General features: G+C 70.0%; 117 protein-coding genes and 1 pseudogene (1 of these 118 cut by a window edge). 34 read left to right on the top strand and 84 right to left on the bottom strand.

Annotated elements, in window-relative coordinates; translation table 11 throughout:
* The 4 genes from AB0I54_RS01010 to AB0I54_RS00995 all read right to left on the bottom strand — a co-directional run.
* Nucleotides 1-276: the start of a serine/threonine-protein kinase gene (locus AB0I54_RS01010; RefSeq protein WP_363293725.1), read on the bottom strand. It extends 1,386 nt beyond the left edge of the window; 276 of the gene's 1,662 nt are visible here — the first part of the coding sequence; it begins with the start codon at nt 274-276; its stop codon lies off the left edge, out of view.
* A 58-nt stretch (nt 277-334) separates the two neighbouring features.
* Nucleotides 335-2,155: a protein kinase gene (locus tag AB0I54_RS01005; protein ID WP_363293724.1), complete on the bottom strand. Its 1,821-nt coding sequence runs from the start codon at nt 2,153-2,155 to the stop codon at nt 335-337.
* Between the two features lie 143 nt (nt 2,156-2,298).
* Entirely contained in the window at nt 2,299-5,103 is a 2,805-nt protein-coding gene (locus tag AB0I54_RS01000) for a protein kinase (protein ID WP_363293723.1), read from the bottom strand.
* Between the two features lie 171 nt (nt 5,104-5,274).
* Nucleotides 5,275-7,344 carry a serine/threonine-protein kinase gene (locus AB0I54_RS00995; protein WP_363293722.1) on the bottom strand — a complete coding sequence of 690 codons (2,070 nt, stop codon included), beginning with the start codon at nt 7,342-7,344 and terminating at the stop codon, nt 5,275-5,277.
* A gap of 171 nt (nt 7,345-7,515) precedes the next feature.
* On the opposite strand from AB0I54_RS00995, the gene AB0I54_RS00990 reads away from it, so the two are divergent.
* A complete protein-coding gene (locus AB0I54_RS00990) occupies nt 7,516-8,577 on the top strand; it encodes a serine hydrolase domain-containing protein (RefSeq protein WP_363293721.1) in 1,062 nt (353 codons plus the stop codon).
* Nucleotides 8,578-8,645: 68 nt separating this feature from the next.
* Here the strand turns inward: AB0I54_RS00990 and AB0I54_RS00985 are convergent, their stop codons facing one another.
* Complete coding sequence (locus tag AB0I54_RS00985) at nt 8,646-10,352, bottom strand: glycerol-3-phosphate dehydrogenase/oxidase (RefSeq protein ID WP_363293720.1); 1,707 nt, start codon at nt 10,350-10,352, stop codon at nt 8,646-8,648.
* A gap of 280 nt (nt 10,353-10,632) precedes the next feature.
* Between AB0I54_RS00985 and AB0I54_RS00980 the strand changes: the two genes are divergently transcribed.
* Complete coding sequence (locus tag AB0I54_RS00980; protein WP_363293719.1) at nt 10,633-11,841, top strand: nucleotide sugar dehydrogenase; 1,209 nt, start codon at nt 10,633-10,635, stop codon at nt 11,839-11,841.
* Nucleotides 11,842-11,990: 149 nt separating this feature from the next.
* The gene (locus AB0I54_RS00975; protein ID WP_363293718.1) at nt 11,991-12,503 is read left to right on the top strand and encodes a hypothetical protein; all 513 of its coding nucleotides are present in this window, start codon (nt 11,991-11,993) and stop codon (nt 12,501-12,503) included.
* Nucleotides 12,504-13,334: 831 nt separating this feature from the next.
* Here AB0I54_RS00975 and AB0I54_RS00970 read toward each other — a convergent pair.
* The 4 genes from AB0I54_RS00970 to AB0I54_RS00955 form a co-directional block, all read right to left on the bottom strand.
* Nucleotides 13,335-14,459, bottom strand: coding sequence for a GuaB3 family IMP dehydrogenase-related protein (locus AB0I54_RS00970; protein ID WP_363293717.1), 1,125 nt, complete (start codon nt 14,457-14,459; stop codon nt 13,335-13,337).
* Between the two features lie 166 nt (nt 14,460-14,625).
* Nucleotides 14,626-16,131 carry an IMP dehydrogenase gene (guaB, locus tag AB0I54_RS00965; protein ID WP_363293716.1) on the bottom strand — a complete coding sequence of 502 codons (1,506 nt, stop codon included), beginning with the start codon at nt 16,129-16,131 and terminating at the stop codon, nt 14,626-14,628.
* Nucleotides 16,132-16,285: 154 nt separating this feature from the next.
* Nucleotides 16,286-16,873: a sigma-70 family RNA polymerase sigma factor gene (locus AB0I54_RS00960; RefSeq protein ID WP_263211719.1), complete on the bottom strand. Its 588-nt coding sequence runs from the start codon at nt 16,871-16,873 to the stop codon at nt 16,286-16,288.
* Nucleotides 16,874-17,130: 257 nt separating this feature from the next.
* Nucleotides 17,131-17,742: a response regulator transcription factor gene (locus AB0I54_RS00955; protein ID WP_003948568.1), complete on the bottom strand. Its 612-nt coding sequence runs from the start codon at nt 17,740-17,742 to the stop codon at nt 17,131-17,133.
* Nucleotides 17,743-18,123: 381 nt separating this feature from the next.
* Here AB0I54_RS00955 and AB0I54_RS00950 point away from each other — a divergent pair, with 381 nt between their 5' ends.
* Nucleotides 18,124-18,453 (top strand): WhiB family transcriptional regulator, encoded by a 330-nt coding sequence (locus tag AB0I54_RS00950; protein WP_363293715.1) that lies wholly within the window; start codon nt 18,124-18,126, stop codon nt 18,451-18,453.
* 64 nt (nt 18,454-18,517) lie between these two features.
* Here the strand turns inward: AB0I54_RS00950 and AB0I54_RS00945 are convergent, their stop codons facing one another.
* Nucleotides 18,518-19,417 carry a LysR family transcriptional regulator gene (locus AB0I54_RS00945; RefSeq protein WP_363293714.1) on the bottom strand — a complete coding sequence of 300 codons (900 nt, stop codon included), beginning with the start codon at nt 19,415-19,417 and terminating at the stop codon, nt 18,518-18,520.
* Nucleotides 19,418-19,497: 80 nt separating this feature from the next.
* Between AB0I54_RS00945 and AB0I54_RS00940 the strand changes: the two genes are divergently transcribed.
* The 4 genes from AB0I54_RS00940 (at nt 19,498) to AB0I54_RS00925 (ending at nt 22,900) form a co-directional block, all read left to right on the top strand.
* Entirely contained in the window at nt 19,498-20,169 is a 672-nt protein-coding gene (locus tag AB0I54_RS00940; RefSeq protein WP_363293713.1) for an MOSC domain-containing protein, read from the top strand.
* Between the two features lie 71 nt (nt 20,170-20,240).
* Entirely contained in the window at nt 20,241-21,014 is a 774-nt protein-coding gene (locus AB0I54_RS00935; RefSeq protein ID WP_363293712.1) for an SDR family oxidoreductase, read from the top strand.
* 202 nt (nt 21,015-21,216) lie between these two features.
* On the top strand, nt 21,217-21,798 hold the full coding sequence (locus AB0I54_RS00930) for a DUF2165 family protein (protein WP_363293711.1): 582 nt from the start codon (nt 21,217-21,219) through the stop codon (nt 21,796-21,798).
* A gap of 124 nt (nt 21,799-21,922) precedes the next feature.
* Nucleotides 21,923-22,900: a UbiA family prenyltransferase gene (locus AB0I54_RS00925; protein ID WP_363293710.1), complete on the top strand. Its 978-nt coding sequence runs from the start codon at nt 21,923-21,925 to the stop codon at nt 22,898-22,900.
* A 103-nt stretch (nt 22,901-23,003) separates the two neighbouring features.
* On the opposite strand, the gene AB0I54_RS00920 is transcribed toward AB0I54_RS00925, so the two are convergent.
* The 3 genes from AB0I54_RS00920 to AB0I54_RS00910 form a co-directional block, all read right to left on the bottom strand.
* Entirely contained in the window at nt 23,004-23,708 is a 705-nt protein-coding gene (locus AB0I54_RS00920; protein WP_363294338.1) for a response regulator transcription factor, read from the bottom strand.
* 17 nt (nt 23,709-23,725) lie between these two features.
* A complete protein-coding gene (locus AB0I54_RS00915; RefSeq protein ID WP_363293709.1) occupies nt 23,726-24,847 on the bottom strand; it encodes an ATP-binding protein in 1,122 nt (373 codons plus the stop codon).
* 248 nt (nt 24,848-25,095) lie between these two features.
* Nucleotides 25,096-25,401 carry a hypothetical protein gene (locus AB0I54_RS00910; protein ID WP_363293708.1) on the bottom strand — a complete coding sequence of 102 codons (306 nt, stop codon included), beginning with the start codon at nt 25,399-25,401 and terminating at the stop codon, nt 25,096-25,098.
* Nucleotides 25,402-25,620: 219 nt separating this feature from the next.
* On the opposite strand from AB0I54_RS00910, the gene AB0I54_RS00905 reads away from it, so the two are divergent.
* The 3 genes from AB0I54_RS00905 (at nt 25,621) to AB0I54_RS00895 (ending at nt 28,698) form a co-directional block, all read left to right on the top strand.
* Nucleotides 25,621-26,220, top strand: coding sequence for a TetR family transcriptional regulator (locus AB0I54_RS00905; RefSeq protein WP_363293707.1), 600 nt, complete (start codon nt 25,621-25,623; stop codon nt 26,218-26,220).
* A gap of 874 nt (nt 26,221-27,094) precedes the next feature.
* Nucleotides 27,095-27,895, top strand: a complete 801-nt coding sequence (locus AB0I54_RS00900; RefSeq protein WP_363293706.1) for a response regulator transcription factor — start codon at nt 27,095-27,097, stop codon at nt 27,893-27,895.
* Nucleotides 27,896-27,903: 8 nt separating this feature from the next.
* Nucleotides 27,904-28,698, top strand: coding sequence for an HAD-IB family hydrolase (locus AB0I54_RS00895; protein ID WP_363293705.1), 795 nt, complete (start codon nt 27,904-27,906; stop codon nt 28,696-28,698).
* Between the two features lie 103 nt (nt 28,699-28,801).
* Here the strand turns inward: AB0I54_RS00895 and AB0I54_RS00890 are convergent, their stop codons facing one another.
* Nucleotides 28,802-29,464, bottom strand: a complete 663-nt coding sequence (locus AB0I54_RS00890; protein WP_363293704.1) for a 4'-phosphopantetheinyl transferase superfamily protein — start codon at nt 29,462-29,464, stop codon at nt 28,802-28,804.
* A gap of 319 nt (nt 29,465-29,783) precedes the next feature.
* Between AB0I54_RS00890 and AB0I54_RS00885 the strand changes: the two genes are divergently transcribed.
* From AB0I54_RS00885 to AB0I54_RS00845, 9 genes are read left to right on the top strand one after another with little or no spacing between them, the layout of a single operon-like run.
* Nucleotides 29,784-31,130: a fatty acid--CoA ligase family protein gene (locus tag AB0I54_RS00885; protein ID WP_363293703.1), complete on the top strand. Its 1,347-nt coding sequence runs from the start codon at nt 29,784-29,786 to the stop codon at nt 31,128-31,130.
* A complete protein-coding gene (locus AB0I54_RS00880; RefSeq protein WP_363293702.1) occupies nt 31,127-31,924 on the top strand; it encodes an SDR family oxidoreductase in 798 nt (265 codons plus the stop codon). Before AB0I54_RS00885 ends, AB0I54_RS00880 begins: the two co-directional genes overlap by 4 nt.
* The gene (locus AB0I54_RS00875; RefSeq protein WP_363293701.1) at nt 31,918-32,196 is read left to right on the top strand and encodes an acyl carrier protein; all 279 of its coding nucleotides are present in this window, start codon (nt 31,918-31,920) and stop codon (nt 32,194-32,196) included. The genes AB0I54_RS00880 and AB0I54_RS00875 overlap by 7 nt, the downstream gene beginning before the upstream one ends.
* A 39-nt stretch (nt 32,197-32,235) precedes the next feature.
* A complete protein-coding gene (locus tag AB0I54_RS00870; RefSeq protein WP_363293700.1) occupies nt 32,236-33,024 on the top strand; it encodes an AfsA-related hotdog domain-containing protein in 789 nt (262 codons plus the stop codon).
* A 29-nt stretch (nt 33,025-33,053) separates the two neighbouring features.
* Nucleotides 33,054-33,383 carry a YciI family protein gene (locus AB0I54_RS00865; RefSeq protein WP_363293699.1) on the top strand — a complete coding sequence of 110 codons (330 nt, stop codon included), beginning with the start codon at nt 33,054-33,056 and terminating at the stop codon, nt 33,381-33,383.
* Nucleotides 33,380-34,933, top strand: a complete 1,554-nt coding sequence (locus AB0I54_RS00860) for an FAD-binding oxidoreductase (protein WP_363293698.1) — start codon at nt 33,380-33,382, stop codon at nt 34,931-34,933. Before AB0I54_RS00865 ends, AB0I54_RS00860 begins: the two co-directional genes overlap by 4 nt.
* A gap of 40 nt (nt 34,934-34,973) precedes the next feature.
* The gene (locus AB0I54_RS00855) at nt 34,974-36,593 is read left to right on the top strand and encodes an acyl-CoA carboxylase subunit beta (protein WP_363293697.1); all 1,620 of its coding nucleotides are present in this window, start codon (nt 34,974-34,976) and stop codon (nt 36,591-36,593) included.
* The gene (locus AB0I54_RS00850; RefSeq protein ID WP_363293696.1) at nt 36,590-36,796 is read left to right on the top strand and encodes an acyl-CoA carboxylase subunit epsilon; all 207 of its coding nucleotides are present in this window, start codon (nt 36,590-36,592) and stop codon (nt 36,794-36,796) included. Before AB0I54_RS00855 ends, AB0I54_RS00850 begins: the two co-directional genes overlap by 4 nt.
* A 33-nt stretch (nt 36,797-36,829) precedes the next feature.
* Nucleotides 36,830-37,537, top strand: coding sequence for an ester cyclase (locus AB0I54_RS00845; RefSeq protein WP_363293695.1), 708 nt, complete (start codon nt 36,830-36,832; stop codon nt 37,535-37,537).
* Nucleotides 37,538-37,596: 59 nt separating this feature from the next.
* Here the strand turns inward: AB0I54_RS00845 and groL are convergent, their stop codons facing one another.
* From groL to AB0I54_RS00825, 4 genes are all read right to left on the bottom strand, one after another.
* On the bottom strand, nt 37,597-39,225 hold the full coding sequence (gene groL / locus AB0I54_RS00840; RefSeq protein WP_363293694.1) for a chaperonin GroEL: 1,629 nt from the start codon (nt 39,223-39,225) through the stop codon (nt 37,597-37,599).
* A gap of 122 nt (nt 39,226-39,347) precedes the next feature.
* Nucleotides 39,348-39,656 carry a co-chaperone GroES gene (groES, locus tag AB0I54_RS00835; protein WP_316747423.1) on the bottom strand — a complete coding sequence of 103 codons (309 nt, stop codon included), beginning with the start codon at nt 39,654-39,656 and terminating at the stop codon, nt 39,348-39,350.
* 249 nt (nt 39,657-39,905) lie between these two features.
* A complete protein-coding gene (locus tag AB0I54_RS00830) occupies nt 39,906-40,745 on the bottom strand; it encodes a polysaccharide deacetylase family protein (RefSeq protein ID WP_363293693.1) in 840 nt (279 codons plus the stop codon).
* Complete coding sequence (locus tag AB0I54_RS00825) at nt 40,742-41,683, bottom strand: polysaccharide deacetylase family protein (protein WP_363293692.1); 942 nt, start codon at nt 41,681-41,683, stop codon at nt 40,742-40,744. The genes AB0I54_RS00830 and AB0I54_RS00825 overlap by 4 nt, the downstream gene beginning before the upstream one ends.
* A gap of 90 nt (nt 41,684-41,773) precedes the next feature.
* On the opposite strand from AB0I54_RS00825, the gene AB0I54_RS00820 reads away from it, so the two are divergent.
* The gene (locus AB0I54_RS00820) at nt 41,774-42,955 is read left to right on the top strand and encodes a methyltransferase domain-containing protein (protein ID WP_363293691.1); all 1,182 of its coding nucleotides are present in this window, start codon (nt 41,774-41,776) and stop codon (nt 42,953-42,955) included.
* Between the two features lie 11 nt (nt 42,956-42,966).
* Here the strand turns inward: AB0I54_RS00820 and AB0I54_RS00815 are convergent, their stop codons facing one another.
* From AB0I54_RS00815 to AB0I54_RS00795, 5 genes are all read right to left on the bottom strand, one after another.
* Nucleotides 42,967-44,262: a sigma-70 family RNA polymerase sigma factor gene (locus tag AB0I54_RS00815; protein WP_363293690.1), complete on the bottom strand. Its 1,296-nt coding sequence runs from the start codon at nt 44,260-44,262 to the stop codon at nt 42,967-42,969.
* Between the two features lie 43 nt (nt 44,263-44,305).
* Nucleotides 44,306-44,662, bottom strand: coding sequence for a YciI family protein (locus AB0I54_RS00810; RefSeq protein ID WP_363293689.1), 357 nt, complete (start codon nt 44,660-44,662; stop codon nt 44,306-44,308).
* 153 nt (nt 44,663-44,815) lie between these two features.
* On the bottom strand, nt 44,816-45,871 hold the full coding sequence (locus AB0I54_RS00805; RefSeq protein WP_363293688.1) for an LCP family protein: 1,056 nt from the start codon (nt 45,869-45,871) through the stop codon (nt 44,816-44,818).
* A gap of 115 nt (nt 45,872-45,986) precedes the next feature.
* Nucleotides 45,987-47,354: an endo-1,4-beta-xylanase gene (locus AB0I54_RS00800; protein ID WP_363293687.1), complete on the bottom strand. Its 1,368-nt coding sequence runs from the start codon at nt 47,352-47,354 to the stop codon at nt 45,987-45,989.
* 112 nt (nt 47,355-47,466) lie between these two features.
* Nucleotides 47,467-48,495, bottom strand: a complete 1,029-nt coding sequence (locus AB0I54_RS00795) for a LacI family DNA-binding transcriptional regulator (RefSeq protein WP_363293686.1) — start codon at nt 48,493-48,495, stop codon at nt 47,467-47,469.
* Nucleotides 48,496-48,602: 107 nt separating this feature from the next.
* Between AB0I54_RS00795 and AB0I54_RS00790 the strand changes: the two genes are divergently transcribed.
* From AB0I54_RS00790 to AB0I54_RS00775, 4 genes are read left to right on the top strand one after another with little or no spacing between them, the layout of a single operon-like run.
* Nucleotides 48,603-49,931, top strand: coding sequence for an extracellular solute-binding protein (locus AB0I54_RS00790; RefSeq protein WP_363293685.1), 1,329 nt, complete (start codon nt 48,603-48,605; stop codon nt 49,929-49,931).
* Nucleotides 49,928-50,794 (top strand): sugar ABC transporter permease, encoded by an 867-nt coding sequence (locus AB0I54_RS00785; RefSeq protein ID WP_363293684.1) that lies wholly within the window; start codon nt 49,928-49,930, stop codon nt 50,792-50,794. The genes AB0I54_RS00790 and AB0I54_RS00785 overlap by 4 nt, the downstream gene beginning before the upstream one ends.
* Nucleotides 50,795-50,798: 4 nt before the next feature.
* A complete protein-coding gene (locus tag AB0I54_RS00780; RefSeq protein WP_363293683.1) occupies nt 50,799-51,695 on the top strand; it encodes a carbohydrate ABC transporter permease in 897 nt (298 codons plus the stop codon).
* A 25-nt stretch (nt 51,696-51,720) separates the two neighbouring features.
* Entirely contained in the window at nt 51,721-54,030 is a 2,310-nt protein-coding gene (locus AB0I54_RS00775; RefSeq protein WP_363293682.1) for a glycoside hydrolase family 3 N-terminal domain-containing protein, read from the top strand.
* On the opposite strand, the gene AB0I54_RS00770 is transcribed toward AB0I54_RS00775, so the two are convergent.
* Genes AB0I54_RS00770 through tsaB form a run of 4 tightly spaced genes read right to left on the bottom strand, consistent with a single transcriptional unit; the run spans nt 54,027 to nt 56,560 of the window.
* Nucleotides 54,027-54,284: a hypothetical protein gene (locus tag AB0I54_RS00770; protein ID WP_363293681.1), complete on the bottom strand. Its 258-nt coding sequence runs from the start codon at nt 54,282-54,284 to the stop codon at nt 54,027-54,029. The genes AB0I54_RS00775 and AB0I54_RS00770 overlap by 4 nt on opposite strands.
* Nucleotides 54,281-55,384: a tRNA (adenosine(37)-N6)-threonylcarbamoyltransferase complex transferase subunit TsaD gene (gene tsaD / locus AB0I54_RS00765; protein WP_363293680.1), complete on the bottom strand. Its 1,104-nt coding sequence runs from the start codon at nt 55,382-55,384 to the stop codon at nt 54,281-54,283. The genes AB0I54_RS00770 and tsaD overlap by 4 nt, the downstream gene beginning before the upstream one ends.
* Nucleotides 55,377-55,907, bottom strand: a complete 531-nt coding sequence (rimI, locus tag AB0I54_RS00760; RefSeq protein WP_363293679.1) for a ribosomal protein S18-alanine N-acetyltransferase — start codon at nt 55,905-55,907, stop codon at nt 55,377-55,379. Before rimI ends, tsaD begins: the two co-directional genes overlap by 8 nt.
* Nucleotides 55,904-56,560 (bottom strand): tRNA (adenosine(37)-N6)-threonylcarbamoyltransferase complex dimerization subunit type 1 TsaB, encoded by a 657-nt coding sequence (tsaB, locus tag AB0I54_RS00755; protein ID WP_363293678.1) that lies wholly within the window; start codon nt 56,558-56,560, stop codon nt 55,904-55,906. Before tsaB ends, rimI begins: the two co-directional genes overlap by 4 nt.
* Nucleotides 56,561-56,673: 113 nt before the next feature.
* On the opposite strand from tsaB, the gene AB0I54_RS00750 reads away from it, so the two are divergent.
* The gene (locus tag AB0I54_RS00750) at nt 56,674-57,231 is read left to right on the top strand and encodes a hypothetical protein (protein ID WP_363293677.1); all 558 of its coding nucleotides are present in this window, start codon (nt 56,674-56,676) and stop codon (nt 57,229-57,231) included.
* 53 nt (nt 57,232-57,284) lie between these two features.
* Here AB0I54_RS00750 and AB0I54_RS00745 read toward each other — a convergent pair whose 3' ends face one another.
* The 8 genes from AB0I54_RS00745 to AB0I54_RS00710 all read right to left on the bottom strand — a co-directional run bounded on the left by AB0I54_RS00745 (nt 57,285) and on the right by AB0I54_RS00710 (nt 64,633).
* Nucleotides 57,285-57,452: a hypothetical protein gene (locus tag AB0I54_RS00745; RefSeq protein ID WP_363293676.1), complete on the bottom strand. Its 168-nt coding sequence runs from the start codon at nt 57,450-57,452 to the stop codon at nt 57,285-57,287.
* Nucleotides 57,453-57,604: 152 nt separating this feature from the next.
* Nucleotides 57,605-58,120 carry a tRNA (adenosine(37)-N6)-threonylcarbamoyltransferase complex ATPase subunit type 1 TsaE gene (gene tsaE / locus AB0I54_RS00740; protein ID WP_363293675.1) on the bottom strand — a complete coding sequence of 172 codons (516 nt, stop codon included), beginning with the start codon at nt 58,118-58,120 and terminating at the stop codon, nt 57,605-57,607.
* Entirely contained in the window at nt 58,083-59,336 is a 1,254-nt protein-coding gene (locus tag AB0I54_RS00735) for an alpha/beta hydrolase (RefSeq protein WP_363293674.1), read from the bottom strand. Before AB0I54_RS00735 ends, tsaE begins: the two co-directional genes overlap by 38 nt.
* A gap of 154 nt (nt 59,337-59,490) precedes the next feature.
* The gene (alr, locus tag AB0I54_RS00730; protein ID WP_363293673.1) at nt 59,491-60,678 is read right to left on the bottom strand and encodes an alanine racemase; all 1,188 of its coding nucleotides are present in this window, start codon (nt 60,676-60,678) and stop codon (nt 59,491-59,493) included.
* 48 nt (nt 60,679-60,726) lie between these two features.
* A complete protein-coding gene (locus AB0I54_RS00725) occupies nt 60,727-61,641 on the bottom strand; it encodes a L,D-transpeptidase family protein (RefSeq protein WP_363293672.1) in 915 nt (304 codons plus the stop codon).
* 155 nt (nt 61,642-61,796) lie between these two features.
* Entirely contained in the window at nt 61,797-63,227 is a 1,431-nt protein-coding gene (locus AB0I54_RS00720; protein WP_363293671.1) for an NAD(P)H-hydrate dehydratase, read from the bottom strand.
* Between the two features lie 61 nt (nt 63,228-63,288).
* Nucleotides 63,289-63,660 (bottom strand): holo-ACP synthase, encoded by a 372-nt coding sequence (locus tag AB0I54_RS00715; protein WP_263211656.1) that lies wholly within the window; start codon nt 63,658-63,660, stop codon nt 63,289-63,291.
* Between the two features lie 55 nt (nt 63,661-63,715).
* Nucleotides 63,716-64,633, bottom strand: coding sequence for a hypothetical protein (locus AB0I54_RS00710; RefSeq protein ID WP_363293670.1), 918 nt, complete (start codon nt 64,631-64,633; stop codon nt 63,716-63,718).
* Between the two features lie 208 nt (nt 64,634-64,841).
* On the opposite strand from AB0I54_RS00710, the pseudogene AB0I54_RS00705 reads away from it, so the two are divergent.
* The 3 genes and pseudogenes from AB0I54_RS00705 (at nt 64,842) to AB0I54_RS00695 (ending at nt 67,955) form a co-directional block, all read left to right on the top strand.
* A pseudogene (locus tag AB0I54_RS00705) lies at nt 64,842-65,049 on the top strand (DUF397 domain-containing protein).
* 150 nt (nt 65,050-65,199) lie between these two features.
* Nucleotides 65,200-66,168: a hypothetical protein gene (locus AB0I54_RS00700; RefSeq protein ID WP_363293669.1), complete on the top strand. Its 969-nt coding sequence runs from the start codon at nt 65,200-65,202 to the stop codon at nt 66,166-66,168.
* Nucleotides 66,169-66,182: 14 nt separating this feature from the next.
* Nucleotides 66,183-67,955, top strand: coding sequence for an insulinase family protein (locus AB0I54_RS00695; protein WP_363293668.1), 1,773 nt, complete (start codon nt 66,183-66,185; stop codon nt 67,953-67,955).
* A gap of 49 nt (nt 67,956-68,004) precedes the next feature.
* On the opposite strand, the gene glmS is transcribed toward AB0I54_RS00695, so the two are convergent.
* Complete coding sequence (gene glmS, locus AB0I54_RS00690) at nt 68,005-69,852, bottom strand: glutamine--fructose-6-phosphate transaminase (isomerizing) (RefSeq protein ID WP_363293667.1); 1,848 nt, start codon at nt 69,850-69,852, stop codon at nt 68,005-68,007.
* Between the two features lie 647 nt (nt 69,853-70,499).
* On the opposite strand from glmS, the gene AB0I54_RS00685 reads away from it, so the two are divergent.
* Both AB0I54_RS00685 and coaA read left to right on the top strand, forming a co-directional pair.
* Complete coding sequence (locus AB0I54_RS00685; protein WP_363293666.1) at nt 70,500-71,159, top strand: hypothetical protein; 660 nt, start codon at nt 70,500-70,502, stop codon at nt 71,157-71,159.
* A 147-nt stretch (nt 71,160-71,306) separates the two neighbouring features.
* On the top strand, nt 71,307-72,275 hold the full coding sequence (coaA, locus tag AB0I54_RS00680) for a type I pantothenate kinase (RefSeq protein ID WP_363294337.1): 969 nt from the start codon (nt 71,307-71,309) through the stop codon (nt 72,273-72,275).
* 71 nt (nt 72,276-72,346) lie between these two features.
* Here coaA and glmM read toward each other — a convergent pair whose 3' ends face one another.
* The 4 genes from glmM to AB0I54_RS00660 all read right to left on the bottom strand — a co-directional run bounded on the left by glmM (nt 72,347) and on the right by AB0I54_RS00660 (nt 75,610).
* Nucleotides 72,347-73,705, bottom strand: coding sequence for a phosphoglucosamine mutase (gene glmM, locus AB0I54_RS00675; protein WP_363293665.1), 1,359 nt, complete (start codon nt 73,703-73,705; stop codon nt 72,347-72,349).
* Between the two features lie 223 nt (nt 73,706-73,928).
* A complete protein-coding gene (gene rpsI / locus AB0I54_RS00670; protein WP_103812805.1) occupies nt 73,929-74,441 on the bottom strand; it encodes a 30S ribosomal protein S9 in 513 nt (170 codons plus the stop codon).
* Nucleotides 74,442-74,483: 42 nt separating this feature from the next.
* Nucleotides 74,484-74,927 carry a 50S ribosomal protein L13 gene (gene rplM / locus AB0I54_RS00665; protein WP_019329618.1) on the bottom strand — a complete coding sequence of 148 codons (444 nt, stop codon included), beginning with the start codon at nt 74,925-74,927 and terminating at the stop codon, nt 74,484-74,486.
* A 470-nt stretch (nt 74,928-75,397) separates the two neighbouring features.
* Nucleotides 75,398-75,610, bottom strand: coding sequence for a hypothetical protein (locus AB0I54_RS00660; protein WP_363293664.1), 213 nt, complete (start codon nt 75,608-75,610; stop codon nt 75,398-75,400).
* A 524-nt stretch (nt 75,611-76,134) separates the two neighbouring features.
* Between AB0I54_RS00660 and AB0I54_RS00655 the strand changes: the two genes are divergently transcribed.
* A complete protein-coding gene (locus AB0I54_RS00655) occupies nt 76,135-77,013 on the top strand; it encodes a hypothetical protein (RefSeq protein ID WP_363293663.1) in 879 nt (292 codons plus the stop codon).
* Nucleotides 77,014-77,057: 44 nt separating this feature from the next.
* Here AB0I54_RS00655 and AB0I54_RS00650 read toward each other — a convergent pair whose 3' ends face one another.
* The 40 genes from AB0I54_RS00650 to AB0I54_RS00455 form a co-directional block, all read right to left on the bottom strand.
* Nucleotides 77,058-77,807: a polyprenol monophosphomannose synthase gene (locus AB0I54_RS00650; protein ID WP_363293662.1), complete on the bottom strand. Its 750-nt coding sequence runs from the start codon at nt 77,805-77,807 to the stop codon at nt 77,058-77,060.
* 3 nt (nt 77,808-77,810) lie between these two features.
* Nucleotides 77,811-79,112, bottom strand: coding sequence for a UDP-glucose/GDP-mannose dehydrogenase family protein (locus AB0I54_RS00645; protein ID WP_363293661.1), 1,302 nt, complete (start codon nt 79,110-79,112; stop codon nt 77,811-77,813).
* 90 nt (nt 79,113-79,202) lie between these two features.
* Nucleotides 79,203-80,726, bottom strand: coding sequence for a glycosyltransferase family 39 protein (locus AB0I54_RS00640; protein ID WP_363293660.1), 1,524 nt, complete (start codon nt 80,724-80,726; stop codon nt 79,203-79,205).
* Complete coding sequence (locus AB0I54_RS00635) at nt 80,723-82,294, bottom strand: hypothetical protein (RefSeq protein ID WP_363293659.1); 1,572 nt, start codon at nt 82,292-82,294, stop codon at nt 80,723-80,725. Before AB0I54_RS00635 ends, AB0I54_RS00640 begins: the two co-directional genes overlap by 4 nt.
* Nucleotides 82,291-83,292 (bottom strand): glycosyl hydrolase, encoded by a 1,002-nt coding sequence (locus tag AB0I54_RS00630; protein ID WP_363293658.1) that lies wholly within the window; start codon nt 83,290-83,292, stop codon nt 82,291-82,293. Before AB0I54_RS00630 ends, AB0I54_RS00635 begins: the two co-directional genes overlap by 4 nt.
* Nucleotides 83,289-84,866: a glycosyltransferase family 2 protein gene (locus AB0I54_RS00625; protein ID WP_363294336.1), complete on the bottom strand. Its 1,578-nt coding sequence runs from the start codon at nt 84,864-84,866 to the stop codon at nt 83,289-83,291. The genes AB0I54_RS00630 and AB0I54_RS00625 overlap by 4 nt, the downstream gene beginning before the upstream one ends.
* Nucleotides 84,867-85,101: 235 nt before the next feature.
* Entirely contained in the window at nt 85,102-85,968 is an 867-nt protein-coding gene (gene truA / locus AB0I54_RS00620; protein ID WP_363293657.1) for a tRNA pseudouridine(38-40) synthase TruA, read from the bottom strand.
* Between the two features lie 92 nt (nt 85,969-86,060).
* Nucleotides 86,061-86,573, bottom strand: coding sequence for a 50S ribosomal protein L17 (gene rplQ, locus AB0I54_RS00615; protein WP_363293656.1), 513 nt, complete (start codon nt 86,571-86,573; stop codon nt 86,061-86,063).
* A gap of 191 nt (nt 86,574-86,764) precedes the next feature.
* Entirely contained in the window at nt 86,765-87,787 is a 1,023-nt protein-coding gene (locus AB0I54_RS00610) for a DNA-directed RNA polymerase subunit alpha (RefSeq protein WP_003966937.1), read from the bottom strand.
* A gap of 146 nt (nt 87,788-87,933) precedes the next feature.
* Nucleotides 87,934-88,338: a 30S ribosomal protein S11 gene (gene rpsK, locus AB0I54_RS00605; protein WP_003956432.1), complete on the bottom strand. Its 405-nt coding sequence runs from the start codon at nt 88,336-88,338 to the stop codon at nt 87,934-87,936.
* Between the two features lie 65 nt (nt 88,339-88,403).
* Nucleotides 88,404-88,784 (bottom strand): 30S ribosomal protein S13, encoded by a 381-nt coding sequence (gene rpsM, locus AB0I54_RS00600; RefSeq protein WP_030811707.1) that lies wholly within the window; start codon nt 88,782-88,784, stop codon nt 88,404-88,406.
* 190 nt (nt 88,785-88,974) lie between these two features.
* Nucleotides 88,975-89,088 (bottom strand): 50S ribosomal protein L36, encoded by a 114-nt coding sequence (gene rpmJ / locus AB0I54_RS00595; protein ID WP_003998809.1) that lies wholly within the window; start codon nt 89,086-89,088, stop codon nt 88,975-88,977.
* A 61-nt stretch (nt 89,089-89,149) separates the two neighbouring features.
* Entirely contained in the window at nt 89,150-89,371 is a 222-nt protein-coding gene (infA, locus tag AB0I54_RS00590) for a translation initiation factor IF-1 (RefSeq protein ID WP_003948620.1), read from the bottom strand.
* A 303-nt stretch (nt 89,372-89,674) separates the two neighbouring features.
* A complete protein-coding gene (map, locus tag AB0I54_RS00585) occupies nt 89,675-90,511 on the bottom strand; it encodes a type I methionyl aminopeptidase (protein WP_363293655.1) in 837 nt (278 codons plus the stop codon).
* Between the two features lie 98 nt (nt 90,512-90,609).
* Nucleotides 90,610-91,275 carry an adenylate kinase gene (locus tag AB0I54_RS00580; protein ID WP_363293654.1) on the bottom strand — a complete coding sequence of 222 codons (666 nt, stop codon included), beginning with the start codon at nt 91,273-91,275 and terminating at the stop codon, nt 90,610-90,612.
* Nucleotides 91,275-92,588 (bottom strand): preprotein translocase subunit SecY, encoded by a 1,314-nt coding sequence (secY, locus tag AB0I54_RS00575; RefSeq protein ID WP_363293653.1) that lies wholly within the window; start codon nt 92,586-92,588, stop codon nt 91,275-91,277. Before secY ends, AB0I54_RS00580 begins: the two co-directional genes overlap by 1 nt.
* Nucleotides 92,589-92,777: 189 nt before the next feature.
* Nucleotides 92,778-93,233 (bottom strand): 50S ribosomal protein L15, encoded by a 456-nt coding sequence (gene rplO, locus AB0I54_RS00570; protein ID WP_023547373.1) that lies wholly within the window; start codon nt 93,231-93,233, stop codon nt 92,778-92,780.
* 2 nt (nt 93,234-93,235) lie between these two features.
* Nucleotides 93,236-93,418, bottom strand: a complete 183-nt coding sequence (gene rpmD, locus AB0I54_RS00565; RefSeq protein WP_095748087.1) for a 50S ribosomal protein L30 — start codon at nt 93,416-93,418, stop codon at nt 93,236-93,238.
* The gene (gene rpsE / locus AB0I54_RS00560; protein ID WP_009190144.1) at nt 93,418-94,023 is read right to left on the bottom strand and encodes a 30S ribosomal protein S5; all 606 of its coding nucleotides are present in this window, start codon (nt 94,021-94,023) and stop codon (nt 93,418-93,420) included. Before rpsE ends, rpmD begins: the two co-directional genes overlap by 1 nt.
* A gap of 39 nt (nt 94,024-94,062) precedes the next feature.
* Nucleotides 94,063-94,446 (bottom strand): 50S ribosomal protein L18, encoded by a 384-nt coding sequence (rplR, locus tag AB0I54_RS00555; RefSeq protein WP_145886665.1) that lies wholly within the window; start codon nt 94,444-94,446, stop codon nt 94,063-94,065.
* 3 nt (nt 94,447-94,449) lie between these two features.
* Entirely contained in the window at nt 94,450-94,989 is a 540-nt protein-coding gene (rplF, locus tag AB0I54_RS00550; protein ID WP_363293652.1) for a 50S ribosomal protein L6, read from the bottom strand.
* A 24-nt stretch (nt 94,990-95,013) separates the two neighbouring features.
* The gene (gene rpsH / locus AB0I54_RS00545; protein ID WP_116148541.1) at nt 95,014-95,412 is read right to left on the bottom strand and encodes a 30S ribosomal protein S8; all 399 of its coding nucleotides are present in this window, start codon (nt 95,410-95,412) and stop codon (nt 95,014-95,016) included.
* 212 nt (nt 95,413-95,624) lie between these two features.
* The gene (locus tag AB0I54_RS00540; protein WP_003948630.1) at nt 95,625-95,810 is read right to left on the bottom strand and encodes a type Z 30S ribosomal protein S14; all 186 of its coding nucleotides are present in this window, start codon (nt 95,808-95,810) and stop codon (nt 95,625-95,627) included.
* Between the two features lie 5 nt (nt 95,811-95,815).
* On the bottom strand, nt 95,816-96,373 hold the full coding sequence (gene rplE / locus AB0I54_RS00535; RefSeq protein ID WP_061920719.1) for a 50S ribosomal protein L5: 558 nt from the start codon (nt 96,371-96,373) through the stop codon (nt 95,816-95,818).
* Complete coding sequence (gene rplX / locus AB0I54_RS00530; protein WP_003992365.1) at nt 96,373-96,696, bottom strand: 50S ribosomal protein L24; 324 nt, start codon at nt 96,694-96,696, stop codon at nt 96,373-96,375. The genes rplE and rplX overlap by 1 nt, the downstream gene beginning before the upstream one ends.
* 2 nt (nt 96,697-96,698) lie before the next feature.
* Complete coding sequence (rplN, locus tag AB0I54_RS00525; RefSeq protein WP_003998823.1) at nt 96,699-97,067, bottom strand: 50S ribosomal protein L14; 369 nt, start codon at nt 97,065-97,067, stop codon at nt 96,699-96,701.
* Nucleotides 97,068-97,267: 200 nt separating this feature from the next.
* Complete coding sequence (gene rpsQ / locus AB0I54_RS00520) at nt 97,268-97,549, bottom strand: 30S ribosomal protein S17 (RefSeq protein WP_263211605.1); 282 nt, start codon at nt 97,547-97,549, stop codon at nt 97,268-97,270.
* Nucleotides 97,549-97,773 carry a 50S ribosomal protein L29 gene (gene rpmC / locus AB0I54_RS00515; protein WP_055632347.1) on the bottom strand — a complete coding sequence of 75 codons (225 nt, stop codon included), beginning with the start codon at nt 97,771-97,773 and terminating at the stop codon, nt 97,549-97,551. The genes rpsQ and rpmC overlap by 1 nt, the downstream gene beginning before the upstream one ends.
* Nucleotides 97,773-98,192, bottom strand: coding sequence for a 50S ribosomal protein L16 (gene rplP, locus AB0I54_RS00510; RefSeq protein ID WP_004927269.1), 420 nt, complete (start codon nt 98,190-98,192; stop codon nt 97,773-97,775). The genes rpmC and rplP overlap by 1 nt, the downstream gene beginning before the upstream one ends.
* A gap of 5 nt (nt 98,193-98,197) precedes the next feature.
* Nucleotides 98,198-99,016, bottom strand: coding sequence for a 30S ribosomal protein S3 (gene rpsC, locus AB0I54_RS00505; RefSeq protein ID WP_055706471.1), 819 nt, complete (start codon nt 99,014-99,016; stop codon nt 98,198-98,200).
* Nucleotides 99,016-99,363: a 50S ribosomal protein L22 gene (gene rplV, locus AB0I54_RS00500; protein ID WP_023547379.1), complete on the bottom strand. Its 348-nt coding sequence runs from the start codon at nt 99,361-99,363 to the stop codon at nt 99,016-99,018. The genes rpsC and rplV overlap by 1 nt, the downstream gene beginning before the upstream one ends.
* Nucleotides 99,364-99,406: 43 nt before the next feature.
* A complete protein-coding gene (rpsS, locus tag AB0I54_RS00495; RefSeq protein ID WP_023547380.1) occupies nt 99,407-99,688 on the bottom strand; it encodes a 30S ribosomal protein S19 in 282 nt (93 codons plus the stop codon).
* 12 nt (nt 99,689-99,700) lie between these two features.
* Complete coding sequence (gene rplB / locus AB0I54_RS00490) at nt 99,701-100,537, bottom strand: 50S ribosomal protein L2 (RefSeq protein WP_031167077.1); 837 nt, start codon at nt 100,535-100,537, stop codon at nt 99,701-99,703.
* Nucleotides 100,538-100,575: 38 nt separating this feature from the next.
* Nucleotides 100,576-100,995, bottom strand: coding sequence for a 50S ribosomal protein L23 (rplW, locus tag AB0I54_RS00485; protein ID WP_351618256.1), 420 nt, complete (start codon nt 100,993-100,995; stop codon nt 100,576-100,578).
* Complete coding sequence (gene rplD, locus AB0I54_RS00480) at nt 100,995-101,648, bottom strand: 50S ribosomal protein L4 (RefSeq protein WP_363293651.1); 654 nt, start codon at nt 101,646-101,648, stop codon at nt 100,995-100,997. The genes rplW and rplD overlap by 1 nt, the downstream gene beginning before the upstream one ends.
* A gap of 8 nt (nt 101,649-101,656) precedes the next feature.
* Nucleotides 101,657-102,301, bottom strand: coding sequence for a 50S ribosomal protein L3 (rplC, locus tag AB0I54_RS00475; protein ID WP_306977562.1), 645 nt, complete (start codon nt 102,299-102,301; stop codon nt 101,657-101,659).
* A 17-nt stretch (nt 102,302-102,318) separates the two neighbouring features.
* Nucleotides 102,319-102,627 carry a 30S ribosomal protein S10 gene (gene rpsJ, locus AB0I54_RS00470; RefSeq protein ID WP_003948644.1) on the bottom strand — a complete coding sequence of 103 codons (309 nt, stop codon included), beginning with the start codon at nt 102,625-102,627 and terminating at the stop codon, nt 102,319-102,321.
* A 662-nt stretch (nt 102,628-103,289) separates the two neighbouring features.
* On the bottom strand, nt 103,290-103,757 hold the full coding sequence (locus AB0I54_RS00465; RefSeq protein ID WP_363293650.1) for a hypothetical protein: 468 nt from the start codon (nt 103,755-103,757) through the stop codon (nt 103,290-103,292).
* Nucleotides 103,758-103,806: 49 nt separating this feature from the next.
* Entirely contained in the window at nt 103,807-104,007 is a 201-nt protein-coding gene (locus tag AB0I54_RS00460; RefSeq protein WP_363293649.1) for a DUF397 domain-containing protein, read from the bottom strand.
* Nucleotides 104,004-104,879 (bottom strand): helix-turn-helix transcriptional regulator, encoded by an 876-nt coding sequence (locus tag AB0I54_RS00455; RefSeq protein ID WP_363293648.1) that lies wholly within the window; start codon nt 104,877-104,879, stop codon nt 104,004-104,006. The genes AB0I54_RS00460 and AB0I54_RS00455 overlap by 4 nt, the downstream gene beginning before the upstream one ends.
* Nucleotides 104,880-105,033: 154 nt before the next feature.
* Between AB0I54_RS00455 and AB0I54_RS00450 the strand changes: the two genes are divergently transcribed.
* Nucleotides 105,034-105,468, top strand: coding sequence for an ATP-binding protein (locus tag AB0I54_RS00450; protein WP_363293647.1), 435 nt, complete (start codon nt 105,034-105,036; stop codon nt 105,466-105,468).
* Between the two features lie 161 nt (nt 105,469-105,629).
* On the opposite strand, the gene tuf is transcribed toward AB0I54_RS00450, so the two are convergent.
* The 4 genes from tuf to rpsL all read right to left on the bottom strand — a co-directional run bounded on the left by tuf (nt 105,630) and on the right by rpsL (nt 109,989).
* A complete protein-coding gene (gene tuf / locus AB0I54_RS00445; RefSeq protein ID WP_363293646.1) occupies nt 105,630-106,823 on the bottom strand; it encodes an elongation factor Tu in 1,194 nt (397 codons plus the stop codon).
* Nucleotides 106,824-106,978: 155 nt separating this feature from the next.
* Entirely contained in the window at nt 106,979-109,105 is a 2,127-nt protein-coding gene (gene fusA, locus AB0I54_RS00440; protein WP_363293645.1) for an elongation factor G, read from the bottom strand.
* A gap of 39 nt (nt 109,106-109,144) precedes the next feature.
* Nucleotides 109,145-109,615: a 30S ribosomal protein S7 gene (gene rpsG, locus AB0I54_RS00435; RefSeq protein WP_003992340.1), complete on the bottom strand. Its 471-nt coding sequence runs from the start codon at nt 109,613-109,615 to the stop codon at nt 109,145-109,147.
* A gap of 2 nt (nt 109,616-109,617) precedes the next feature.
* Complete coding sequence (gene rpsL / locus AB0I54_RS00430; protein ID WP_003948652.1) at nt 109,618-109,989, bottom strand: 30S ribosomal protein S12; 372 nt, start codon at nt 109,987-109,989, stop codon at nt 109,618-109,620.
* Nucleotides 109,990-110,370: 381 nt separating this feature from the next.
* On the opposite strand from rpsL, the gene AB0I54_RS00425 reads away from it, so the two are divergent.
* Nucleotides 110,371-111,075, top strand: a complete 705-nt coding sequence (locus AB0I54_RS00425) for a Crp/Fnr family transcriptional regulator (protein ID WP_363293644.1) — start codon at nt 110,371-110,373, stop codon at nt 111,073-111,075.
* Nucleotides 111,076-111,596 lie beyond the last annotated feature (521 nt).

Genomic DNA, 111,596 nt, shown 5'->3' with positions numbered 1-111,596 from the left:
CGGCCGCTCGTCGTCCTCGACGACGTCGTGCACCACGATGATGTGCGAGTGGCGCAGCTGGGCGACCGCGCGGGCCTCGCGGAGGGTGCGGTCACGGTGGTGTCGGGCGTCGTCGTCCGAGAGGGAGTCGTCCTGGGCGAGCTCCTTGACCGCCACCTGCCGGCCCAGCAGCTGGTCGGTCGCCCGCCATACGACACCCATCCCGCCGCGCCCGATGCGGGCCTCCAGACGGTAACGGCCCGCAATCACACGGAAGTCGTCCCCCTCGGTCCCCATGGGCCCCATCATGCCGCACCGGACGGCTCCGCTCCGGGTCGCCGTCCGGCCAAGCGCGTCAGGACGCGTCGGGCTGCCAGCTCTGCAGCACCCACTTGAACTGCTTGCTCGCCTTGTCCCAGCCCTCCGCGGGCGAGGACATGTAGATCGCGTACTCCACTCCCTCGCGGGAGATGTACGCCTCGTCGATCGCGCGGCGCGGCCCGGCGACGTGCGGCGGGTCCTTCTTCAGCGCGTCCCAGGTGTACTCCCACAGCGAGGCCTTGCGGTCGCGGTAGGTGGTCTGCTCCAGGGTCACCCGCTTGTAGCCGACCAACCGCTGGAGCTGCTGTTCCAGGTCCTGCTGGTGCCGGTACGGGTCGGCGAAGTCCGGTGAGGTGTCGATGGCGATGCGGAGGAAGTGCAGGCCGTTGTCGGGCGAGTAGTCGACCTGTCTGAGGTCGCCCTCGACCTGGTACACCGTGCGCTTCCAGTTCTTGGGCAGGGAGAGCTCGAAGCCCCAAGGGTCCTTGCGCGTCGTCCAGATGGCGCCATCGGGGCCCGGGGTGCCGGTGGCCGAGTCCGCCGGTGCCGGCGTGGTCTCGGACGCGTGGGTGCCCGTGTCCTGCCCCGAGCCGAGCTTCTGGTACGCCACCGCGGCCCCGCCGCCCACCACGGCGGCGAAGGCGACGACGAGGGCGAGCGTCCGCAGACGGCGCCGGGGGCGGCCGGGGGCCGGTGCGGCCGTGGCGGCCGAGTCGACAGCCGTCGGTCCGGTCGGCGGAAAGCCGGGAGTGGTGGCACCCGGCCCGTACTGGGGTGCGGTCCCGGGCCCGTACGGCGATCCGGCTCCCGGTCCGTACTGCTGCCCGGCTCCCGATCCGTACGGCGACCCCGCTCCGGACCCGTACGGCGACCCCGCTCCGGACCCGTGCTGGGCCCCGGTTCCCGAGGCGTGCTGCGGTCCGGTCCCGGAGCCGGAGCCTGAGGCGTGCTGGGACCCCGTGCCGGATCCGTGCTCGCCCCATGAGCCGGGACGCGAGCCGTCGTGCTGCGTCGGTACGTACACCTGCGCCGAACTGGGCCGTCGGCCCTCCGCCGCCTCGGCGAGCATCTGCTCCGTCTCCGCCGCGCCCGGCCGCTCGGCCGGATCCTTGCGGAGCAGGGCGGTGATGACGGGCCCGAGCGGGCCGCCGTACTGGAGGTCGGCGGCCTCCTCCTCGACGACCGCCTGCATCGTGCTCAGCGGCGAGGTGCGACGGAACGGCGAGCGGCCCTCCACCGCCGTGTACAGCGTGGCGCCCAGCGCCCACAGGTCGGAGGACGAGCCGGGGTCGTGGCCGCGTACCCGCTCCGGGGCGAGGTAGTCGACGGAGCCGACGACCTCTCCCGTACGGGTGATCGTGGTGTCGCCCTCGATCTGGGCGATGCCGAAGTCGGTGAGCAGGACCCGGCCGTCCTGGCCGAGCAGCACATTGCCCGGCTTGACGTCACGGTGCAGAACGCCGGCGGAGTGCGCGGCGCGCAGCGCCCGCAGCACCCACAGTCCGATGCGCGCGGCCTCGCGCGGCTCCAGCCGCCCCTGCTCCTTGACCGCGTCGGCCAGCGAGTTGCCCTCGACCAGCTCCATCACGATCCACGGGCGGCCGTCGTGTTCCAGAACGTCGTGCACGGTGACGACGGCGGAGTGGTTGATGCGCGCGGCCGCGCGGGCCTCGGCCCGGGTGCGCGCGAGCAGAACGGCCTGGTCACTCTCCGAGACGTAGAGCGCGGCGGTCAACTCCTTGATGGCGACCGCCCTGTGCAGCACCTCGTCGTGGGCGCGCCACACCCGGCCCATGCCGCCGCTGCCGATGGAGTCGGCAAGCCGGTAGCGGCCCGCGATGAGCAGGCCCTGCATCTGATTCACGTTGCCCCGCAATGCTCTTGACAGGGTCAGACTAAGGACCGGCCTGTCCGCATGGAACAAGCGGGGTCCCAAGGAAACCGCACTGTGACGGTTTTCGCTTCTGGTGCAATGAGGGAACCAAAGCGCGGGACGGTTCAGCCGGTGTACTTGTACGTCGCCGAAGCCTGCTCGTACAGCCGCGTCACCTCGTCCCGTTCCGCCTCCGGGCCACGGACCTGCACCACGTGGTAGCGGCCGCCGACGAGAATGGCGATGTTACGGACGAACAGGTCGCGCCCCTGGTCGTCGGTCCAGGTGAACTGCCCCTCCGCCATGGTCCGGTCGCCCACCTGGATGGTCCTGAGGCCGGTGGCCGTGGCCCAGCTGGAGTCGCGGTACGGCTGGAGCTCGTTCTCCTTGTCCCGCTGGTAGGTCATCGGATCACTGCCGTACTTGGCCGCCCGGTCCCGCCCCGGTACGACGATGAGCTCGAAGTCCCCGTGCGCGTACACCACCTGTCCGAGCCCGTTCTTGGGCGTGCGGTCCCAGCCCTTGGCCACGGCCACCTGGAAGCCCTCGGGGTCCTTGCGCAAGGTGAAGCCGTCGGCGACGTCCGGGTCGGTGGTGGTCTGGGTCTCGGTGGAGGGGGCCGACTCGGAGGCGGACGGTCCGCTCGGCGCCCCTTCGCTCGGCCCGTTCGTCGGCTTGTCGCTGGGCGCGGGCGCCTGGCTCGCCTGGCCTGCCGATCCCGTGTGGTCGCCGCTCGCCGCGCCGCTGCTGTCCGCCTTCGGCATGAAGAGCATGGCGTAGGCGACCGCGCCGGCCAGCAGGAGCAGGATCAGCAGGAGGAGCGTGCGGCCCAGTCGGCGCGGGGACCCGGACTCCTGCCTGGCCCGCTTGTGCCGCCCGTGCGGGCTGGTCGCGGGCAGCCCGGCCCGCCGCCTGCGCACCAGCTCGCCGCGCCGCCGCACGATGGGCAGCCGGCTCGGGTCGACGGGCGGGGCGGCGACGACATGCGCGCCGGCCTCGGGCTCGGGCGCGGACCGCACCAGGGACCGCAGCCAGCCGCGCAGTTCCTCGAAGTCCAGCCGCTCGGTGGGGTCCTGTCGCAGCAGCGACTCGACGACCGGCCTGAGCGGCCCGCACTCCTCCGCGAAGGCGGGCGGCTCCGCGCACACCAGCTGCACCAGCTCCGCCGTCGACTCCTCCGGATACGGCGCATGCCCCTGTACGGCCCGGAAGAGCAGCGCCCCGAGCGCCCACAGGTCGGTGGCGGGCCCGATCGGCGCCGCCAGCTGCCAGTTCTCGTGCACGGGCCCGGCCTGCTCCGGCGCCCATCGCTCGGTGACCGGCCCCACGACGGTCATCCGCACCTGCCGGGCCCGCTCGGCCGCGAGGGCGGTGGCAGGTCCGCGCCGGGGCGGGGCCGCGCCGGCCTGTTCGTCCCAGGGGGCAGGAGGGCGGGGGGTGTTGGTGGTGGCGTGCGGGGGGAGGGCGGGGGCCGGGAGGGGCAGTCCGTCCGGGTCGACGGCGGGCGCCGGGACACCGCCGCCCGCGCCGATACGGGAACCGGGGACACGGCCCTGATGCTGCGGCGGCAGCGCGGGCGCGGGAAGCAGTCCGTCGGCGTCCAGGGCGGGGGCGGGGCCCGTGCCCGGTTCGGCCCCGGGGGCAGGAGCGCGTCCTGGGGTGCTTCCCGGGGTGCTTCCCGGGGTGCTTCCCGAGATGTTTCCCGTGCCGGTTTCGGCCGGAGGAAGGGCCGATGGCCGACGGCCGCCCTCCACCGCCGGGGGTGTGTCGCCGGGGGCGGTGCGGGGGGATGCGCCGTGCCAGGGGGCGGCCTGGACGCCGTAGGGGTCGGCGATCTGGCCGGGAGGCGTCGTGTGCGTCCGGTGGTTCTGCTCCTCGCCCGGCCCGGCGGCGTACGGCGGCCGGGCCGGACCGCCCGCCGGGGAGGCGGTGCCGGTGTCACCCTCGGCGGGCTGACGCGCCCCGGGCAGCGCGGCCCGCCCGTTCTGGGCCCCTTGCACCCGGGCGGCAGCACGCGCGCCCGCGCGATACGCGGCGATCGCCCCGGCCCGCGCCGCGCGGATGTCCCCGCCGCTCTCCAGCGCCCGGCGTGCGGGCTCCCCGGAAGCTCCGCCCGCGCCGGAGCCGTCCGCCCCGGCACCGGGCAGCCCTCCGGCCACCCGCGCCTGGATCGCGGCACGCCGAGCCGCCTCGGGATCGACCTCACCGGGGCCGGGAGCACCGGCGGAACCACCCGGCCCACCGGCACCACGCCCGCCGCCGGTGGTTCCGGCCGCCGCGCCACCCGTCGGCCCCTCCGGGAAACCCTCCTGGACCGGCACCGGGTCGTACCCGCACAACGCCTCCTCCGCCGCGCCGACCGCGAGGCCGGTCAGCATCACGCGGCCGTCGTCGCAGACGAGGACCGTGCGGGCGGTGATGTTGCGGTGCACCCAGCCATGGGCGTGCAGGACCCGCAGCGCCATCAGGACGTCGGAGGCGACCTCGGCCGCCCGATACGGCGTCAGCGGCTTCTCGGTCAGCAGCGCGGCCAGCGGGCGCGCGGACACCAACTCGCTGACTATCCACAGCGAACCGCCCTCGGCGAACACGTCGAAGACCTGGTCGAGCCGCGGATGGTCGGGGATGCCGGCCGCGGCCTGCGCGGCCTCCAGGGCGCGCCGCACGGCCGGGTCGGTGGGCCGGCGCGTGGCCGTCCGTGCGGCCGGCGGGCGCCGTGACCCACGGTCACGCGCGGTGAAACCGTCGGGCAGTCCGTCCGCGTCGAGCACCTCCGCCTCGACGACCTCCGGCAACGGCACCTGCCGTACGAGGACTTCCTGCCCGCTGTAGGTGTCGAAGGCCCGGGTCTCGGTGAGTTCGTACTCGTCGGAGGGCGGCAGCGGCAGGCGGTAGCGGTCGGCGAGCACCCGACCCGCATAGTCGTCCACGTTGCCTCCCCCGGCCGCCCGGTTGGTCAAATCCGTTCGCCTAGCGGCCCGTTCCGCGCACACAGCTGGATGCGTACGGTCCGCAACCACTCACGATACGTGCCGTTGGCAATTCACATTGAGGGATGAGAGATTCTCCCGCCGCGAACCGACCCCGGAGGCCCGCTCGGCTCAGGACTTGGGACGGAAGGACCCCGTCAGCGTCTTCCAGGTGTCCTTGCGCGTCTCGTCGCCCCACTTCGAGGCCTGCGCGGTGTACATCAGCGCATAGCCGAGGTGTCCGTTGACCACGAACCCGCGGTCTATGGTGCGGAACTTCGTGCCGCCGTCGACGTAGGTGAACTCCCAGTCGGCCGTGTTCCAGCCGCGGTAGTCGACCTGCTCTATGCGGATCCTCTGGTACTGGGCGCGCACCATGGCACCCTCCTGGTTCCTCCAGTCGGCAACCGGGTCGTTCTTGGGCGTACTTGTCCAAGCGACGAGCAGCTTCTGTCCGTCCGGCCCCGTGTACCGGTCACCGGCGCTGTCGGTGGTCCGGTACGACCACCCCTTGGGCAGCCCTATCGAGTACCCCTGGCCGCCCTTGCGGGTGGAGACGGCCGGTGCGCTCCCGCCGTCCTTGGAACCGGACGAGCCGGAGGAGGCGCCGGAGCCGGAGGCGCTCGGCGTCGCCGCGGTCCCGTTCCCCGCCGTCGAGCCGGCCGTCGCGGAGTCGGAGCTGTCGCCGTCCGTACGGGTGCCGTCGTCCTTGTCCTTCTTGGTGTCGGCGCTCGCGCCGGCACTCGCCGTGACCTTGGAACCCCCGCCGCTCTTGGCCCCCTTGGAGCCGCTGCCGCCGTCATCGTCGCGGAACGTGAGCGCCAGCACGGTGCCGATGATCGCGAGCGCGACCACCACCGCGATGATCACCAGCGTGCGCTTCGGCACCACGTCGGTGAGCGGAGCCCTGGGCACCGGTCGCGGCGGCAGGTCCGGCGGCGGCACCACGGGCCACCCCGAACTCTGCTTGCCGCCCGTGGGGTTGGCGCCCTGCGCACCCCGGTCCCGGGCATCGGCCCCCGCGGCCGGCGTCGAGGCCGATCCCGCGGAGCCCGAACCCGCGACGCCAGCGCCCTTGTTGCCCGCCGCCGCGGAACCGGCACCCCCGGGCTTCCCGGGCGCCGAAGCCCCCGCGGCCCCCGACGCGTTCGCGCCCTCGCCCCCACCACTGTTCTTCGTCCGTGCCGTGGCCGCCGACGTGGCCGCCCCGGCCGCCTTGCGCACCGACCGCAGCGCCCCGCGCAGCTTCTCCCCGGCCTCCTCGCCCCGCTTGCCCTCGGAGCCCGAGGGCTGGGCCGGCAGCGGAACGACTCTCGTCGCGTCCAGCGGCTCCGGCTCGGGCCTGTGGAGCACCGAGTTGAGCAGGGCCCGCGCGCCCGCGTCGTCGAGCCGCTTGGCCGGGTCCTTGGTGAGCAGGCCGTAGATGACATCCCTGAGCGGGCCCGCGTTCTTGGGCTCCTCCAGCGGCTCGGTCATCACCGCGGTCAGCGTCGCGATCGCCGACCCCTTGTCATAGGGCGGCACTCCCTCGACCGACGCGTACAGCAGGCCACCGAGCGACCACAGGTCGGCCGCGGGGCCGGGCTTGTGCCCCCGGGCCCGCTCCGGGGAGATGTAGGAGGGGGCGCCGACGAGCATGCCGGTGGAGGTGATGGACGGGTCGCCCTCGACCTGCGCGATGCCGAAGTCGGTGAGCACGACCCGACCGTCCTCGGCGATCAGCACATTGGACGGCTTCACGTCACGGTGCAGGATGCCCTCGCGGTGCGCGGAACGCAGCACGTCGAGGATCGCGAGCCCGACCTCGGCCGCACGCCTGGGCTCCAGGAGGCCGTCCTCGCGGATGGCCTCGGCGAGGGACTTGCCCTCGACGAGCTCCATCACGATCCACGGCCGGTCGTCCTCCTCGGCCACGTCGAAGACCGTCACCGCGCTGTTGTTGCGGATCCGGGCGATCGCCTTGGCCTCGCGCAGGGTGCGCGTGATCAGGCGCCGCTTCTCCTCCTCGTCGATGTTCGACGGGAACCGCAGCTCCTTGACGGCGACCGTCCGGCCGAGGGTCTCGTCCTCGGCGCGCCACACCGTGCCCATGCCGCCGCGGCCGAGCACATCTCCCAGCCGGTACCGCCCGGCGAGAAGACGCTCGCCCTTGTCCTGACGAGTGTCCTGGCGAGGTGTCCCCGCCCGCTCCGCCTCCGACATGCGTCCCCTCATGCAACCCGCCCTGACAGAGCCTCCATTGTCCCTCACCCGACAAGTGGTCAATGCCCCAGGGTGCCGGTCGCCCCGTCGGCGGGCCCGCGCACCCGGTGACTCACTGAGGCAAGCATTCCGGTTCCGGTGGATGATGGCCCCGGCAAGGGAGGAGACGAGATGCCGCCACTTAGGACACTGTCGGCGATATCGGCGTCCCTGGCGCTCCTCGTCGGCCCGGTCGTGGTCTGTACTGCACCCCGGGCCGAGGCGACCGACGCGATCCTCCCGCTGTTCGTCACCCGGGGCAGGGCACCCGCCGCGGCCCTGCTGACCCGCGACGAGGACGGCTTCGGCGACGCGCCCGCCTCCCACTACGCGCAGGCGGGCCGGGACATCGCCCGCGCGGACCACTTCCGCGCCGGCAGCATCACCAAGACCTTCATCGCCACGGTCGTCCTGCAACTCGCGGCCGAGCACCGGCTGTCCCTGTCCGACACCGTCGAGCGGTATCTGCCGGGCGTGGTGCGCTCAGCACACGCCGACGGACGGCGCATCACCCTGCGCGCCCTGCTCACCCACACCAGCGGTCTCGCCGACTTCACCGCGGTCACCAGGGGCGCCGTCCCCCTGACCCCGCTTCAGGCCGTGGCCATCGCGCTCGCCCTCCCTCCGGCCCGCCCGGGCCGCTTCTCCTACTCCAGCACCAACTACGTCCTGCTCGGCATGGTCGTCCGACAGGTCACCGGCCACTCCTACGCCGCCGAGGCCGAGCGGCGCATCATCGCTCCCCTGGGTCTGACGGGCACCTCCTTTCCCGGATCCCGCACCACACTTCCCTCCCCGCACGGCCGCGCCCACGCGGCGAACGGGTCCGACGTCACCGATCTCGACCCGCGCGTGGCCGGCGCGGCGGGCGAGCTGGTGACCACGCTCGACGATCTGGACCGCTTCTACGCGGCCCTGCTGAACGGCGAGCTGCTGCCCCCGCGCCTGCTGCGCGAGATGCTCAACACCCGCACCGCACACGGCTCGTACGGTTTGGGGATATTTCCGACGAAGCTTCCGTGCGGCACCACGGTGTGGGGACACAACGGCCGTATCTCCGGCAGCTACGTGCGCACCGCGGCCACCGTCGACGGACGCCGTGTCCTCACCTTCCGCGTGAACACGGACACGGTGGCGAAACCGAGCCTCGAACCCGCGTTGCTCGCGGCCGAGTTCTGCCCCCGCATCCAGTAGAACGAGCGGGTTCCAAACGAAGATCCCGCCTCATCGCACTCGTTCGGGTGATAGTCGTCCGGGCCTGCTCACAGCGGCACGATGTCCGGCGCCCCCAGCCGCGCCGCGTCCGCCGTCTGGTCGTCCGGCTGGAGCTGCGACTCCCGCTCGGCCTCCACCCGCTTCTCGTAGTGCTCCACCTCGCGCCCGATCTGGTCCTTGTCCCAGCCGAGGACGGGCGCCATGAGCTCGGCGGCCTCGCGGGCGCTGCGGGTGCCCCGGTCGAAGGTCTCGATGGAGATGCGGGTGCGGCGGGTCAGCACGTCGTCCAGGTGCCGTGCGCCCTCGTGCGACGCCGCGTAGACGACCTCGGCGCGCAGATAGTCGTCCGCCGCCTGCAGCGGTTCGCCCAGGGAGGGGTCGGAGGCGATGAGGTCGAGGACCTCCTCCGCCATCGAGCCGTACCGGTTCAGCAGGTGTTCCACCCGTACGACGTGCAGCCCGGTCCGTGCGGCGATCCGCGCCCGCGCGTTCCACAGCGCCCGGTAGCCCTCGGCGCCCAGCAGCGGAATGTCCTCGGTGACGCATTCGGCGACCCGCATGTCGAGACCGTGCACCGCCTCGTCGACCGCGTCCTTGGCCATGACGCGGTACGTCGTGTACTTGCCGCCCGCGACGACCACCAGCCCCGGCGCCGGATGCGCCACGGTGTGCTCGCGCGACAACTTGCTGGTGGCGTCGGACTCCCCGGCCAGCAGCGGGCGCAGTCCCGCGTACACGCCCTGGACGTCGTCGCGCGAGAGCGGCACCGCGAGGACCGAGTTGACGTGCTCCAGCAGGTAGTCGATGTCCGCGCTGGACGCGGCGGGGTGGGCCTTGTCGAGGTCCCAGTCGGTGTCGGTCGTACCGACGATCCAGTGGCGGCCCCACGGGATGACGAACAGGACGGACTTCTCGGTGCGCAGGATCAGACCGGACGTGGAGTGGATGCGGTCCTTGGGCACGACCAGGTGGATGCCCTTGGAGGCGCGGACGTGGAACTGTCCCCGCTCGCCCACCATCGCCTGGGTGTCGTCGGTCCACACACCGGTGGCGTTGACGACCTGCTTGGCGCGGACCTCGTACTCGCCGCCGCCCTCCACGTCCTGCACCCGGGCGCCGACGACCCGCTCGCCCTCGCGCAGGAAACCGGTCACGCGCGCGCGGTTGGCGGCCTTCGCGCCGTACGACACCGCTGTGCGCACCAGTGTCGCCACATAGCGGGCGTCGTCCATCTGCGCGTCGTAGTACTGCAGCGCGCCGACCAGGGCGTCCTTGCGCAGGGCGGGCGCGACGCGCAGGGCGTGACGGCGGCTCAGATGGCGGTGCAGCGGCAGGCCGCGGCCGTGGCCGCGGGCCATCGACATGGTGTCGTAGAGCGCGACGCCCGACCCGGCGTACAGGCGCTCCCAGCCCTTGTGCTGGAGGGGGTACAGGAACGGCACGGGCTTGACCAGGTGGGGGGCGAGCCGCTCCAGCAGCAGTCCGCGCTCCTTCAGGGCCTCGCGGACCAGGGCGAAGTCGAGCATCTCCAGATAGCGCAGACCGCCGTGGATGAGCTTGCTGGATCTGCTGGACGTGCCCGACGCCCAGTCACGGGCCTCGACCAGCCCCGTGGACAGACCGCGGGTCACCGCGTCCAGCGCGGTGCCGGAGCCGACGACTCCACCACCCACGACCAGTACGTCCAGCTCACGCTCGGCCATCGCCGCCAGTGACTCGGCGCGCTGTGCCGGCCCCAGTGTCGCTGTCCTCACCGCTGCCTCCCGCTGTCGATCACATCGGTCGCGTCGGCCGCACCCGGTGGGCGAAGCCCGGCCCGTCTCCTCCTGCCCAAATTCTGACCGGGATGCCCGACTTCAGCCACCACTCGCCCCCAGCCTGTGGACAACAGACGCGGAACCCCCGGAAGACACAGGGGAACAATCCCGCATAAGGGTCATATTTACTCCTAGTCTGACATTGCGCTCGCCTGTCCTGTCCACCGGGCTTGCGCACCTGTCCCGCATCGGTTACTGGGAAGGACGGCCCACCCCCATGCCCGCAGACCTCGCCGTCATCGGACTCGGCCCCTACGGCCTGCCCCTCGCCCAGGCCGCGGTGGCGGCCGGAATCCCCACCCTCGGATACGCCACCGGGCCCGAGGCCGGCCCGCTCAGCCCCGCCGAACTGCGCCGGATGCTCGCGGGGGGCTTCCGGCAGGCCAGTGACCCGGCGGGGCTGGGCCGGGTGCGCACCGCGGTGATCTGCGCGCCGACCCCGCGCGGTGCGGACGGCGGGCTCGACCTGGGCCAGGTGGAGAAGGCCGCCCGCACCCTGGCCGAGCGGCTGCGCCCGCACACCACCGTGATCCTGGAGTCGCCCGTGTGTCCGGGCACGACCGAGGAATTCCTGCGGCCCCTGCTGGAGGAGGGCTCGGGGCTGCGCGCGGGCCGGGACTTCCACCTCGCCTACGCGCCGAGCCGTGTCGACCCCGGCAACCGCGACTTCGCCCCGGCCAACACCCCCAAGGTCATCGGGGGCCTCACCCCCGCCTGCACGGAGTCGGCGGCCGCCTTCTACACACGGCTCACCGACAAGGTCGTACGCGCGCGTGGACCGCGTGAGGCGGAGACGGTGCAGCTCCTGGAGAGCAACTTCCGGCACGTCAACATCGCGCTCGTGAACGAAATGGCCGTCTTGTGCCACGACTTGGGTGTCGATCTGTGGGACGTCATCCGCTGCGCGGAGACCAAGCCGTTCGGTTTCCAGGCCTTCCGGCCGGGCCCCGGCGTCGGCGGCCACGGAGTCCCGCAGGACCTGACGGCTCACGCGGGGCGCACGCTGCGCATGGTGGAGCTGGCCCAGCAGGTCAACAGCCGGATGCCCCGGTACGTCGTCCAGCGCGCCGCGGCCCTCCTGAACGAGCACGGGAAGTCGGCCCGCGGCGCGCGCGTGCTGCTGCTCGGCGTCACCTACAAGGCCGACCTCGCCGACCAGCAGGCCACACCCGCCCATGAGATCGCCGTCCGGCTGATGGAACTGGGCGCCTCCGTCAGCTACCACGACCCCCTCGTGCCGTCCTGGAGCGTCCTGGACCGGCCGGTCCCGCGCGCGGACTCCCTCTACGAGGCTGCGGCCGACGCCGACCTGACGATCCTGCTCCAGCAGCACCGCACGTACGATCTCCAGGGCCTGACGGTGAAGGCCCAGCTACTCCTGGACACCCGGGGGGCCACGCCTACGGGGGCCGCGCACCGGCTCTGAGCGGGAAAACTCCGGGGGCGTTGTCGGTGGGGCCTGTTAATGTCCACCACGTTCGCCGCACACGCGTGCGTGCGCATTCCGCTTTGCCATCCAGTTTTCCAACCGGCACGTCCGGTCGGTCCTTCGTGTCCCGTGGGGGGATATCTGTCATGAGCCAGTCAGCTCCGCCGCCTCAGCCGCAGCCCGGTCCGGTCGACGGCAACCCGTACGCCCAGCAGCCGGGCGCCGTACCACCGCCCATGGCGCCGCCCGCGCCGCGCAAGGACAACATCGCGCTCGGCCTGGTCGCGGCCCTCGGCGCCGCCGTGGTGGCCGCCGCGATCTACGGCGTCGTCATCGGTCTCACCAAGCACGAGATCGGCTGGGCGGCGGTCGGTGTCGGCTTCGTCATCGGCGTGGCGGCCGGCAAGCTCGGCGGCCGCAACCCCGCGCTGGCCGTCGTCAGCCCCATCCTCGCGCTGGGCTCCGTCTACATCGGCCAGCTGGTCGGCGAGGCCATGATCGGCGCCGACGCCGTCAACAGGAGCTTCAGCGAGATCTTCTTCCAGCACTTCGACGTCGTCCAGGAGGCCTGGAAGGCCGACGCCGACCCGCTGACCTTCGTGTTCTTCGCGATCGCCGCATGGGCCGCGTTCTCCGGCGCCAAGAAGGCCGCGGCCTGACCGGCGCACGGGTTGTGCACCGGGGCGCGTGAGGTGCGGAGCCGCCGGGTTGGTGGCGTGGGGGATCACGCGTCGGTACCTTGGGGCTGGATGGTCCACGGAGTGTCCGCCCCTAGTTTCCGTGGGGGCGGCCGCTCACCATCCGACGCACAAAGCGGAGCCCACCGCAGCGGGTACTGCGGCAGGCTCCTGAATGGAGAACGGAGTGTCCGCCCCTAGGTACCGTGGGGGCGGCCGCTCACCATCCGACGCACAAAGTGGAGCCCACCGCAGCAGGCACTGCGGCAGGCTCCTGGATGGAGAACAGAGTGTCCGCCCCTAGTTGCCATGGGGGCGGCCGCTCACCGTCCGACGCAAAAGGTGGAGCCCACCGCAGCGGGTACTGCGGCAGGCTCCTGGATGGATCACGGAGTGTCCGCCCCTAGGTAACTTGGGGGCGGCCGCTCACCATCCGAAAATCCGCAAGATCCACCTCCTCCGGCACTTCACCGTCCACAGACGGATCCGGTCCCAGCGGGTGGGCTTGCGGTGACGACCCATGGGCGCCCCCTTCCACGACACCGCCCAGTAGCCCGGTGGACGGTCCGTCGGAAATCGGGCCGGGCCCCGAGGAGCTGGGGCCCGGAACCGTGTCCTTGGAAGGGGGCGCTCCAGGAACCTGGGGCGCCGACACGGACGTTATCGCCCTCGGCCCCGCTCACCAGCCCTTATTCGCCCCGAAGGCAACCGCACGCCCCCACACCACCCCACGCGCCCCCACAGGCCGCTCGGGCATGCGAAAGGGCCGGTCACCTCGCCAGGCGACCGGCCCCTGTCACGTCGTACGGACCACTACCGCTTGTGCTGCGAGTCCGCCACCGTAACCTCGACCCGCTGGAACTCCTTCAGCTCGCTGTAGCCGGTCGTGGCCATGGCGCGGCGCAGGGCGCCGAAGAAGTTCATCGAGCCGTCGGGGGTGTGGGACGGGCCGGTGAGGATCTCCTCGATGGTGCCGACCGTGCCCAGGTCGACCTTCTTGCCGCGCGGCAGTTCCTCGTTGACCGCCTCCATGCCCCAGTGGTGGCCCTTGCCGGGCGCGTCCGTGGCGCGGGCCAGCGGGGAGCCCATCATGACCGAGTCGGCGCCGCAGGCGATCGCCTTCGGGAGGTCACCGGACCAGCCGACGCCGCCGTCCGCGATCACATGCACATAGCGGCCGCCGGACTCGTCCATGTAGTCGCGGCGGGCCGCGGCCACATCGGCGACGGCGGTGGCCATCGGGACCTGGATGCCCAGCACGTTGCGCGTGGTGTGCGCGGCGCCGCCGCCGAAGCCCACCAGGACGCCGGCCGCGCCGGTGCGCATCAGGTGCAGGGCCGCGGTGTAGGTGGCGCAGCCGCCCACGATCACCGGGACGTCGAGCTCGTAGATGAACTGCTTCAGGTTCAGCGGCTCGTGCGAGGACGAGACATGCTCCGCGGAGACCGTCGTACCGCGGATGACGAAGATGTCGACGCCCGCGTCCACGACCGCCTTGGAGAACTGCGCCGTGCGCTGCGGGGAGAGCGCGGCCGCCGTGACCACGCCGGAGTCGCGCACCTCCTTGATGCGCGCGCCGATCAGCTCCTCCTTGATGGGGGCGGAGTAGATCTCCTGGAGGCGGCGGGTGGCCGCCTCGGCCGGCAGCTCGGTGATCTCGTCGAGCAGCGGCTGCGGGTCCTCGTGCCGGGTCCAGAGGCCTTCGAGGTTGAGGACGCCCAGGCCGCCGAGCTCGCCGATGCGGATCGCGGTGGCCGGGGAGACGACCGAGTCCATGGGGGCGGCCAGGAAGGGCAGCTCGAAGCGGTAGGCGTCGATCTGCCAGGCGATCGAGACCTCCTTCGGGTCCCGCGTACGGCGGCTGGGGACGACGGCGATGTCGTCGAAGGCATACGCCCGGCGGCCGCGCTTGCCGCGCCCGATCTCGATCTCAGTCACGATTGTGGCCTTTCCCTGATGCGTTTCAGCGTCTTCCAGTATCGCCGACGGGCACGGCACCGCTCTCGCGCAGGTACGACGAGGGCGGCCCCAATTGCTCCGGGGCCGCCCTCGTCGGCGTCTCAGACGCGGAAGCCGTGGAAAATCCGCTCCACGCGCGCGTGTGTCACTTCCGCGTGTAGTTCGGCGCCTCGACCGTCATCTGGATGTCGTGCGGGTGGCTCTCCTTCAGACCCGCGGAGGTGATCCGCACGAACCGGCCGTTGGCCTGCAGCTCCGGCACGGTCCTGCCGCCGACGTAGAACATCGACTGGCGCAGACCGCCCACCAGCTGGTGGACGACGGAGGACAGCGGGCCGCGGTAGGGCACCTGGCCCTCGATGCCCTCGGGGATCAGCTGCTCGTCGGAGGCGACGCCCTCCTGGAAGTAGCGGTCCTTGGAGAACGACTTGCGGTCGCCACGGGACTGCATGGCGCCCAGCGAGCCCATGCCGCGGTACGACTTGAACTGCTTGCCGTTGATGAACAGCAGCTCGCCCGGCGACTCCTCGCAGCCCGCGAGCAGTGAGCCCAGCATCACCGTGTCGGCGCCCGCGACCAGGGCCTTGGCGATGTCGCCGGAATACTGCAGACCGCCGTCGCCGATGACCGGGACACCGGCCTCCTTGGCGGCGAGGGACGCCTCGTAGATCGCGGTGACCTGCGGGACGCCGATGCCGGCGACGACCCGGGTCGTGCAGATGGAGCCGGGGCCGACGCCGACCTTGATGCCGTCGGCGCCCGCGTCGACCAGGGACTTGGCGCCGTCGCGGGTGGCGACGTTGCCGCCGATGACGTCGACGCCGGAGGAGTTGGACTTGATCTTGGCGATCATGTCGCCGACCAGGCGGGAGTGGCCGTGCGCGGTGTCGACGACGATGAAGTCGACGCCGACCTCGATCAGGGCCTGGGCACGCTCGAAGGAGTCACCGGCGACACCGACCGCGGCGCCGACCAGCAGGCGGCCCTCGGAGTCCTTGGCGGCGTTCGGGTACTGCTCGGCCTTGACGAAGTCCTTGACCGTGATCAGGCCCTTGAGGATGCCGTCGTCGTCGACCAGCGGCAGCTTCTCGATCTTGTGCTTGCGCAGCAGCTCGATGGCCTCGGCGCCGGAGATGCCGACCTTGCCGGTGACCAGCGGCATCGGCGTCATGACGTCGCGGACCTTCTGGCTGCGGTCCGACTCGAAGGCCATGTCACGGTTGGTGACGATGCCGAGGAGCTTCTTGTTGCCGTCCGTCACCGGGACACCGCTGATGCGGAACTTGGCGCACAGGGCGTCGGCCTCGGCGAGCGTGGCGTCGGGGTGCACCGTGATCGGGTCGGCCACCATCCCGGACTCGGAGCGCTTCACCAGGTCGACCTGGTTGGCCTGGTCCTCGATGGACAGGTTGCGGTGCAGTACGCCGACGCCGCCCTGGCGGGCCATCGCGATCGCCATGCGCGACTCGGTGACCTTGTCCATGGCGGCGGACAGGAGCGGGATGTTGACCCGCACGTTCCTGGAGACGTACGAGGCGGTGTCGATCTCGTCGGGTGCCATGTCCGACGGGCCCGGCAGCAGCAGCACGTCGTCGTAGGTCAGCCCGAGTGTCGCGAATTTTCCGGGCACTCCGTCGACGTTGGCAGTCATGACACCTTCCCCAAATGGCCTTGATCGGTGCGGATGTCCATGCTAACGGGAAGCGTGGCTCACTCATTCCACGGTTCTGAGTGACCTCGGGCTTCGTATATTCGTACGGAACGGACGGCCCGCCTGTTCACAGAAGGGGCTTACTGCGCAGGGGTTACTGCTCGGCGAGCGCCCGCAGTCTGCTCAGCGCCCGGTGCTGGGCCACCCGTACCGCTCCGGGTGACATTCCCAACATCTGACCCGTCTCCTCCGCGGTCAACCCCACGGCGATCCTCAGCAGCAGCAGTTCGCGCTGGTTCTCCGGAAGGTTGGCCAGCAGTTTCTTGGCCCACTCGGCATCGCTGCTGAGCAGCGCGCGCTCCTCGGGACCCAGCGAGTCGTCCGGGCGCTCCGGCATCTCGTCCGAGGGAATGGCCGTGGAACCGGGGTGGCGCATCGCGGCGCGCTGCAGGTCGGCGACCTTGTGCGAGGCGATGGCGAAGACGAACGCCTCGAAGGGACGGCCCGTGTCCCGGTAGCGGGGCAGGGCGAGCAGGACCGCGACGCAGACTTCCTGCGCGAGGTCCTCGACGAAGTGCCGGGCGTCGCCGGGAAGCCGGGACAGCCGCGTGCGGCAGTAGCGCAGGGCCAGGGGGTGGACATGGGCGAGCAGGTCGTGCGTGGCCTGCTCGTCCCCGTCGACGGCGCGATGCACCAGGGCACCGATCACCCCGTGGGCCGTGCCCGCCTCGTCGTCGCGCATCGGTCCATGGTGCCTTGCGGCCGTCCGGTCCGTCGCATCGTGCCCGTGGTTGTGCACTGAAGCGTTATGAGCAGGTGCGCCGGAACTCATCCCCTGCGCCCTCCCCTTCCGCTCGAACGACTCGTCCCCGAGAGACTCCACACCTCAAGGATGCGGCATCCGCGGCGAAACGAGCAGCGGGCGCCCGGCCGGCCCCGCCCGCCGCACGGCGGGCGGGGAAACCCGGAACGTCCGCACCCCCGCTGCGGTTCACTTTCCTACCGGACCAGTCCCCACCGGAAACCGAGCGCCACCGCGTGCGCACGGTCCGAGGCGCCGAGCTTCTTGAACAGGCGTCGGGCGTGGGTCTTCACCGTGTCCTCGGAGAGGAACAGCTCCCGGCCGATCTCGGCGTTGGAGCGGCCGTGGCTCATGCCCTCCAGCACCTGGATCTCGCGCGCGGTGAGGGTGGGCGCGGCGCCCATCTCGGCCGAGCGCAGCCGGCGCGGCGCGAGCCGCCAGGTCGGGTCGGCGAGGGCCTGCGTCACCGTGGCGCGCAGCTCGGCGCGTGAGGCGTCCTTGTGCAGATAGCCCCGGGCGCCGGCGGCGACCGCGAGGGCCACGCCGTCGAGGTCCTCGGCGACGGTGAGCATGATGATGCGCGCGCCGGGGTCGGCGGACAGCAACCGGCGCACGGTCTCGACGCCGCCCAGTCCGGGCATGCGTACGTCCATCAGAATCAGGTCCGAGCGGTCGGCGCCCCAGCGGCGGAGGACTTCCTCGCCGTTGGCCGCCGTCGTCACGCGCTCGACGCCGGGCACGGTCGCGACCGCGCGGCGGAGCGCCTCTCGGGCAAGCGGGGAGTCGTCGCAGACGAGGACGGATGTCATGGCCGCCCTCCGCAGCTGATGCGCGTCACCTTGTGCCTCCAGGCTGGTACGGAATCGTCACCTGTGCGGTCGACCGTCTCGGACGCCTGCCCGAGCTCTTGTGTTTTCAACCGCCTCCGCACTCTCAACGACGGTCACTCGAAAGAGTTACGGGGCTGCCTGTCATCTTCGGCACTCTACGTGAGGGGGCGGACACGGTGCAGACATGCCCGACAGACCCTCAACTTTTCATCACAACCTATGCCCCGTTTAGCCCATTTTCTTCCCGTTTCACGGTGTCTAGGGCTAGATTCGCAATGAGTCATATTTTCATCTCCTTAGACCGGAGATGTACGGTCGTTGGCACCGTATCCGCCCAGAACGGCTACAAGGGGTCACGTAATGGCAGATTTCTCCCGCCTTCCCGGACCGAACGCGGACCTGTGGGACTGGCAGCTCCTGGCTGCCTGCCGTGGGGTCGACAGTTCGCTCTTCTTCCATCCGGAAGGTGAGCGCGGGGCGGCTCGGAGCGCTCGAGAGAACTCGGCGAAGGAGGTCTGCATGAGGTGCCCGGTCCGTGCGGAGTGCGCGGCGCACGCGTTGGCCGTGCGCGAGCCGTACGGCGTGTGGGGCGGCCTGACCGAGGACGAGCGCGAAGAACTCATGGGGCGGGCAAGGAACCGGCTGGTGTCGGCTTCCACGTCCAACGGTGACGCCGCCTCACACGACTGAAGGAACGTTTTTTCATACAGCGACACATCACCGCACCGGGGCACGCGCACGCGTGCCCGCGTTTTCACTGCTTGCGGGCCGCCCCCGCCAACTGCTCCAGCGTCGCCGCGACCGCCGGCACCTGGGCCAGATCGGGCAGCGTGAGGGCGACGATCTCCCGCCGCACCGCCGGTTCCAGCGCCACCGTGCGCGCGCCCCTGGGACGTACGGACTCGATCGCGAGCTGAGGCAGGACGGCGACGCCGAGCCCCGCGCCCACCAGGCCGACCACCGCCGGGTAGTCGTCGGTGGCGAAGTCGATACGAGGCGTGAACCCCGCGCCCTCGCAGACCTCCACCAACTGACCGCGGCAGCGCGGACAGCCGGCGATCCAGGGTTCCTGGGCGAGTTCGCCGATCGCGACGGACTCCGCGCGCGCGAGGCGGTGCCGTTCGGGCACCAGGCCGACCAGCCGGTCCGTCAGCAGCGGGCGTACGACGAGGTCGTCCCACTCCTCGGCGCCCGCCGCGCCCTCGTACCGGAAGGCCAGCGCCACGTCGCAGTCGCCCGCGCGCAGCAGCTCCACGGACTTGGGGGGCTCGGCCTCCTCCAGGGAGACCCGGGTGCCGGGGTGCGCGGCGCGCAGGGCGGCGAGGGCGGTGGGGACGAGGGTGGAGCTGCCACTGGGAAAAGAGACCAGCCGCACCCGGCCCGCGCGCAGGCCGGCGATCGCGGCGACCTCCTCCTCGGCCGCCGTGAGCCCGGCGAGGATCCCGGAGGCATGCCGGACGAGTGCCTCGCCCGCCTGGGTCAGCCGCATCTCGCGGCCGCTGCGGACCAGCAGCGGGGTGCCGACCGAGGCCTCCAGGGCCTTCATCTGCTGGCTGACGGCGGGCTGGGTGCAGCCGAGCTCGCGCCCCGCCGCCGAGAAGGAGCCGGTGGCGGCGACGGCGCGCAGGACGCGGAGATGACGGGCCTCGATCACCCTCCGATCATAAGTCACCCTTGGATATGCCGCCCGATAATGCGTCGACACTTTGAGGTCCGCTCCCTTACCGTGGGGACATGAGGCTTCTCTCGGTGAACCTGGGCCGCGCGCGGGCAGTGGAGTACACGGACCAGCCCGAGGGCCTGACCGGCATCGACAAGCGGCCCGTCGACGGGCCGGTGCGGGTGACGGCACCCGGCCCCAAGGGCACGGCCGGGAGCGGACTGGCCGGGGACTCGGTGTGCGACCTGCGCCACCACGGCGGCGACGACCAGGCGGTGTACGCGTTCGCGCGCGAGGACCTCGACGGCTGGGAGCGGGAGCTGGGGCGCACGCTCGCCAACGGCGCCTTCGGGGAGAACCTCACCACCGAGGGCCTGGACGTGTCCGGCGCCCTGATCGGCGAGCGCTGGCGGATCGGCCCGGCGCTGGTGCTGGAGGTGACCTGCGGACGCATTCCCTGCCGCACCTTCCAGGCCCATCTGGGCGAGCGGGGGTGGGTGAAGCGGTTCACGCAGAAGGGTGCGCCGGGTGCCTACCTCCGGGTGATCGAGCCGGGCGAGATACGGGTGGGCGACCGGGTGGAGATCGTGCACCGCCCGGACCACGACGTGACGGTGGCGCTGCAGTTCCGTGCGGAGACCACCCGGCGGGAGCTGCTGCCGCGCGTGCTCGCCGCGGGTACGGCCCTGCATCCGGAGGCACTTGAGGAAGCGCGCAGGTACGTGTCGAAGTACCCCGGCAAGTAGGGGCCGCGGCATGAGCCCTGAGCCGCCGTCACCATACGGACTGCGTCAGTCCGGGTAACTACTCTTGGGCCATGACAACGGCTCTGATTACGGGATCGACCGCGGGGATCGGTGCCGCGTTCGCGCGGCGGCTGGCGGCCGACGGGCACAACCTCGTCCTGGTGGCACGGGACACCAAGCGGCTGCACGAACAGGCGACCGAGCTGCACGACCGGCACGGCATCGAGGCCGAGGTGCTGACGGCCGACCTGGCCGAGGACGCCGGCATCGAGACGGTCGCCGCGCGCCTGGCCGACCGCAGGAACCCGGTCGACCTGCTGATCAACAACGCGGGCTTCGGCAACAAGGGCCGCTATCTCGATGTGTCGATGGCCGACGAGCTGCGGATGCTCAAGGTGCACTGCGAGGCGGTGCTGCGGCTGACCTCGGCGGCCGCGGAGGCGATGCGCGAGCGCGGGCGAGGCGGGGTGGTGAACGTCGCGTCGGTGGCCGCGTTCGTCCCGCGGGGCACGTACGGGGCGTCCAAGGCGTGGGTCGTGCAGTTCACGCAGGGCGCGGCGAAGGACCTGGCCGGTACGGGCGTTCGCCTGATGGCGCTGTGCCCCGGCTTCGTGCGCACGGAGTTCCACGAGCGGGCCGGCATGGGCACGGACAACATCCCGGGATGGATGTGGCTGGACGCGGACAAGCTGGTCGCGGCGGCGCTGGCCGATCTGGCGCGCGGGAAGTCGCTGTCCATCCCGGACCCGCGCTACAAGACGCTGATGGGTCTGGTGAAGGTGACACCGCGGGCGCTGCTCGGCGGGATCACCTCGAAGACGGGACGCAAGTACGGGCCCCAGTAAGCCGTCGGGGAGACCGTCGGGGAGGCCGTCGGCAGCAGGCTTCGCCGTGTGAGAGCAGGACGGCGAGGCCGGACGGGCAGGTCGAAGAGGGAGCTGTCGGGGCCGGGCAGGCGGCGGCAGGCTGAAGGTGTCAGACGCACCGGGCCGCCCACTGGTGAGGCGCCCGGGTTCTCCGCTCCGCCCTACCTTCGAGGAGACTCCCATGGCGCTCACTGCCACCCGGACGGCCCACAGTGGCGCGTCCACCACACCCGCGGGCCGTTCCGACCTCGCGGTGCGCTCGCGCCTCGCCGCGTTCAACGCCTTCCTGCTCAGCGGGCTCACCCTGTGGCTCGGACTGGTGACGCTGAACAACCTGAACGACTTCGGCACCAACCGGGCACTGATCAGCCGCATGCTGACCATGACCGACCTGCTCCACGACCCGGTGCGCGGCAACGGCCTGCAGTGGCGGGCGCTGCCGGACTCGATGGCGACACCGACCCTGATCGGCGTCATCGTCTACGAGATCCTCACGGTCGCCCTGCTCGCCCGGGCCGCCGTGCTGCAGGTGCGCAGGGCCCGCGGCCTGCAGGCCGGCATCGTCACCACGCGGCACACGAACCTGGCGCTGGGCGCGTTCATCGGCCTGTTCCTGCTCTTCCTGTCGGGTGGCATGTGGTTCGGTTACTGGATCTACATCGGCGCCGCGCAGCAGGTCCACTTCACCGGCCTCATCATCGGTCTGCTGGCCGCGCTCCTGGTCAATCTCCCCTCGGTGACCGGGGCGCAGCAGGAGCTGTGAACCAGCCGGTGACCGGCGCCCCGTCGGCGGTCCGTCCGGTACTCCTTCTTCCCCAAAAGGAGTACCGGAAGGACCGCCGATGGGGCATGTGTGCCCTGTCCGGCGTTCATTACCGTCCTTGGGCATGGGGGTATACACCGCACGACTCAGCGCACAGCTCATACATGACGGCACGGAGATCGTTCCTCTTTCCGGCGCCCGCGGCATCACCCGGCCGCACCGGAAGGATCTCTGCTTCCGTCTCTTCGTCCAAGAAGCACGCCCCAGCGTCCAGTTCATCTTTCTGATGCGGTTTCTGGCCGGGGCGGTCCTGGCGGTCGACGTACGGTTCTCCGGTCTCGGGGCGTCCGTGCTCGTGGCGGGGACCGGCTGGGTGTTCGCGACGCTGTTCACGTACGGCATCAACGGGGTGTGTGACGTACACGAGGACCTGGTCAACAAGACGGGCCGGCCCATCGCCCGGGGGGAGCTGGCGCCCATGACCGCGGCGGTGTGGACCTGGCTCTGCGCGGCCGGTTCCGTGATCGCGATGCTGTCGACCGGCAGCACCCTGCTCACCGCGTACGACCTGCTGTTCCTGCTGCTCGGATACGCCTACTCCGCGGCCCCGTTCCAGCTGAAGCGGACCGCTGCCGGAGCCTCCGGCTCGGTGCTCCTGATGGGGCTGCTGACCTATGCCGCGGGGTGGACGGCCGCCGGGCGGACGCTGCCCACGGGACCGGATCTCGCCGTCGCGGGAGCGATGTCGCTGTGGATGGCGGCGGTGGGCGCGGTCACCAAGGACTTCTCGCACGCAGCCGGCGACGCGGCGGCCGGGCGGCGCAGCTCGGTCACCGCCTGGGGCGACGGGACGGCGCGGCTCACCGGAGCCGTCGGGGCGCTGGTGGTGGCCGGGATCTTCGCGGCCGTGGCCGCGCACCGTCCCGCACTGCTGGGACCGGCGGCCGGCGTGCTGCTCGGCGGCGCGGTCGCGGTGTCGGTCCTGTGCCGTACGACCCGGGGGGACGAGGCCAGGGGGCGTACTCCGTACCGCGCCTTCATGGTGACGCAGTACCTGACGCATCTGGCGCTCTTCGCGACGCTCGGCTGGGCGACGCCGTAGGCCCGTACCGCTCGACCCGGGTTCGCCCGTCTTCCGGCCTGGTGTGCACGTGTCTCCCCGTATTACCTGTGGGACGCGGACACACCAGGCCGTCGAGTCGCGCTCAGGACCCGCGGCGCAGGCCCGCTCCGAAGCGGGGTTCGGCGGGGAGGCGGCCCGGTGCGGGGATCAGCCGGCGTTCGACCGCCTTGTTGACGGCGTCGATACGGGAGACGGCGTCGAGCTTGGCGAAGATGTTGCGCATGTGGCGCTTGATGGTGCCCTCGGCGATCCCGAGCCGCACGGCGATCTGACGGTTGCTCATGGCCTGTGCGACCAGGCCCAGGACCTCGACCTCGCGATCGGAGAGTGTCCCCTCGGGCGTGGCCGGTTCGGGGCGCAGGCTCGCCGGCGAGACGGACACCGTGACCGTGCGCCCGCTGCCTCCTTCGCCGTCGCGTACGGCGGAAACCAGCGTCTCGCGGCCGGCGCTCTTGTGCAGGTAGCCGCTGACCCCCAGCCGCAGCAGCTCCTGCACCAGCTGCTGGCCGTCGTACATGCTGAGCACGATGATGCGCAGGCCGGGGTCCCGCTCCAGGAGTCTGCGGACGGTCACCGGCGGGTCGTTGCGAGGCATCTCGATGTCGAGCAGGACGACGTCGGGGCGGAGTTCGGCGGCGAGCCGGACGGCGTCCTCGCCGTTGCCCGCCTGGGCCACCACCTGGAATCCGGGCTCGGTGCGCAGCAGGTCGCACAGGGCTTCACGCAGCAGGGTGTGGTCGTCCGCGACGAGGATGCGGACGGTGTCGTCGGGTTCGCCGCCCGCCATGGGCTTGCCGTGGTCGCTCACCGGACGCCGTGGCCTTCCTTGATGGGTATCCAGATGGTGACGTGGGTCCCGCGACCGCGCGCCGAGTCGATGTGCAGGGTGCCGTCGACCAGGTCGGCCCGCTCCTGCAGTCCGGTCAGCCCGTTGGCGCGGCGGCCCGCGCGGGTCTTCGCGACGTCGAAGCCGAGGCCGTCGTCGATGATCTCGGTCTGGATCTCGTGCGGTGCGATGTCGATGTGGACCACGATGTTGCCCGCTTCCGCATGCCGGAAGGCATTGCGCAGGCATTCGCGGACCATGATGAACAGCTCCTCGGACACCGGCTGCGGAATCCATTCGTCAAGTCCGCGCACCCACACCCGGACCGGGGCCACCAAGTCGCCCATCGAGGCCACGAACTGGCTGATCGCCTCCTCCAGGCAGCCGGAGACGGACGGACGGCGCAGTTCGGTGACGAGTTCCCTGGTCCGCGCGAGCGTTTCCAGGATGGCCGCCTGCGCGGACCGTACGGTCGGGGGCATGTCGCCGCCCTGCCGGCTCAGCTCGACCTCGTAGAGCTCCAGTTGGCGCATGGCCAGGCTCAGCGAGTTGCCCACCTGGTCGTGGATCTCGCGGGCCAGTTTGCGATGGCCCTGTTCGTGCACCTCGCGGACCCGGCCGAGCATGAAGGAGTCGTACGCGATCGAGCCGACCTCGAGGCGGCGGCCGATGCCCTGCTGCAGGGCGCGAACGGCGACGGTGTACCCGTTGACCCGCTCGGAATCGTTCTCGCCGACGTCCTCGATGCTTCTGAGCAGGTATTCGAGCACCGTGTCGAAGAGGATGACACCGGCGCGCACCGAGTGGGTGAGATGGATGCTCTGCTGGACGCGGATCCCGCCCAGGTCGACCACTTCGGCGATCTGGCTGTCGGTGACCGTGGTCCGTCCGAGCGCGAGGCTCTCGGCACAATCGGCGAAAATTCGACGGGCCTGAAGCTCGCACTGCTGCCACACCTGGGTGGTGCCGACGAGCGGGCTGCTGATGGCGCGCAGGCGTGCCGCGTAGGCGGTGATGGCCTCGTCCTCGTACGACCTGAAGCGGCGCGCGGAAATGGCGCTGAGACGGTGGTCGGTCCGGCTGCCCATGAATTCGCCCAAGACGTACTCCTCCCCCGTGGCCCAGAGCCACCCCCGCGGCATCCGATCCGGGTGCAGAGTAAGCCCAATCGGCAGGGATCTCACAGAAGGTGGCGCAAAAGAGCCCCCTTCGGAATTCACTTGAAAAAACAACTGGATGGCCGACGAAAACAGGCCCGGCAGCGGGGGGGCTGCCGGGCCTGTCGGGGGGGGTGGCTGCGGTGGCTTGCTTGCCGGTTCCGGCGCGAACGCTCTGACTCGGGCGGACGTTACGAGCGGCGGCGGAGCACCGCGGCGCGCACCTTCAGGAGCGTGGGGAGCAGGGCGTAGACCACGGCCGGGACGACCACGCCGGTGACGATCAGATTGCGCAGCAGCACCGGGAGGCCCAGGACATAGGGGCCGATCAGGAGCTGCGCCACGGTGAGGGCCGAGAAGACCGACAGCCAGGTGAACAGGAACCGGGTGTGGATGGAGGGCAGCGCCGCCGGGGACGCGGCCTGGGTCTGCGCCGGAGTCCGGGGAGCGGTGGCGGTCTCGGCGGTGACGGCGGGGCGGGAGGCGACGGTGGTCATGACGGATTCCAATCCGGTCGGCGTCTGCGCGGCTGAACTTCTGGATCGCTGAATTGCTCTGCCGGCTCTGGAGCCGGATGGCGCGGGGTGTTGCTGAGTCCTGGGGCCGGGGCTGTGGTGCCTTGCCCGCGGCGACACCACAACTAAAGCAACCAACCAGTTGGATGTCAACCAGCTGGTTGGTTGGCTATTCGGGGTGGGCCGTCCTAGCCTGGGGTCATGACACGGGACCCTGGCCACACCAAAGAGCGGCTGCTAGCCGCCGCGACCGAAGAATTCGCAGCTCACGGGATTGCCGGCGCGCGCGTCGACCGCATCGCCGCGACCGCGGGGGTCAACAAGGAGCGCATCTACGGCTACTTCGGCAACAAGCAGAAGCTCTTCGACGTGGTCGTGGCGCGCGCCCTCGACGAGGTCGCCGAGGCCGTGCCGCTCCAGGGCGGGGACGATCCGGCCGAGTACGTGGGGCGGGTCTACGACTTCCACCGCGACAACCCCGTGCTCGTGCGGCTTCTGCTGTGGGAGGGCCTGCACTACCGCAACGACGTGCTGCCGGGGGAGGACAGCCGGCGCGGTCATTACGAGGACAAGATCGCTGCGCTCGCGCAGAGCCTGGGGCTCCCCCGGGCCCTGGGCGAGGAGGCGTCCGCCGAGGTCGCTCCCGTGCTGCTGACCCTGATCGGCCTGGCCGTGTGGCCGCACGCGGTGCCGCAGATGGCACGGCTGATCCTGGGCACGGCCGCACCCGAGGTGGATCTGCGCGAGCACGTGGTGGAGTTCGCGAGGCGGGCCGTCGCGGGGGCAGGCGCCCGGGTCTGACGCCCAGGTCTGACGACAGAGGATCCGGGGCCGGGATCCGGTGCGGGGGGGCGTGGCTCCTGGGGCGCCGCTGTCGTCCTGCTGGAGTGGGCCGGGATCCGGTGCGGGGCCCATCGCCCCCCGGGGGGCAGGACCGTCATCCTCCTGCAGCGGGCCCGAATCCAGTACGGACCCACCGCCCCGGCACAGGACCGACGCCCTCCCACAGCAGGCCCGAATCCGATACGGGACCCACCCGCCCCGGCACAGGACCGACGCCCTCCCACAGCAGGCCCGAATCCGATACGGGACCCACCCGCCCCGGCACAGGACCGACGCCCTCCCGCAGCAGGCCCGAATCCGATACGGGACCCACCCGCCCCGGCACGGGACCGTCATCCTCCTGCAGCGGGCCAGGATGCCGGTGGAAGCCGTACCGTGCCATCGCGACCGGATGCCTGCCGTCGGCCGGGATCCGGGGCCGGGCGCCGGTCCACCGCCCCTGCACAGCCAGGCAGCCCCTCCCCCCTCCTCGCACATCCCCGCCCGACATCACCCCAGGCTGGGCACAGGTCCGCCGCTTCCCACGCTGGAATCGCCCGGCGGCCACGCCACGCACGCCGCGCCCCGGCGCCCGAGCTGTCGTTGCGCTGCTCGCGGGCGGGCTGCGCCTGCCTTGTGCCCGTCTGTGCTCGGGGCACAGGAGCCCGCGGGCCGGCACCGGGCTCCGGGGCCCTCGACCGAGGCATCCCCCTACCACTTTCGGTCCGCCCGCCCCCCGTCTTGGAGGCACTGGCCCCCTGCGCGGGCCCCGGCGGCTCTAGCGTCTGCGGCATGGAAGGCCCACGGGGGGGCACCGCCGAGGACCCAGAGGACCCATGGAGGTAAGGCCACCATGTCACCGCACCGCGCTGCTCTCGAGGCAGTCGCCGCCCAGCCCTTGAACATCGTTCTCTCCATCCGCGACGATCTGCAGCGCTACGGACTCGAAGGCATGCTGAGGTCCCTCCGCGAGGTCGCCGCCTGCCGTCCCTTCGCCGACCTCACGTCCGCCGTGGACGCCGTGCGTGACCCGGCGACCGACCTGCTGATCGTGGCCCCCGAGGGCACGGACCTGGACCCCGACTCCGTACTGCACCGCGTGGCCGCCTACGGAATGCGCGTGCTGCTGCTCCTGCCCGACCTGGACTCCGTGGACCTGGACCGGGTGGCGTCCCTGTCGGGCGCGTCGCTGCTCTGCTCGGACGGCCTTCAGATCGAGGACCTGCACAAGGTGCTCACCGCGATGGGCGAGGACGAGGTCCACATACCGGCCGCGCTCACCCGCGATCTGCTCCAGCTCGCTGGGCGCGGACGCGGCGCACCGCAGACGGCCCCGGCGCCGCCCCGGCTGACACCGCGGGAGCGTGAGGCGCTCGGACATCTCGTCGAGGGCCTCAGCAACAAGCAGATCGCCCGCCGGCTGCTCATCTCGGAGCACGGTGTGAAGCGTCTCGTCGCCAGCATCCTCGCCAAGCTGAACTGCCCCAACCGCACGCTGGCAACGGTCCGCGCCCTGCGCGAGGGCCTGTGCGCCCCGGCGGCGCAGCACCCCGCGGGCCGCCCCGCGCACCGCTCCTCCCAGGACGGCGACGTCCGCCCCGTCCCGTCGGCCACCGGCCAGGTGGTTGCCTCCTCCCTCACGAACGGCTGGTAAGCCCCTCCATGTATCCCGACAGCACGCCCGACAGCACTCCCCACCGCACTCCCCACCGCACTGCCCACAGCGCTCCGAACAGCGCTGCCGCGGCCTTCTTCGACGTCGACGAGACCCTGGTCAACACGAAGAGCATGTTCCACTTCCTGCGCTTCTGGCTGGCCCGGCACGGCGACGACGGCAGCGGCTACGACGCCGTCATGGCCGGCGTGCACCGGGCCGCAGCCTCCGGTGTGCACCGTTCGGAGATCAACCGGTCCTACTACCGGCGCTTCGCCGGCGTACCGTACGAGGCCCTGCTGGAGGCCGGGCGGGAGTGGTGGCAGCAGTACCGCCGAGGCTCCGCCGCCGTCGTCGTCCCGGCCTGGGCCGCGGCCACCCGGCATCGCAAGGCGGGCCATCTGCTGGTCCTGGTCTCCGGGTCGTTCCGGGGCTGTCTGGAGCCGCTCGCCGAGGATCTCGGTGCGCACCGCATCCTGTGCTCGGAACCCCTGCTGGACCCCGACGGCCGGCTGACCGGCGAGGTCGCACGGCCGATGATCGGGTCGGTCAAGGCGGACGCCGTGCGCGAGACCGTCGTGGAGCTCGGCCTGGTCGCCGCGGACTGCAGCTGCTACGGCGATCACTCCAGCGACCTGGACATGCTCGGCGCGGTGGGCAACCCGGTGGTGGTCGGCGGCGACCGGGTGCTGCTCGAACACGCCCAGCGGCTCGACTGGCCCGTCCTGCCCGCCACCCCCGGACACCTGCCGCCCCCGGACGCCTCGCCCACACGGCTGCTGACCGCGGCCGAGCGGCGCTGAGCGCTACGCCGGAAGTACCGCCTCGCGGCACCCCTTCAGGGCACCGCCGACCCGCTGCCGGCCTCGCCCGGCCTGCCTGACGACCTCCCGGGTCGCCCGTCCCTCACTGGGCGCGCCGCACCGCGATCGCGGTGAGGACGAGCCCGTCCCGTACCGCCCAGTGGCCGGTGAACCAGGCGATGCGGTCCCCGTCCACCACCGGCCCCGGCACCAGCAGGCGTGCCGTGTACGTTCCGGCGCCCGGGTCGAAGGTGAGCCGGGCGTCGCGGAAGCCGAGCCACCGCCGGGCCAGCGGGTACCAGGCCTTGTAGACCGTCTCCTTGGCGCTGAACAGCACGGTCGCCCAGTGCACCGCGGGGTGGCTGCGCTCCAGTTCGCGCAGGTGGGCTCGTTCGTCCGGGCCGGTGATGTACGCGACGAGTTCCTCGGCGAGCGGCTCGTGGGGCTCGGCGTCGATCCCGATGGAGTGGTACTCGCGGCTGTGCGAGAGGGCGGCCGCCCGGTAGCCGTCGCAGTGGGTCATGCTGCCCGTCACCCCGGTCGGCCACTCCGGCTCCCCCTTGGGACCCGAACCGACCGGGGCCGGCGGCACCCCGAGCGCGGTCATCGCCGTACGGGCGCACCGCCGGGTGGTGACGAACTCGCGACGACGGTGCTCCACCGAGTCCGTCAGATACGGCTCCTCCTCCGGGAACACCGGGGAGTCAAGCAGGTCGACCGTGGTGTCGGCACCGGCGACGGCAGGCGGAAGTATCTGCTGAATCATTTCTTCTCCTGGGTGGAAAGCGCCGTGAAAAGGCGCAGGAAGGGCCCGCCGAATGCGGCGGGCCACTGCCATCCCAGGACAAGGTCATGACAGCAAATCGCTGTCCCGATGGTGCCGTGCGCGATGCCTCTTCCGCTACATGGCCGTCCGGGCATACCCGGGGGCTCTGCCCGGACGGCCACGCCGGGTCGGCCACTCCGGACGAGGTCCCGGAAAAGGCAGATTGAAGCCCGGAACGACGCCGCCCTAGATTTTCCCCATCGAAATAAACCAAAGAAATCACGACCAGAACAATGCGACCGAACAACGGGAGATCCCGATGCCCCATTCTTTCCTGGACCGGTTGAAGACTTTCGGTGATGCCGAGGCCGTCGTCTTCGAGGGCCGCTCCCACGGCTACGACGAACTGCTGCGCCTCGTCGACGACTGGCGCGGCTTCCTCGACCGCCACCAGGTGGCCGCGGGCGAGGTCGTCACGCTGGAGGGCGCCTACTCCCCGCAGGCCTGCGCCGGCCTGCTCGCGCTGATCGAGCGCGGTGCGGTCGTCGTACCGCTCAGTGCGATCCCGGCCGCCAAGCGCGCGGAGTTCCTGGACGTCGCACAGGTGGAGGTGGTGATCGAGGTCGACGCCGGCGGCGGCGAGCACCGGGCCGAACGCACCGGGCGCGGCGCGGCGCACGAGCTGTACGAGGAACTGCGCGCCACCGGGCATCCGGGCCTGGTCCTGTTCAGCTCCGGTACGACAGGCCGCAGCAAGGCCTCGGTGCTGGACTTCGAGAAGGTGCTCGGCCGCTACGGTGAGCCGACCCGGCCCGGCCGCATCCTGTCCTTCCTCAGCCTGGACCACATCGGCGGCGTCAACACCCTGCTGCACACGCTGAGCCAGGGCGGCACCGTGATCACGGTGGCGGAGCGCACGCCGGACTCCGTGTTCGGGGCGATCGCCGCGCACCGGGTGGAGATCCTGCCCACCACGCCGACCTTCCTGAACATGGTGCTGATCTCCGGCGCCCACGAACGGCACGCCACCGACTCCCTCTCACTCGTCACCTACGGCACCGAGCCGATGCCCCTGCAGACCCTGCGCCGTCTGGCCCGGGCGCTGCCGGGGGTCCGGCTGAAGCAGACGTACGGCCTGTCGGAGCTGGGCATCCTGCCCACCCGCTCCCGGGGTGACGACACGCTGTGGGTGAAGCTCGGCAACTCCGGCTTCGACCACAAGATCATCGACAACGTCCTGTGGATTCGTTCGGAGATGGCGATGCTGGGCTACCTCAACGCCCCGGCCCCCTTCGACGACGAGGGCTACTTCAACACGCAGGACGTCGTCGAGGTCGACGGCGAATGGGTGCGGATCCTGGGCCGCAACTCCGAGATCATCAACGTGGGCGGCGAGAAGGTCTACCCGAGCGAGGTCGAGAGCGTCCTGCTCCAGCTGGACAACATCGCCGAGGCCACGGTCAGCGGCCGGCCCAGCCCGGTGACCGGCATGGTGGTCAAGGCCACCGTGCAGCTGGTCGAGGAGGAGGACCGGCGTGACGTCATGCGCCGGGTGCGCGAGTTCTGCGCGCAGCGCCTGGAGCCGTACAAGGTGCCGGCCCTGGTGGAGATCGCCGCCGCGCCCATGCACTCCGACCGGTACAAGAAGATCCGGAGCGCGGCATGAGCGCCCACGAGCCGGCGCCCGGGACCGGAGCCGTGACCGCCACCGCCACCGCCACCGCCACCGGGAACGACGACCGCGTCGCCGTGATCAGCGGCGGCAGCAAGGGACTCGGCCGGCTCCTGGTCGAGCGGCTGCTCGTGGACGGCTGGCGGGTGGCGACGTTCAGCAGGTCGGCCAACGAGTTCGTCAAGGACCTTCAGGTCACCGCGGAGGACCGCTTCCTGTGGGAGGCCGCCGACCTCACCGAGCCCGACTCGCTGCGCGAGTTCGTACGGACGGTGCGACGCCGCTTCGGTCGAGTGGACCTGCTGATCAACAACGCGGCGGTGCTGCACCAGGAGCTGTTCCTGACCACGTCCGCGAAACAGACCTCGACACTGATCGCCGCCAACCTGGTCGCCCCGATCACGCTCGCGCACGCCTGCGCCCGCTCGATGACGAAGCAGGGCGGCGGCCAGATCCTCAACGTCTCGTCCATCAACGCCATCCGCGGCTACCGCGGTGTCGCCGTCTACTCCGCCACCAAGGCGGGGCTCGACGGATTCAGCCGGAGCCTCGCCCGGGAGCTCGGCGCCTTCGACATCCGGGTCAACTCGATCGTCCCCGGCTTCTTCGACAGCGACATGACGTCCGACGTCACGGAGCGGAACCGGGAACGCATCCAGCGGCGCACGCCGCTCGGCCGGCTCGGCGACATCCATGAGATCGCCGACGCCGTCCTCTACCTCATCTCACCGGACGCCTCGTTCATCACGGGGCAGACCATCGTCGTCGACGGAGGAATCACATGCTGACCACGACCGACATCACCGCGACCGTCCACGAGCAGATCAACGCCCTGCTGAAGGAGGCCGGCAAGCCCGTGCTCCTGCTCACCGGGGACGAGCCGCTGGCCCGGATCGGGCTCAACTCGCTGCTGCTGGCCCGGCTGATCATCCAGCTGGAGACGGAGTTCGGCGCCGACCCGTTCGAGGAGGACTACGTGATCTCCGACGTGCGGACGGTGGGCGCGCTGACCGACGCCTACATCGAGACGCTGGCGAACCTGGCCGCGGCCACCGCCTGAGCCCGGACCGCCCACCACCACGACCGGAGGGACCGACCCATGTCACGATCCACGGCACAGTCCATGTCGCCCGATGCCGTCATCGCCGTCGGCGACCGCTTCGAGGACTTCCTCGCCAACCGCGGCACCGTCCCCGTCTCCGACCTGCTGGCCCGGCTGCGCTCCGGCGACGTACCGGAAAGCCTGGCGGTCGGCATCGGACAGGGCCTGAGCGACGAGGAGTTGGCGGAGATACGCACCCTGGCCGACCGGTACGCGCCGGCGGTCACGGTCGCCAAGCCCGGGGTGCCCGAGCGGGCCCGGCAGCGGCTCACCCACAAGCACGACGCCAAGAACGTACTGATCGGGCCGGTCGGCCAGATCGGAGAGAACCGCTTCGCCGCCGACCTCGTGCTCGACCAGCGCGTCGAGGTCCTGGCGGACCACCTCACCGGCCAGCACATACCGGCCATCACGCTCCTGGAGGCCGCCCGGCAGTTCTGGACGGTGGTCACCGAGCAGTTCTACGTCACCGGCCCCGACCGCACCCGGTTCGTCATCGGCTCGGTCGGCTCCACGTTCCACAGCTTCGTCTTCCCGCTCGCCGCGACGCTGCAGTACGAGCTGCTGGAGCTGACCCGCACCCCGGTGGGGCCGGTCTTCAAGTGCCGGATCTCGATCCACCACGGCGACACGCTCGCCAGCGTGATCGACGCCGAATACCGGGTGATCCCGGAGCCGTTCAGCGTCAAGCAGGAGAAGATCGCGGCCCGTCAGGCCGTGGTCGCGGAGCTGACCCGGCTGCGTGACCAGGCCGGACCGGCGATGAGCGGCGACCAGGCGGCCTGAGTACGCCCCCACGACCCGAGGAGAGACAGATGCTGTGGGCGATCCACTGCCTCGACGCACCGGGCACCGCCGAACTGCGGGCGGCCCAGCGGCCGGCGCACTCGGCCCGGCTGCGGGCCACGCCGGTGCGACCGGTGCTTTACGGGCCCCTGGTCGACACCGACGGCACCACCGCGGTCGGCAGTCTGATCGTGGTCGAGGCCGCGAACCGGGAGCAGGTGGAGGAGTACGCCTTCGCCGACCCGTTCGCCGTCTCGGGCGTCTGGGAACGCATCGACATCCAGGCGTTCACCCCCTCGCAGCGCTCCCCCGTGCGGCTCACGGAGGAGGCCGCCCGGACCACGGAAGGACGGCCGTGACATCCGTGAGCGGCCGTCCCCGGCTCCCGCACGGCGTCGGGCCCCGGGAGTTCGCCGAGGCGCTCACCGCGTTCCGCGCGGTGCTCGGCGACTCCCGGGTACTGACCGACGAGGACATCGCCCTCGTCGGCTACGACGACCCGCAGCCGGTCCTCGGCCCCGGGCACTTCGTCCCCAGCGCGGCCCTGCTGGCCGCCTCGGTCGACGACGTTCGGCGCGTGCTGGACGTCGCCAGGACCTTCGGGGTGCCGCTCGCGCCCGCCCTGCCCGGCCGCAACACCGGGCTCGGCGGCGCGGCCCCCCGGCTGCCCGGCGCCGTCGTCCTCGACCTCGGCCGGATGAACCGGGTGCTGGAGGTCGACGAGACCTTCGGGTACGCCGTCGTCGAGCCGGGCGTCACCTTCGTCGACCTCGCCGCCCACCTCGCCGCACGCGGGCTGCCGTACCGGGTCGATCCGGTGGGTCTGGGCTGGGACAGCGTCGTCGGTCACGCCCTGGCCACCGGCGGACTCACCCCCTACGAGGACGAGCCCGCGCTGTGGTGCGGGATGGAGGTGGTGCTGCCGGACGGCGACCTGGTGCGCACCGGGATGGGCGGCCTGCGCGCCTCGCGCTGCGCCCATCTGTGGCCCTACGGTTTCGGCCCCTCCTTCGACACGATGTTCGCGCCGCCGAACCTGGGGATCGTCACCAAACTCGGCGTCCGGCTCCGCCTCGCGCCGCCGTACCGCCGTACCTTCACCGTCTCCGTGCCACGGGCGGAGGACCTCGGCCCGCTCGTCGACGCCCTGCGGACGCTGCGCGCCGACGGCACGCTCACCGAGTCGCCCACCGTGCGCGGCCTGCTGCTGGACGCGGCCGCCGCGGGCCGGTGCCGCGACACCCTCCCCGGCGCTCCGGGCCCCGTGCCCGACAGCGCCCTCGCCTCCGTCATGGCCGATCTGCGGCTCGGCCGCTGGAACGCGTACGGCGCCGTGGCCGGCAGCCGTCCCGTCGTGCACGCCCAATGGGCCGCCGTGCGCACGGCGCTGGCGCCGATCCCCGGGGTGCGCTGCAGGCTCGGCGAGCCGGACGACGGGCGTGACACGCCCGGCCTGTGGGGCGACGCGGCCGACGGCTGGCTGAAGCACGGCGGGCATCTCCCCGTCACGCCCGTGCTGCCGGGCACCGGTGCGGAGGCCCTGGCACAGTACGCGCGGGTGCGCGGGCTCGTCCGGACGGCCCAAAAGGACTATCTGGGCTCGTTCGTGGTGGGCCGGCGGGTGCTGCACCACCATGTGCCCGTCGTGTTCGACATCCGCGACCCGGACGACCGGGCCCGCACCCTGACCTTGTGCGAACGCCTGGTGGCGGACGCGGCGGCGGCCGGGCTGGGCGTACGGCACGCACACCCGGCCCTGATGGACAAGGTCGCGGAGACCTACGCCTTCCACGGGCATGCGCTCCGGCGGCTCGGCGAGCGGGTCAAGGACGCGCTCGACCCGGCAGGCGTGCTGGCCCCCGGCGCCCACGGCATCTGGCCCCGCCGCTACCGCGGCCTGCGCCTGTGACCCGGTAGCACCCGAGACCCGTACCGAAAGGAGACCGACCATGTCCATACAGACCCTGAGCAATAGCCAACTGGCCGAGCTCGAGGAGGAGTTCGCGGCCCCGTCCGCCCCGCCGTCGCTGCGGGCCCGTACCGCCGAACTGGACGGACTGCGCGCGGGCGTGGTCGCGGGTGACGCCGCCGCCACCGAACGGCAGCACGCCAAGGGCAAGCTGACGGCCCGGGAACGCATCGAACTCCTGCTGGACCCGGGCACGTTCAGCGAACTGGAGCCGCTGCGCCGGCATCGGGCGACCGGCTTCGGCATGGAGGAGAGGCGTCCGCACACGGACGGCGTGATCGGCGGCTGGGGCACGGTCCACGGCCGTACGGTCTTCGTGTACGCGCACGACTTCCGGATATTCGGCGGCGCGCTGGGCGAGGCGCACGCGCAGAAGATCCACAAGATCATGGACATGGCCATCGCGGCGGGCGCTCCCCTGGTGTCGCTCAACGACGGCGCGGGCGCCCGTATCCAGGAGGGCGTCACCGCGCTCGCGGGCTACGGCGGCATCTTCCAGCGCAACACGAAGGCGTCGGGTGTCATCCCGCAGATCAGTGTGATGCTCGGGCCGTGCGCGGGTGGCGCCGCCTACTCGCCCGCCCTGACCGACTTCGTCTTCATGGTCCGCGAGACGTCCCAGATGTTCATCACCGGCCCCGACGTCATCCAGGCCGTCACCGGCGAGCAGGTCACCCAGAACGGGCTCGGCGGCGCGGACGTGCACGCCGAGACGTCGGGTGTCGCGCACTTCGCGTACGACGACGAGCGGACCTGCCTCGAAGAGGTCCGCTATCTGCTCTCCCTGCTCCCCCGGAACAGCACCGAGACACCGCCCGAGGTGCCCTGCGACGACCCGGCCGACCGGTCCTGCGCCGAACTGCTGGACATCGTGCCCGCGGACCCGGCCCAGCCGTACGACATGCACCGGGTGGTCGAGGAGGTGGTGGACGAGGGCGAGTTCCTCGAGGTCCAGGAGCGCTGGGCGGGCAACGTCATCTGCGCGCTCGGCCGCATCGAGGGCCGCCCGGTCGGCATCGTGGCCAACCAGCCGCTGGTGCTGGCCGGGGTGCTCGACATCCATGCCAGCGAAAAGGCCGCACGCTTCGTACAGTTGTGCGACGCCTTCAACATCCCGGTGGTGTCGCTGGTCGACGTGCCCGGTTTCCTGCCCGGCGTGGACCAGGAGCACGGTGGCATCATCCGGCACGGCGCCAAGCTGCTTTACGCGTACTGCAACGCGACCGTCCCCCGGATCCAGGTGATCGTGCGCAAGGCCTACGGCGGGGCGTACATCGTCATGGACTCGCGCTCCATCGGCGCGGACCTGTCGTACGCGTGGCCCGCCAACGAGATCGCCGTGATGGGCGCGGAGGGCGCCGCGAACGTCATCTTCCGCCGTGAGATCGCCGCGGCCGACGATCCGGAGGCGACCCGGACCCGGCGCGTGGCCGAGTACCGCGAGGCACTGATGCACCCGTACTACGCCGCCGAGCGCGGGCTCGTCGACGACGTCATCGCCCCGCAGTCCACCCGGGCCGTCCTCGCCTCGGGGCTGCGGATGCTGCGCACGAAGAGCGCGCAGCTGCCGCACCGCAAGCACGGGAACCAGCCGGCATGAGCGGCGCCGACGGCATCGACGGCATCCGGGTCCTGTCCGGCGAGCCGACGCCCGAGGAGATCGCCGCCGTCCTGGTCGTCCTGCACAGCCTGGTGAACCAGCGCGTGGGGGACCGGCCCGCCGACGTCGTCCGCCCCGCCGCCTGGGCCCGCGCGGGCCGCACGCAGGGCATCGCGCCGCTTCGGTGGGAAAATGGGGCGTGACGGAACCGGACCAGGGGGGCCGGAGGCAGCGCCATGACGTTCGTACAGCTCATCGAGTGCAGGACCAGCCGGCTGGACGAGATGAACCGGCTGATGGACGACTGGGTCGAGCAGACCAGGGGCAAGCGGACGGCGACGCACGCGGTGGTCGGCAAGGACCGTTCGGACGCGTCGCACGTCGTCGAAGTGGTGGAGTTCCCGACGTACGAGGACGCGATGCGGAACTCCAACCTCCCGGAGACCGGCCGGATCTTCCAGGAGTTGGTCGCGTTGTGCGACGAGATGCCTACGTTCACGGATCTGGACGTCGTACGGGACCAGCAGTTGTACGAGGGCACCGTGCGGCGGTTCCTCGACACGCTCGCCACCGCGGGCGAGCTGCCGCCGCTCAACGACCTGCTCGACGAGGACATCCACAGCCACGACCCGATCAATCCGCAGAACACGATCGGGCTGGACAACGCCCTCAGCGAGTACCGGATGTGGCGGGACGCCTTCGACTTCACCTTCACGGTCGAGGACGTGCTCGCCCAGGGCGACCGGGCCTGTGCGCGGTGGACCTGGAACGCCACGCACAAGGGCGACTTCCTGGGGATCGCCCCCACCGGCAGGCAGGTCGCCATGACCGGGATGACGCTGTTCCGGTTCGGCGACAACGGCAAGATCGCCGAGACCTGGTGGCAGCACGACCAGCTGGGGCTGATGCAACAGCTGGGCGCCCTCGACCAGTTGGAGCAGTAGACAGCGCAGGGCCCGGCACTCCGCGGGGAGTGCCGGGCCCTGGCTCAGGAGCGTGTCGCTCAGTGGGCGTGGCCGTGGCCGTGGCCGTGACCCGCCTCGGCCGGCTCCTCTTCCTTCTTCTCGACGACCAGGGTCTCGGTCGTGAGCAGCAGGGAGGCGATGGAGGCGGCGTTCTCCAGGGCGGAGCGGGTGACCTTCACCGGGTCGATGACGCCGGCCTTGACCAGGTCGCCGTACTCGCCGGTGGCGGCGTTGTAGCCGTTGCCCTTCTCCAGCTCGGCGACCTTGGAGACGATGACGTAGCCCTCGAGGCCCGCGTTCTCCGCGATCCAGCGCAGCGGCTCGACGGCGGCCTTGCGGACCACGGAGACACCGGTGGCCTCGTCGCCCGTCTTGCCGAGGTTGTCGTCCAGGACCTTGACGGCGTGGACCAGCGCGGAGCCACCACCGGAGACGATGCCCTCCTCGACCGCGGCGCGGGTCGCGGAGATGGCGTCCTCCAGACGGTGCTTCTTCTCCTTCAGCTCCACCTCGGTGGCGGCGCCGACCTTGATCACGCACACGCCGCCGGCCAGCTTCGCGAGGCGCTCCTGGAGCTTCTCGCGGTCCCAGTCGGAGTCGGTGTTCTCGATCTCGGCCTTGATCTGCGCGACGCGGCCGTGCACGTCCTCGGTCTTGCCGGCACCGTCGACGATCGTGGTGTCGTCCTTGGTGACGGTGACGCGGCGGGCGGAGCCGAGCACGTCCAGACCGACCTGGTCGAGCTTGAGGCCGACCTCCTCGGAGATGACGGTGGCACCGGTGAGGATCGCCATGTCCTGCAGCATCGCCTTGCGGCGGTCGCCGAAGCCGGGGGCCTTCACGGCGGTGGCGTTGAAGGTGCCGCGGATCTTGTTGACGACCAGGGTCGACAGGGCCTCGCCCTCGACGTCCTCGGCGATGATCAGCAGCGGCTTGGAGGCACCGGCCTGGATGACCTTCTCCAGCAGCGGCAGCAGGTCGGCGATGGCGCCGATCTTGCCCTGGGTGATCAGGATGTACGGGTCGTCGAGGACGGCCTCCATGCGCTCCTGGTCCGTCACGAAGTACGGCGACAGGTAGCCCTTGTCGAAGGCCATGCCCTCGGTGAAGTCCAGCTCCAGACCGAAGGTGTTGGACTCCTCGACGGTGATGACACCGTCCTTGCCGACCTTGTCCATCGCCTCGGCGATGAGCTCGCCGACCTGCTGGTCCTGGGCGGACAGCGCGGCGACGGCGGCGATGTCGGACTTCTCGTCGATCGGGCGGGCCGAAGCGAGGAGGTCCTCGGCGACGGCGGCGACGGCGGCGTCGATGCCCTTCTTCAGGGCGGCCGGGGAGGCGCCCGCGGCGACGTTCTTCAGGCCCTCGCGGACGAGCGCCTGGGCCAGCACGGTGGCGGTGGTGGTGCCGTCACCAGCGATGTCGTTGGTCTTGGTGGCCACCTCCTTCACCAGCTGGGCGCCGAGGTTCTCGTACGGGTCCTCGACCTCGACCTCGCGGGCGATGGTGACGCCGTCGTTGGTGATGGTGGGGGCGCCGAACTTCTTGTCGATGACGACGTTGCGGCCCTTGGGGCCGATCGTCACCTTGACCGTGTCGGCAAGCTTGTTGACGCCGCGCTCAAGGGCGCGACGGGCGTCCTCGTCGAACTTCAGGATCTTCGCCATGACAGCGTGAGCCCTCTCGGAAATCTTGGATGAACGAAAACTGCGCCCCCGACGCCCGGCTTCCTATGGGTCGCGGGGGCCAAGGGCGCAGCTCAAAGCAACGAAATGTGCTTTCGGGTGAACTACTTCTCGACGATCGCGAGCACGTCGCGAGCCGAGAGGACGAGGTACTCCTCGCCGTTGTACTTCACCTCGGTGCCGCCGTACTTGCTGTAGAGCACGACGTCGCCGACCTTGACGTCGAGCTCGACGCGCTTGCCGTCCTCGAAGCGGCCCGGGCCCACGGCCAGGACGACGCCCTCCTGGGGCTTCTCCTTGGCGGTGTCCGGAATGACCAGGCCCGAAGCCGTGGTCTGCTCGGCGTCGAGCGGCTGGACCACGATGCGGTCCTCAAGCGGCTTGATGGCAACCTTGGAGCTGGCGGTCGTCACGATCCGACCTCCCCCTTCGGAGATCTCACGGGGTTAACTGTCTGAGGTGGCGACCAGGTGGATCCGTCGTCGCGGGTGCCGGACCTGCCCGTCGCGTTGTTGGCACTCTCCAGGGGGGAGTGCCAGGGCCGAGACTATGACCGGGATTAGCACTCGGTCAAGCGGAGTGCCAATGCCCGCGGCGCGTCGGCCGTGGTTCCGCTGTCGGCGTACGCCTGAGGTGAAGTCACGGCCGCCGCCGGCGGCGCCTCACAGATAGTCCTCCAGGCGCCCCACCGTCAGGCCGCGGGACTGGGCGCGGCGCAGTACGCGGGCCGTGCGGTCGCAGAGGGTGGGGGGCGTGGTGTCGTCCGGGGCCACGTTGACGATGTCGCCCGGGCGGAGGTGTTCGGGGCCGTGGGTGTACGTGATGCCGTCGGCGGTCGTCTCGGCACGCCAGAGGACCACCGCCGAGACACCGCAGTCGTCGGCCGCGCGCAGGGTCGTCCTGTCGTAGGCGCCGTGGGGCGGGCGGAAGAGGCGGGGGCGGAGGCCGAAGCGGGACTTGAGCTTGTCCTGCTGGCCGCAGATCTCGGCGCGCTGGCCGGCGTATGGCAGCCCGCGCAGCGAGGTGCGGCCGAGGGTGTGGTTCTGGACGCCGGCGCCCGCCGACTGGAGGCGGGCGAGCCGGGCGTACCCCGGTCCGGCGGCGCGGTCGGTGAGGAACACGCTGACCGGGAGCCGCAGTTCGCGGACCATGTCGGCGAACCGGGAGTCCTTCTCGGCACCGTCGCCGTAGGTGAGGAAGACGACCCGGTCGCGGGTGCGGACACGGTCGACCACGGGAGGCAGGGAACGGCCGTTCGTGTGCCGCCCCAGGGGACGCACCGTGGGCGTCGGGGCCGGGGAGAGCGGCGATCCCAGGCCCCAGCGACGGTAGGCCTGCTCCCCGTCCGGGCCGTGCGGCCGTACCCGCGCGGCCGCCTTCTTGCCCAGCCGTTCGATGGGGTCGACCGACTGGGCGCAGCCGCTCGCGGGAAGCAGGACGGCCGAGGCGAGCACGGCCGCCGTCAGTGCCCGGCACCGCCGCCGCCCCCTCGGCCGCTTCACAGGTAGTCCTCCAGGCGTGCCACCGCGTACCCCTCGCGGGTGACCTTGTTCAGGAACCGGCGCATGTCGTCGACCATCGTGCCGTCCCAGTCGTCACGGCCCCGGAAGTGGGTGAGCACGATGTCGCCGGGGTGCAGGCTCTTGTCGTCCTCGCGGTACTCCCAGTGGTCGACGAAGACCTCCTCGTCCCAGATCGGCGCGTACTTGATGCCGCAGGACTTGGCGGCGCGCAGGGTGTCGCCGTTGTAGTTGCCGTAGGGCGGGCGGAAGACGGTGGGGGTCTTGCCGAACCACTTCTCCATCACGCCCTGCATGCCGCAGATCTCGTTCTTCTGCTCCTCGTAGGACAGCCCGGGCAGATACGGGTGGTGCAGGGTGTGGTTGTTGAGGGTGACGCCCTCGTCCTGCATCTGCCGGAAGTACGCGTAGTCGTCCTTGATCAGGTAGTTGCTGAGGAAGGCGGTGTACGGGACCTTCAGGTCGCTCATCATGCGCAGGAACGCCGGGTCCTTCTCGGCGCCGTCGTCGATGGTGAGGAAGACGACCTTCTGCTTGGTGGGGATCGTGGTGAAGACCGGCGGCAGCTTCTCCTCCTCCTGGCCGTCGACCTCGAAGCCCGCGCGGGCGGTGATCCGCGGTTTGCGGGCCGGGGGCGGCGGAGGCATCAGGGGGACCTGGTCCAGGCCCCAGTGCCGCGCGGCGGCCGCGAGGGCGGCGCGGTCGGCCTTCAGACGGGTGGCGTAGGAGTCCAGGGCGCGTGCGGGGGGTGCCTGAAGCCTCTGCTGGCCCGGGGCGGGACGTACACCGGAGTCCGGGCCCGACCCCGAACAGCCGGAGACACCGCAGACGCCGGCGGCGACGGCGAGCGCGGCGACGCCCGCACGGATACCAGCCCTCTTCAGGGCCCTATTTTTGTCATTTTGTACGACTGCTCGCATGGTGCCGGATCCTCGCAGGCCCCGGCCCCGAACCGGGGCAGGCACCGCCGCCGGAGGCGCGCCATCCACCGACTGGCCCACAATGACCCGGTGAACGACCTCCTCCCCTTCCGCTCCCTGCTCACCCCCGAGGGCCGCGCCCTCCTCGACGAGGTCCGCGGCACGGCCCCCGCCGACGAACTCGCCGTCGCCACCCGGCTGCGCCGCGAGCACCCGGCGGACCTGGTGTCGGCGGCCCTCGGCCAGGCCCGGCTGCGGCAGCGGGCGGCGGCGAAGTTCGGGGCCGAGGACGCCGAGCGGATGTTCTTCACGCCCAACGGGGTCGAGCAGTCCACCCGGACGAGCGTGGCGGCGTACCGGGCGGGACGCCTGCGCGAGCTGGGGGTGACCTCCGTCGCCGACCTGTGCTGCGGCATCGGCGGCGACGCGCTCGCCCTCGCGCGCGCCGGGATCCGGGTGCTCGCGGTGGACCGGGATCCACTGACGGCGGAGGTCGCTCGGGCGAACGCCGAGGCGCTGGGGCTGGGCGAGCTGATCGAGGTGCGCGAGGCGGACGTGACGGAGGTGGACACGTCCTCCTACGACGCCGTCTTCGTCGACCCGGCACGACGGGGCGGACGCGGCCGCATCTTCGATCCCGAGGCATACTCCCCGCCCCTGTCCTGGGCGGTGGGCGCGGCCTCGGCGGCCCGGGTCGCCGCGCTGAAGATCGCCCCCGGCATCCCCCACGAGACGGTCCCGGCCGGCGCCGAGGCCGAGTGGATCTCCGACGGCGGTGACGTGAAGGAGGCGGTGCTGTGGTTCGGGGCCGGAATCCGGCCGGGCGCCGTGCGGGCCACGCTGCTGCCGGGGCCGCGGTCGCTGCTCGGACGGGGGCTGCCGGATCCCCGAGTGCGGCCCGTGGGACGGTACTTGTACGAACCCGACGGGGCCGTCATCCGGGCGCATCTGGTCGCCGAGGTGGCCGAGTCGGTCGGCGGCGGGCTCGTCGACGAGACCATCGCGTACATCACGGCGGACGAACTGCGGCCGACGCCGTACGCGTCCGCCTACGAGATCACCGATCAACTCCACTTCAACGTAAAGAAGTTGAAGGCGCTGCTGCGGGAGCGGGAGGTCGGCACGCTGACCGTGAAGAAGCGCGGGTCGGCCGTGGAACCCGAGGAGTTGCGGCGGAAGGTGAAGCCCCAGGGGCCCCACTCGGCGACGGTCTTCCTCACACGCGTCGCGGGCGCCCCGACGATGCTGCTCGGGGCTCCCGCGAACGGCTGAGCGCCTGTCGGTCATGGCCGCCGGTCGAGCTCCCTCACCCGCGCGGCCAGCAGCTCCCGCTCCCGCGCGTTGCGGGTGAGCCCGGCGGCCCGCGCGAGCTCGGCGCGCGCCTCCGCCGTACGTCCGAGGCGGGCCAGCAGGTCGCCGCGGACGCTGGGCAGCAGGTGGTAGTCGCGCAGCGCGGGTTCGGCGGCGAGGGCGTCGACGATCGCCAGGGCCGGGCCCGGGCCCTCGGCCATGGACACGGCGACCGCGCGGTTGAGTTCGACGACCGGGGACGGGGCGCGGGCGGCGAGCAGGCCGTAGAGGGTCGCGATGGCCGTCCAGTCGGTCTCCTCGTAGGAGTACGCGTGCGCGTGGCAGGCGGCGATCGCGGCCTGGAGGGCGTACGGGCCGGGGGCGCCGGTGGCCATGGCGTCCGCGCGGCCGAGGGCCTTGATGCCGCGCGCGATGAGCATGCGGTTCCAGCGGCGGCGGTTCTGTTCCTTGAGGAGGACCGGTGCGCCGTCGGGGCCGGTGCGGGCGGCGGCGCGGGACGCCTGGAACTCCAGGAGGGAGGTCAGGGCGTGGACCTCCGGTTCCTTCGGCATGAGGGAGGACAGGACACGGGCCAGGCGCAGGGCGTCCTCGCACAGCGCGGGGCGCAGCCAGTCGTCCCCGGCCGTGGCCGCGTACCCCTCGTTGAAGATCAGATAGATGACGTCGAGTACGGAGCCGAGACGGGCGTCGCGGTCGGGCCCGTACGGAACCTCGAAGGCGACGTTCTTCGTGGCCAGCGTGCGCTTCGCGCGCACGATCCGCTGCGCCACGGTCGGCTCGGGCACGAGGAAGGCGCGGGCGATCTCCGGTGTCGTCAGACCGCCCAGCAGACGCAGGGTGAGGGCGATCCGTGCCTCGGCGGACAGCACCGGGTGGCAGGTGGTGAAGACCAGACGGAGCAGGTCGTCGTCGATGTCCGCCGGGTCGGCGGGCTCGTGCGGCGGGGCGGTGGTCTCCAGGTCCCGGCCGATCTCGGCCAGCTTGCGGGCGTAGCGCTCGCGGCGCCGGACCAGGTCCACGGCACGGTGCCGTGCGGTGGCCATGAGCCAGGCACCGGGGTTGTCGGGCACACCGTCCCCGGGCCACTGCTCCAGGGCGGCGACCAGGGCGTCCTGCGCGAGCTCCTCCGCGATACCGACGTCCCGGACGATACGGGTCACGCCGGCGATGACGCGCGGGTACTCCAGCCGGAAGACGGTCTCGATCGCCCGGGAGGCGGGGGGCTGCTCGGGACGCTCGGGAGGCTGCTCGGTGGGCTGCTGTTCCACAGCCCACCATGCAACACCGTCGGCGGCCGTACGCCAAGAAATGTCAGCCCTCGGCGATCTCGCGGACCTCGCAGGTCACCGTCCAGTGCGCCTCGTGCACCTTCAGGAACCGCTTGGTCCATTCCAGGGCCTCGACCTTGTCCTTGCACTGCATGAGCGCGTAGCCGCCGATGACCTCCTTGGACTCGGTGAACGGTCCGTCGGTGACGGAGAGCTCGCCGCCCTCCCAGCGCACGCGCGTGCCCTGGGCGGAGGGGGTCAGCCCGGCGGTGTCGAGCATGACGCCGGCCTTGGTGATCTCCTCGATCAGCTCGCCCATCCGCTGCATCAGCTCGGGGCTGGGGCCGTCGGCGGGGGCGGTGGACTCGTCGATCCGCACGAGCGACAGATAGCGGGGCATGGTGGCTCCTTCGGTCCGGTCGGCGGGGCCTCTCCCCGCCTCTCACCCATGCGTCGAACGGGAGACACCCGAATCGACACGCACCCCGAAATTCTCCGGAGATTTTTTCCACGCCCCGGCTTCCCCGGGAGTTTCCGCAGGTCGTACGGCGATTCAGCCCGCCCGCAGGGAGTCCCACAGTTCGCTCGCCGCCGGTTCCTTCGCCACCACGCGGTTGGGGTCGGAGGGGGCCGTCACCACCGGCATCATCAGCGTTCTCACGTGGTCGGAGGACAGGCCCTTCAGGCTCTGGCCGAGGCGCGTCAGTTCCGTCAGGGAGTCGAGGCCGGTGTCCGTGGTCAGGCTGGAGGTCACTGCGTCGGCGACCCGGTACAGCTTCGCCGGGTCGTTGAGCAGGTCGGTGGCCGCCATCTGCTCCAGCAGGGCCTTCACCAGCTTCTGCTGGAGGCCTATCCGGCCGAGGTCGCTGCCGTCGCCTATGCCGTGCCGGGTACGGGCGAGGGCGAGGGCCTGCTTGCCGTTCAGGTGGTGGGTGCCCGCCGCGAGGTGCAGATGGCTCTTGTCGTCGTCGATGTCCTCGTCGGTGGTGACCGTGACTCCGCCCAGGGCGTTCACCAGCTTCGCGAAGCCCGAGAAGTCGATCTCGATGTAGTGGTCCATGCGGACGTCCGTGATCGACTCGACCGTCTTGACCGCGCACACCGGGCCGCCCACCGAATAGGCGCTGTTGAACATGGCGTTGTAGGCCTGCGCCGTGGAGCCCCCGGAGGACAGCGGGCAGGACGGGCGCGTGACCAGCGTGTCGCGCGGGATGCTGACGACGGTGGCCTCGGTGCGGCCCGCGTCGATGTGCACGACCATCGCCGTGTCGGAGCGGGCGCCCGAACTGCTGCCGCCGCCCAGCTCCTTGTTCGCCTTGCCGCTGCGCGAGTCGGAGCCCAGGACCAGGATGTTCACGGCCCCGGTGGGCAGCGGGGAGGCCGAGGCGGAGGCGGACGGGGTGACGACCGCCCGCGCCGGGCGGTCGTCACCGAGCGCGCTGTTGATGTCGACGCTCTTGATGTTGTTGTTGAGGTGCCAGTAGGCCCAGCCCCCGGCGGCGATGCCGAGCACCAGTGCACCCGCCAGGGTGAGACCGGCGGCCTTCAGCACCCTCGACCGCCGGCCCAACCGTCTGCGCTCGTCGCCGTTCTCGTCGTGTACGGTCACGGCAAGAACGTAAGTCCGAATTATTAGGGGACTGTTAGGTTCCGGGGCGAGAGGCCGTTTTCTTCGGAAAATCTCACGCTTCTCAGCGCCCCCTCAGCCCCGGCCCGGCCGAGGCTCAGCCCAGCGTCACCGTGGGCACCGGATTGCTGCCGCTCCACGACGCGTTGAACCCGAAGGTCACCGAACCACCGTCCGGGACCGACCCGTTGTACGAGGCGTTCACGCACGAGACCGCCGCCCCGGACTGGGTGCAGGTGGCGTTCCAGGCCTGGGTGATCCGCTGGCCCGCACCGTACGTCCAGCTCGCCTTCCAGGACGCCAACGAGGCACCGGAGCAGGAGATCCGCACCTGCCCGGTGAACCCGGTGTTCCACTGGCTGGTCACGCTGTACGTCGCCGTGCAGGCGCCGGTCGGCGGCGGTGTGGTCGTGCCGCCGCCGAGGGCCTCCGCGATCGCGTGGTACGCCGGTTTCGGCGCGTAGTTCTCGTCGTACGGCGTCGCCGCCCCGTATCCCGGGAAGGTGCTCGGCACCCAGGAGTCGGAGTCGGTGAAGCCCCAGACGGTGACATTGACGCAGCGGGTCACGGCCACGCAGGCGGCGACCACGGACTTGTAGTCGGCGGCCTGCTGGGCCAACTTGACGGCGTCCGAGGGCAGCGCCATGCGGACGTCCAGCTCGGTGATCGCCACGTCCACGCCCAGGTCGGCGAAGCGCTGGATGTTCTGCTGGAGCGTGGCCGGGACCTGGCCGAGGATCAGGTGCGCCTGCAGGCCCACGCCGTCGATCGGAACCCCTTGTTCCTTCAGGGACTTGACCAGGTTGTACAGGCCGGTGCTCTTCGCGTTGACGCCCTCGACGTTGTAGTCGTTGATGTACAGCTTGGCGTTCGGATCGGCGGCGTGCGCCCAGGTCAGGGCGCTGGCGACATAGCCGGAGCCGAGGCCGTTGTACCAGAGCGTCGAGCGGTAGGTGCCGTCCTCGTTGAAGGGCTCGTTGACCACGTCCCAGGCGGCGATCTTGCCCTTGTAGCGGGTCACCTCCGTGCTGATGTGGTTCTGCAGCAGACCGCTCAGCTGGGCGGACGTCCAGCTGCCGGTGGTCAGCCAGCTCGGGTTCTGGCTGTGCCAGACCAGGGTGTGGCCGCGCACCTGCTGGTTGTGCGCCTGCGCGAAGGCGACGATCTGGTCGGCCTCGGTCCAGTTGAAGGAGCCCTGGGTCGGCTCGACCGTGCCCCACTTCATGGCGTTGCCGGGGGTGAGCGAGCCGAACTGCGCCCCGGCGAGGTCGCCATAGGTCCCGGTGAGCTTGGAGCCGGTGACCGCCGTGCCGATGACCTTGCCCTTGGCGGCGGCGAGATCGCGCAGCGGGGTGTCGGCGGCGTGCGCCGCGGGCGCGGTGAGCAGCAGTGCGAGCCCGGTCACGAGTGACGCCAGGGATAAGCCGGTCCGCGGAGTTCTTCCGATTGCGAGCGTTCTTCTCATTGCGGGTGCCTCCGAAAGTTTCGGCCGTGCAACCGATTGACTGCCGAGGAGTGTCGGGGCACGCGCACCACTCGTCAATATGTCAACTTCCGGCCACCCACTTCACCGCGCTTCACTCCGCGGGTGCCGCCGTGCTGCTGCGGACCACCAGGCTCGTCGCCAGCTCCACCCGGGTCGCCGTCGGGGACTCCGCCTCGCGCCCCAGGTCGAGCACCAGCTTGGCCGCCGCCTCGGCCATCTCCATGAGCGGCTGCCGTACGGTCGTCAGCGGCGGCCCCACCCAGCGGGCCACCGGCAGATCGTCGAAGCCGACCACGCTCAGGTCCTCCGGGATGCGCAGCCCGAGCTCGCGGGCGGCCTCGTACAGCCCGAGCGCCTGCAGGTCGTTGCCCGCGAAGACGGCGGTGGGCCGGTCCGGGCGGCGCAGCAGTTCGAGGCCGAGCCGGTAGCCCGCCTCGTGGTGGAAGTCGCCGGTCCTGATCAGCCCCTGGTCGACCGGAAGACCGGCCGTCTCCAGCGCCGCCCGGTAGCCGTCGACCCGGGCGCGGCTGCACATCATCCGGGACGGTCCGCTGATGGCGCCGATGCGGGTGTGGCCGAGGTCGACGAGGTGCCGGGTGGCGGCGAGGCCGCCCTGCCAGTTGGTGGCGCCGATGGACGGCACGTCGGCGCCCGGGTCGCCGGCCGGATCCATCACCACGAACGGGATGGATCTGCTGGTCAGCAGGGCGCGCTGGGACTCGTCGAGCCCGGACAGGACCAGGATCACCCCGTGCGGGCGGCGGGCGGCGACCTGGTCGGCCCAGGTCCGGCCGGGGGTGAGCCGCCCGGCGGACTCCGACAGCACGACGCTCAGGCCCGCGTCCCTGGCCACGTTCTCCACACCCCGGATGACCTCCATCGCCCAGGCGCTCTCCAGCTCGTGGAAGACCAGGTCGATCAGGGGCGAGCGGGAAGCCTCGGCCCGGCGGCGCCGGTAGCCGTAGGCGCGCAGCAGGTCCTCGACACGGGTGCGGGTCGACGGGGCGACGTCGGCGCGGCCGTTGAGGACCTTCGAAACAGTCGGAGCGGACACGCCGGCCTCGCGGGCGATTTCGGCAAGTGTCGCGGTCTGCGTTTCTGCGGGCTTCGGTGGCTTCATGCCCGCGATCGTATCCCTGCGCGACCCCTTGACGAAGCCCCGGCCTGGCCATACGGTCCCGGAACATTCGCTCTTTAAGTCGAAACATTCGTACGAGAGGTGCTGTCATGGAGTCCCAGACGTCCAACGGCGGGCGTACTTTCAGCAGGCGCTGGATGCTCGGCGCCGGCGCCACCACGTTGCTCACCGCCGGGCTCTCGGCCTGCGGCTCCTCCGGCGGATCCGGCGGCGGCGGCACGCTCACCGCCTTCGTGTACGGCGACGACGCGGTGAAGGTCCAGGTCAAGTCGGTCAACCGATTCAACGCGTCGGCCGCCGCCAAGAAGGCGAAGGGCAAGATCAAGCTGGAGAAGGTGCCCGGCGCCGACTATCCGGCCAAGCTGCGCACGGCGATGGGCTCCCCCAACGCGCCCGACGTGTTCTTCAACTGGGGCGGCGGTTCGATCAAGGCGTACAAGGACGCGAACCAGCTGGTCGACCTCACCGACACGATCAAGTCCGACCCGGTGCTCAAGAGCGGCTTCCTGCCGTCGGTCCTCGCGGCGGGCGCGCTGGGCGGCCGCAACTACGGCATACCGATGCGCGGCATGCAGCCGGTGATCCTCTTCTACAACAAGTCCGTCTTCGCCGAGCACAAGCTCCAGCCGCCGACGACGTGGGACCAGCTGCTCGACATCAACGCCAAGCTGAAGAAGGCGAAGATCACCCCGTTCGCGCTCGGCGGCGCGGACATCTGGCCGGAGCTGATGTGGCTCGAGTACCTGGTCGACCGCATCGGCGGCCCCCAGGTCTTCGACAAGATCAAGAACGGTGACTCCTCCGGCTGGGGCGACCCGGCCGTCCTCAAGGCCGCCGAGACGGTCAAGCAGCTCATCGACGACGGCGCCTTCGGCAAGGGCTTCAGCTCGGTCGCCTACACCAACGGCGGCGCCCCCGCGGTCTTCGCCAAGGGCAGGGCGGCGATGCACCTGATGGGCTCCTGGGAGTACTCGACGCAGCTCGGCAAGTTCCCGGACTTCGCCAAGAACAACCTGGGCTGGTGCGCCTTCCCGAAGTACGACGGCGGCGCCGGCGACATCCGCAACGTCGTCGGCAACCCCACCAACTACTGGTCCGTGAACGCCCGTACGTCCGACAAGGACGCGGCGATCGCCTTCCTGCGCGACTGCGCGTCCGAGGCGTACGCCAAGGACCTGGTCGCCAACGGTGACATACCGACCACGTCGAACGCGGAGAAGCTGCTCGACGCCTCGCCGAACCCCGAGTTCGCCAAGTTCCAGTACCAGATGGTGCAGCAGGCCCCGGCGTTCACGCTGAGCTGGGACCAGGCGGTCGATCCGAACGTGTCGACGCCGATGCTCACCGAGGTCAACAAGCTGTTCGTGGGCAAGTCCTCGCCGAGCCAGTTCGTCTCGGCGCTCAAGGGGCTGAAGTGAGCACCAGCACCACCACGAAGGCAGGACGCCCGCATGCGGCGTGGGCCCTCCCGGGCGTCCTGTTCTTCGCCTTCTTCGCCATCGCTCCGATGGCGCTGGCCTTCTACCTGTCCTTCACCAAGTGGAACGGCCTCGGCGACCCGCAGCCGGTGGGCCTCGCCAACTGGCAGAAGCTGCTGACCGACGGCCGTCTCACCCAGTCGCTCACCGTCACCGTCTTCCTGACGCTGGCGAGCTGGGCCTTCCAGACGGTCGTCTCGCTGCTGCTCGGCGTCTGGGCGGCGGGCCGGCAACGCAACCGCGCGGTCCTGTCGGCGATCTTCTTCGTGCCGTTCCTGCTCTCGTCGACCGCCATCTCGCTGCTCTTCTACGCCCTGCTCGACCCGAACTTCGGCATCATCCACCAGGACACGCTCGGCTCGACCAGCGGCGCCTTCCTGGCGATCGTGTTCGTCGGCGGCTGGCAGTTCATCCCGTTCCACACCCTGATCTACCAGGGCGGGGCACGGCAGATCCCCGAGGTCCTGTACCAGGCGGCCTCGATCGACGGCGCGGGCCGCTACCGCCAGTTCTTCTCGATCACGCTGCCCCAGCTGCGGAACACGGCGACGACGTCCGGCGTGCTGATGATCGTCGGCTCGCTGACCTACTTCGAGACCGTCCTGATCCTCACCCAGGGCGGTCCCGGCACCGACACGGCGATCCTGCCGTACCTGATGTACGAGGCGGGCTTCAAGAGCTACGACTTCGGCTACGCGAGCGCCATCGCCTCCTTCCTGGTGGTGGCCGCGACCGCGCTGTCCCTGCTGATGGTGAAGCTGTCCGGCTTCGGCGCGATGCGCAGTACCCGGGAAGGAATGTGACGCGATGTCACACGACACGTTGCCGCGTCCCGTGAAGACCGCGCGACCGCCCGCCCGGCCCCCGGCCCCGCGCCGCAGGCACTGGACCAGGCGCGCCAACCCCCTGGCCGGTGTGAGCACGGTGATCTGGCTGGCCGTCGTGATCATCCCCATCTACGCGATGATCTCGGCCTCGCTCACCAAGCAGGACGAGGCACTGGGCAACAACGCCCTGAAGCCGCCCACCGACCCCACCCTGGACAACTACAACACCGTTCTGCACAACGGGTTCGGCCACTACCTGGCGAACACGGCGATCGTCGCGGCGGCGGTCGTGGCCATCGTCCTGGTCCTGTGCGTCCCGCTCGCCTACGTGGCCGTACGGACCCGGAACGTCTGGTCCGGATCGGCCTTCCGGCTGTTCCTGCTCGGCGTCGCGATCCCCGCGCAGGCGGTCGTGGTCCCGCTCTATCTGATGATCGCGAAGCTGAACCTGTACGACAGCCTCCTCGCGATCATCCTGCCGACGGCCGCGTTCGCGATGCCGGTGTCGATGCTGATCCTCACCGGCACCCTGCGGGACATCTCGGAGGAGCTGTACGAGGCGATGGCCCTGGACGGCGCCTCGACCACCCGCATGCTGTTCCAGCTGGTCATCCCGATGACCAAGGGCGGTATCAGCACCGTGGTCATCTACTCGGCGCTCCAGGCCTGGAACGGCTTCCTCTTCCCCCTGATCTTCACCCAGTCCGACGGTCCGCGCGTGCTGACCCTCGGCCTGTTCAACTACGTGAGCCAGTTCGGCGTGAACATCCCCGCCCTGCTCGCCTCGGTCGTCCTCTCCGGTATCCCCATCTTCGCCGTGTACCTGGTCGCGCGCCGCGCACTGGTCGGCGGACTGATGGGCGTGGGCGGCAAGTGATCACCTCTATCCCGACGGGAGTTTCATGACCACCGCTCCATGGCGCGACCCCGCCCTGCCCGCCGCCACCCGTGTCGCCGACCTGCTCTCCCGGATGACCCTGGAGGAGAAGACCGCCCAGCTGTACGGCGTGTGGGTGGGCGCCGCCACGGACGGCGAGGGAGTCGCCCCGCTGCAGCGCGAGATGACCGCCGAGTACGACTGGGACTTGCTGATCACCCTCGGCCTCGGCCAGCTGACCCGCTCCTTCGGTACGGCTCCCGTGGACCCGGCGCTCGGCGCCCAGGCCCTGGCCCGCGCCCAGCGGCGGATCGCCGCCGCGGGCCGCTTCGGCATCCCCGCGGTCGCCCACGAGGAGTGCCTGGCGGGCTTCACGGCCTGGGGCGCGACGGCCTACCCGGTGCCGCTGGCCTGGGGTGCCACCTTCGACCCTCCGCTGGTCGAGGAGCTGGGCCGGCGGATCGGCCACGACCTGCGCTCGGTCGGCGTCCACCAGGGCCTGGCCCCGGTCCTGGACGTGGTCCGCGACCCCCGCTGGGGCCGGGTGGAGGAGACGATCGGCGAGGACCCGTACCTGGTCGGCACGATCGGCACGGCCTACGTCCGAGGCCTTGAGTCGACCGGAATCATCGCCACGCTCAAGCACTTCGCCGGGTACGCGTCCTCGGCGGGCGCCCGCAACCTGGCCCCGGTCAGGGCGGGCGTGCGGGAGTTCGCGGACGTCACGCTGCCCCCGTTCGAGATGGCACTGCGCGAGGGCGGCGCCCGCTCGGTGATGGCGGCGTACAACGAGACGGACGGCGTCCCGGCCTCCGCGGACCCGGGCCTGCTGACCGAACTCCTGCGGGAGGACTGGGGATTCACCGGCACGGTGGTCGCCGACTACTTCGGCATCGGGTTCCTGGAGACCCTGCACAAGGTGGCCGGCAGCCCGGCCGAGGCGGCGCACCGGGCGCTGGAGGCGGGCATCGACATCGAGCTGCCGACGCTGAAGTGCTATGGAAAACCGCTGGTGGCCGCCGTACGCGCCGGAACGGTCCCGGAGTCGCTGGTGGACCGCGCGGCCCGCAGGGTGCTGCTGCAGAAGTGCGAACTGGGCCTGCTGGACGAGGACTGGCAGCCGGAACCGGCGGGCCCGATCGACCTGGACTCGACGGCGAACCGCACCCTGGCCCGCCGGCTGGCGCAGGAGTCCGTGGTCCTCCTGGACAACCCGGACGGCCTGCTCCCGCTGGCCCCCGACACGCGGATCGCGGTGGTCGGCCCCCGGGCGGCGGACGCCCTCGCCATGCTGGGCTGCTACTCCTTCCCCTCCCACGTCCTCACCCACCACCCCGACGTCCCGACGGGTGTGGACATCCCCACGCTCCTCGACTCCCTGCGCACCGAACTCCCGGACGCCAAGGTGACGTTCGCGGAGGGCTGTGGGGTGTCCGACCCGGACCGGTCCGGCTTCGAGGAGGCGGTGGCGCGGGCGTCGGAGGCGGACGTGTGCGTGGCGGTACTGGGCGACCGAGCCGGCCTGTTCGGCCGGGGCACGTCGGGCGAGGGCTGCGACGTGACGGATCTCCAACTCCCCGGCGTACAGGGCGATTTCCTCGACGTGCTGCTGGGCACGGGCGTCCCCGTCGTCCTGGTCCTGCTGACCGGCCGCCCGTACGCGCTGGGCCGCTGGGACGGCCGGCCGGCAGCGGTGGTCCAGGCGTTCTTCCCGGGCGAGGAGGGCGGCCCCGCGGTGGCGGGCGTCCTGTCCGGCCGGGTGAACCCCTCGGGAAGGCTGCCGGTGAGCGTGCCGCGCACGCCCGGAGGCCAGCCGTGGACGTACCTCCAGCCCCCACTGGGCCTGGCGGGCGAGGTCAGCAACCTGGACCCGACCCCGCTGTACGCCTTCGGCCACGGCCGCTCGTACACGACGTTCACCTGGGAGGACTTCGAGGGCACGGCCCCGGAGATCGGCACGGACGGCTCGTACGCCCTCTCCCTCACGGTCCGCAACACCAGCGACCGCGAGGGCGCGGAGGTCGTCCAGCTGTACCTGCACGACCCGGTGGCATCGGTGACCCGCCCCGACGTACGCCTGATCGGCTACCACCGCCTGAACCTGCCCCCCGGCGAGTCCCGCCGCGTGACCTTCCACTTCCACACGGACCTGTCGTCCTTCACCGACCGCTCCGGCACCCGCGTGGTCGAACCGGGCACGCTGGAACTGCGGTTGGCGTCGTCCAGCGCGGAGATACGGCACACGGCACACCTGACCCTCACGGGCCCGGTACGGCCGCTGGGCCCCGACCGCCGACTGCGCTGCGAGACCCGGGAGCACGAGGTGGAGGGTTAGCCCTCCCCCACCGACTCGAACCGCCACCGGTGTACCGGTCGGGAGGTCAAGTCGGACGGGGGCTCCGGGAGTTCGGGGAGGTCGGCGTTCTGTGGGGTGTCCCACCAGGTGATGACCAGGACCCGGTCCTCGGGGGCGCGGAAGGTCTCGCGGCGGAGTGGGGAGGCGGGGAGCTCCTGGGAACGGACCCAGGTCACGAGGTCCTCGCCGCGGCCCTCTGTCGCCCTCGCCTCCCACATCAGTGCGACGCTCACGAGTAGAGGTTCTCCTTGCCGGCTCCGACCTCGTGGACATGGGCGTGGTCGTGGGTGGTGCCCGGTACGTGCGGGTCCGTCACCGGCAGTGAGGAGTCCGCGGACAGGTCCCAGCTGGATGCCGCGCGCCCGCGCGCCACCATCTCCGCGCCCAGCGCGGCCACCATCGCGCCGTTGTCCGTGCACAGCTTGGGGCGCGGCACGCGCAGCCGGATGCCGGCCGCCTCGCAGCGCTCCTGGGCCAGGGCCCGCAGCCGGGAGTTGGCGGCCACACCGCCGCCGATCATCAGGTGGTCCACGCCCTCGTCCTTGCAGGCGCGCACCGCCTTGCGGGTCAGGACGTCGACGACCGCCTCCTGGAAGGAGGCCGCCACATCGCGCACCGGGACCTCCTCGCCCGCCGCCCGCCTGGCCTCGATCCAGCGGGCCACGGACGTCTTCAGGCCCGAGAAGGAGAAGTCGTACGCCGGGTCGCGCGGGCCCGTCAGACCGCGCGGGAACGCGATCGCCTCCGGGTCGCCCTCGCGCGCGTAGCGGTCGATGACCGGGCCGCCCGGGAAGCCCAGGTTCAGCACGCGGGCGATCTTGTCGAAGGCCTCGCCGGCCGCGTCGTCGATGGTGGCGCCCATCGGGCAGACGTCGGAGGTGATGTCCGTGGACAGCAGCAGCGAGGAGTGGCCGCCGCTCACCAGCAGCGCCATCGTCGGCTCCGGCAGCGCGCCGTGCTCCAGCTGGTCCACACAGATGTGGGAGGCGAGGTGGTTCACGCCGTAGAGGGGCTTGCCGAGGGCGTAGGCGTAGGCCTTCGCCGCCGAGACGCCGACCAGGAGCGCGCCCGCCAGACCCGGGCCCGCCGTCACCGCGATGCCGTCCAGGTCCTTCGCGCTGATCCCCGCGTCCTTCAGCGCCCGGTCGATGGTCGGGACCATCGCCTCCAGGTGCGCTCTGGACGCCACCTCCGGCACCACCCCGCCGAAGCGTGCGTGCTCGTCGACGCTGGAGGCGACGGCGTCCGCCAGCAGGGTGGTGCCACGGACGATGCCGACGCCGGTCTCGTCGCAGGAGGTCTCGATCCCCAGGACCAGCGGTTCGTCAGTCATTGATCTCGGTTCCTTGTACGGAGGTCGACCCGTCGGCGGAGCCGCCGTCGGATCGGGTGGTCAGTCGCATGACCAGGGCGTCGACGTTCCCCGGCTGGTAGTAGCCGCGCCGGAAGCCGATGGGCTCGAAGCCGTGGCGCTCGTAGAGCTTCTGCGCCCGGACGTTGTCGACGCGGCACTCGAGCATCACCTCGGCGCACTCGAACGCGGTCGCCGCGCGCATCAGCTCGGTCAGCAGCAGCCCGCCGAGCCCGGTGCCCTGGTGGTCACGGGCCACGGCGATGGTCTGGATGTCGCCGAGGTCGCCCTGGGCGGCCAGGCCCGCGTAGCCGACGATCCGGTCGCCCTCGACGGCGACGACGTACCGCCGGCTGGCCTCCGCGCCCCGGGCGTGCGCCAGCTCGGACCAGAACATGCCGCGCGACCACGCGTCCTCGGGGAAGAGGTCCTTCTCCAGTTCGAGGACGGAATCGATGTCCCACCAGCGCATCTCGCGCAGTCGGGAGGGTACGGGCTCGGTCACTTGGGGGTGACCACCTTGTAGTTCTTGGGGACCTGGGCATCGGGGCGGCGCAGATACAGCGGCCGGGGCTCCGGCAGCTCCTCGCCCGCGGCCAGCTTCTCGGCGGCCAGCGAGGCGAGGGCCGCGGCGGAGACATGCTCGGGCTCGTGGACGTTCGGGAAGGTGCCGGGGTAGAGCAGCGCCCCCGCGCCGACGGCGGGCAGTCCCGCCACCCGGTCGGCGATGTCGGCGGGCCGGTCGACCGCCGGATTCGTGAGCCGGGTGCGCGAGTCGGCGTACTCGGCCCAGTAGACCTCCTTGCGCCGGGCGTCGGTCGCCACGACGAAGGGGCCCTTCTCGATGTCGGAGGCGTACGCGAGGCCGTCGAGCGTGCACACACCGTGCACGGGGACGCCGAGGGCGAGCCCGAAGGTGTCCGCGGTCATCAGGCCGACGCGCAGTCCGGTGTAGGGGCCGGGTCCGATGCCGACGACGACCGCGGTGACGGCGTCCAGCTTGAGCCCGGCCTCGGCGAGCACACGGTCGACGGCCGGCAGGAGCAGCTCGCCGTGCCGGCGCGCGTCCACCTGACTGGACGAGGCGATGACGGCCTCACCGTCGTGCAGGGCGACGGTGACGGCGGGGGTGGCGGTATCCAGAGCGAGCAAGAGCACGCGAACAGCCTACGGCTCCCGCGCCGCTCGCACGGCCGCCCCGGTGACGCGGTCACCGACTGCTACCGTCTGGACGAAGTACGACATATGACGCGAGGCAGAGGTGGGTGCACGTGGCAGGGACCAGCGCGGGAATCGTGGCCGGGCTCACCGCGGCGGCCGTCGGGACGGTCGGATTCCTCGCCTACCAGGCATCGGCCACCGTCCCGGCCGGTCTGGGCGACAGGCCCTCGTCGAGCGCCTCGCCCGCGACGGCCGCCACGAAGGCGCCCCGGGACACCAAGCACCCCACCGCCCTTCCCGGCGGCTCGGGCACGGGTGAACGTGTCGTGTACTCGGTGGACGACGACCGGGTGTGGCTGGTCGGCGAGAACGGCAAGGTGCGCCGCACCTTCAAGGTGACCCCGGGCAGCGTCGACCCGCTCCCGGGCTCGTACGCGGTGATGTCCCGCTCGCGTGCGGTCACCGGCACCGACGGCATCCCCGTCGAGCACGTCGTGCGTTTCACCAGCGTGGACGACGTGGTCATCGGCTTCAGCGCCGCCGTGGACCCCTCCGCAGCGGACCCCGACACGACCGTGAGGACGGGCGGCATCCGGGAGCGGCGCGCGGACGGGAACGAGATGTGGAAGTTCGCGACGATCGGGGTCCAGGTCGTCGTGATCCGTTAGCCGTAGGGTCGGTCGGTCCGCCCCGGTAGCCGTACGACCCGTAAGTAACCGTCCTAAGCGGCCGCGCGCTCTTCCCGCGCCGGCTTCGGCGCGTGCGGCTCGGGCTCGCGCGGCGGCTTGGAGACCGCGTCCGCAGCCACGCACGAGGCCAGCAGATCGCGCATGGACACCCCGGCGGGCGGATGGGGCGGGGGCTGAGCCCCGGGCTGAGAAGCGGACATGGACGCCTCCTGACGAGCGGGGGCGGGCGTAGTTAGGTAGACCTAACCACTGACTGGATACCATGTGACCACGCCCGGGACGTCCGGCGCAATATCTTGCCGACGGCTTGTCGGAATCTCCGGGGACCTCTCAGGCCGACAGCGGGGACCTCTCAGGCCGACAGCACCGAGAGGTCCACGTCCGCCCACCGCTCGCCGAGCCCGGTGAGCGTCACCTGCCGTACCTCGTCCGTGGTGTCACCGACGGCCCGGTGGATCACCACCTGCAGCCGGTCGTCGGTCAGCTCCTCGACCTTGCCCTCGCCCCACTCCACGACGATCACCGACTCGGGCAGCGAGACATCGAGGTCCAGGTCCTCCATCTCGTCCAGACCGCCCGCAAGCCGGTACGCGTCGACATGGACGAGCGGCGGTCCGTCACCCAGGGACGGGTGCACCCGGGCGATCACGAAGGTCGGTGAGGTGACCGCGCCCCGCACACCGAGCCCCTCACCGAGCCCACGGGTGAGCGTCGTCTTGCCCGCGCCGAGCTCACCGCTGAGCATCACGAGATCGCCCGAGCGCAGCAGCTTGGCCAGGCGACGGCCCAACTCCCGCATCTGCTCGGGAGCGTTGATGATCAGCTCGGTCTCAGCCGGGTCGTGCGGCGCTGCTGGTGCTGCTTCCATAGCCACTTACGGTAGCCCCTGCGGGCACGGCACCCGCGCGGGTGAGCAGGTCGGCGAGCCGGTCGGTGACCACTTCCGGGTGCTCCAGCATGACCAGATGCCCGGCGTCCGGGACGAGGACCAGCTCGGCGTCCGGCAGCAGATCGGCGATGACCTCGCTGTGCTCACTGGGCGTGACGAGGTCCTGGACCCCGGCCAGCACCAGGACCGGCATGTCCGCGAACCGGGCCAGGGCCTCGGTCTTGTCGTGGTCGGTGAAGGCCGGGTAGAACTCGGCGACCACGTCGATCGGCGTGGACTCGATCATCCGCTCGGCGAACCGTTCGATCGCCGGGTCGACGTCCCGGGACGCGAACGAGTACCGCTTGATGACCCCGGCGAACAGATCGGCCGTGGCCCGGCGCCCCTTCTCCACCAGCGCGGCCTGCGTGCCGAGCGCCTTCAGCACTCCGGGCAGCACCCGGCGCACCGCGTTCACACCGGCGAGCGGCAGCCCGAAGTTGACCTCGCCGAGCCGCCCGGACGACGTGCCGACCAGGGCGGTGGCCACGACCCGGTCGCGGATCAGCTCCGGGTACTGGGCGGCCAGCGCCATCACCGTCATGCCGCCCATGGAGTGACCGACCAGCACGATCGGTCCGTCGGGCACGGCCGCGTCGATGACGGCCTTGAGGTCGCGGCCGAGCTGGTCGATGGTGACCGGCGCCTCGTCCCGGCTCTGGGCCAGGCCCCGCCCGGACCGTCCGTGGCTGCGCTGGTCCCAGTGCACGGTCCGTACGACACCGCGCAGCGCCGCCCGCTGGAAGTGCCAGGAGTCCTGGCTGAGGCAGTAGCCGTGGCTGAAGACCACGGTGACCGGGGCGGGCGCCTTGCGGCCGAAGAGCCGGCGCCGCCGGGGCGCCGATCCGCCCTCCGGCTCGACGTCGTCGACCTCGTAGTACAGCTCGGTGCCGTCGTCCGCGATCGCCTTGCCCGGGGTGCCGCGCAGCGCGCCGTAGGGCCCCGTCGAGTCCAGTGCCAGCCGGGCCCTCCTGCGCATCCCGCGGCCCACGGTCATCCGCTCGATCGCGACACCGGCGGCCGCGCCCGCGGCGAGCACACCTATCGCGGTACCGGCGATGCCGGTCGCCCTGCGCCAGCTCCCGGCCGCCCCCGTGGCGGAGGCGACGGCCGCCGCAGCGGCTTCCGCGACGGCCTCCGCACTGCTCTCGCTCACGTACCGCTCCTCTTCGCCGTACTGCAGTTCGCTGGGTGGGTGATGCGGGTGTAGCAGTTGCCGTACAGATGTTGCGGGTGTTGCAGGTGCTGGGGGTGGGCACCGCTGTTACAGCTGTATCCGGTGCGGCACCGGTACCGGCCCCCCGTGCGGGTTACCCGTCCTGCCCGCCTGGTTCCTCGTTCACATAGACGCGAGGAACCCGCGTTCCGATCCGCGTGACGATCTCGTACGCGATCGTGCCCGAGGCCTGTGCCCAGTCCTCGGCGGTGGGTTCGCCGCGGTCGCCGGGCCCGAAGAGGACCGCCTCGGAGCCGACCTCGGGCTCGTCCCCGCCCAGATCGACCACGAACTGGTCCATCGCGACCCGGCCCGCGACCGTGCGCCACTTCCCGCCGACCAGGACCGGGCCGGTCCCGGAGGCGTGCCGTGGGATGCCGTCCGCGTAACCGACGGGCACCAGACCGAGGGTGGTCTCGCCCGGGGTGATGTAGTGATGCCCGTAACTGACGCCGTGACCCCCGGGAACGTGCTTCACCAGCGCCAGCGACGCCGACAGCGTCATCACCGGGCGCAGGCCGAAGTCGGCGGGGGTGCCGATCTCGGGGCTGGGCGAGACGCCGTACAGGGCGATCCCGGTGCGCACGAGGTCGAAGTGGGTCTCGGGAAGGGTGAGCGTGGCCGGGGAGTTGGCGATGTGCCGCACCTCGGGGCGGACGCCCTGCTCCTCGGCGTACGCCAGCATCTCCCGGAACAGGGTGAGCTGGGCGGCGATGGAGGGATGGCCCGGCTCGTCCGCGCAGGCGAAGTGGGACCACAGCCCGGTGATCCGGACGAGCCCCTCGCGCTCGGCGCCCAGGGCCGCGCCGACCAGTTCGGTCCAGTCCGCGCCGGGTTGGCAGCCGTTGCGCCCGAGGCCGGTGTCGGCCTTGAGCTGCACGCGCGCGGGCGCACCGGCGGCGCGGGCCGCCTCGGTGACCTCCCGCAGGGCCCACATGCCGCTGAGGGACACGTCCAGGTCCGCCTCGATGGCCTCGCGCCAGGGCCCGCCCGGGGTCCACAGCCAGCACATGACGCGCACCTGCGGCGGCAGCCCGGCCTCGGCGCGCAGCGCGAGCGCCTCCCCGGGCGTGGCCGTGCCGACCCAGGTCGCGCCCGCCTCGACCGCCGCACGGGCACAGCGCACCGCCCCGTGGCCGTACGCGTCGGACTTGACGACGGCCATCAGGGCCGCGCCCGGCGCGAGGGCACGCAGGGTCCGCACGTTGGCCCGCAGGGCGGCCAGGTCGATCTCGGCGCGGGCGCGCAGGGGCGCGGTCGGTGCAGGTGCTGTCTTACTCATCGCGCCCCCAGTGTCTCAGAGGCCTGTGACGGCCCCGGCTCGCAGGCCCTATGTGCCCGGTCGACGGCCCCACACGTACACCCGGTCGCCCTTCTTCAGCACGTCCCACAGCTTGCGGGCGTCGGGGAGCGTGAGATTGACACAGCCCCAGGAGCCGACGGTGGTGTAGATGCTGCCGTAGACGGCGTGGAAGGCCTGTCCGCCGTCGAAGAACTGGGCATAGGGCATGGGCTGGTTGTAGAGCGTCGACCAGTGGTTCTTGTGCTTCCAGTAGACCTTGTGCCAGCCGCTCCTGGTCCGGGCCCCGGCCCGCCCGCTGCGCATGGGCACCGGTCCGAAGACGACCTTGCTGCCCTTCTGCACCCAGGTCAGCTGCCGGCTGAGGTCGACGCAGGCGACCCGATACGTCCGTACCGGGCACTTCTTGGCCGAATTTGGGTTCTTACGTGCAGAAATGAGCATCATCCGGGACCAGGTGACGGGTCCCGCGAAGCCGATCGCGGGCTTGATCTTGTACTTCTTCTGAAAGGCCCGGATAGCCTTGCAGTCCGCCGCGGACTGCTTGCCGTCCACCTTGCGCTTCAGCCACCGCTCGACCTGGCGCTGATAGGGCCCGGCCTGCTTGCTGCAACTCACCCTGGCGACCGCATCGCCCAAGGGGACGTACTCGATGAGGTCGTACGCCCCCTTCGCCGCGTCCTCCGGCTCGACCGAGTCCTCCCTCTTGGTGGGCCGGTACACCTTCGGCGGCAGCATCTGGTCGGGCGTGTCGATCTGCCAGGGCTGCGACGGCCCCGGCGCCACACCGGGCACCAACTCGGTCTCCGGGCCGCCCGGCGCCGGGGCTCCGGAGGGGACGGCCGCGGCGGTGCCGGCGACGGGGAGAGCGGTGGCCGCCGCGAGCAGCACGGCGATGCCCCGGTGTCTGATTCGCCTGCCGAGCTCGGTTCGTCTGCAGATCATGCGATCAGACAAACCTGTCCCCGCTTCCGATCCGGGGAGCCGCGCGGTCAGGTCACCCGACGGGTGGACCCCCGTCAGTCCCGGACGTCCTTCCGGGCCTCTCGGACCTGGACGCCCAGCCGGGCCTCTCGGTCCTGGACGCCCAGCCGGGCCTCTCAGTCCCGAACGTCCCTCCAGGCCTCCGGAATCGCCTCCGCCACGTCATGCGCTCCCGCCGGCGCCCCGTCCGCCGCGTACCGCCCGGCCAGTCCGTGCAGATACGCCGCCGCGCTCCCCGCGTCCAGGGCCGAGAGCCCGGCCGCGAGCAGCGAACCCGCCAGCCCCGACAGCACGTCCCCGCTCCCGGCCGTAGCAAGCCAGGACGTCCCGGTCGCGTTCACCCGTACGGCGCCGCCGCCCGCGTCCGCCACGACGGTCGTCGACCCCTTCAGCAGCACGGTCGCGCCGTACCGCGAGGCCAGCTCCCGCACCGCCGCCAGCCGCCCCGCCTCGACCTCCTCCCGCGAGACGCCGAGCAGCGCCGCGGCCTCCCCCGCATGCGGTGTCATCAGCGTCGGCGCCGTACGTCCGCGCACCGCGCCCCGGTCCGCCAGCCGCAGCCCGTCCGCGTCGACCAGTACGGGCACGTCCTCCCCCAGCACCTCCGCCACCGTCGCCGCGTCGTCCCCGGCCCCCGGCCCGACGACCCAGGCCTGCACCCGCCCCGCCTTGTGGGGTCCTCGGTCGGAGACCAGCGTCTCGGGGAAGCGGGCGATCACCGCGTCCCCGGCCGGGCCGACGTACCGTACGGCTCCCGCCCCGCCCCGCAACGCCCCGGCGACGGCGAGCACGGCCGCCCCCGGATACCGCGCGGACCCCGCGGCGATCCCGACGACACCCCGCCGGTACTTGTCGCTCTCCACGGCGGGCACCGGCAGCAGCCGGGCCAGGTCCGCGTGCTGCAACGCCTCCAACTCGGCCTCGGCGGGCAGTTCGAGACCGATGTCCACGAGCCGTACGGACCCGGCGTGCTCCCGCGCCGGATCGATGAGCAGCCCCGGCTTGTGCGTCCCGAAGGTCACCGTCAGATCGGCCCGGACGGCGGCGCCGCGCACTTCCCCGGTGTCCGCCTCGACGCCACTGGGCAGATCGACGGCGACGACGGCGGCCCGGGACCGCTCGGCCGCGGCGGCGAGCGCGGCCGCGTCCGGCCGCAACCCGCCCTTGCCACCGATCCCGACGATCCCGTCGACGACAAGATCGGCCCGCTCGACGAGCCCCTCGCCGACATCGGCCCGGACGGCCGTACCACCCGCTCTGCGGAGAGCCGCGAGCCCGCCGGGATGGGTGCGGTCGGGGGCGAGCAGTACGGCGGTCACCCCGGCCCCGCGGCGCGCGAGCCGGGCCCCGGCGTACAGGGCATCGCCCCCGTTGTCCCCGCTCCCCACCAGCAGCACGACCCGGCTGCCGTACACCCGCCCTAGCAAGTCGGCACAGGCGGCGGCCAGTCCGGCGGCGGCGCGTTGCATGAGGGCGCCCTCGGGGAGCCGGGCCATCAGCTCCCGCTCGGCAGCCCTGACCGTCTCGACGCTGTAAGCGGTACGCATGCCGTGAGTCTCCCTCGGTTGTGCGGCAGGACCGGTACTGGCCCTACCCCTACCCCAAGGGCTACCCCTCCGCGACCACCACCGCCGACGCCACCCCGGCGTCATGACTCAGCGACACGTGCCACGACTGCACGCCCAGCTCGCCGGCGCGCGCCGCCACGGTCCCCCTCACCCGCAGCCGCGGCCGCCCGCTGTCCTCGACATACACCTCGGCGTCCGTCCAGTGCAGCCCCGGCGGCGCCCCGAGGGCCTTGGCCAGCGCCTCCTTCGCCGCGAACCGCGCCGCGAGCGAGGCGATGCCGCGCCGCTCACCGCTGGGCAGATACAACTCGCTCTCCACGAAGAGCCGATCGGCCAGCCCGGGCGTACGGTCCAGCGACGCCCGGAACCGGTCGATCTCGGCCACGTCGATACCAACCCCGATGATGCTCATTCGGGCACTCTACGATCCGCACGGCGACCGCGGGCCCGGCTCCCCGGTGACGTGCTCAGGCCTGTTCGGGATTGGTTTCCGGGACGTCCGGGTCCTCGGCGAACAGATCCTCGGCCCGCTCGACCGTGCGGGAACGCTCCAGCCAGGCGTCCATGCGGTCGAGATCGGTGCAGGTGGTGATGCGCTCGCGCACGCTGTCCGATACAGGGATGCCACGCACCTCCAGCACGGACAGGATGCCCTTGGCCTCGCCCTCGGTCTTGCCTTCCACGTAGGCGGTTTCACGGACCGTTCCCCGGCCCGGAAAGTAGCTGACGAACGACATGATTTCCCTCAGTTTCTGTCCGGCCGGGGCGTTACCCAGGCTGATTTCCAGGAAGTCGTAGAAGTAGTCGGCGGTCTCGGGGTCCGTTTCCCGCATCTCCTGCAGAGCGGCTGTGATTGCCCTCAGTATGGCCTCACAGTCGGTGCTGCGGGCGTGTGCCAGGACGGAGAGCACCGCCAGTGCGGGGTTCTTCGCCGCGGTCCTGACGTCGGTGATCTTCGGCAGGTTGTCCGGCCCGGCAACCAGTGGAAACGTCCGCTGAGCCGTCCAGTCGCGCGTACCGCAGTCGAAGGGACCGATCGCCCACTTGGCCGTGGACCTGTCCTGGCAGACCACGAGAAGCAGCACGGGCAGGCGGTACTTCGCCTGGAGATAGGCGACGTAGTACGCCCAACTCGACGCCTTGCCCTCGTCTTTGCCCGACTGCGACTCGATGGCGAGCAGGAAGTCCTCGCCGTCGGACGGACCGACGCACAACACGGTGTCCACGCGTCGCTCCAGCGGCCGGGCCTCCGTCACATCCGTGGTGACGGCGTCCACGGTCGCCTTCGCGGATAACGGGATGCCCAGCAGCCCGAATACAGGAGTCAGGATCTCGGGCCGCTCCTGGAAGATGCGGTGCATGCCCTCATGCGCTGATGTGACCATGTGCGCAACCTAGGTTGATCAAGGGATGGGTTGTCCGGAAGATCGGGGGCGTTCACTCTTGCGAGTGGGGCAAAAACGTTCAGGCCGCCGCGGTCAGTTCGCACCACACGACCTTGCCCCTGTTCCCGCCTCTCCCCATCGGCTGCCAGCCCCATGGCCTATGTCGGTGGCCCCTCCCCAAACTAGAAACGGTCGTTCGCGACGCCCCATGGACAACTGTCGGAAGTCGTCCTACTCAGGCCCCGACGACGGCAACAACTGCGTGGAGATCGCCAACTCCCCCAACCCACGTAGCCGTCCGCGACACAAAGGCCCCGGCCAGGGCAATCCTCACCTTCCCGACCGGAGCCTTCGCCCCCTTCATGGAAGCCCTCAAAAACGGCCTCGCTCCCGAACGGCGTCACCCCCGAATCTGAGTCCCCTCGCGTCGCAGCTCCCTGCTAGCCTGCCGAGGCTCGATCACATGTGCCCATTCGGGCACTCTCGCGGGTCACATCGCGCGCCGCCCGACCAGTGGACGCGCCCCGCAGTCCAAGCGCATCCGAAACGCCTAGGGGGGCGGACGCTTGAGCAGTGCCAGCAGTACCAGCAGTGCCATCGGCAGCGACCAAGACCCGGTGTTCGATCCGTTCGACGCGCTGCCCGGGCTCGCCCCGCTGCGCGTCGCCGCCCAGGACGGTGACTGGGCAGCCACCCAGGACTTCTTCGGCGGTCTCGGGCCCATCGACGACGTCTCCTTCGCCGCCGGGGCCCTCGCCGGCATCGACGGGATCGAGGGGTACCTGGAGGAGGCCGCGGACGCCCTGCCCGGTGACCCGTTGCCGCGGACGCTGCTCGCCGAGCGGTACATCCACATCGGCTGGACGATCCGGAGCCGCGCAAGCGCCGAACACGTCTCGCGGGACCAGTTCGAGCAGTTCCACGCCTGGCTGCGCAAGGCCGAGCAGCGGCTGATCGAGGTGTGTGCGGAGCAGCCCACGTACGCCCCCGCCTGGACCGCCCGGCTGCTGACCGCTCGCGGCCTCCAGCTGGGGCAGTCCGAGGCCCGGCGCCGTTACGACCGGCTGTCGGCCCACCATCCGCACCAGTTCCGCGCACAATCGCAGTTGCTGCAGCAGTTGTGCCCCAAGTGGGGCGGCTCCTGGGAGGCCGTGCACGGGTTCGCCCAGGAGTGCGTGAGCGCCGCGCCGGACGGCTCGCTCGCCGGGGTACTGGTCGCCGAGGCCCATGTCGAGCACGGGCTGGATCTGTCCGACGTCGCGGGCACGGAGTACATGCGGAATGTGTCGGTCCGAAATGAACTCCGCCATGCGGCCCAGGCGTCCGTGCTGCACCCGGACCATCGGCCGGGCTGGCCCTCGGTCACCGGGCACAGCACCTTCGCCCTGGCCTTCTCGCTCGGTGGTCATCTCAAGGACGCCGCCCCGCACTTCGTCGCCCTGGGCAACACCGCCGCCGAGTCCTTGTGGCGGTACCTGGACGACTGGAAGAACCGGTTCGTGAAGTACCGCACGGCCGCGCTGGCCACGCTCTGAGGGGAGACGGACGGATGACCACGCACGACGCGACCGTGAGACGCGATGCCACGGACCTCGCCGCCCTCGACGGCCTGATCGGTCACACCATCGTGCAGGGTATCCCCGTCCTGCACGCCCCGCGCCCCGGCGACATCACCGCCGGTCTCCTCTTCCGCGTGGGCCGCGCCGACGAGACCCTGGCCACGTCCGGCGTCACCCACCTCGTCGAACACCTCGCCCTGCACCGCCTCGGCATGTCCGAGGTGCACCACAACGGCGCCACGGCGAACACCTACACCCTCTTCCACGTCACCGGCGGCGAGGACGAGGTCGTCACGTACCTCAACGACGTCTGCTCCGCCCTGCGCGAACTGCCGATGGACCGCCTGGAGACGGAGAAGGAGATCCTCCGCACGGAGGCCGCCGGCCGGGCGAACGGTGTCAACCACCGGATGCCACTGTGGCGTTACGGCGCACAGGACTACGGTCTGTCCAGTTACGACGAACTCGGCGCCTGGAGCCTGACGGCCGATCAGGTACGGCACTGGGCCGAGACCCGCTTCACCAGCGACAACGCGGTGCTGTGGATCACCGGTAATCAGGTGCCCGACGGCCTGGACCTCACCCTGCCCAACGGCAGCCGCATCCCGGTGCCCACCGCGTCCGGCGCCCTTCCCGTCACCCCCGCCCACATCCATGGCGAGGAGGGCCTCGTCGTCTTCGACGCCGTACTCCGCCGCACCACCGCGGCCATCGTCTTCGCCGACGTCCTGGGCCGCGCCCTGTTCAAGGACCTGCGCCAGGAGGGCGGCTTCTCGTACAAGGCGGAGGCCGGCTACACCCCCCGCGATGCCGACTTCGCCACCCTCACCGCATACGCCGACGCGTTGCCAAAGAAGCAGGACGCGGTGGTCGGCGCCTTCGTCGACACGCTCGCCCGGATGCGCGCGGGCCGCATCGACCAGGCCGAACTGAACTCCGCACGCAACAAGTCGCTCAAGCGGTACGACGCTCCCGACCTCGGCGCCACCCTGCTGCCGTCGTACGCGCTCAACGTGCTGCTCGGCCACCGGATCCTCTCCCCCGAGCAGCACAAGACCGAGTTTCGGGCGGTCACGGTGGCCGACCTGCGCGAGGTCGCCCGCGAGGCGTGGGACAGCGGACTGTTCCAGGTGCCCGCCCGGGGCGCCGACTGGGCGGGCTTCGCACCCGCCCCGAAGTACTCGTCGTCCGCGGTCACCGGCACCCTGCATCCGTCGCTGGAGAACGACGACGTCACGCTGGTCATCGGAGCCGAGGGGGTGAGTCTGCTGGTGCCGGGCGGTCCGGTCACCGTGCGGTACGACGCCTGCGCCGCGATGACGACCCGCCCCGACGGTGCGCGCGTCCTGACCGGACTCGACGGCTTCCGTGTGACCGTCGAGCCGACCCTGTTCCGGGACGTCACGGCCGAGCGGATCGCGGCGCTGGACGCGGCCGTTCCTGCCGCCGCGGTCGTCCCCCTGCCGGCCCGTGACCCGGAAGGGATCCCGCGACCGCGCGAGCGGGAGACTCCCGTACCGCAGACCGGGGCCGAGGACGCCGGCGAGGCGGTGTCCCCGAGCCTTCGGCAGCTGCCCGTCTGGTTCCGCCTCCTGGTGGCGGCGGAGGTGGTGTTCGGCCTGGGCTTCCTGATCGCCGTCGTCCAGGCGTCCGACTCGGCCCACCAGGCCTGGATCTACCTCGCCCGCGGGATCCTGCCGGCCGTCCTGATGATCAGACTCACCCGCGGGGCGTACCTCAGCGCCAAGGCCGACCGCAGCTGACCCGGGACCGCCCCGGCCCCCGACGTCCGGGCCGGGGCGGCACCGCCCGCTACTCCACCGTCACCGACTTCGCCAGGTTCCGCGGTTGATCCACCTCGTTCCCCCGGGCGGTGGCCAACTCGCACGCGAAGACCTGCAACGGGACCGTGGCCACCAGCGGTTGGAGCAACGTCGGCGTGGCCGGGATCCGGATCAAGTGGTCCGCGTACGGGACCACCGCCTCGTCGCCCTCCTCCGCGATCACGATCGTGCGCGCGCCCCGGGCGCGGATCTCCTGGATGTTGGAGACGATCTTGTCGTGGAGGACGGACCGGCCGCGGGGTGAGGGGACGACGACCACCACCGGGAGGTCCTCCTCGATCAGCGCGATCGGCCCGTGCTTCAGCTCGCCGGCCGCGAAGCCCTCGGCGTGCATATAGGCGAGTTCCTTGAGCTTGAGGGCACCCTCCAGGGCTACCGGGTAGCCCACGTGCCGCCCCAGGAAGAGCACCGTGTTCTTGGTGGCGAGCGTGCGGGCCAGCGCGCGTACCGGCTCCATGGTCTCCAGGACCCGCTCGACCTCGCAGGAGATCTTCGACAGGTCCCGGATCACGGCGCCGATCTCGTCGCCCCACTTGGTGCCCCGCACCTGGCCGAGGTACAGCGCGACCAGGTAGCAGGCCACCAGCTGGGTCAGGAACGCCTTGGTCGAGGCGACGGCGACCTCCGGCCCGGCGTGCGTGTAGAGCACCGCGTCCGACTCGCGCGGGATCGTCGAGCCGTTGGTGTTGCAGATCGCCAGCACCTTGGAGCCCTGTTCGCGGGCGTGCCTCAGGGCCATCAGGGTGTCCATGGTCTCGCCGGACTGCGAGATGGCGATGACCAGGCTGCGTGAGTCGAGGATCGGGTCCCGGTAGCGGAACTCGCTGGCCAGCTCCACCTCGCACGGGATGCGCGTCCAGTGCTCGATGGCGTACTTGGCGATCATCCCCGCGTGGAAGGCCGTACCGCACGCGACGATGACGACCTTGTCCACCTCGCGCAGTTCGGCGGCGCTGATGCGGACCTCGTCCAGGGTCAGCGAGCCGGCCGCGTCGATGCGGCCCAGGAGCGTATCGGCGACCGCCTTGGGCTGCTCGGCGATCTCCTTGAGCATGAAGTAGTCATAACCCCCCTTTTCCGCTGCCGACGCGTCCCAGTCGATGTGATAGGAGCGCACCTCCGCCGGACGGCCGTCGAAGCCGGTCACCGTCACGCCGTCCCGGCGCAGCTCCACCACCTGGTCCTGGCCCAGCTCGACCGCCGACCGCGTGTGGTCGATGAACGCGGCGACGTCCGAGGCGAGAAAGGCCTCGCCCTCTCCAACGCCCACCACCAGCGGGGAGTTCCGCCGCGCGCCGACGACCACGTCCGGTGCGTCGGCATGCGCCGCGACCAGCGTGAACGCGCCCTCCAGCCGCCGGCACACCAGCCGCATCGCCTCCGCGAGGTCGGAGGTCACGGAGAACTCCTCGGCGAGCAGATGGGCGACCACCTCGGTGTCCGTCTCGGAGGCCAGCTCATGCCCGCGCTCGGCCAGTTCGGCCCGCAGCAGCGCGAAGTTCTCGATGATCCCGTTGTGCACGACCGCGACCCGGCCCGCGTTGTCGAGATGCGGGTGGGCATTGGCGTCGGTCGGACCGCCGTGCGTGGCCCAACGGGTGTGCCCGATACCGGTCGTACCACCCGGCAGGGGCCGCTCGACCAGTTCCTTCTCCAGATTGACCAGCTTCCCCGCCTTCTTCGCGGTGGCAAGACCGCCGTCCGCCAGCACGGCGACGCCCCCCGAGTCGTACCCCCGGTATTCAAGCCTTTTCAGCCCGGCCATCACGACATCGAGCGCCGACTGCGACCCCACGTATCCCACGATTCCGCACATGTGCCGCAGCCTATGGGCCGACACCGGTGTGAAAGTAGCCGCCGCGTGCCCGAAATCGGAAATTCCCACCGTCGTACGACCGCTTCCGGCGAGTGGGTGCACTCGCTCACTCGGGGCCGAAATTCAGCCATCTTTGTTCACGAGATCCACACCCCCAGCCCCCAGGCAGGCACAGGAAACACACGGAATCCCCTTGAAGAGGGGAACTCGGCGACTTGAACCGCAAGTTACCGAGCGGTAGAAGCTTTCGCGCCAGCACCCCTCCACGCGGCGCAAACACCTGTACGACCGGCGTTGCACCTACGTAAGGTGGCCGCTTGCGTGACGGAACCTGACCATTCCGCATCCGCGCACATCAGTCAGCGACCGGGGGAACGCCGTCGCTCACGGGGAGAGGTTGCATCGCCATGCCGTCGTACGGGCCGTACGCACGCGTCAAGTCATCCGGCCGCCTGAGTCTCTGAACTCTCATCAGGACCACGCCACTGCCCTGACCCTTCGGCCGCTCTTCCGGCACACCCCCCTCTGAAGGCAGAAAGGGATGCTTCCTTGCGCCCCAGACCGTGGTTCCGGCTGCTGGGGAAGCTTGACCCCGTAGACGGGGTCAAATTCAACTACTGCCGCCACTGCTGAGGAATCCGACGAACATGGACACCAACCGGAAAGACCTGTACCCGGACGTGACCGCTTCGGGTGGCCTTGGACCAGCCATGCGAGAGGCAGCACAGCTGCGCGGATGCGACACCGGGCAGGCGCCGTGGGCCGTCGACGTCGTCAGCATCCAAACGGCGAGGGGTTTCCTGTCGGTCGATCCTGCGACCGAGGAACGCCTCTTCCGGTTGAGTGTCGGCATTCCCGGGTTCGACTGGGAGATCGGCTCCACGGGCGACCTTGGACTGCTTGTGGAAGCGCTCGCCGCATGGCGGGAAGGCATACCGTTCGACGAGCTGGCGGAGAGATTCGGGTTCTTGGAGCTCGACGAATTCGTCGGGGCGCTCGAACGCGGAGAGCCCACCTCCTCGCAGTGGACCGAACTCCTGTCGTCCGACTTCAATCGGAACCAATGGAACCTCCTGCGCCGCCTCCGTGCGGATGAGGTACTGCGGAACATGTTCCCGACCATCTCGCACGGTGCCGTCCGCCTGCGTGTGGATGCGATGGACGGAACGAGCCGTCAGGTTCTGGTGGACGAGGTGAACGGGGAACTCTATGAGGTCATGCGCGTAGGGGTGCCAGGGGCCGGCTGGGTCGAGGTGCCGACCGGTGATCTGATCGCCTACCTGCGAGCCGCCTTGAACGAAGAGTGATCCCGGCAGATCGATGAGGTCGAACCCCGCCAGGTAGTCCTTGGCGGGGTTTCTCCGTACGTGAGCCACCCCGCCACGTGACGCACCCCACCCGCACCCCCGTTCAAACTCCGTTAACAATGGACTGTGATCTCACCGGTCTCCTCGATGCCCCGGAGCGCCCACCGGTCCAAGCCGGAGGCGACTCCCTACGTCGACCTCACCCGTACCGAGTGGAGCGCGCTGCGCGACAAGACTCCGCTGCCGCTCACCGCTGAAGAGGTCGAGAAGCTGCGTGGCCTCGGCGATGTCATCGACCTCGACGAGGTGCGTGACATCTACCTCCCGCTCTCCCGCCTTCTCAACCTCTACGTCGGCGCCACGGACGGGCTCAGAAGTGCCCTGAACACGTTCCTGGGCGAGCAGGGCTCCCAGTCCGGCACGCCCTTCGTGATAGGGATCGCCGGATCCGTGGCGTGCGGCAAGTCGACCGTGGCCCGTCTGCTCCAGGCCCTCCTGTCCCGCTGGCCCGAGCACCCGCACGTGGAGCGGGTCACGACCGACGGCTTCCTGCTGCCGACCGAGGAGCTCAAGGCCCGCGGGCTGATGTCGCGGAAGGGATTCCCCGAGTCCTACGACCGCCGGGCGCTGACCCGGTTCGTCGCCGACATCAAGGCGGGCAAGGACGAGGTCACCGCCCCCGTCTACTCCCACCTCATCTACGACATCGTCCCGGGCGAGAAGCTCGTCGTACGCCGGCCCGACATCCTGATCGTCGAGGGGCTGAACGTCCTGCAGCCCGCCCTCCCCGGCAAGGACGGCCGCACCCGCGTCGGCCTCGCCGACTACTTCGACTTCAGCGTGTACGTCGACGCGAACGCCGACGACGTCGAGCGCTGGTACCTCAACCGCTTCAAGAAGCTGCGCCAGACGGCCTTCCAGAAGCCGGACTCGTACTTCCGCAAGTACACGCAGGTGTCCGAGGAGGAGGCCCTCGACTACGCCCGTACGCAGTGGCGGATGATCAACAAGCCGAACCTGGTGGAGAACATCGCTCCCACCCGCGGCCGCGCCACCCTGATCCTCCGCAAGGGCCAGGACCACAAGGTGCAGCGCCTGCGGCTGCGCAAGCTGTAGACGCGTGACACGGGAGCGGCGCGGGATCCGCTCACGCGACTCCCGCGCCGCCGGCCGGCCGATACTGCGGGCTATCCCAGCGCCGACTTCACCGCGTCCGCCAGGCGCCCCGCGACCGACTGGGCCTGTTCGATGTCGGCGGCCTCCACCATCACGCGTACCAGCGGCTCCGTGCCCGACGGGCGCAGCAGCACCCGCCCGGTGGCGCCGAGTTCGTGCTCGGCCTCGGCGATCGCGGCCGCCAGGTCGGCGGAGGTGCCGACGCGCGCCCTGTCGACGTCCGGGACGTTGATGAGCACCTGCGGCAGCCGTTGCATGACCGACGCGAGGTCCCGCAGCGTACGACCGGTCTGCGCGGCCCGCGCCGCCAGCAGCAGGCCGGTCAGCGTGCCGTCGCCGGTGGTGGCGTGGTCGAGGATGATGACGTGGCCCGACTGCTCGCCGCCGAGGGCGAAGTCGTGCTCCTTCATCTCCTCCAGGACGTAGCGGTCACCGACGGCGGTCTGCACGAGGTGGATGCCCTCGCGCTCCATGGCCAGCTTGAAGCCCAGATTCGACATCACGGTCGCGACGACGGTGTCGGAGCGCAGTGCGGAACGCTCCCGCATCGCCAGCGCGAGCACGGCCAGGATCTGGTCGCCGTCCACCTCCTCGCCGGTGTGGTCCACGGCGAGGCACCGGTCGGCGTCGCCGTCGTGCGCGATGCCGAGGTCGGCGCCGTGCTCGACGACGGCGGCCTTGAGCTTGCCGAGGTGAGTGGAGCCGCAGCCGGCGTTGATGTTGAGGCCGTCCGGCTCGGCACCGATGGTGACGACCTCGGCACCGGCCCGCGCGAAGGCCTCGGGCGAGACACCGGAGGCCGCGCCGTGCGCCTCGTCGAGGACGATCTTCAGCCCGTCGAGACGGTTGGGGAGTACGCCGAGGAGGTGGGCGACGTACTGCTCGAAGCCCTCGTCGTACGAGCGCACCCGCCCGACGCCCGCGCCGGTCGGCCGCTCCCAGGGCTCACCGTGCCGGTGGGACTCGTAGACGGACTCGATCTTGTCCTCCAGCTCGTCGGCGAGCTTGTGGCCGCCGCGGGCGAAGAACTTGATCCCGTTGTCGGGCATGGCGTTGTGGCTGGCGGAGAGCATGACACCGAGGTCGGCGCCGAGCGCGCCCGTGAGGTACGCCACCGCGGGCGTCGGGAGCACGCCGACGCGCAGCACGTCCACGCCCGCGCTCGCCAGACCCGCGACCATGGCGGCTTCCAGGAACTCCCCGGACGCGCGCGGGTCCCGTCCGACCACCGCCTTCGGCCTGTGGCCCTCGAACGTGCCCGCCTCGGCCAGCACGTGCGCCGCCGCGACGGACAGACCGAGCGCCATCTCGGCCGTCAGGTCCGCGTTGGCGACGCCGCGCACGCCGTCCGTGCCGAAGAGTCGTCCCACTTGTCCTCCTGAGGAAGCATCAGTTTCCGAAGCCGTAGGCACTCGATGGTTCGATGCCGGGTCGGTGCGGCTCCGCATCCCAGGCATTCCATGCCTGAACATCCGATCACACAATCCATTGAGCGTCTTGTGCCATTAGACCCAAGTCTGTGTGATAAACGAACGCCCCGGCGGCACTGTGGCGTGCCGCCGGGGCGTTCGGAGTACGAGCAGGCAGCGAAGATTAGCGCTTGCTGTACTGCGGGGCCTTGCGGGCCTTCTTCAGACCGGCCTTCTTGCGCTCGACCGCACGGTCGTCGCGCTTGAGGAAGCCGGCCTTCTTGAGCGGGCCGCGGTTGTTGTCGACGTCGGCCTCGTTCAGCGCACGGGCGACACCGAGACGGAGCGCACCGGCCTGGCCGGAGACACCGCCACCCGCGATGCGGGCGATGACGTCGTAACGACCTTCGAGCTCGAGCACCTTGAAGGGCTCGTTGACTTCCTGCTGGTGCACCTTGTTCGGGAAGTAGTCCTCAAGGGTGCGACCGTTGATCTTCCACTTGCCGGTGCCCGGGACGATCCGGACACGGGCGATGGCGTTCTTGCGACGACCCAGGCCGGCAGCCGGCTGGGGCTCACCGAAGCGCGAGGCGAGGGACTCGGAGGTGTACTCACCCTCCACCGGCACCTCGGACTCGGTGGTGTAGCTGTCGATGTCAAGCTCTTCGAGCGGCTGCTCGGCAGTGGTCTCGGCCACGATTCTCCTCAGATTCTCTTCAGTCTTAGGGGGTGGCCGGACTTACTGCGCGACCTGGGTGATCTCGAACGGCTGCGGCTGCTGCGCGCCGTGCGGGTGCTGGTCACCCTTGTAGACCTTCAGCTTCGAGAGCATCTGACGGCCCAGCGAGTTCTTGGGGAGCATGCCCTTGACGGCCTTCTCGATGGCCTTCTCGGGGTTCTTGTCCAGCAGCTCGTCGTAGCGGACGGAGCGCAGACCACCCGGGTAGCCGGAGTGGCGGTACGCCATCTTCTGGGTCCGCTTGTTGCCGGAGAGGTGCACCTTGTCGGCGTTGATGATGATGACGAAGTCACCAGCGTCGACGTGGGGGGCGTAGATCGGCTTGTGCTTGCCCCGGAGGAGGGTCGCTGCGGTGGTGGCGAGACGGCCCAGGACGACGTCCTGAGCGTCAATGACGTGCCACTGGCGCGTCACATCGCCGGGCTTGGGGCTGTACGTACGCACGGTTCGTAGCCTTCGCTTCTTCAGTGAATGGTCCTGACAAGGTCACCGAAGACGATCACGACAGCCCTGACCGCACTGCGGTGACGCAAACCGCGTGCTGGTCGCTGGTCATCGGCCCGGTGGACCGGTGTAAGGGCCGGGTCCGTGAGAAGAGCCAAGCCAATACACAACGAACAGGCAGAATACCCGGGGCGCGGCACCCGGGTCAAAACGGGTCCGCCGCGGCGGGCTCCGCCGTTCGAGCAACCAGTGTAAGCCGCGTTCCGGGCACTCCCCCCGGGCGCCCTCGGAGGGCACCCGGCTGCGGGGATCGGAAGGTCTGGGCCACGCGGAAGCCCGGCAAAACGGTGGATTGCGGGAATTCGACTGACCCAATCCTTCCACTCGGCGCAGGACGCGGGTCCGGTGGGGCCGACGCGAGGGAGTGACGGGGGCCGGGGGGGCCGACGGGGCGGGTGGGATGTCGGCCGTCAGCGGAGCGGCGCTGCCGTACGTGGCCCGCTCGGCCGCGAGGCGCGCGGGGTCTCGATGGAGACGGCGTCGGCGTCCACCGCGAACTCCTCGCAACCGGGCACCAGCAGCTCGACGATCGGGTACGTCACCTCGTGCGCGTCACGCAGCTGGTCGAGGCGGAGGACCGGCGTGACGTCATGCGGGCGCCTTGTACGGGTTCCGGGTTCCATCAGGCGCCCTGGTCGAGATCGCCGCCGCGCCCATGCACCGGCTCGACGAGACCCGCTGGCCGACGCAGGGCGAGCACGCGGCCCCGGTGCGGGCCTTGGCCGCGCCGCCCGGGGTCCGGTGCCGTGCTCGCCGGCACCTTTCGCTCCGCCCCGCCGCTCCTCGCAGGTCATCACTCCGCTCCGCAACTCCTCGCCGCCCCTCGCGGCCCCCGCCACTCCCGCCGCTCCTCCCTCCGCCCGCCACCCCTCACCCCTCGTCGGCACTCCTCGCGGCCCCCGCCGCCCCACGTCCCCCGAAATTTTCGTGCCCCACCGTCGCCGCCACTCCCCGTAACACCCCCACAACCCGACGTCCCATCCCCCGCCCGGTCTGCCCCGAGGCGCCCGCTTCCCCCCTCCCCCACGAAGCGGAATCGACCCCCTCAAGCGGCTGGGTGAGATGTGTTGCCCTGCGTTGATAGGTCCACTATCGCCTCTCGTAGAGGCACACCTGCACCCCCGGTCCCCCGTCTAAGATGCGCCCCATGAGTTATGGGCAGGGGGGACCCCAGTCCCAGTGGGATCCCTGGAAACCGCAGTCTCAGCAGCGCTGGAACAGCGGCGCCGACCAGACCCCGGACTGGGCCGCGCTCGCCGAGGCCTCGGAAACGCGGAACAAGCGGCGCAGAGTGCTGTTCATCGGCGGCGGTGCGATAGCCACCTTGGCGATCGGCGCGGCCGTCGCCATGGCCGTGGTGTCGGCGAACGGCGACAACAACGCCTCGGGCCAGCCGACCAACCTGCCCGCGAGCGCCTCCATACCCAGCGACTCGTCGGCCCCGGCGCCGTCCTTCGAGCCCACCAGCGCCCCGCCGCCGCTGGACCCCAAGGACTTCATATCCAGCGCCAAGAAGGACACGGCACCGCTCAGCGCCGAGACCCTCTTCCCGGGCACCCAGCTGACCATGGGTGAGACGGTCTACAAGAAGGGCCCCACGGCCGACACCAAGAACTGCGCCTCGGCCGCGCAGGGCACCCTCCCCAAGATCCTCACCGGCAACGGCTGCACCCGCCTGCTGCGCGTCAGCTACGTCAAGGACGGTGTCGCGGTGACCGTCGGCGTCGCCGTCTTCGACACCGAGGCCGAGGCCACCAAGGCCAAGGGCCAGGCCGACAAGCAGAGCATCGTGAAGTCGCTCGCAGGCAAGGGCATCAAGGCCTTCTGCGACTCGGCGATCTGCCGCTCGACGACCAACGCCTACGGCCGCTACGCCTACTTCACCATCGCCGGCTTCACGAGCGGCAAGGACGTGACGACCAAGGACACGAAGGTCTTCAGCACCGGCGACGACCTGGCCGAGTTCACCTTCCGGCAGATCCGCCGGCGCGGTGAGGCCCAGGCCTCGGCCGCCGCCAACGGATAGCCCCTGCCCCGGATAGCCCCGGCCCCGGACGGTCCCGGCCCCGGCTACTTCTTCTTCAGGCGCAGCCGGATCGGCACCACCGCCGACTCCAGCTGCGTCCGCAGGGTCATCTTCGAGACGCCCTCGGTCCGCTCCGCGAAGCGGATCGGGATCTCGACGGCGCTGTGTCCGGCCCGTACGGCCTTGTACTTGAGCTCGACCTGGAAGCTGTAGCCCGCGCTGTCCAGGGAGGACAGGTCCACGTCCCGCAGGGTCCGCGCCGACCACAGGTTGAAGCCCGCCGTGATGTCATGGATGCGCGTGCCGAGCACGGCGCGGGCGTAGGCGTTGGCGAAGCGGGAGAGCAGGACGCGGTGGGCGCCCCAGTCCTCGTCGAGTGAGCCGCCTTCGACGTAGCGGCTGCCCACGACCAGGCCCGCCCCGGACGTCAACGCCGCCTCCAGCATCCGCAGCACCGCCTCCACGGGATGGCTGCCGTCGGCGTCCATCTGGACGACGTACTCGGCTCCCTCCTCCAGCGCGGCGCTCATGCCGGCCGTGTAGGCCCGCCCCAGCCCGTCCTTCTCGGTCCGGTGCAGCACGCTCATCCGGTGCCGGCCGTCGGCGTTGTGCTTCTCCGCCAGCTCCTCGGCGATCCGGCCCGTGCCGTCCGGGCTGGAGTCGTCGACGATCTTCAGATGGAGGGCGTCCAGCGGCAGTCCCAGCACCGCCTCGGCCATCCGCGGCAGGTTCGCCGCCTCGTTGTACGTCGGCATCACCACGGTGACCCGAGCGTCCCGGTACGACTCGTCCATTTCTTATCCCTCCCCATTCGGCGCGGGTCTACCCAGCGCCGAGAACCGCCAGCCCGCCGCGGTCCAGCGGTCCGCGTCGAGCCCTCCCCTGCCGTCCACGATCCGCGGACGGCGCACCAGCGACCGGGCCCGCTCCGGGTCGATCGACCGGAACTGCGGCCACTCGGTCAGATGCAGGACCAGGTCGGCCCCGCGCAGCGCCTCCTCGGCCGACACCGCGTACCCGAGCAGCGGGAACGCCTTGCGGGCGTTGTCCATCGCCGCCGGGTCGTACACCGTGACGTCGGCCCCGTCGAGCCCGAGCCGGGCCGCCACGTTCAGCGCGGGCGAGTCGCGGATGTCGTCCGAGTCGGGCTTGAAGGCCGCGCCCAGGACGGTGATCCGTGCGCCCAGTACGTCTCCGCCGCACAGCTCACGGGCGAGTTCCACCACCCGGTCGCGGCGCCGCATGTTGATCGCGTCGACCTCGCGCAGGAAGGCCAGCGAGACGCCGAGTTCGTCGGCGCGGTGGGCGAAGGCGCGGATGTCCTTGGGCAGGCAGCCGCCGCCGAAGCCGATGCCGGAGCGCAGGAAGCGGCGACCGATCCGGTCGTCGTACCCGAGCGCCTCGGAGAGCTTGGTGACGTCGCCGCCCGCCGCCTCGCAGACCTCCGCCATCGCGTTGATGAAGGAGATCTTCGTCGCGAGGAAGGCGTTCGCGGCCGTCTTCACCAGCTCGGCGGTCGGGAAGTCGGCGGTCACGGCCGGGGTCCCGGCGGCGAGGACGGGCTGGTAGACAGTTCGCAGAATCGTTTCGGCACGCCTCGACCCCACGCCGAACACCAGGCGGTCCGGTCGCAGCGTGTCCTCGATCGCGAAGCCCTCCCGCAGGAACTCCGGATTCCAGGCGACCTCGACGTCGTACGCCGCCGCCAGCCGCCCCGCCGTGCCCACCGGCACTGTCGACTTGCCGACCAGCAGGGCGTCCGGCGCCGCGTGCTCCGCGATCGCCGCGAAGGCCGCGTCCACATAGGTCAGGTCCGCGCCCTCGGAGCCCTTGAGCTGCGGGGTGCCGACGCAGACGAAGTGCACCTCGCCGAAGGCCCCGGCCTCCTCGTAGGAGGTGGTGAAGCGGAGCCGGCCGCTCGCCGTGTGCTTCGCGATCAGCTCGGGCAGCCCCGGCTCGTGGAAGGGCACCCGGCCCGCCCGCAGCGCGGCGACCTTGTCGGGGTCGACGTCGACACCGAGCACCTCGTGGCCGATTTCCGCCATGCAGGCGGCGTGGGTGGCACCGAGGTAGCCGGTGCCGATGACAGTGAGCCGCATACCGGGCGGCCTCCTTCTTACTGCGTGTCCTCTGTTCTCTGCGTCTTTGCGCTCGGCGGTTCTCTGCGTCTCTGCGCTCGTGTGCTGCCGCTACCTGCGCTCCAGCACCCGCACCACGACGTGGTTCAGCCTGACCGTGCGCACGGTCTCGAAGTCCTTCTCCAGCACGGCCGCCGTCTTCTCGTCCATGCCGGTGAGCAGTGGGCGCCCGTCGCTGATCGTGGAGATCAGCCACAGCCGCCCGACGCCCTTCAGACAGCGGGCCGGGCGCTTGCACTCGCTGGCGCCGTACGAGCCGTTCTGCTGCGGGGTCCACTCCATGAGCACGTCCAGGGGCGCCTTGCGGTCCCTCAGTTCGTACGCCATGGCCCGGCGCTCCGACATTCCGCCGTTGAAGACCATCCCGTCGCCGGGCTTCTCCCCCGCCGCGACGACGTTCGCCGCGGCCCGGTAGTCCGGCTCCATCGGCAGGTCCTTCTTCGCGCCACCGATGCCCGGCCAGGCGACGAAGGCGTACGCCGCCGCGACCGCGGTCACCAGCAGTCCGCCGAAGACCTGCGCTCCCGCGCCCCTGCGGGCCTGCGGGTCGAGCCGCCCGGCGAGCCGGGTGACGGCCGCGGCCACCAGCAGCGTCCACGCCGGGATGGTGAACAGGAGATAGCGCGGCAGGAAGAGGTGGAGCTGGTCGGCGGTCAGGAAGGTGAGGACCGGGGGCAGTACCGCCCAGGCCCCGAGCAGTACGGCGTACCGGCGGGCGAGCAGCAGGCCGAGCACGCCGACGGCCATGACCGCGCCGCCCGTGATCCACGAGCCGAACAGGGTCTCCGGGAAGTCGAGCAGGTCCTGGGTCGTGGTGGTGTTCCAGGCGATCTGGCCGCTCTGCCCGGTACCCTGCGCCACCATCGGGAAGGTGATCGACAGGCCGAGCAGCGCGGCGCCCGCGAAGGCGTAGTGCGCGATGCGGTCGCCGCGCCGCCTGGCCAGGATCACCAGCCCCAGGTGCCCGGCGAGCACCGACATCGCGACCAGGTGGCCGAAACCGGTGGCCGCGACCGCCAGCGCGTACAGCGTCCAGCCCTTCAGGCTCGGCCGGTCCAGCACACGCAGCAGGAACAGCGTGGCCAGCAGGGCGAAGAGCGTCGCGAAGGCGTACGGCCGGGTCTCCTGGCCGTATCGCGTGATCGCCGGGACCACCGCGAACAGCAGTCCGGCGAGCAGCCCGGTGCGCACCGCGAACATCCGCCGCCCGATCAGACCGACCAGACCGGCCGAGATCCCCATGGCCAGCGCCCCCGGCAGCCGCAGCGCGGCCGGGGAGTCGCCGGCCACCGCGATCCACAGGTGCATGGAGGCGTAGTACGGCGTGAAGACGACGTCGATGTTGTCGATCAGCCGGCCCAGGTAGTGCCAGGACAGCGTGGACGCCCACCAGGTGGCGTGCTCGTCGCGCCACAGCTGCCGCTGCCCGAGACCGGGCAGCACACAGGCCAGCGCGAGCAGGGTGGGCAGCGTGAAGACGAGCAGCGCGGAGCCCTTGCCGCCGGACTGGCGTCTGCTCGCCCGGCGGCCGCCGGGCTCCGCGGGAGCCGGTGCCGTCTGCGTGTTCGTCGTCATCGCTTCACCCAGATCCGGTACGGCGCCTGCCCGGCGTCCTCGCCGGACGGCCCGAGCACGGCCAGCAGCCGGTAGTGCTCGGCGCCGCGCAGCTGCTCGGGCACGGTGGCGGCCCGCAGCACGATCGCGTCGTACGAGCCCTTCTTCACGGCGGCCGCGAGGGCCGTGCCCCGCGGTGCCGGGTGCCACTGGCCGGGCTCGGTCTGCGCGCGTAGGTAGTACGCGGAGATCTCCGGGTCGTCGGTCAGATAGCTGCCCCTGGCGTCGACCACCGGGCGCAGTGCGCCGATCATGCTGGCCGAGTCCGGCGGCCGGTACAGGTCACGGGTCTGCGCCATGCCGACGACCAGCGCGGCGACGTAGATCATGATGCCGATCTGCGGGTACCGGAAGTGGGCGCCCATCATCCGCGAGACGCCCAGGCCCGCCATCGGCACCGCGAAGAGCAGGCCGAAGCCGAGGTGGATGTGGAGCGAGCTGCCGTTGCCGAGCCAGGCCTGGTAGAGCGGGGCGAGCAGGGCGGTGGCGCACATCGTCAGGCCCAGGGCCGATCTGCGGAGCGGGCCCGGGGCCTCGCCCTCGGCCCAGGGCATCTCGCCCATGCGGGCCCGCCGGGCGTAGCCGACGGCACCGATCACGGCGACCAGCAGGACGAGGCCGCCCCACTCGGCGCTGTCCTTCAGCAGGCCCGCCGGGCCGTCCATGGCGTGTGCGTTCCAGCCGTGCGGCATACCGTGCAGCCTCACGCCCGCCAAGCACAGGGCGCCGGTGGCCACCGCGAACAGCGCGCCACGCACGAGCGCACCGGCGCCGCGGAAGCGGTAGGCGGTCAGTACGGCGAGCACGGTCAGCGCCGGAAGATATAGCGCGGCCGAGTAGGCGGCGAACGGCGCCAGCGCGGCGAAGGGTGCCGCGAGCAGCACGGCCGCCGGGCCCGCCTGCCGGGTCTTGGCCAAGAGCCACAGGGCCGCCGCGAGCAGGAACAGCGACAGGGAGTGCAGGGAGGCGTAGCGGCCGGTGAAGGCGGTCGACTCCAGCACGGAGTACATGGCGGCGGCCGCGAGACCGGCGCGCGCGTTGAACAGCAGCCGGGTCGCGCCGAACACCAGGGCCGTCGCCCCCAGGGCCCAGACCAGGCTCAGCGTCCGGGCCCCGGCGAGACCGGTGCCGGCGAGCACGCCCGACACGGGCCCGTCGGACAGCAGGAACTTGGCCTCCTGGGCGAAGGCGCTCCCGTCGAGCCGGTACGACAGCCCGGCCTGCACCAGCAGGATCAGCAGCAGCGCGCCGCGGCTGATCCACGCCGAGCGGCTGTTGTCCACCGACCAGGCCGACACCGGGACCTCGGGCAGCACATAGCCGGGCTCGGGCTCCGGCTCGGGTTCGAGGACGGTGTAGTGCGGGACGTAGTAGTCGGCGTCCGGGTCCTCGGGGTCGGCGGCGTAGGAGACGCGGGGGTCGTACGTCTGCTGCTGGCCGCCGCCGTAGTAGTGCTCGTCGTAGTACTGCTGGGCGCCGTAGTACGGCGGGTACTGCTGGTGGCCCTGCCCGTAGGGGGGCGTGCTCATGAACGCGGCACCTCGAATCCGAAGGCATCGTCCGCGATGAGACGCTTGAACTCGGCCAGGGCGAGCGGGCTGCTCTGGATGCGCCAGTCGGCCCGTTTGGGGATGTTGAACCACAGGAAGCCGATGACGTCGTCGTCCTGCTGGACGCCCTTGAGCAGTCCGCGCACATCGGCGCGCCGCCGCTGCCCTGGCTCCGCCGAGGTCTCGCTGATCAGTACCGGCTTGTCGGTGAACGCGGCCACCTGGCGCCGGGTCGGCCCGTAGAGGGTGTCGAAGGTGTGGGCGCCGGTCGTGGACCAGTAGCCGACGATGCCGACCCAGTCGACGTAGGCGTCACCGGGCCAGTACGGCTTCAGCTTCACGGCCGGGACCGGGTTGACGACGTTCGGGCTCCACACCCAGATCACGTTGGTGGCGCCGACGTCCTGGAAGACGTCGTGGATGTGCCGCCAGGCCTTCACGAAGGTCGCGGCCGTGGTGTCCTTGGTCCCCCACGGGTACCAGTGACCATTCATCTCGTGCCCGAAGCTGATCGCGACGGGGACGTTCGTCTCGCGGACGCTCTTCGCGTACTTGTTGATGTACGTGTCCTGCGACCCGTCGGCGATCTTGTCGAGCCCGGGCTCGAACGGCTCCCAGGACACATACAGCAGCCCGCCGTCGCCGAACACGTTCCGCGCGCCCCGGGCGTTGAAGCCGTCGCCCCAGGCGGAGTAGGAGCCGACCATGTTCGGCTTCTTGCCGACGGTCTTCGCGAAGGCGTCCACGGGCTTCATGGAGCTGGGCGCGCCGTCGACGGCGACCCCGAAGTACTCCTTCTTCGGGTGCAGCAGCGGCTTGACGTCGTACGGCAGCCGCTGCTGCGCCGTCGCGGAGGCGGACGGCTCACGGGCGGCGTCGGCGGCCGGGTCGTCGGAGCCCCCGAGCAGACCGCAGCCGGAGGCTGCCGTCGCGGTCAGCAGGGCCAGGGCGAGGGGGCGGAGAAATCTTCGGATCATGCTGCGTCACCTGCGAGGACACGGTGTTCCTTGGGCTGGATCAGCGCGCGGGCCACGACCAGCGCATAGAACAGCCCGGAGGAAAGGACGAGGGCGAAGTCCGGCGGGAAGCCGGTGAACAGCCGGTACACGGCGGCGCCGACCCAGACCGCGGCGGTCCCGCCGCCCCAGATCCACAGCCCCAGCCAGAAGCGCCGGGTCTTGTTCTTCTTGGCGCCCTTGGAGCCGGTCGGCTGCCAGCCCATCCGCTGCTTGCGCAGGATGTCCCAGATGGCGAAGACATGGGCCCAGCCGTACATCATCCGCGCCGACCAGGCCTCCAGCCGGTAGGGCGCCTTGTGCCACATCGGGAAGATGACGGTGGTGTAGAGGATGCTGGGCAGCACCCACACCAGATGCCTGACCTGGAGCATCTCGGGGCTGGTCAGCAGCAGCACGATGGGCACGAGCGGCGCGAAGAAGGTGAACAGCGCCGTGTGGATGTAGTAGAAGAAGCCGGACATGTAGCAGAGACGGCTGGAGAAACGTATCTGCGCGTCCCAGAACTTCTTACTGCCGAGCAGCGACATCGAGCCCGAGCACCAGCGGTACTGCTGGTTGAAGAAGGCCCCGGCGGTGTCCGGGCACACGCCTGTCGACAGCGCGACCGGCACATACTTCAGGTCCCAGCCGAGCCCGCGCAGATCGAATCCGGTGTGCACGTCCTCGGAGTGCTCGATGAGGGTCGTACCACCGTTGGTCTCCAGGGCCGCCCGCCGGTAGATGGCGCAGGAACCCACGCAGATCGCCCCGTCGCTGTTCTGCCGGGACACCTGCACGGACCGGTAGAAGAGCTCCTGGACCGCGCCCGCGCCCCGCTCGATCCAGTTCTGCGAGTCGAGGACCCGGAAGTACTGCGGGGACTGCACGATCCCGATGCCCTCGTCCGCCTCCATGTACGGCAGCAGCTCCTCCAGGAGGTCGGAGCGCGGGGTGAAGTCGGCGTCGAGAATGAGGACGTACTTGCCGTCGGACTGGCCGAACCCGAAGTGCAGGTTGCCGGCCTTCTTGAACCAGCCGCGGTTCTCCCGGACCCCGTAGCGGAAGCCGAAGTCGCGTGCCATCGCCTCCAGCTCGGGGCTGGCACCGTCGTCCAGCACGAAGGGCACACACGTCCCCGGGTAGCGGTCGGCCAGCTGCCGCACATGGGTCCAGGTGTTGTGCAGCACCTCGATCGGCTCCCCGCACACGGGCAGGAAGACATCGACGCTCGGGTAGACCGCGGGCCGCCAGCCGCGCACCAGCCGCTGGTGGTGGTCGAAGTCGAAGTCCCTGGTGAAGCCGTTGACGCGCAGCGATACCAGGTAGTAGACGACCGTGAAGAACAGCGGCGGCGCGAAGATCCAGGTGAGCGGCGAGGCCTTGGCGAGCGCGACCTGGCTGACGGTCAGACAGCCGAAGCTGACGATCGACGCCAGCGTCAGCACCCACAGGCGCCGCTTGACGTACGAGTACTTCTCCGCATGCGAGGGAGGCGCGGGCAGCAGCCCCAGCGGTGCCCCCTCGGCACCGCCACGCCGTCCTCCGTGCCGCATGGCCCTGCGCCCCCCGGCGCCGGCCGTGTCGGCCATGCGGGCAGAGTCAATGGATGACATTCCTACCCTCCGGGCCCGACGACCCGTGTTACCCCCACCAAAAACGACCCCGAATCGAACACGGGGTCGCATAGGGCAAGACTAACCGAATGGTAAGAGCGACGTAAGGGGAGACAAGTGACTTACGCCGGTTAAGTCCCTATAAGCCCGTTATATTCTTGCAAAATACAGATAACTAACAGGTCTCACAGCCGCTCGCCCCGCTCAGCGTCCGCTTGTTCCGCGCCTCCTTGTTCCGCGCGGCCAGCAGTTCGTCGGCGGGATAGCCGACCTCTTCCAGGGTCAGCCCGTGCGGCCGTACGACATGCACCGCCGAGTCCCGGACCCCCGCCGCGAGCACCTTCCCCGGCCAGTCGGGCGCCCGGTGCCCGTCCCCCACGAACAGCAGCGCCCCGATCAGCGAGCGCACCATGTTGTGGCAGAAGGCGTCGGCCCGGACGGTGGCGGTGATGACCCCGTCGCCCCCGCGCACCAGGCTCAGCTCCTGCAGCGTACGGATCGTGGTCGCACCCTCGCGCTTCTTGCAGTAGGCGGCGAAGTCGTGCTCCCCGAGGAGCTGCCGGGCGGCCTCGTTCATGGCGTCCACGTCGAGCGGCCAGTCGTGCCACAGGACATGGCCCCGCAGCAGCGGGTCGACACCGCCGGGATTGTCGGTGACCCGGTACGCATAGCGCCGCCAGACCGCCGAGAAACGTGCGTTGAAGCCACTGGGCGCCTCCCTGAGGGCCCACACCCGTACGTCCTTGGGCAGCCGCCCGGCGAGCCGCTTGAGCAGCTTCTCGTGGTGCTCGCGCCAGACCTGCTCGGGCAGATCGACATGCGCGACCTGGCCCCGGGCATGCACTCCGGCGTCGGTCCGCCCGGCGACGGTCAGCTCGTACGTCCTGCCCCCCGAGCGGGTCACCGTGCGCAGCGCGTCCTCGATCTCCCCCTGCACGGTCCGCCTGCCGCCGGCCTGCTTGGCCCAGCCGTGGAAGTCCGAGCCGTCGTAGGACAGGTCGAGGCGGATACGGACGTGGCCGGGCTGTACTTCGTCACTCACCCCTGGATCCTCTCAGGGCTGCGTCCTGTTCAGAAACGTGGAACGGGCCCGCCCCCCAAAGGGGGCGGACCCGTTCACCGCAAGGCAGAGCCTCAGGCGTCCTTGGACTCCTCGGCAGCGGCCTCGACCGGAGCGGCGTCCTCGACGACCTCGTCGGCCTTGGTCTCCTCGACCTTGACCTCCTCGGCCTCCTTGACCGCACGCTTGGTGGCGGCCTCGGCCTCGCCCACGGCCTTCTGCTGCACCGTCAGCGCCTCGACCAGCTCGATGACAGCCATGGGCGCGTTGTCGCCACGGCGGTTACCGATCTTGGTGATGCGGGTGTAGCCACCCGGACGGTTCTCGTAGCGCGGGCCGATCTCGGTGAAGAGCGTGTGCACGATGCTCTTGTCCGTGATCACCTGGAGCACCTGACGGCGGTTGTGAAGGTCACCCTTCTTCGCCTTGGTGACCAGACGCTCGGCGTACGGGCGCAGGCGGCGGGCCTTCGCCTCGGTGGTGGTGATACGACCGTGCTCGAACAGCGACTTCGCGAGGTTCGCGAGGAGCAGCTTCTCGTGCGCGGCGCTGCCGCCCAGACGGGCACCCTTGGTGGGCTTCGGCATGGTTCTTCTCCTGTGTGTCTGCCCCGGCCGTGTCAGGTACCGGGGTCAGTATCCGAGCGGGCGGTTGCCCGTCGAAGATCCGGGTGCCTCTTCAGACACCCGGAGGATCCGCGCCCCGAGGGGCGCGGGGCTCTGCCCATATGCGGCTCCGCCGCGTGGGCGCGACCGGCCACAACGAACCGGCAGCCGAATCAGTACTGCTCGGTCTCCACGAAACCGGCGTCAGCATCATCATCGGCGCCGAACGCGTCCGCCGCAGCGGTCGGGTCGAATCCGGGCGGGCTGTCCTTCAGGGCCAGGCCCATGCCGGCCAGCTTCGCCTTGACCTCGTCGATGGACTTCGCACCGAAGTTACGAATGTCGAGGAGGTCGGCCTCGGAGCGGGCAACGAGCTCACCCACGGAGTGGATGCCCTCACGCTTGAGGCAGTTGTAGGACCGAACGGTGAGCTCCAGCTCCTCGATCGGCAGAGCGAGGTCCGCGGCAAGGGCGGCGTCCGTCGGGGACGGGCCCATGTCGATGCCCTCGGCGTCGATGTTCAGCTCGCGGGCGAGACCGAACAGCTCGACCAGGGTCTTGCCGGCGGAGGCCATGGCGTCACGGGGACGCATCGCCTGCTTGGTCTCGACGTCGACGATCAGCTTGTCGAAGTCGGTGCGCTGCTCGACACGCGTGGCCTCGACCTTGTACGTGACCTTCAGCACCGGGCTGTAGATGGAGTCGACCGGGATACGGCCGATCTCCTGGCCCACCTGCTTGTTCTGCACGGCGGAGACGTAGCCGCGGCCGCGCTCGACCGTCAGCTCCATCTCCAGCTTGCCCTTGCCGTTGAGCGTGGCGAGGACCAGGTCGGGGTTGTGCACCTCGACACCGGCCGGGGGCGCGATGTCGGCGGCGGTGACCAGACCCGGACCCTGCTTGCGCAGGTACATCACGACCGGCTCGTCGTGCTCCGAGGAGACGACCAGCTGCTTGATGTTGAGGATCAGGTCGGTGACGTCCTCCTTGACGCCCGGCACGGTGGTGAACTCGTGCAGGACACCGTCGATGCGGATGCTGGTGACAGCAGCGCCGGGGATCGACGAGAGGAGGGTACGGCGAAGGGAGTTGCCGAGGGTGTAGCCGAAGCCCGGCTCCAGCGGCTCAATCACGAACCGGGAGCGGAACTCGTCGACGACCTCTTCGGTCAACGAGGGACGCTGAGCGATCAGCATGTGTGGATCAGATCCTTCTTTCGTGGACGCCCGCTATTTGACGTCCGACGGAAACCGCACCCGTGAAAGGTGCGGGTACTGCAAGGGTACGGGCGATACGGCCCCTGGTGGAGCCGTACCGCCCGCAATGCCCTGTCGGAGCGAGGTCAGACGCGACGACGCTTCGGCGGACGGCAGCCGTTGTGCGGGGTCGGGGTGACGTCCTGGATGGAGCCGACCTCGAGGCCCGTGGCCTGCAGGGAGCGGATCGCGGTCTCACGACCGGAACCCGGGCCCTTCACGAACACGTCGACCTTGCGCATGCCGTGCTCCTGGGCGCGGCGGGCAGCCGACTCGGCGGCCATCTGCGCGGCGAACGGCGTGGACTTCCGGGAGCCCTTGAAGCCGACGTGGCCGGCGGAGGCCCAGGAGATCACGTTGCCGGACGGGTCCGTGATGGAGACGATCGTGTTGTTGAACGTGCTCTTGATGTGCGCGTGGCCGTGAGCGACGTTCTTCTTTTCCTTGCGGCGCACCTTCTTGGCAGCGCCCTGACGACCCTTGGGGGGCATCTACAAACTCCTACGGGAGGTGGTCGGTCCTACAGCGAAGACCGTGGACAGGTGTCCGCTGCGGACTACTTCTTGCCCGGCTTCTTCTTGCCGGCGATGGCGCGACGCGGGCCCTTGCGGGTACGAGCGTTGGTGCTGGTGCGCTGACCGCGGACGGGCAGACCGCGACGGTGACGCAGACCCTGGTAGCAACCGATCTCCACCTTGCGGCGGATGTCGGCCTGGATCTCGCGACGGAGGTCACCCTCGGTCTTGATGTTGTTGTCGACGTACTCGCGGATCGCGACCAGCTGCTCTTCGCTCAGGTCACGAACGCGGGTGTTCGGGTCGACGCCGGTCGCAGCCAGCGTCTCCTGCGAGAGGGTCCGGCCGATGCCGAACACGTAGGTGAGGGCGACCTCCACGCGCTTTTCGCGCGGGATGTCAACACCGGAAACGCGTGCCATTCAATGGCTCCTGGTGATCTTCGGAGGTCTTCCGCAGAACCGGCTCCCAGTCGCCGTACGAGGTACGAACTGGGTCCCCGGCCTCCGAGCCGGGGGTGTCAGGCGATCGCTCGCCTGGGTCCTGCGTATGAACATATTCAGCTTGCGTCGCGCGAATCTCTGCGAATTGTGCAGAGGGATCGGTCGTGCGTCAGCCCTGGCGCTGCTTGTGGCGCGGGTTCTCGCAGATGACCATGACCCGACCGTGACGGCGGATCACCCTGCACTTGTCGCAGATCTTCTTGACGCTCGGCTTGACCTTCATGGGTGTGAGGTTCTCCGGGTCAGTTGCCGGCGGTCCCGCTCACACGGGACGTGGGCAAGATCTACTTGTAGCGGTAGACGATCCGGCCACGCGTCAGGTCGTACGGAGACAGCTCCACCACGACCCGGTCGTCAGGGAGGATGCGGATGTAGTGCATGCGCATCTTGCCGCTGATGTGTGCCAGGACCTGGTGGCCGTTCTGGAGCTCGACCTTGAACATGGCGTTCGGCAGAGACTCGACGACAGTGCCCTCGATCTCGATGGCACCTTGCTTCTTGGCCACGCTTCGCCCTTCGAATCGACTACCTTGATCGACTCCCCCACTTTCCCTTACGGACGCACGCGGACATGCGGATGCACGGGAGCCGACGAGTCAGTCTACGTCAGCGCACCTGGAAACACGAATCGTGGAAGCCTGCCCAACGGGACAGATCATTACGCCGCGAGTTCAGGACAGCGCGCCCTCAGATGTCAGGGCCATCGAGTGCTCCCAGTGGGAGGACCAGGTGCCGTCGGTCGTGATGACCGTCCGGTCGACGAATCCTCGACGCCGGCCTCCGACCGGCGGTCGTGGGCTCGGCCGGCGTCAGGCCAGCGGGTCCGGGGCCGTCGTGATGCCGTACTCCGCGAGCTTCGCCCTGCCGCCGTCGGGGGCCGTGAGGACCAGGGGGCCCTCCGATGTCAGGGCCACCGAGTGCTCCCAGTGGGAGGACCAGGTGCCGTCGGTCGTGATGACCGTCCAGTCGTCCTCCAGGACCTCGGTCTTCGGGGTGCCGAGGGAGACCATCGGCTCGATGGCGAGACAGAAGCCGGGGACCAGCTTGGGACCCTTGCCGCGGCGGCGGTCGACGTAGTTCAGCAGATGCGGGTCCATGTGCATCTCGGTGCCGATGCCGTGGCCGCCGTAGTCCTCGATGATCCCGTAACGGCCGCCGCCCGGCTTCGGCTGGCGGCGGATGTACGTCTCGATCGCACGGGAGACGTCGACCAGTCGGCTGCCCTGCTTCATCGCGGCGATACCGGCCCACATGGACTCTTCCGTCACCCGGGACAGCTCCACCAGCTCCGGAGCGTGACCGGAGCCCACGAAGGCCGTGTAGGCCGCGTCACCGTGCCAGCCGTCGACGATCGCGCCGCAGTCGATGGAGATGATGTCGCCGTCCTTGAGGACGACCTTCTCGGACGGGATGCCATGGACCACCACGTCGTTCACCGAGGTGCAGATCGTCGCGGGGAAGCCGCCGTAACCGAGGAAGTTCGACTTGGCGCCGTTCTCCGCGAGCACCTTGCGGGCGACCTCGTCCAGATCCTTGGTGCTGGCCCCGGGAACCGCCGCCTCCCGCGTGGCCGCGTGGATCGCGGCGACCACCAGCCCCGCCGCACGCATCTTCGCGATCTGCTCGGGGCTCTTGATCTGCACCATGGGGGCCTGCGCTCTCCGTCACTCACGTCAACCGGTTACGTACACAACAGTACGGCCGCGGCACCCGAGGGGGCACCGCGGCCGGAACGGCCCGAGAACTACTTCTCGTCGTCCTTGTCACGCTTGAGCGCTTCCAGCGCCCGCTGCGTGATCTCGTCCACCGGGCCCAGGGAGGAGATCGTGACGACCAGTCCCTGCGCCTTGTAGTAGTCGATGATCGGCTCGGTCTGCGTGTGGTAGACCTCCAGCCGCTTGCGGACGGTGTCCTCGGAGTCGTCGTCGCGCTGGTACAGCTCGCCGCCGCAGACGTCGCAGACGCCGTCCTTCTTCGGCGGGCTGTACGTCACGTGGAAGACGTGGCTGGAGTCCTTGCGGCAGATACGGCGGCCGGCGATGCGCTTGACCACCTCGTCCTCGGGAACCTCGAGGTCCAGCACGGCGTCGAGCCTGATTCCCTCGGTCTTGAGCAGCTCGTCCAGCGCCTCCGCCTGCGAGACGTTGCGCGGGAAGCCGTCGAGCAGGAAGCCGTTCTCGGCGTCCGGCTGCTCCATGCGGTCCTTGGCCATGGCGATGGTGACCTCGTCCGGGACGAGGTTTCCGGCGTCCATGTAGGACTTCGCGAGTTTCCCGAGCTCCGTCTGCTGGCTGATGTTGGCGCGGAACAGGTCGCCCGTGGAGATGTGCGGGATGTGCAGCTTCTCGGCAAGGCGAACAGCCTGCGTTCCCTTACCGGCACCCGGCGGTCCGACGAGGACGATACGCATCAGCGGAGGAACCCTTCGTAATTGCGCTGCTGGAGCTGGCTCTCGATCTGCTTCACCGTCTCAAGACCCACACCCACGATGATCAGGATGCTGGTCCCGCCGAACGGGAAGTTCTGGCTTGCCCCGAAGCCAACCAACGCCATCGTTGGTACGAGAGCGATCAGACCCAGATACAGCGAACCCGGCCAGGTGATCCGGTTGAGCACGTAGCTGAGGTACTCAGCGGTCGGTCGGCCAGCCCGGATGCCCGGGATGAAGCCACCATACTTCTTCATGTTGTCGGCGACTTCCTCGGGGTTGAAGGAGATCGCCACGTAGAAGAACGCGAAGAACACGATCAGCAAGAAGTACATGGTGATGTAAATCGGGTGGTCGCCCTTGGTCAGGTTCTGCGTGACCCAGGTCTTCCAGCCCGACTTGCCCCCGGCGAACTGAGCCACCAGCGCCGGGATGTACAGCAGCGACGACGCGAAGATGACAGGAATCACACCCGCCTGGTTCACCTTCAACGGGATGTACGTGGACGTACCACCGTACGAGCGCCGGCCGATCATGCGCTTCGCGTACTGGACCGGGATGCGCCGCTGCGCCTGCTCGACGAAGACGACCAGGCCGACCATGACCAGACCGACCGCGATCACCGTGCCGAACTCGATCCAGCCGCCGGCCAGGGTGCCCTGCTTCTTGATGGCCCACAGCGCGGACGGGAAGGTCGCGGCGATCGAGATGAACATCAGGATCGACATGCCGTTGCCGATGCCGCGGTCGGTGATCAGCTCACCGAGCCACATGACGACGGCCGTACCGGCGGTCATGCAGATGACCATGGTGATGGTGGTGAAGATGTCCCGGTTCGGGACGATGCTGCCCCCGACGGTGCACCCGCTGAACAGCGCGCCGCTGCGGGCGGTGGCGACGAGGCCGGTGCCCTGCAGGATGGCGAGCGCCACGGTCAGGTAACGGGTGTACTGCGTGATCTTCGCCGTACCGGCCTGGCCCTCCTTCTTGAGGGCTTCGAGGCGCGGGATCACGACGGTCAGCAGCTGAAGGATGATGCTGGCCGTGATGTACGGCATGATGCCGAGCGCGAAGACGGTGATCTGCAGCAGCGCACCACCGCTGAACATGTTGACGAGACCGAAGAGGCCCTGGTTGCCTGACGCCTCTTTCACACACTGCTGGACGGCCTGGTAGTTGACGCCGGGGATCGGGATGTGGGTACCGACCCGGTAGACCACGATGATGCCCAGCGTGAAGAGCAGCTTCTTGCGCAGGTCGGGCGTCCTGAACGCCCGGGCGAACGCGGTGAGCACGGTGCCTCCTGCGACCCCCGCGCAACTGCGTCAAGGGTGACGGTCTTGAGGTTCGACGGATACAGAAAAAGAACAGTGCAGGCCACCTTACCGGCGACACTGCCTCCCCCGGAACGACCAACCGGGGATACCCCATTGTGAGGTATCCCCGGTCGGGATTCGTCTACGTCATCGAGGCGCCTGAAAGAATCAGACGAGCTCGGTGACCGTACCGCCCGCGGCGGTGATCTTCTCCTTGGCGGAGCCGGAGACGGCGTCGACCGTCACCTGCAGCGCCACGGAGATCTCGCCCTGGCCGAGGACCTTGACGAGGCTGTTCTTGCGAACGGCACCCTTGGCCACCAGACCCTCGACCGTGACCTCGCCACCCTCGGGGTAGAGCGCGGCCAGCTTGTCGAGGTTCACGACCTGGAACTCGGTCTTGAACGGGTTCTTGAAGCCCTTCAGCTTCGGGAGGCGCATGTGGAGCGGCATCTGGCCACCCTCGAAGCGCTCCGGAACCTGGTAACGGGCCTTCGTGCCCTTGGTACCACGACCGGCCGTCTTACCCTTCGACGCCTCACCACGACCGACACGGGTCTTGGCGGTCTTGGCGCCCGGGGCGGGACGGAGGTTGTGGATCTTGAGCGGGTTCTGCTCCGCCATGATCAGTCGACCTCCTCGACCGTCACGAGGTGGCGGACGGTGTGCACCATGCCGCGGAACTCGGGGCGGTCCTCCTTGACGACCACGGTGTTGATCCCCTTGAGACCAAGCGACCGCAGGGTGTCACGGTGGTTCTGCTTGCTGCCGATGTACGACTTCGTCTGCGTGATCTTGAGCTGCGCCATTACGCACCAGCCCCGGCACGCGCACGAAGCAGAGCCGCGGGAGCGACGTCCTCGAGCGGCAGACCACGGCGGGCCGCGATCTCCTCGGGACGCTGCAGGCCCTTCAAGGCCTCCACGGTCGCGTGCACGATGTTGATCGCGTTGTCGGAGCCGAGCGACTTCGACAGCACGTCGTGGATACCGGCGCACTCGAGCACGGCACGCACCGGACCACCGGCGATAACACCGGTACCGGGGGACGCGGGCTTGAGCAGCACGACGCCGGCAGCCTTCTCACCCTGGATCGGGTGCGGGATGGTGCCCTGGATCCGGGGGACCTTGAAGAAGTGCTTCTTGGCCTCCTCAACGCCCTTGGCGATGGCGGCCGGCACCTCCTTGGCCTTGCCGTAACCGACACCCACGGTGCCGTCACCGTCGCCCACCACGACCAGCGCGGTGAAGCTGAAGCGACGACCACCCTTCACAACCTTGGCGACGCGGTTGATCGCGACAACGCGCTCAACGTACGCGGTCTTCTCGGCGGCAGCAGCGCCGCCGTCACGGCCCTTCCGGTCCCGCCGCTCGCCGCCACCGGCACCGCCACCGCGGCGCTGGGGTCCAGCCATTGGAATTACCTCTCTCTTTTTCCGCTAGCTACGGCAGGCTCAGAACTTGAGCCCGGCTTCGCGGGCGGCGTCCGCCAGGGCGGCGATGCGCCCGGCGTACTGGTTGCCACCACGGTCGAACACGACAGCCTCGACACCGGCGGCCTTGGCACGCTCGGCGACCAGGGCGCCGACCTGCTTGGCCTGCGAGGACTTGTCGCCCTCGCCACCGCGGACGGACGCGTCCAGGGTGGACGCGGACGCCAGGGTGTGGCCCTTGAGGTCGTCGATCACCTGCGCCACGATGTGGCGGTTGGAGCGGGTCACGACCAGACGGGGACGCTCCGCCGTACCGGAGATCCGCTTGCGGATCCGGATGTGACGGCGCTTGATCGCGGCGCGCTTGTAGGCGTCGCCCTTGAGGATCTTCTGCCCGTATGCCATGGCTTACTTACCCGCCTTTCCGACCTTGCGGCGGATGACTTCGCCCTCGTACTTGACGCCCTTGGCCTTGTACGGGTCGGGCTTGCGCAGCTTGCGGATGTTGGCCGCAACCTCGCCGACCTTCTGCTTGTCGATGCCCTCGACCTGGAAGCGGGTCGGGGTCTCCACCTTGAAGGTGATGCCCTCGGGCGCCTCGACGACGATCGGGTGGCTGTAGCCGAGCGCGAACTCGAGGTTCGAGCCCTTGGCCGTCACGCGGTAACCGACACCGCTGATTTCGAGCTTCTTCACGTAACCCTGGGTCACGCCGGTGATCATGTTCGCCACCAGCGTGCGGGACAGGCCGTGCAGGGCCTTGTTCTGACGCTCGTCGTTCGGGCGGGTCACCTGGAGGGTGCCGTCCTCGCCCTTGACGATGTCGATCGGCGCGACGACGGTGTGGGTCAGCGAGCCCTTGGGGCCCTTGACCTCGACCGTACGGCCGTCGATGGTGACGTCCACGCCGGCGGGAACCGTGATGGGGAGCTTGCCAATACGCGACATAGCTGTTTCCTCCGTTCCCTTCCGCTACCAGACGTAGGCGAGGACTTCCCCACCCACGCCCTTCTTGCCGGCCTGCTTGTCGGTGAGGAGCCCGTGCGACGTGGAGATGATCGCCACGCCGAGGCCGCCGAGCACCTTCGGCAGGTTGGTGGACTTCGCGTACACCCGGAGACCGGGCTTGGAGATCCGCTTGATGCCCGCGATGGAGCGCTCACGGTTCGGGCCGAACTTCAGCTCGAGGGTGAGGTTCTTGCCCACCTCGGCGTCCTCGACGCGCCAGCCCGTGATGAAGCCCTCCTGCTGGAGGATCTCCGCGATGTGAGACTTGATCTTGGACGCCGGCATCGTCACGGAGTCGTGGTATGCCGAGTTCGCGTTCCGCAGACGCGTAAGCATGTCTGCGATCGGATCAGTCATGGTCATGAATTGGCCTTCGGCCTCTCTCGCCGGGGTTTCCTGGTGCGCCATCCCTCTCCCCGATCCGAGACGGGACGGGTGCGGCGCGGTGGACCTACGGCGTAGTAAGTCGTACGGGCGCGGCAGACGCCCAACCCCACAAGCCTACGGCATGCGGAGTAGGGCCCCTGCCGACCCAGATGCTTACCGAGAGCTTCAGGAATCCCCTATTACAGGGATTACCAGGAGCTCTTGGTCACGCCCGGCAGCTCGCCACGGTGAGCCATCTCACGAAGGCACACGCGGCACAGGCCGAACTTGCGGTACACGGAGTGCGGACGGCCGCAGCGCTGGCAGCGGGTGTAGCCACGCACACCGAACTTGGGCTTGCGAGCAGCCTTGGCAATCAGAGCCTTCTTCGCCATCTCGCTCACGCCTCCTTGAACGGGAAGCCGAGGTGACGAAGGAGCGCGCGGCCCTCAGCGTCGTTGGTCGCCGTGGTGACCACGGTGATGTCCATGCCCCGGGTACGGTCGATCTTGTCCTGGTCGATCTCGTGGAACATGACCTGCTCCGTGAGACCGAAGGTGTAGTTGCCACGGCCGTCGAACTGCTTGGGGGACAGGCCGCGGAAGTCGCGGATGCGCGGGAGCGCGAGCGACAGGGTGCGGTCCAGGAACTCCCACATGCGGTCGCCACGGAGCGTGACGTGGGCACCGATCGGCTGGCCCTCACGCAGCTTGAACTGCGCGATGGACTTGCGGGCCTTGGTGACGGCCGGCTTCTGACCGGTGATCGTGGTGAGGTCGCGGATGGCGCCCTCGATCAGCTTCGAGTCACGGGCGGCGTCGCCGACACCCATGTTGACCACGATCTTGACGAGGCCGGGAACCTGCATGACGTTCTCGTACTTGAACTCGTCACGCAGCTTGCCCGCGATCTCCTCGCGGTACTTCTGCTTCAGACGCGGAGTGGTGGTGGTAGCCATCAGATGTCCTCACCCGTCCGCTTGGCAACGCGGATCTTGTTGCCTTCGTCGTCGAAGCGGTAACCGACACGCGTGACGACCTTGTTGCCGTCCTTCTCAACGACCAGCTGGACGTTGGAGACGTGGATCGGCGCCTCGGTCGTGACGATGCCACCGGCCTGCGAACCGCGAGCGGTCGGACCGGCCTTGGTGTGCTTCTTGACCCGGTTGACACCCTCGACCAGGACGCGGTCCTCGCGGGGGAAGGCCGCGATGACCTTGCCCTGCTTGCCCTTGTCCTTGCCGGTGATGACCTGGACCAGGTCGCCCTTCTTGATCTTCATGCTTACAGCACCTCCGGCGCGAGCGAGATGATCTTCATGAACTTCTTCTCGCGCAGCTCACGGCCGACCGGGCCGAAGATGCGGGTGCCGCGAGGGTCGCCGTCGTTCTTCAGAATGACGGCGGCGTTCTCGTCGAAGCGGATGTACGAGCCGTCCGGACGGCGGCGCTCCTTGACGGTGCGAACGATGACCGCCTTGACGACGTCACCCTTCTTCACGTTGCCGCCGGGGATCGCGTCCTTGACGGTGGCGACGATGACGTCACCGATGCCCGCGTAGCGGCGACCGGAGCCACCGAGCACACGGATGCAAAGGATTTCCTTCGCACCAGTGTTGTCGGCGACGCGCAGTCGCGACTCCTGCTGGATCACGTCTATCTCCTGTTTGTCTGCCGGTTCCCTCCGGGGGTTGGGCCGGAGAGCCTGGCGGAACCGTCCTGCGAGTTGCTCACGCAGGAATTACTTGGGCCTCTGCAGGCGGCAACCCACGCCGGGGGCTTCACCGCGGCCAGGCCCGGGGGCCTGGGAGCGGAGCCCCCAGCGGGGGTCAGCGGGGGCGGAGCCCCCGCTTATTACTTCGCCTTCTCGAGGATCTCGACGACGCGCCAGTGCTTGCTGGACGACAGCTTCCGGGTCTCCATCAGGAGGACGCGGTCGCCGACACCGGCAGCGTTCTGCTCGTCGTGCGCCTTGAGCTTGTTCGTACGGCGGATGACCTTGCCGTACAGCGCGTGCTTCACACGGTCCTCGACGGCGACGACGACGGTCTTGTCCATCTTGTCGCTGACGACCAGGCCCTCACGGGTCTTCCGCGCGTTGCGCTCAGTCTGCTCAGTCACGTTCTTCTCGCTCATCAGGCGTTCTCCACCGTTTCGATGCCCAGCTCACGCTCGCGCATCAGGGTGTAGATCCGCGCGATGTCCTTGCGGACCGCCTTCAGACGGCCGTGGTTCTCGAGCTGGCCCGTCGCCGCCTGGAAGCGGAGGTTGAACAGCTCTTCCTTGGCCTCGCGGAGCTTGCCCAGAAGCTCCTCGTTGCCCAGCTCGCGCAGCTCGGACGCCTTGGTACCGACCGACATCACGCTTCACCTGCCTCGCGCTTGACGATGCGGCACTTCATCGGCAGCTTGTGAGCCGCACGAGTGAGAGCCTCACGCGCAATCTTCTCGTTCGGGTAGGACAGCTCGAACATGACCCGGCCCGGGTGCACGTTCGCGATCCACCACTCCGGCGAACCCTTACCGGAACCCATGCGGGTCTCGGCCGGCTTCTTCGTGAGCGGGCGGTCCGGGTAGATGTTGATCCAGACCTTGCCGCCACGCTTGATGTGGCGGGTCATCGCGATACGGGCCGCCTCGATCTGGCGGTTGGTCACGTACGCCGGCGTGAGGGCCTGAATGCCGTACTCGCCGAACGCGACCGTCGTACCGCCCTTGGCCTGACCACGACGCTTCGGGTGGTGCTGCTTGCGGTGCTTGACCCTACGGGGGATCAGCATGTCGGTCAGGCCTCCGTTCCGGTGCTCTCAGCCGGAGCGGCGGGAGCCTCGGCCTTGGGGGCCTCGGCGCCGGCAGCCTGCTGCGGCTTGCGACCGCGCCGCTCGCCACCGCGGCCACCACGGGCCGGGCGGTCGGCACCACCGCGGGCCGGGCGGTTACCCGCACGGGCCGCAGCGTTCTCGGCGCGGACCTCGGCGATGTTCTTGACGTCGCCCTTGTAGATCCAGACCTTCACACCGATGCGGCCGAAGGTCGTCTTGGCCTCGAAGAAGCCGTAGTCCACGTTCGCGCGGAGCGTGTGCAGGGGCACACGGCCCTCGCGGTAGAACTCCGAGCGGGACATCTCGGCGCCGCCGAGGCGGCCACCGCACTGGATCTTGATGCCCTTGGCGCCGGCCTTCATCGCCGACTGCATGCTCTTACGCATGGCGCGGCGGAAGGAGACGCGGGAGGAGAGCTGCTCGGCAACGGCCTGGGCCACGAGCTGAGCGTCGGTCTCGGGGTTCTTGACCTCGAGGATGTTCAGCTGGACCTGCTTGCCCGTGAGCTTCTCGAGGTCACCGCGGATGCGGTCGGCCTCGGCGCCACGGCGGCCGATGACGATGCCCGGACGAGCGGTGTGGATGTCCACCCGCACGCGGTCACGGGTGCGCTCGATCTCAACCTTCGAGATACCGGCGCGCTCCATGCCGGACGTCATCATCCGACGGATGGCGACGTCTTCCTTGACGTAGTCCTTGTACAGCTTGTCGGCGTACCAACGCGACTTGAAGTCGGTCGTGACACCGAGCCGGAACCCATGCGGGTTTACCTTCTGGCCCATTACCGGGTTCCTTCCTTGCTGCTGACGACCACGGTGATGTGGCTGGTCCGCTTGCGGATCCGGTAGGCACGGCCCTGGGCGCGCGGACGGAACCGCTTCAGGGTCGGGCCCTCGTCGACGTAGGCCTCGGAAACGAAGAGGCTGTCGGCGTCGGTGTGGTCGTAGTTGTGCGCGGCGTTGGCGATGGCGCTGTCGAGCACCTTGCCGACCGGCACGGAGGCTGCCTGCGGAGCGAATCGCAGAACAGCCTGGGCCTCCGTGGCGTCCATGCCACGGATGAGGTCCACCACGCGGCGGGCCTTCATGGGCGTGACGCGGATGTACCGCGCCTGGGCCCTGGCTTCCATGGTTGTCCCTTCAGTTACTTACGTGTCTGAATGCGATCCGCTACTAGCGGCGCTTCGACTTCCGGTCTTCCTTGACGTGGCCCCGGAAGGTGCGGGTCGGCGAGAACTCGCCGAGCTTGTGGCCGACCATCGACTCGGTGACGAACACCGGGATGTGGGTCTTGCCGTTGTGCACCGCGAGCGTGTGGCCCAGCATGGCCGGGACGATCATCGAGCGGCGGGACCAGGTCTTGATGACGTTCTTGGTGCCGGCTTCGTTCTGGGCGTCCACCTTCTTGATCAGGTGGTCGTCGACGAAGGGCCCCTTCTTCAGGCTACGAGGCATCTCAACCCGTCCTTAGCGCTTCTTGTTCGTCTTGCGGCGGCGGACGATGTACTTGTTCGACGCCTTCTTGGGCGAACGAGTACGGCCTTCCTTCTTGCCCCACGGGGACACAGGGTGGCGACCACCGGAGGTCCGGCCCTCACCACCACCGTGCGGGTGGTCAACCGGGTTCATCACGACACCACGGACGGTCGGGCGAACGCCCAGCCACCGCTTACGGCCGGCCTTGCCCCAGTTGATGTTGCTCTGCTCGGCGTTGCCGACCTCGCCGATGGTGGCGCGGCAGCGGACGTCGACCAGGCGGATCTCACCGGACGGCATGCGGAGGTGGGCCATCGAGCCCTCCTTCGCGAGCAGCTGCACGGAGGCACCGGCGGAGCGGGCGAACTTGGCACCGCCACCGGGACGGAGCTCGATCGCGTGGATCGTGGTACCGACCGGGATGTTGCGGAGGGCCAGGTTGTTGCCCGGCTTGATGTCGGCCCCGGGACCGTTCTCGACGCGGTCACCCTGCTGCAGGTTGCGCGGGGCGAGGATGTAGCGCTTCTCGCCGTCGGCGTAGTGCAGCAGCGCGATGCGCGCGGTGCGGTTGGGGTCGTACTCGATGTGCGCGACCTTCGCCGGCACGCCGTCCTTGTCGTGACGACGGAAGTCGATCACTCGGTAGGCGCGCTTGTGTCCGCCACCCTGGTGGCGAACGGTCACACGACCGGCGTTGTTACGGCCGCCCTTGCTGTGCAGGGGGCGGACCAGCGACTTCTCCGGCGTGGACCGCGTGACCTCGACGAAGTCGGCGACGCTGGCGCCACGACGGCCCGGCGTAGTCGGCTTGTACTTGCGGATTCCCATTTCTCAGTCCTCGTCCGATATCGGACGATCCGACCCGCTTACGCGGTCGGACCGCCGAAGATGTCGATACGGTCGCCCTCGGCGAGGGTCACGATCGCGCGCTTGCTGCCGGCACGCTGACCGAAACCGGTCTTCGTGCGCTTGCGCTTGCCCTGGCGGTTGATCGTGTTGACCCCGGTGACCTTGACGTCGAAGACCGCCTGGACGGCCTGCTTGATCTGGGTCTTGTTGGCGTTCGGGTCGACGATGAACGTGTACTTGTTCTCGTCGAGGAGCGCGTAGCTCTTCTCGGAGACGACCGGCTTCAGCAGGACGTCACGGGGGTCCGTGTACGACTTGCTCAGCGGGGTCTCGACGGTGTTCTTGCCCTCGGCGGCGTGGCGACGCGCCTTGGCGACGCGCGCGGCCTTGGCGGCCTTGGCGGCCTTCGAGGCGATGCTCGGGTGACGGATAGCCATCAGACCTCGGTCCCTTCGGTGTCGTTGGCCTTCGGGCCGGCGACGAAGGACTCGAAAGCGGCCTGGGTGAAGACCACGTCGTCCGAGACGAGAACGTCGTACGTGTTCAGCTGGCCCGGCTCCAGGATGTGGACCTGGGGCAGGTTGCGGGCGGACAGCCACGCGGCCTCGTCGGCGCGCTCGACGACCAGGAGCAGGTTCTTGCGCTCGCTGATCTTGCCGAACAGGCTCTTGGCGGCCTTGGTGCTGGGGTTCTCGCCCTCGACCACGCCGGAGACGACGTGGATGCGGTTGTGACGCGCCCGGTCGGTGAGGGCACCGCGCAGGGCGGCGGCCTTCATCTTCTTGGGGGTGCGCTGCGAGTAGTCACGCGGCACGGGACCGTGCACGACGCCACCACCGGCGAACTGCGGCGCGCGGGTCGAACCCTGGCGGGCGCGACCGGTGCCCTTCTGGCGGTACGGCTTCTTGCCGCCACCACGGACCTCGCCACGGGTCTTCGTCTTGTGGGTGCCCTGGCGGGCAGCGGCCAGCTGCGCGACGACGACCTGGTGGATCAGCGGAACGCTGACCTTGGCGTCGAAGATCTCCGCGGGGAGCTCGACGGAACCGGCCTTGTCGCCCGCCGGCGAAAGGATGTCAACAGTGCTCATCGGTTACCTCAGGCCCCCTTGGCCGCGGTGCGGACCAGGACGAGGCCGCCGTTCGGACCGGGAACCGCGCCCTTGATGAGCAGCAGACCCTTCTCCGCGTCAACGGCGTGGACGGTCAGGTTCTGGGTGGTGACCCGCTCGTTGCCCATGCGACCCGCCATGCGGAGGCCCTTGAACACGCGGCCCGGGGTGGCGCAGCCACCGATGGAACCGGGCGAGCGGTGCTTGCGCTGGGTGCCGTGTCCGGCGCCGAGGCCCTTGAAGTTGTGACGCTTCATGACACCGGCGAAGCCCTTGCCCTTGCTCTTGCCGGTGACGTCGACCTTGATACCGGCCTCGAACACCTCAGCGGTGATCTCCTGGCCGAGCGTGTACTCGGAGGCGTCCGCGGTGCGGATCTCGACGAGGTGACGACGCGGGGTGACGTCGGCCTTGGCGAAGTGGCCCTTGAGGGGCTTGTTCACCTTGCGCGGGTCGATCTCGCCGAAAGCGATCTGGACGGACTCGTAGCCGTCGACATCGTTCGTACGGACCTGGGTGACGACGTTGGGGCTTGCCTTGACGACGGTGACCGGAACAACACGGTTGTTCTCGTCCCACACCTGCGTCATGCCGAGCTTCTCGCCCAGGATGCCCTTGATCTGCTTAGCCATTCTCAGCTCACCGACCCTCAGAGCTTGATCTCGATGTCGACGCCGGCCGGGAGGTCGAGTCGCATCAGAGAGTCAACGGTCTTGGGGGTGGGGTCGAGAATGTCGATCAGGCGCTTGTGCGTGCGCATCTCGAAGTGCTCGCGCGAGTCCTTGTACTTGTGCGGCGACTTGATGACGCAGTACACGTTCTTCTCAGTGGGCAGCGGCACCGGGCCCGCGACCGACGCACCAGTGCGGGTCACCGTCTCGACGATCTTCTTCGCCGAGGAGTCGATGACCTCGTGGTCGTAGGCCTTGAGCCGGATGCGGATCTTCTGTCCCGCCATGGCTACTCAGTAGTCCTGTCTCTTCAACGCTCTGGAACCCGGTGTTCCTCGCCCCGTCCTCCGACCCACGCGGTCGGGCGTGTCGCGCTCCCGCTGACAGAGATGTCCCTTGTTCGAACATCCCTACGGGACTGCACACGGCCCTACCGGAACCGCAAGCCGGGGGCGGAAGGCCCACCGGGCGCCTGGCCGGTGCCGCGCTCACACTTCCCGGAAGATTCCCGTACGTCCGCCCCAGTGCTGCCCGCAGGCAGTTAGGGCGACGAGTACTGTGGGACTCGCTTCCGGTCCTCCCGGCGGGAGGCGCGCAGCATCAACACTCGACCGAGCAACCCCGCTAGTCTGCCATACGGGGCAGGGGGCTGGCCAATCGAGCCGGAGAGAATACCCCCAGGGTGACGTAGGTCAAACACCGGGCGCCGGCCCCGGGCTCCCCTCGCCGCGCGTGCGGTGGCCGACCACGATCAGGAACGACGCCGGCGCAGGGCCTCGCAGATCTCCTCGGCCGTGTCCCTGGGCCGGCGCAACCAGCGCAGCAGCGCTTGTAGCGCACGGCCGAACGGTGGAACGCCGACGCCGTCACCGCTGTACCGGCGCGCCGCTCGCCCAGCCCCGCGCGGACGCCATGGCCGCTCTTCTTCTCCGTCCGTCATCCATCGCGCTCAGGAGCGGCGCCTGCGCAGGGTTTCCCGTAGTTCCCAGAACGTGTCCTGAGGCCAGAGCAACCAGCGCAGCAGCTTGTCGCTTCCGGTCGACTGCACCTTCCACCACTTGAACCGCGGTGGCAGATCCCGGAACGGCACGAAGGTCAGCGTGTCGTCGATGGCGTTCTCGGCGAAGCCGCGGCGTCCCTCCGCGCGCAGTGTCCCGTACAGCTCCGGGGTGAGCGCGTTGTTGAGCCGAGCCACGGTGCCCGCCGCCGTGAAGGCGAATCCTCGCTGGTCAGGGTCGGGCAACTGGGTCGCCCGCACGATCCGGGGCGATGCCTCCTCCAGTGAACAGTTGAACGCCAGCCCGATCACCGCCGTGCCGAGCGACCGCTCCCCGCGCTCGAATGCGGCATCCCACTCCACGGGGTCGTCAAGACGCAGCAGCCCGTCACCGCTCTCCCAGTCCCACCCGGTCGCCATGACCGCTCTTTCCTCTCCGTACGTCGTCCGTCGCGGGCGCGGGCGAGGGTCACGCTTCAGCGGCGTACGTGACGAAGGCCGTCCAGGTGGACGGTGGGAAGGTGAGGTGGGGGGCATGGGTGGGGTTCTTGGAGTCTCGGACGTGGATGGTGGTGGGGGTGGGGGCGATTTCGACGCAGGATTCGCCGTCGGGACCGCTGCTGTAGCTGCTCTTGAACCAGGTGAGTTCGGGCGGGGACTTGCGGATCATGTTTCTCCCAGCAGTTGCTCAATGAAGGCGAGCGACTCCCCTGGCGGGAGGGCCTGCGCCCGGATGGTGCCATACCTCAGCTCAAGGATGCGCAACTGCCTCGGATCGGAAATCGGGCGGCCGTTGTAAGCTCCGTCGGAGCGCCCGACTGCCGAACCGTCCTCGAACTTCAGCACTTCGATCCTCCCGTTCAGACCGGGATGGGCCGCACTGTGCGTCGGCATCACCTGAAGCGTGACGTTGCTCAACCGACCTACTTCCAGCAGACGTTCGAGCTGCTGCTGCCAGACCATTGTGCCTCCAACAGGGCGGCGAAGCGTCGCCTCTTCCTGCACGAAGCTGAGGGCGGGCGCGGGTGACCGCTCGTATACGGACTGCCGGGCCACACGGGCCGCTACCAGGCGCTCCACGTCCTCCGCCGAATACGCCGGCTGCCACGATTCCAGCAGCGCTCGCGCATGCTCCGACGTCTGCAACAGACCATTGACGCTGATGCTTTCGTACACCCCGATCTCGACCGCCTTGGCCTCCATCCGGGCCAGGTCCCGCACCTTCTTCGGATACCGGACCTTGGCCACGTCCTCCTTCATCGCCGAGAGCAACCCGCCCGCCCCCAACACCTCGTCCGCCCTGTCCAGATACTCGGGCCTCGGGATCCGCTTCCCGCTCTCGATCTTGTAGACCATGTCCTCGCCGTACCCGACGGCCTCCCCGAACACGGCGGCCCGCATCCCCGCCGCCTCGCGCCGCAGCTTGAGCTGACGTCCGACGGTTGCGATCACGGCGATGCCCCAGTCGTCGTCCGGGTCCACTTCCCAACCCGGTTCGTCGGCCTCGCTCTTGAGCCGTACCGCCTCGCCGTCCACACTCATCCCGCACCCCTCCGTCGTACGACCGTGCCGCGACGCCCCTACCCGTACGGCCGTCCTCGACAGCCAGGACATGACCGGACAAGCGCCGGACAGTAACCGTACGCATCGGCTGCGTCACTGTTCACGGTACGCAGATGCGGCCACGCTGAGTGACGTGAACCAGGAAAACTCCACCCAACTCGATTGCGCCGTCCGGAACTTCAGCGTGCTCCTGTCCCCCACACCCCGGGGTGCCCGCCTCGCCCGGCTCCTCGCCACCGAGCAACTGCGCTCCTGGGGGCTGCCGTCGGAGAAGGCAGCACAGGTCGTCGCGGAGCTGGCTGCCAACGCGGCCACGCATGGGCGAGTGCGGGGGCGCGACTTCCGGCTGTCGCTGTACGTCGTCGCGGACACCCTCCGTATCGAGGTGACGGACACTCGCGGGGACGGCCTGCCCTGCCCGCAGCATCCCGCCCCCGAGTCGGAAGCCGGCCGGGGCCTCGTGCTCGTCGAGGCCTTCGCCGACCGGTGGGGCGTTGTTCCGGGACCACGTCCCCGCAAGACGGTCTGGGCCGAGCTGACTGTCTTACGGTGTGCCTCGTCCCGGTGAATCACCGCCCGGTCGTAGGTCTTTGCCGACGCCGACTGTCAAGCACAGGTGGGCCACCCGCCACCGCCCAGCCCGCACAACGCAAAGGGGCCCGTACGACCGGAGTCGTACGGGCCCCTTCGACAGCTACCAGGTCAGAGACCTGGCCGGGTCGGTCAAGATCACTTGTTGATCTTGGTGACCTGGCCGGCGCCCACCGTGCGGCCACCCTCGCGGATGGCGAACTTCAGGCCCTCTTCCATGGCGACGGGCTGGATGAGCTCCACCGTCATCTCGGTGTTGTCACCCGGCATGACCATCTCGGTGCCCTCGGGGAGGGTCACGACGCCGGTCACGTCCGTCGTACGGAAGTAGAACTGCGGACGGTAGTTGTTGAAGAACGGCGTGTGGCGGCCACCCTCGTCCTTGGAGAGGATGTAGGCCTGCGCCGCGAACTCGGTGTGCGGGGTGACCGAGCCCGGCTTGATGATGACCTGGCCGCGCTCGACGTCCTCGCGCTTGATGCCGCGGAGGAGGAGGCCGACGTTCTCGCCCGCCTGGCCCTCGTCGAGCAGCTTGCGGAACATCTCGATGCCGGTGACCGTGGTGGTGGTCTTCTCCTGCTTGATGCCCACGATGTCGACGGTCTCGTTGACCTTGAGGACACCACGCTCGATACGGCCGGTGACGACCGTACCGCGACCGGTGATCGTGAAGACGTCCTCGATCGGCATGAGGAACGGCTTGTCGACGTCACGCTCGGGCTGCGGGATGCTCTCGTCGACGGCCTTCATCAGGTCGAGGACGGTCTGGGTCCACTCGGGGTCGCCCTCCAGCGCCTTCAGCGCGGAGACCTTGACGACCGGCAGGTCGTCGCCCGGGAACTCGTACTCGGAGAGGAGCTCACGGACCTCGAGCTCGACGAGCTCCAGGATCTCCTCGTCGTCCACCATGTCGGCCTTGTTCAGGGCGACGACGATGTACGGAACGCCGACCTGGCGGGCCAGGAGCACGTGCTCCTTGGTCTGCGGCATCGGGCCGTCGGTGGCGGCGACCACGAGGATCGCGCCGTCCATCTGCGCGGCACCGGTGATCATGTTCTTGATGTAGTCCGCGTGACCCGGGCAGTCGACGTGGGCGTAGTGACGCGCCTCGGTCTGGTACTCGACGTGCGCGATGGAGATGGTGATACCGCGCTGGCGCTCCTCGGGCGCCTTGTCGATGTTGTCAAACGCGGTGGCCTCGTTCAGGTCCGGGTACGCGTCGTGCAGCACCTTGGTAATGGCGGCCGTGAGGGTCGTCTTACCGTGGTCGATGTGACCGATGGTGCCGATGTTGACGTGCGGCTTAGTCCGCTCGAACTTCGCCTTCGCCACTGGGGTCCTCCTGTGGAGTGGTTCTGTACGCCTTACTTCATCGGCGCCAGGTGATCTTTGCTGGAAAGCCCGGAACCGTGGGCAAACATCCGCGTTTGCGGCTGTTTGCCCCACGAGGCTCCGGAGTCAAGCCTAAAGCGTGTGAACGCGGTGCGTTACTCGCCCTTGGCCTTCGCGATGATCTCCTCGGCGACGTTCCGCGGAACCTCGGCGTAGGAGTCGAACTGCATCGAGTAGCTTGCGCGACCCGACGTCTTGCTGCGGAGGTCGCCGACGTAGCCGAACATCTCCGACAGGGGCACGAGGCCCTTGACGACGCGGGCACCGGCCCGCTCCTCCATGGCCTGGATCTGACCACGGCGGGAGTTGATGTCGCCGATGACCTCACCCATGTAGTCCTCGGGCGTGGTGACCTCGACGGCCATCATCGGCTCGAGCAGCACGGGGCTGGCCTTGCGCGCGGCCTCCTTGAAGGCCTGCGAACCGGCGATCTTGAAGGCGAGCTCGGAGGAGTCGACCTCGTGGTAGCCACCGTCGATCAGGATGACGCGCACGCCGGTCATCTCGTAGCCCGCGAGGATGCCGAACTGCATGGCCTCCTGAGCACCGGCGTCCACCGAAGGGATGTACTCCTTCGGGATACGGCCACCGGTCACCTTGTTCACGAACTCGTACGACGCGTCGCCGCCCTCGATGGGCTCGATCGCGATCTGCACCTTGGCGAACTGACCGGTACCACCGGTCTGCTTCTTGTGGGTGTAGTCCACACGCTCGACGGCCTTGCGGATCGTCTCGCGGTACGCGACCTGCGGCTTGCCGACGTTGGCCTCGACCTTGAACTCACGGCGCATACGGTCGACCAGCACCTCGAGGTGCAGCTCGCCCATACCACCGATGATGGTCTGGCCGGTCTCCTCGTCCGAGTGGACCTGGAAGGACGGGTCCTCCTCGGCCAGGCGCTGGATCGCGACGCCCAGCTTCTCCTGGTCGCCCTTCGACTTGGGCTCGATGGCGACCTGGATGACCGGCGCCGGGAAGTCCATGGACTCCAGGATGACCGGGGCCTTGTCGTCGCACAGCGTCTCACCGGTCGTGGTCTGCTTCAGACCCATGACGGCGATGATGTCGCCGGCGCCCACCGAGTCGATCTCCTCACGCTTGTTCGCGTGCATGCGGTAGATCTTGCCGATGCGCTCCTTCTTGCCCTTGACGGAGTTCAGCACCGAGGTGCCGGACTCCAGGCGGCCCGAGTAGACCCGGACGAAGGTGAGCTTGCCGAGGTGCGGGTCGCTCATGATCTTGAACGCCAGAGCCGACAGCGGCTCCTCCTCGGACGGCTTGCGCTTGACGACCGTCTCCGGGTCCTTGACGTCGTGGCCCTCGATGGCCTCGACGTCCAGGGGCGAGGGGAGGTAGCGCACGACCGCGTCGAGCAGGGGCTGGACGCCCTTGTTCTTGAACGCGGTGCCGCAGAACACCGGGGTGACCGTGGTGTCCTTGGACTTGCCGGACGCGATGGTGATGCGACGGATCGCGGCGTACAGCTGCTCCACGGAGGGCTCGGTGCCCTCCAGGTACAGCTCCATGATCTCTTCGTCGTTCTCGGCCACGGCCTCCAGCAGCTTGCCGCGGTACTCCTCGGCAGCCTCGGTGTGCGTGTCCGGGATGTCGACGACGTCGTACATCTCGCCCTTGGTGGCCTCGGCGGACCAGACCAGGGCCTTCATCGTCACGAGGTCGACGACGCCCTTGAAGTCGGCCTCGGCGCCGATCGGGAGCTGCATGACGATCGGCTGAGCGCCCAGGCGGTCGCTGATCATGTCGACACAGCGGTGGAACTCGGCACCGGTACGGTCGAGCTTGTTGACGAAGCAGATACGCGGAACGCCGTAACGGTCCGCCTGACGCCACACGGTCTCGGACTGCGGCTCAACGCCGGCGACGCCGTCGAACACCGTCACGGCACCGTCGAGCACGCGCAGGGAGCGCTCCACCTCGACAGTGAAGTCGACGTGGCCCGGGGTGTCGATGATGTTGATGGTGTGGTCGACGTCTTCCAGCGGCCAGTGGCAGGTGGTGGCAGCAGAGGTGATCGTGATGCCACGCTCCTGCTCCTGCTCCATCCAGTCCATGGTGGCAGCGCCGTCGTGGACCTCACCGATCTTGTAAGAAACGCCGGTGTAGAACAGGATCCGCTCGGTGGTGGTCGTCTTGCCCGCGTCGATGTGGGCCATGATGCCGATATTGCGCACCTTGGCCAGGTCAAGCGAAGTGGTAGCCATAAGGCTTCAGTCTTCTCTCGGTCTCGATGTGGACTGCGACTACCAGCGGTAGTGCGCGAAGGCCTTGTTGGACTCGGCCATCTTGTGCGTGTCCTCGCGCTTCTTGACGGCCGCACCGAGGCCGTTCGAAGCGTCGAGAAGCTCGTTGAGCAGACGCTCGGTCATGGTCTTCTCGCGACGGGCGCGGGAGTAGCCGACGAGCCAGCGCAGCGCGAGGGTGTTGGCGCGACCGGGCTTGACCTCGATCGGAACCTGGTACGTCGCACCACCGACACGGCGGGACTTGACCTCAAGGGTCGGCTTGATGTTCTCCAGCGCGCGCTTCAGCGTGATGATCGGGTCGTTGCCCGTCTTCTCACGCAGACCCTCCATGGCGCCGTAGACGATGCGCTCGGCGGTGGAGCGCTTGCCGTTCAGCAGCACCTTGTTGATCAGGGAGGTCACCAGAGGAGAACCGTAGACCGGGTCGATGATGACCGGGCGCTTCGGGGCGGGGCCCTTACGAGGCATTCTTACTTCTCCTTCTTGGCGCCGTAGCGGCTGCGGGCCTGCTTGCGGTTCTTGACACCCTGGGTGTCGAGCGAACCGCGGATGATCTTGTAGCGAACACCCGGCAGGTCCTTCACACGGCCGCCGCGCACGAGCACGATGGAGTGCTCCTGCAGGTTGTGTCCCTCACCCGGAATGTAAGCGGTGACCTCGATCCCGCTGGTCAGACGCACACGCGCGACCTTACGCAGGGCCGAGTTCGGCTTCTTCGGGGTGGTCGTGAACACACGCGTGCAGACGCCACGACGCTGAGGGGAACCCTCAAGTGCGGGCGTCTTGTTCTTCTCGACCTTGTCCTGCCGGCCCTTGCGGACCAGCTGCTGGATCGTAGGCACTACTTCTCCGGTTTCTGTGTGCCGATAGGTACAGCTAACCTGGAACGTCGCCGACCCACGCGGTCGGGTGTGTCGAATCCCGCGGACCTTTGCCGCCAGGCGAAAAAGGGCGCAGATTACGGTGGCCGGTGTCGGCTCGCCATGCGGTTGAAGGCACACACGAGAGCCAGGGCACACCCCAGGCACAAGGTCTGAGCGTACCTACCTCACGGACTTCGGTCAAAACAAATGGAGTGCGCCCCGACACGCCGGGTTTGTCACCCTTGCAATCGTGGGCCCGGAGTGAATGTCGCGGGGTTGTCGCCGGTTCCGTGCCCATGCCAACGGCTTGTTCAGTACGTTGAACGGTTGCTGTACCGATCGTGGGGGACGGGGGAACACATGACGGCGGCCGACTTACCCGACGGGACCGGTCTCGACGACCGGGTGCCCTTCCTCGCACGCCTGGAGAAGGGCGACCGCGAGGCGCTGCTCGGCCTGGGCCGCGAGCTCGGCTTCCGCCCTCGGGACGTGCTGCTCCACCAGCACGAGCCCTCCTCGTACGTCCTCTTCGTCATCCACGGCTGGACCAAGGTCACCGCGGCCGCCGTCAACGGCTACGAGGCGCTGCTCGCCCTGCGCGGCCCCGGCGACATCGTCGGCGAGTCGGCCGCGCTCACCGGACGCCCGCGCTCGGCCACCGTGACCGCCCTGGAGCCGGTCCGCGCGGTCGCCGTCGAACGGGACCGCTTCACCGACTTCCTCGGGCACTCCCCCGACGTCTCCTACGCCCTCCTCGGCCTCACCTCCGACCGGATGCGCGCGGCCGACCAGCGCCGCCTGGAGTTCGCGTCCATGCACGTACGGGAACGCCTGGCCGCCCTCCTGCTCGAACTGGCCCGCACGAACGCCCGCTACACCGAGACCGGCGTCGAACTCCTCGTCCCACTCAGCAAGCAGGAGCTGGCCGGGTCGGTCGGAGCGTCACGGGAGATGGTCCAGCGCCTGCTGAAGGAACTGCGGGACCGCGGGGTGGTGGTCACGGGGCGTCGAACGCTACGGATCGTACGAATGGACGTGCTGCGACGGATCGCGCGGGACGGGTGACACGGGGGCCAGTGCGGCCGACGCGGAAGCCTGGTGCGGCCGACGCGACGGGCGGAAGGGTGACGCGGGGTCCGGGTGGCCGGCCCGAAGGCTCAGCACGGCTGACCGGGGGGCCGGGGTGGCCGGCCCGGAGACTCGGCACGGCTGACGGGGAGGCCCGGGGTGACCGACGCGAAGCCCGGGACGGCTGACGCGGAGGCCCGGATGGCCGGCCCCAAGGCTCAGCACGGCTGACCGGGGGGCCGGGGTGACCGGCCCGGAGACTCGGCACGGCTGACGGGGAAGGCCGGGGTGACCGGCGCGAAGCCCGGGACGGCTGACGCGGAGGCCCGGATGGCCGGCCCCAAGGCTCAGCACGGCTGACCGGGGAGCCGGGGTGGCCGGCCCGGAGACTCGGCACGGCTGACGGGGAAGCCCGGCGTGGCCGGCGCGAAGCCCGGGACGGCTGACGCGGAGGCCCAGAGCGGCTGACTCGAAGGCTCAGCACGGCTGACCGGGGAGCCGGGGTGGCCGGCCCGGAG

It is taken from the genome of Streptomyces sp. NPDC050625, from assembly GCF_040654755.1.
In the GTDB taxonomy this organism is placed as follows: domain Bacteria; phylum Actinomycetota; class Actinomycetes; order Streptomycetales; family Streptomycetaceae; genus Streptomyces.
The sequence above is the reverse complement of the archived record's forward strand: the minus strand, read 5'-3'. Positions and strand labels throughout refer to the sequence as shown.

Coding starts and splice junctions, on each gene's coding strand:
- AB0I54_RS00960 (WP_263211719.1), bottom strand. CDS start 16,873: ATGCGCGACGACGAGGCGGGCACGGCCCACGGGGTGATCGGTGCCCTG.
- AB0I54_RS00635 (WP_363293659.1), bottom strand. CDS start 82,294: ATGAGCACGCCCCCCTACGGGCAGGGCCACCAGCAGTACCCGCCGTAC.
- AB0I54_RS00630 (WP_363293658.1), bottom strand. CDS start 83,292: ATGATCCGAAGATTTCTCCGCCCCCTCGCCCTGGCCCTGCTGACCGCG.
- rplV (WP_023547379.1), bottom strand. CDS start 99,363: ATGGAAGCCAGGGCCCAGGCGCGGTACATCCGCGTCACGCCCATGAAG.
- AB0I54_RS00715 (WP_263211656.1), bottom strand. CDS start 63,660: ATGAGCATCATCGGGGTTGGTATCGACGTGGCCGAGATCGACCGGTTC.
- AB0I54_RS00890 (WP_363293704.1), bottom strand. CDS start 29,464: ATGATTCAGCAGATACTTCCGCCTGCCGTCGCCGGTGCCGACACCACG.
- AB0I54_RS00930 (WP_363293711.1), top strand. CDS start 21,217: ATGGCGCTCACTGCCACCCGGACGGCCCACAGTGGCGCGTCCACCACA.
- AB0I54_RS00995 (WP_363293722.1), bottom strand. CDS start 7,344: ATGTCGGAGGCGGAGCGGGCGGGGACACCTCGCCAGGACACTCGTCAG.
- fusA (WP_363293645.1), bottom strand. CDS start 109,105: ATGGCTACCACTTCGCTTGACCTGGCCAAGGTGCGCAATATCGGCATC.
- AB0I54_RS00425 (WP_363293644.1), top strand. CDS start 110,371: ATGACGGCGGCCGACTTACCCGACGGGACCGGTCTCGACGACCGGGTG.
- rpsG (WP_003992340.1), bottom strand. CDS start 109,615: ATGCCTCGTAAGGGCCCCGCCCCGAAGCGCCCGGTCATCATCGACCCG.
- AB0I54_RS00900 (WP_363293706.1), top strand. CDS start 27,095: ATGTCACCGCACCGCGCTGCTCTCGAGGCAGTCGCCGCCCAGCCCTTG.
- AB0I54_RS00640 (WP_363293660.1), bottom strand. CDS start 80,726: ATGACGACGAACACGCAGACGGCACCGGCTCCCGCGGAGCCCGGCGGC.
- rplR (WP_145886665.1), bottom strand. CDS start 94,446: ATGGCATACGGGCAGAAGATCCTCAAGGGCGACGCCTACAAGCGCGCC.
- AB0I54_RS00975 (WP_363293718.1), top strand. CDS start 11,991: ATGAGCCAGTCAGCTCCGCCGCCTCAGCCGCAGCCCGGTCCGGTCGAC.
- rpsQ (WP_263211605.1), bottom strand. CDS start 97,549: ATGAGCGAGAAGAACGTGACTGAGCAGACTGAGCGCAACGCGCGGAAG.
- rpmJ (WP_003998809.1), bottom strand. CDS start 89,088: ATGAAGGTCAAGCCGAGCGTCAAGAAGATCTGCGACAAGTGCAGGGTG.
- AB0I54_RS00465 (WP_363293650.1), bottom strand. CDS start 103,757: ATGGCGACCGGGTGGGACTGGGAGAGCGGTGACGGGCTGCTGCGTCTT.
- AB0I54_RS00865 (WP_363293699.1), top strand. CDS start 33,054: ATGCTGTGGGCGATCCACTGCCTCGACGCACCGGGCACCGCCGAACTG.
- AB0I54_RS00745 (WP_363293676.1), bottom strand. CDS start 57,452: ATGTCCGCTTCTCAGCCCGGGGCTCAGCCCCCGCCCCATCCGCCCGCC.
- AB0I54_RS00655 (WP_363293663.1), top strand. CDS start 76,135: ATGAGTTATGGGCAGGGGGGACCCCAGTCCCAGTGGGATCCCTGGAAA.
- rplW (WP_351618256.1), bottom strand. CDS start 100,995: ATGGCTATCCGTCACCCGAGCATCGCCTCGAAGGCCGCCAAGGCCGCC.
- AB0I54_RS00870 (WP_363293700.1), top strand. CDS start 32,236: ATGTCACGATCCACGGCACAGTCCATGTCGCCCGATGCCGTCATCGCC.
- rplC (WP_306977562.1), bottom strand. CDS start 102,301: ATGGCTAAGCAGATCAAGGGCATCCTGGGCGAGAAGCTCGGCATGACG.
- AB0I54_RS00725 (WP_363293672.1), bottom strand. CDS start 61,641: ATGATCTGCAGACGAACCGAGCTCGGCAGGCGAATCAGACACCGGGGC.
- rpsS (WP_023547380.1), bottom strand. CDS start 99,688: ATGCCTCGTAGCCTGAAGAAGGGGCCCTTCGTCGACGACCACCTGATC.
- AB0I54_RS00935 (WP_363293712.1), top strand. CDS start 20,241: ATGACAACGGCTCTGATTACGGGATCGACCGCGGGGATCGGTGCCGCG.
- AB0I54_RS00625 (WP_363294336.1), bottom strand. CDS start 84,866: ATGCGGCACGGAGGACGGCGTGGCGGTGCCGAGGGGGCACCGCTGGGG.
- AB0I54_RS00885 (WP_363293703.1), top strand. CDS start 29,784: ATGCCCCATTCTTTCCTGGACCGGTTGAAGACTTTCGGTGATGCCGAG.
- guaB (WP_363293716.1), bottom strand. CDS start 16,131: ATGACTGCCAACGTCGACGGAGTGCCCGGAAAATTCGCGACACTCGGG.
- rpmD (WP_095748087.1), bottom strand. CDS start 93,418: ATGGCGCAGCTCAAGATCACGCAGACGAAGTCGTACATCGGCAGCAAG.
- rpsE (WP_009190144.1), bottom strand. CDS start 94,023: ATGGCTGGACCCCAGCGCCGCGGTGGCGGTGCCGGTGGCGGCGAGCGG.
- AB0I54_RS00800 (WP_363293687.1), bottom strand. CDS start 47,354: ATGAGAAGAACGCTCGCAATCGGAAGAACTCCGCGGACCGGCTTATCC.
- rplD (WP_363293651.1), bottom strand. CDS start 101,648: ATGAGCACTGTTGACATCCTTTCGCCGGCGGGCGACAAGGCCGGTTCC.
- rplQ (WP_363293656.1), bottom strand. CDS start 86,573: ATGCCGAAGCCCACCAAGGGTGCCCGTCTGGGCGGCAGCGCCGCGCAC.
- rpsC (WP_055706471.1), bottom strand. CDS start 99,016: ATGGGCCAGAAGGTAAACCCGCATGGGTTCCGGCTCGGTGTCACGACC.
- AB0I54_RS00710 (WP_363293670.1), bottom strand. CDS start 64,633: ATGGTCACATCAGCGCATGAGGGCATGCACCGCATCTTCCAGGAGCGG.
- map (WP_363293655.1), bottom strand. CDS start 90,511: ATGGTGCAGATCAAGAGCCCCGAGCAGATCGCGAAGATGCGTGCGGCG.
- rpmC (WP_055632347.1), bottom strand. CDS start 97,773: ATGTCGGTCGGTACCAAGGCGTCCGAGCTGCGCGAGCTGGGCAACGAG.
- AB0I54_RS01005 (WP_363293724.1), bottom strand. CDS start 2,155: ATGCAGGGCCTGCTCATCGCGGGCCGCTACCGGCTTGCCGACTCCATC.
- AB0I54_RS00925 (WP_363293710.1), top strand. CDS start 21,923: ATGGGGGTATACACCGCACGACTCAGCGCACAGCTCATACATGACGGC.
- glmS (WP_363293667.1), bottom strand. CDS start 69,852: ATGTGCGGAATCGTGGGATACGTGGGGTCGCAGTCGGCGCTCGATGTC.
- AB0I54_RS00720 (WP_363293671.1), bottom strand. CDS start 63,227: ATGCGTACCGCTTACAGCGTCGAGACGGTCAGGGCTGCCGAGCGGGAG.
- AB0I54_RS00610 (WP_003966937.1), bottom strand. CDS start 87,787: ATGCTGATCGCTCAGCGTCCCTCGTTGACCGAAGAGGTCGTCGACGAG.
- rplX (WP_003992365.1), bottom strand. CDS start 96,696: ATGAAGATCAAGAAGGGCGACCTGGTCCAGGTCATCACCGGCAAGGAC.
- AB0I54_RS00810 (WP_363293689.1), bottom strand. CDS start 44,662: ATGCCCCGCTATCTGTCGCTCGTGCGGATCGACGAGTCCACCGCCCCC.
- rplF (WP_363293652.1), bottom strand. CDS start 94,989: ATGTCGCGTATTGGCAAGCTCCCCATCACGGTTCCCGCCGGCGTGGAC.
- AB0I54_RS00540 (WP_003948630.1), bottom strand. CDS start 95,810: ATGGCGAAGAAGGCTCTGATTGCCAAGGCTGCTCGCAAGCCCAAGTTC.
- AB0I54_RS00580 (WP_363293654.1), bottom strand. CDS start 91,275: ATGCGTATCGTCCTCGTCGGACCGCCGGGTGCCGGTAAGGGAACGCAG.
- AB0I54_RS00790 (WP_363293685.1), top strand. CDS start 48,603: ATGGAGTCCCAGACGTCCAACGGCGGGCGTACTTTCAGCAGGCGCTGG.
- rplB (WP_031167077.1), bottom strand. CDS start 100,537: ATGGGAATCCGCAAGTACAAGCCGACTACGCCGGGCCGTCGTGGCGCC.
- AB0I54_RS00795 (WP_363293686.1), bottom strand. CDS start 48,495: ATGAAGCCACCGAAGCCCGCAGAAACGCAGACCGCGACACTTGCCGAA.
- rpsM (WP_030811707.1), bottom strand. CDS start 88,784: ATGGCACGCGTTTCCGGTGTTGACATCCCGCGCGAAAAGCGCGTGGAG.
- rpsJ (WP_003948644.1), bottom strand. CDS start 102,627: ATGGCGGGACAGAAGATCCGCATCCGGCTCAAGGCCTACGACCACGAG.
- rplE (WP_061920719.1), bottom strand. CDS start 96,373: ATGGCTACCACCACCACTCCGCGTCTGAAGCAGAAGTACCGCGAGGAG.
- AB0I54_RS00780 (WP_363293683.1), top strand. CDS start 50,799: ATGTCACACGACACGTTGCCGCGTCCCGTGAAGACCGCGCGACCGCCC.
- AB0I54_RS00955 (WP_003948568.1), bottom strand. CDS start 17,742: ATGACATCCGTCCTCGTCTGCGACGACTCCCCGCTTGCCCGAGAGGCG.
- AB0I54_RS00845 (WP_363293695.1), top strand. CDS start 36,830: ATGACGTTCGTACAGCTCATCGAGTGCAGGACCAGCCGGCTGGACGAG.
- AB0I54_RS00910 (WP_363293708.1), bottom strand. CDS start 25,401: ATGACCACCGTCGCCTCCCGCCCCGCCGTCACCGCCGAGACCGCCACC.
- AB0I54_RS00775 (WP_363293682.1), top strand. CDS start 51,721: ATGACCACCGCTCCATGGCGCGACCCCGCCCTGCCCGCCGCCACCCGT.
- tsaE (WP_363293675.1), bottom strand. CDS start 58,120: ATGGAAGCAGCACCAGCAGCGCCGCACGACCCGGCTGAGACCGAGCTG.
- AB0I54_RS00650 (WP_363293662.1), bottom strand. CDS start 77,807: ATGGACGAGTCGTACCGGGACGCTCGGGTCACCGTGGTGATGCCGACG.
- AB0I54_RS00980 (WP_363293719.1), top strand. CDS start 10,633: ATGCCCGCAGACCTCGCCGTCATCGGACTCGGCCCCTACGGCCTGCCC.
- AB0I54_RS00905 (WP_363293707.1), top strand. CDS start 25,621: ATGACACGGGACCCTGGCCACACCAAAGAGCGGCTGCTAGCCGCCGCG.
- groL (WP_363293694.1), bottom strand. CDS start 39,225: ATGGCGAAGATCCTGAAGTTCGACGAGGACGCCCGTCGCGCCCTTGAG.
- AB0I54_RS00460 (WP_363293649.1), bottom strand. CDS start 104,007: ATGATCCGCAAGTCCCCGCCCGAACTCACCTGGTTCAAGAGCAGCTAC.
- AB0I54_RS00660 (WP_363293664.1), bottom strand. CDS start 75,610: ATGGAACCCGGAACCCGTACAAGGCGCCCGCATGACGTCACGCCGGTC.
- AB0I54_RS00875 (WP_363293701.1), top strand. CDS start 31,918: ATGCTGACCACGACCGACATCACCGCGACCGTCCACGAGCAGATCAAC.
- AB0I54_RS00940 (WP_363293713.1), top strand. CDS start 19,498: ATGAGGCTTCTCTCGGTGAACCTGGGCCGCGCGCGGGCAGTGGAGTAC.
- AB0I54_RS00990 (WP_363293721.1), top strand. CDS start 7,516: ATGCCGCCACTTAGGACACTGTCGGCGATATCGGCGTCCCTGGCGCTC.
- AB0I54_RS00645 (WP_363293661.1), bottom strand. CDS start 79,112: ATGCGGCTCACTGTCATCGGCACCGGCTACCTCGGTGCCACCCACGCC.
- AB0I54_RS00825 (WP_363293692.1), bottom strand. CDS start 41,683: ATGCGAGCAGTCGTACAAAATGACAAAAATAGGGCCCTGAAGAGGGCT.
- rpsK (WP_003956432.1), bottom strand. CDS start 88,338: ATGCCCCCCAAGGGTCGTCAGGGCGCTGCCAAGAAGGTGCGCCGCAAG.
- coaA (WP_363294337.1), top strand. CDS start 71,307: ATGCCCCGGAGCGCCCACCGGTCCAAGCCGGAGGCGACTCCCTACGTC.
- AB0I54_RS00920 (WP_363294338.1), bottom strand. CDS start 23,708: ATGGCGGGCGGCGAACCCGACGACACCGTCCGCATCCTCGTCGCGGAC.
- AB0I54_RS00695 (WP_363293668.1), top strand. CDS start 66,183: ATGACCACGCACGACGCGACCGTGAGACGCGATGCCACGGACCTCGCC.
- AB0I54_RS00855 (WP_363293697.1), top strand. CDS start 34,974: ATGTCCATACAGACCCTGAGCAATAGCCAACTGGCCGAGCTCGAGGAG.
- rpsH (WP_116148541.1), bottom strand. CDS start 95,412: ATGACCATGACTGATCCGATCGCAGACATGCTTACGCGTCTGCGGAAC.
- rplO (WP_023547373.1), bottom strand. CDS start 93,233: ATGGCGGAGCAGAACCCGCTCAAGATCCACAACCTCCGTCCCGCCCCG.
- alr (WP_363293673.1), bottom strand. CDS start 60,678: ATGAGTAAGACAGCACCTGCACCGACCGCGCCCCTGCGCGCCCGCGCC.
- AB0I54_RS00895 (WP_363293705.1), top strand. CDS start 27,904: ATGTATCCCGACAGCACGCCCGACAGCACTCCCCACCGCACTCCCCAC.
- tsaD (WP_363293680.1), bottom strand. CDS start 55,384: ATGACTGACGAACCGCTGGTCCTGGGGATCGAGACCTCCTGCGACGAG.
- AB0I54_RS00455 (WP_363293648.1), bottom strand. CDS start 104,879: ATGAGTGTGGACGGCGAGGCGGTACGGCTCAAGAGCGAGGCCGACGAA.
- AB0I54_RS00950 (WP_363293715.1), top strand. CDS start 18,124: ATGGCAGATTTCTCCCGCCTTCCCGGACCGAACGCGGACCTGTGGGAC.
- AB0I54_RS00850 (WP_363293696.1), top strand. CDS start 36,590: ATGAGCGGCGCCGACGGCATCGACGGCATCCGGGTCCTGTCCGGCGAG.
- AB0I54_RS00880 (WP_363293702.1), top strand. CDS start 31,127: ATGAGCGCCCACGAGCCGGCGCCCGGGACCGGAGCCGTGACCGCCACC.
- rplP (WP_004927269.1), bottom strand. CDS start 98,192: ATGCTGATCCCCCGTAGGGTCAAGCACCGCAAGCAGCACCACCCGAAG.
- AB0I54_RS00685 (WP_363293666.1), top strand. CDS start 70,500: ATGGACACCAACCGGAAAGACCTGTACCCGGACGTGACCGCTTCGGGT.